Annotated in this window: 114 protein-coding genes, 2 tRNA genes and 1 riboswitch (1 of these 117 running past the window's edge); of the genes, 44 read left to right on the forward strand and 72 right to left on the reverse strand. The window is 49.1% G+C overall.

Features of this window, described 5'->3' with window-relative positions; all coding sequences use genetic code 11:
- Positions 1–116: 116 nt before the first annotated feature.
- Positions 117–509 carry a hypothetical protein gene (locus KIS29_03510; GenBank protein ID MBX8639388.1) on the reverse strand — a complete coding sequence of 131 codons (393 nt, stop codon included), beginning with the start codon at positions 507–509 and terminating at the stop codon, positions 117–119.
- A gap of 280 nt (positions 510–789) precedes the next feature.
- Between KIS29_03510 and KIS29_03515 the strand changes: the two genes are divergently transcribed.
- From KIS29_03515 to KIS29_03530, 4 genes are all read left to right on the forward strand, one after another.
- Complete coding sequence (locus tag KIS29_03515) at positions 790–975, forward strand: DUF1059 domain-containing protein (protein MBX8639389.1); 186 nt, start codon at positions 790–792, stop codon at positions 973–975.
- 262 nt (positions 976–1,237) lie between these two features.
- Positions 1,238–1,348: riboswitch (TPP riboswitch) on the forward strand.
- 24 nt (positions 1,349–1,372) lie between these two features.
- Entirely contained in the window at positions 1,373–2,518 is a 1,146-nt protein-coding gene (locus tag KIS29_03520; protein ID MBX8639390.1) for a thiamine ABC transporter substrate-binding protein, read from the forward strand.
- Positions 2,497–4,134: an iron ABC transporter permease gene (locus tag KIS29_03525; protein MBX8639391.1), complete on the forward strand. Its 1,638-nt coding sequence runs from the start codon at positions 2,497–2,499 to the stop codon at positions 4,132–4,134. Before KIS29_03520 ends, KIS29_03525 begins: the two co-directional genes overlap by 22 nt.
- A 58-nt stretch (positions 4,135–4,192) precedes the next feature.
- Positions 4,193–5,065 carry an ABC transporter ATP-binding protein gene (locus KIS29_03530; protein ID MBX8639392.1) on the forward strand — a complete coding sequence of 291 codons (873 nt, stop codon included), beginning with the start codon at positions 4,193–4,195 and terminating at the stop codon, positions 5,063–5,065.
- A gap of 705 nt (positions 5,066–5,770) precedes the next feature.
- On the opposite strand, the gene KIS29_03535 is transcribed toward KIS29_03530, so the two are convergent.
- From KIS29_03535 to KIS29_03555, 5 genes are all read right to left on the reverse strand, one after another.
- Positions 5,771–5,843 (reverse strand) — tRNA-Pro (locus KIS29_03535).
- Between the two features lie 36 nt (positions 5,844–5,879).
- Positions 5,880–6,071 carry a DNA-directed RNA polymerase subunit N gene (locus tag KIS29_03540; GenBank protein ID MBX8639393.1) on the reverse strand — a complete coding sequence of 64 codons (192 nt, stop codon included), beginning with the start codon at positions 6,069–6,071 and terminating at the stop codon, positions 5,880–5,882.
- 4 nt (positions 6,072–6,075) lie between these two features.
- Positions 6,076–6,483: a 30S ribosomal protein S9 gene (locus KIS29_03545; protein ID MBX8639394.1), complete on the reverse strand. Its 408-nt coding sequence runs from the start codon at positions 6,481–6,483 to the stop codon at positions 6,076–6,078.
- Entirely contained in the window at positions 6,483–6,893 is a 411-nt protein-coding gene (gene rplM, locus KIS29_03550) for a 50S ribosomal protein L13 (protein MBX8639395.1), read from the reverse strand. Before rplM ends, KIS29_03545 begins: the two co-directional genes overlap by 1 nt.
- A gap of 10 nt (positions 6,894–6,903) precedes the next feature.
- Positions 6,904–7,281 carry a 50S ribosomal protein L18e gene (locus KIS29_03555; protein MBX8639396.1) on the reverse strand — a complete coding sequence of 126 codons (378 nt, stop codon included), beginning with the start codon at positions 7,279–7,281 and terminating at the stop codon, positions 6,904–6,906.
- A 607-nt stretch (positions 7,282–7,888) separates the two neighbouring features.
- Between KIS29_03555 and KIS29_03560 the strand changes: the two genes are divergently transcribed.
- Positions 7,889–8,911 carry an AP endonuclease gene (locus KIS29_03560; protein ID MBX8639397.1) on the forward strand — a complete coding sequence of 341 codons (1,023 nt, stop codon included), beginning with the start codon at positions 7,889–7,891 and terminating at the stop codon, positions 8,909–8,911.
- Positions 8,912–8,967: 56 nt separating this feature from the next.
- Here the strand turns inward: KIS29_03560 and KIS29_03565 are convergent, their stop codons facing one another.
- Genes KIS29_03565 through KIS29_03580 form a run of 4 tightly spaced genes read right to left on the reverse strand, consistent with a single transcriptional unit; the run spans position 8,968 to position 10,986 of the window.
- Entirely contained in the window at positions 8,968–9,501 is a 534-nt protein-coding gene (locus KIS29_03565; GenBank protein MBX8639398.1) for a Mov34/MPN/PAD-1 family protein, read from the reverse strand.
- Entirely contained in the window at positions 9,491–9,961 is a 471-nt protein-coding gene (locus tag KIS29_03570) for a hypothetical protein (protein ID MBX8639399.1), read from the reverse strand. Before KIS29_03570 ends, KIS29_03565 begins: the two co-directional genes overlap by 11 nt.
- Complete coding sequence (locus KIS29_03575; protein MBX8639400.1) at positions 9,946–10,203, reverse strand: hypothetical protein; 258 nt, start codon at positions 10,201–10,203, stop codon at positions 9,946–9,948. Before KIS29_03575 ends, KIS29_03570 begins: the two co-directional genes overlap by 16 nt.
- Positions 10,204–10,986: a ThiF family adenylyltransferase gene (locus KIS29_03580; protein MBX8639401.1), complete on the reverse strand. Its 783-nt coding sequence runs from the start codon at positions 10,984–10,986 to the stop codon at positions 10,204–10,206.
- Between the two features lie 281 nt (positions 10,987–11,267).
- On the opposite strand from KIS29_03580, the gene KIS29_03585 reads away from it, so the two are divergent.
- On the forward strand, positions 11,268–12,392 hold the full coding sequence (locus KIS29_03585) for a tryptophan--tRNA ligase (protein MBX8639402.1): 1,125 nt from the start codon (positions 11,268–11,270) through the stop codon (positions 12,390–12,392).
- Positions 12,352–13,902 carry a phenylalanine--tRNA ligase subunit alpha gene (locus KIS29_03590; GenBank protein ID MBX8639403.1) on the forward strand — a complete coding sequence of 517 codons (1,551 nt, stop codon included), beginning with the start codon at positions 12,352–12,354 and terminating at the stop codon, positions 13,900–13,902. The genes KIS29_03585 and KIS29_03590 overlap by 41 nt, the downstream gene beginning before the upstream one ends.
- Here KIS29_03590 and KIS29_03595 read toward each other — a convergent pair.
- Entirely contained in the window at positions 13,899–15,074 is a 1,176-nt protein-coding gene (locus KIS29_03595; GenBank protein ID MBX8639404.1) for a hypothetical protein, read from the reverse strand. The genes KIS29_03590 and KIS29_03595 overlap by 4 nt on opposite strands.
- Positions 15,075–15,661: 587 nt before the next feature.
- Here KIS29_03595 and KIS29_03600 point away from each other — a divergent pair.
- The 3 genes from KIS29_03600 to KIS29_03610 all read left to right on the forward strand — a co-directional run bounded on the left by KIS29_03600 (position 15,662) and on the right by KIS29_03610 (position 18,187).
- Positions 15,662–16,330, forward strand: a complete 669-nt coding sequence (locus KIS29_03600; protein MBX8639405.1) for a hypothetical protein — start codon at positions 15,662–15,664, stop codon at positions 16,328–16,330.
- Between the two features lie 215 nt (positions 16,331–16,545).
- The gene (locus tag KIS29_03605) at positions 16,546–17,280 is read left to right on the forward strand and encodes a hypothetical protein (GenBank protein ID MBX8639406.1); all 735 of its coding nucleotides are present in this window, start codon (positions 16,546–16,548) and stop codon (positions 17,278–17,280) included.
- A gap of 439 nt (positions 17,281–17,719) precedes the next feature.
- Positions 17,720–18,187: an AAA-associated domain-containing protein gene (locus KIS29_03610; GenBank protein MBX8639407.1), complete on the forward strand. Its 468-nt coding sequence runs from the start codon at positions 17,720–17,722 to the stop codon at positions 18,185–18,187.
- Here the strand turns inward: KIS29_03610 and KIS29_03615 are convergent.
- From KIS29_03615 to KIS29_03625, 3 genes are read right to left on the reverse strand one after another with little or no spacing between them, the layout of a single operon-like run.
- The gene (locus tag KIS29_03615) at positions 18,172–18,849 is read right to left on the reverse strand and encodes an HAD hydrolase-like protein (protein ID MBX8639408.1); all 678 of its coding nucleotides are present in this window, start codon (positions 18,847–18,849) and stop codon (positions 18,172–18,174) included. The two genes, KIS29_03610 and KIS29_03615, sit on opposite strands and share 16 nt — an antisense overlap.
- A gap of 54 nt (positions 18,850–18,903) precedes the next feature.
- Complete coding sequence (locus tag KIS29_03620; protein MBX8639409.1) at positions 18,904–19,779, reverse strand: 2-oxoacid:ferredoxin oxidoreductase subunit beta; 876 nt, start codon at positions 19,777–19,779, stop codon at positions 18,904–18,906.
- Positions 19,780–21,543, reverse strand: coding sequence for a 2-oxoacid:acceptor oxidoreductase subunit alpha (locus KIS29_03625; GenBank protein MBX8639410.1), 1,764 nt, complete (start codon positions 21,541–21,543; stop codon positions 19,780–19,782).
- Between the two features lie 261 nt (positions 21,544–21,804).
- Between KIS29_03625 and KIS29_03630 the strand changes: the two genes are divergently transcribed.
- Complete coding sequence (locus tag KIS29_03630) at positions 21,805–22,275, forward strand: hypothetical protein (GenBank protein MBX8639411.1); 471 nt, start codon at positions 21,805–21,807, stop codon at positions 22,273–22,275.
- A 6-nt stretch (positions 22,276–22,281) separates the two neighbouring features.
- On the opposite strand, the gene KIS29_03635 is transcribed toward KIS29_03630, so the two are convergent.
- A complete protein-coding gene (locus KIS29_03635; protein MBX8639412.1) occupies positions 22,282–23,478 on the reverse strand; it encodes a hypothetical protein in 1,197 nt (398 codons plus the stop codon).
- A gap of 155 nt (positions 23,479–23,633) precedes the next feature.
- Between KIS29_03635 and KIS29_03640 the strand changes: the two genes are divergently transcribed.
- The 6 genes from KIS29_03640 (at position 23,634) to purQ (ending at position 30,546) form a co-directional block, all read left to right on the forward strand.
- Positions 23,634–24,392, forward strand: coding sequence for a hypothetical protein (locus KIS29_03640; GenBank protein MBX8639413.1), 759 nt, complete (start codon positions 23,634–23,636; stop codon positions 24,390–24,392).
- A gap of 81 nt (positions 24,393–24,473) precedes the next feature.
- Positions 24,474–25,106, forward strand: coding sequence for a MarC family protein (locus KIS29_03645; GenBank protein MBX8639414.1), 633 nt, complete (start codon positions 24,474–24,476; stop codon positions 25,104–25,106).
- Between the two features lie 706 nt (positions 25,107–25,812).
- Positions 25,813–27,015, forward strand: coding sequence for an MFS transporter (locus KIS29_03650; GenBank protein MBX8639415.1), 1,203 nt, complete (start codon positions 25,813–25,815; stop codon positions 27,013–27,015).
- The gene (gene purS, locus KIS29_03655; protein ID MBX8639416.1) at positions 27,012–27,368 is read left to right on the forward strand and encodes a phosphoribosylformylglycinamidine synthase subunit PurS; all 357 of its coding nucleotides are present in this window, start codon (positions 27,012–27,014) and stop codon (positions 27,366–27,368) included. The genes KIS29_03650 and purS overlap by 4 nt, the downstream gene beginning before the upstream one ends.
- Entirely contained in the window at positions 27,365–29,710 is a 2,346-nt protein-coding gene (gene purL / locus KIS29_03660) for a phosphoribosylformylglycinamidine synthase subunit PurL (protein ID MBX8639417.1), read from the forward strand. Before purS ends, purL begins: the two co-directional genes overlap by 4 nt.
- Positions 29,710–30,546 carry a phosphoribosylformylglycinamidine synthase subunit PurQ gene (purQ, locus tag KIS29_03665; protein ID MBX8639418.1) on the forward strand — a complete coding sequence of 279 codons (837 nt, stop codon included), beginning with the start codon at positions 29,710–29,712 and terminating at the stop codon, positions 30,544–30,546. The genes purL and purQ overlap by 1 nt, the downstream gene beginning before the upstream one ends.
- 17 nt (positions 30,547–30,563) lie before the next feature.
- Here purQ and KIS29_03670 read toward each other — a convergent pair whose 3' ends face one another.
- The 4 genes from KIS29_03670 to KIS29_03685 are packed head-to-tail and all read right to left on the reverse strand — an operon-like array spanning position 30,564 to position 33,275.
- On the reverse strand, positions 30,564–31,223 hold the full coding sequence (locus KIS29_03670; GenBank protein ID MBX8639419.1) for a DUF120 domain-containing protein: 660 nt from the start codon (positions 31,221–31,223) through the stop codon (positions 30,564–30,566).
- 48 nt (positions 31,224–31,271) lie between these two features.
- A complete protein-coding gene (locus KIS29_03675) occupies positions 31,272–31,643 on the reverse strand; it encodes a hypothetical protein (protein MBX8639420.1) in 372 nt (123 codons plus the stop codon).
- A 7-nt stretch (positions 31,644–31,650) separates the two neighbouring features.
- Positions 31,651–32,883 carry a translation initiation factor IF-2 subunit gamma gene (locus KIS29_03680; GenBank protein MBX8639421.1) on the reverse strand — a complete coding sequence of 411 codons (1,233 nt, stop codon included), beginning with the start codon at positions 32,881–32,883 and terminating at the stop codon, positions 31,651–31,653.
- The gene (locus KIS29_03685) at positions 32,883–33,275 is read right to left on the reverse strand and encodes a 30S ribosomal protein S6e (GenBank protein MBX8639422.1); all 393 of its coding nucleotides are present in this window, start codon (positions 33,273–33,275) and stop codon (positions 32,883–32,885) included. Before KIS29_03685 ends, KIS29_03680 begins: the two co-directional genes overlap by 1 nt.
- Positions 33,276–33,490: 215 nt before the next feature.
- Here KIS29_03685 and KIS29_03690 point away from each other — a divergent pair, with 215 nt between their 5' ends.
- On the forward strand, positions 33,491–33,745 hold the full coding sequence (locus KIS29_03690; protein MBX8639423.1) for a hypothetical protein: 255 nt from the start codon (positions 33,491–33,493) through the stop codon (positions 33,743–33,745).
- A gap of 64 nt (positions 33,746–33,809) precedes the next feature.
- Here KIS29_03690 and KIS29_03695 read toward each other — a convergent pair whose 3' ends face one another.
- Positions 33,810–35,219 (reverse strand): cytosine permease, encoded by a 1,410-nt coding sequence (locus tag KIS29_03695; protein ID MBX8639424.1) that lies wholly within the window; start codon positions 35,217–35,219, stop codon positions 33,810–33,812.
- Positions 35,220–35,358: 139 nt separating this feature from the next.
- Here KIS29_03695 and KIS29_03700 point away from each other — a divergent pair, with 139 nt between their 5' ends.
- Positions 35,359–36,354 carry an aldo/keto reductase gene (locus KIS29_03700; GenBank protein MBX8639425.1) on the forward strand — a complete coding sequence of 332 codons (996 nt, stop codon included), beginning with the start codon at positions 35,359–35,361 and terminating at the stop codon, positions 36,352–36,354.
- Here the strand turns inward: KIS29_03700 and KIS29_03705 are convergent.
- Positions 36,344–36,790, reverse strand: a complete 447-nt coding sequence (locus KIS29_03705; GenBank protein MBX8639426.1) for a CoA-binding protein — start codon at positions 36,788–36,790, stop codon at positions 36,344–36,346. The two genes, KIS29_03700 and KIS29_03705, sit on opposite strands and share 11 nt — an antisense overlap.
- A 146-nt stretch (positions 36,791–36,936) precedes the next feature.
- Here KIS29_03705 and KIS29_03710 point away from each other — a divergent pair, with 146 nt between their 5' ends.
- Positions 36,937–39,060: an acetate--CoA ligase family protein gene (locus tag KIS29_03710; protein ID MBX8639427.1), complete on the forward strand. Its 2,124-nt coding sequence runs from the start codon at positions 36,937–36,939 to the stop codon at positions 39,058–39,060.
- A 1-nt stretch (position 39,061) separates the two neighbouring features.
- On the opposite strand, the gene KIS29_03715 is transcribed toward KIS29_03710, so the two are convergent.
- Positions 39,062–41,608 (reverse strand): HEAT repeat domain-containing protein, encoded by a 2,547-nt coding sequence (locus KIS29_03715; GenBank protein ID MBX8639428.1) that lies wholly within the window; start codon positions 41,606–41,608, stop codon positions 39,062–39,064.
- A gap of 169 nt (positions 41,609–41,777) precedes the next feature.
- On the opposite strand from KIS29_03715, the gene KIS29_03720 reads away from it, so the two are divergent.
- Both KIS29_03720 and KIS29_03725 read left to right on the forward strand, forming a co-directional pair.
- Positions 41,778–42,218, forward strand: a complete 441-nt coding sequence (locus KIS29_03720) for a 30S ribosomal protein S15 (GenBank protein MBX8639429.1) — start codon at positions 41,778–41,780, stop codon at positions 42,216–42,218.
- Positions 42,219–42,244: 26 nt separating this feature from the next.
- On the forward strand, positions 42,245–43,615 hold the full coding sequence (locus KIS29_03725) for a DHH family phosphoesterase (GenBank protein ID MBX8639430.1): 1,371 nt from the start codon (positions 42,245–42,247) through the stop codon (positions 43,613–43,615).
- On the opposite strand, the gene KIS29_03730 is transcribed toward KIS29_03725, so the two are convergent.
- Entirely contained in the window at positions 43,602–44,582 is a 981-nt protein-coding gene (locus KIS29_03730; protein ID MBX8639431.1) for a bifunctional N(6)-L-threonylcarbamoyladenine synthase/serine/threonine protein kinase, read from the reverse strand. The two genes, KIS29_03725 and KIS29_03730, sit on opposite strands and share 14 nt — an antisense overlap.
- Before the next feature lie 140 nt (positions 44,583–44,722).
- Here KIS29_03730 and KIS29_03735 point away from each other — a divergent pair, with 140 nt between their 5' ends.
- On the forward strand, positions 44,723–45,331 hold the full coding sequence (locus KIS29_03735) for a hypothetical protein (GenBank protein MBX8639432.1): 609 nt from the start codon (positions 44,723–44,725) through the stop codon (positions 45,329–45,331).
- 394 nt (positions 45,332–45,725) lie between these two features.
- Here KIS29_03735 and KIS29_03740 read toward each other — a convergent pair whose 3' ends face one another.
- On the reverse strand, positions 45,726–45,959 hold the full coding sequence (locus tag KIS29_03740; GenBank protein MBX8639433.1) for a transcriptional regulator: 234 nt from the start codon (positions 45,957–45,959) through the stop codon (positions 45,726–45,728).
- 194 nt (positions 45,960–46,153) lie between these two features.
- On the opposite strand from KIS29_03740, the gene KIS29_03745 reads away from it, so the two are divergent.
- Positions 46,154–46,609 carry a peptidylprolyl isomerase gene (locus KIS29_03745; GenBank protein MBX8639434.1) on the forward strand — a complete coding sequence of 152 codons (456 nt, stop codon included), beginning with the start codon at positions 46,154–46,156 and terminating at the stop codon, positions 46,607–46,609.
- A 234-nt stretch (positions 46,610–46,843) separates the two neighbouring features.
- Here KIS29_03745 and KIS29_03750 read toward each other — a convergent pair whose 3' ends face one another.
- The 9 genes from KIS29_03750 to KIS29_03790 all read right to left on the reverse strand — a co-directional run bounded on the left by KIS29_03750 (position 46,844) and on the right by KIS29_03790 (position 56,694).
- On the reverse strand, positions 46,844–47,680 hold the full coding sequence (locus KIS29_03750) for a CHAD domain-containing protein (protein ID MBX8639435.1): 837 nt from the start codon (positions 47,678–47,680) through the stop codon (positions 46,844–46,846).
- The gene (locus KIS29_03755) at positions 47,655–48,380 is read right to left on the reverse strand and encodes a thymidylate kinase (protein ID MBX8639436.1); all 726 of its coding nucleotides are present in this window, start codon (positions 48,378–48,380) and stop codon (positions 47,655–47,657) included. The genes KIS29_03750 and KIS29_03755 overlap by 26 nt, the downstream gene beginning before the upstream one ends.
- Positions 48,358–49,077 carry a dTMP kinase gene (tmk, locus tag KIS29_03760; protein ID MBX8639437.1) on the reverse strand — a complete coding sequence of 240 codons (720 nt, stop codon included), beginning with the start codon at positions 49,075–49,077 and terminating at the stop codon, positions 48,358–48,360. The genes KIS29_03755 and tmk overlap by 23 nt, the downstream gene beginning before the upstream one ends.
- Positions 49,074–50,651, reverse strand: a complete 1,578-nt coding sequence (locus KIS29_03765; protein ID MBX8639438.1) for a hypothetical protein — start codon at positions 50,649–50,651, stop codon at positions 49,074–49,076. The genes tmk and KIS29_03765 overlap by 4 nt, the downstream gene beginning before the upstream one ends.
- Positions 50,652–51,146 carry a phosphohistidine phosphatase SixA gene (gene sixA / locus KIS29_03770; GenBank protein ID MBX8639439.1) on the reverse strand — a complete coding sequence of 165 codons (495 nt, stop codon included), beginning with the start codon at positions 51,144–51,146 and terminating at the stop codon, positions 50,652–50,654.
- A 518-nt stretch (positions 51,147–51,664) separates the two neighbouring features.
- Positions 51,665–53,158 carry an alkaline phosphatase family protein gene (locus KIS29_03775; protein ID MBX8639440.1) on the reverse strand — a complete coding sequence of 498 codons (1,494 nt, stop codon included), beginning with the start codon at positions 53,156–53,158 and terminating at the stop codon, positions 51,665–51,667.
- 22 nt (positions 53,159–53,180) lie between these two features.
- Entirely contained in the window at positions 53,181–54,149 is a 969-nt protein-coding gene (locus tag KIS29_03780; protein MBX8639441.1) for an energy-coupling factor transporter transmembrane protein EcfT, read from the reverse strand.
- The gene (locus KIS29_03785; GenBank protein ID MBX8639442.1) at positions 54,149–55,729 is read right to left on the reverse strand and encodes an ATP-binding cassette domain-containing protein; all 1,581 of its coding nucleotides are present in this window, start codon (positions 55,727–55,729) and stop codon (positions 54,149–54,151) included. The genes KIS29_03780 and KIS29_03785 overlap by 1 nt, the downstream gene beginning before the upstream one ends.
- A 113-nt stretch (positions 55,730–55,842) precedes the next feature.
- Positions 55,843–56,694, reverse strand: coding sequence for a hypothetical protein (locus KIS29_03790; GenBank protein ID MBX8639443.1), 852 nt, complete (start codon positions 56,692–56,694; stop codon positions 55,843–55,845).
- 293 nt (positions 56,695–56,987) lie between these two features.
- Here KIS29_03790 and KIS29_03795 point away from each other — a divergent pair, with 293 nt between their 5' ends.
- Both KIS29_03795 and KIS29_03800 read left to right on the forward strand, forming a co-directional pair.
- Positions 56,988–58,256, forward strand: a complete 1,269-nt coding sequence (locus KIS29_03795; protein ID MBX8639444.1) for an alkaline phosphatase family protein — start codon at positions 56,988–56,990, stop codon at positions 58,254–58,256.
- A gap of 156 nt (positions 58,257–58,412) precedes the next feature.
- Positions 58,413–59,186 (forward strand): HAD family hydrolase, encoded by a 774-nt coding sequence (locus KIS29_03800; protein MBX8639445.1) that lies wholly within the window; start codon positions 58,413–58,415, stop codon positions 59,184–59,186.
- A 1,204-nt stretch (positions 59,187–60,390) separates the two neighbouring features.
- On the opposite strand, the gene KIS29_03805 is transcribed toward KIS29_03800, so the two are convergent.
- The 7 genes from KIS29_03805 to folE form a co-directional block, all read right to left on the reverse strand.
- Positions 60,391–61,179, reverse strand: coding sequence for a nucleoside phosphorylase (locus KIS29_03805; GenBank protein MBX8639446.1), 789 nt, complete (start codon positions 61,177–61,179; stop codon positions 60,391–60,393).
- Between the two features lie 476 nt (positions 61,180–61,655).
- Positions 61,656–61,750: transfer RNA gene (locus tag KIS29_03810), tRNA-Val, on the reverse strand.
- Between the two features lie 126 nt (positions 61,751–61,876).
- A complete protein-coding gene (locus KIS29_03815; GenBank protein MBX8639447.1) occupies positions 61,877–62,251 on the reverse strand; it encodes a VOC family protein in 375 nt (124 codons plus the stop codon).
- Between the two features lie 57 nt (positions 62,252–62,308).
- Entirely contained in the window at positions 62,309–62,953 is a 645-nt protein-coding gene (locus tag KIS29_03820; GenBank protein MBX8639448.1) for an HAD-IA family hydrolase, read from the reverse strand.
- 55 nt (positions 62,954–63,008) lie between these two features.
- A complete protein-coding gene (locus tag KIS29_03825) occupies positions 63,009–64,745 on the reverse strand; it encodes an FAD-binding protein (GenBank protein ID MBX8639449.1) in 1,737 nt (578 codons plus the stop codon).
- Positions 64,745–65,062: a Rieske (2Fe-2S) protein gene (locus KIS29_03830; protein MBX8639450.1), complete on the reverse strand. Its 318-nt coding sequence runs from the start codon at positions 65,060–65,062 to the stop codon at positions 64,745–64,747. The genes KIS29_03825 and KIS29_03830 overlap by 1 nt, the downstream gene beginning before the upstream one ends.
- 81 nt (positions 65,063–65,143) lie before the next feature.
- Positions 65,144–65,713 carry a GTP cyclohydrolase I FolE gene (gene folE / locus KIS29_03835; protein MBX8639451.1) on the reverse strand — a complete coding sequence of 190 codons (570 nt, stop codon included), beginning with the start codon at positions 65,711–65,713 and terminating at the stop codon, positions 65,144–65,146.
- 123 nt (positions 65,714–65,836) lie between these two features.
- Between folE and KIS29_03840 the strand changes: the two genes are divergently transcribed.
- The 4 genes from KIS29_03840 (at position 65,837) to KIS29_03855 (ending at position 68,694) form a co-directional block, all read left to right on the forward strand.
- Positions 65,837–66,586: an SDR family oxidoreductase gene (locus KIS29_03840; protein ID MBX8639452.1), complete on the forward strand. Its 750-nt coding sequence runs from the start codon at positions 65,837–65,839 to the stop codon at positions 66,584–66,586.
- Between the two features lie 304 nt (positions 66,587–66,890).
- Complete coding sequence (locus KIS29_03845; GenBank protein ID MBX8639453.1) at positions 66,891–67,277, forward strand: dihydroneopterin aldolase; 387 nt, start codon at positions 66,891–66,893, stop codon at positions 67,275–67,277.
- Between the two features lies 1 nt (position 67,278).
- The gene (folK, locus tag KIS29_03850; GenBank protein MBX8639454.1) at positions 67,279–67,806 is read left to right on the forward strand and encodes a 2-amino-4-hydroxy-6-hydroxymethyldihydropteridine diphosphokinase; all 528 of its coding nucleotides are present in this window, start codon (positions 67,279–67,281) and stop codon (positions 67,804–67,806) included.
- A 168-nt stretch (positions 67,807–67,974) separates the two neighbouring features.
- A complete protein-coding gene (locus tag KIS29_03855; GenBank protein MBX8639455.1) occupies positions 67,975–68,694 on the forward strand; it encodes a hypothetical protein in 720 nt (239 codons plus the stop codon).
- A gap of 29 nt (positions 68,695–68,723) precedes the next feature.
- On the opposite strand, the gene KIS29_03860 is transcribed toward KIS29_03855, so the two are convergent.
- From KIS29_03860 to KIS29_03890, 7 genes are all read right to left on the reverse strand, one after another.
- On the reverse strand, positions 68,724–69,380 hold the full coding sequence (locus KIS29_03860) for a translation initiation factor IF-6 (protein MBX8639456.1): 657 nt from the start codon (positions 69,378–69,380) through the stop codon (positions 68,724–68,726).
- 12 nt (positions 69,381–69,392) lie between these two features.
- The gene (locus tag KIS29_03865) at positions 69,393–69,671 is read right to left on the reverse strand and encodes a 50S ribosomal protein L31e (protein ID MBX8639457.1); all 279 of its coding nucleotides are present in this window, start codon (positions 69,669–69,671) and stop codon (positions 69,393–69,395) included.
- 11 nt (positions 69,672–69,682) lie between these two features.
- Entirely contained in the window at positions 69,683–69,838 is a 156-nt protein-coding gene (locus tag KIS29_03870; GenBank protein ID MBX8639458.1) for a 50S ribosomal protein L39e, read from the reverse strand.
- Positions 69,839–69,856: 18 nt separating this feature from the next.
- A complete protein-coding gene (locus KIS29_03875; protein MBX8639459.1) occupies positions 69,857–70,204 on the reverse strand; it encodes a DNA-binding protein in 348 nt (115 codons plus the stop codon).
- The gene (locus KIS29_03880) at positions 70,204–70,680 is read right to left on the reverse strand and encodes a 30S ribosomal protein S19e (protein MBX8639460.1); all 477 of its coding nucleotides are present in this window, start codon (positions 70,678–70,680) and stop codon (positions 70,204–70,206) included. Before KIS29_03880 ends, KIS29_03875 begins: the two co-directional genes overlap by 1 nt.
- A 150-nt stretch (positions 70,681–70,830) precedes the next feature.
- Complete coding sequence (gene leuS, locus KIS29_03885) at positions 70,831–73,701, reverse strand: leucine--tRNA ligase (protein MBX8639461.1); 2,871 nt, start codon at positions 73,699–73,701, stop codon at positions 70,831–70,833.
- A gap of 45 nt (positions 73,702–73,746) precedes the next feature.
- Positions 73,747–74,262: a nitroreductase family protein gene (locus tag KIS29_03890; protein MBX8639462.1), complete on the reverse strand. Its 516-nt coding sequence runs from the start codon at positions 74,260–74,262 to the stop codon at positions 73,747–73,749.
- A gap of 371 nt (positions 74,263–74,633) precedes the next feature.
- On the opposite strand from KIS29_03890, the gene KIS29_03895 reads away from it, so the two are divergent.
- The 3 genes from KIS29_03895 (at position 74,634) to KIS29_03905 (ending at position 77,458) form a co-directional block, all read left to right on the forward strand.
- On the forward strand, positions 74,634–76,052 hold the full coding sequence (locus tag KIS29_03895) for an aspartate ammonia-lyase (protein MBX8639463.1): 1,419 nt from the start codon (positions 74,634–74,636) through the stop codon (positions 76,050–76,052).
- Positions 76,053–76,286: 234 nt separating this feature from the next.
- Positions 76,287–77,051: an oxidoreductase gene (locus tag KIS29_03900; GenBank protein MBX8639464.1), complete on the forward strand. Its 765-nt coding sequence runs from the start codon at positions 76,287–76,289 to the stop codon at positions 77,049–77,051.
- Between the two features lie 110 nt (positions 77,052–77,161).
- Positions 77,162–77,458: a hypothetical protein gene (locus KIS29_03905; GenBank protein ID MBX8639465.1), complete on the forward strand. Its 297-nt coding sequence runs from the start codon at positions 77,162–77,164 to the stop codon at positions 77,456–77,458.
- A gap of 10 nt (positions 77,459–77,468) precedes the next feature.
- Here the strand turns inward: KIS29_03905 and KIS29_03910 are convergent, their stop codons facing one another.
- The 5 genes from KIS29_03910 to KIS29_03930 all read right to left on the reverse strand — a co-directional run bounded on the left by KIS29_03910 (position 77,469) and on the right by KIS29_03930 (position 81,896).
- Positions 77,469–78,311 (reverse strand): isoaspartyl peptidase/L-asparaginase, encoded by an 843-nt coding sequence (locus KIS29_03910; protein ID MBX8639466.1) that lies wholly within the window; start codon positions 78,309–78,311, stop codon positions 77,469–77,471.
- 108 nt (positions 78,312–78,419) lie between these two features.
- Complete coding sequence (locus KIS29_03915) at positions 78,420–79,100, reverse strand: chlorite dismutase family protein (protein MBX8639467.1); 681 nt, start codon at positions 79,098–79,100, stop codon at positions 78,420–78,422.
- Positions 79,101–79,105: 5 nt separating this feature from the next.
- Positions 79,106–80,074: an Lrp/AsnC family transcriptional regulator gene (locus KIS29_03920; GenBank protein MBX8639468.1), complete on the reverse strand. Its 969-nt coding sequence runs from the start codon at positions 80,072–80,074 to the stop codon at positions 79,106–79,108.
- A 25-nt stretch (positions 80,075–80,099) separates the two neighbouring features.
- Positions 80,100–80,792 carry a bifunctional precorrin-2 dehydrogenase/sirohydrochlorin ferrochelatase gene (locus KIS29_03925; GenBank protein MBX8639469.1) on the reverse strand — a complete coding sequence of 231 codons (693 nt, stop codon included), beginning with the start codon at positions 80,790–80,792 and terminating at the stop codon, positions 80,100–80,102.
- Positions 80,793–80,897: 105 nt separating this feature from the next.
- A complete protein-coding gene (locus KIS29_03930; protein MBX8639470.1) occupies positions 80,898–81,896 on the reverse strand; it encodes a phosphate uptake regulator PhoU in 999 nt (332 codons plus the stop codon).
- 180 nt (positions 81,897–82,076) lie between these two features.
- Here KIS29_03930 and KIS29_03935 point away from each other — a divergent pair, with 180 nt between their 5' ends.
- Both KIS29_03935 and KIS29_03940 read left to right on the forward strand, forming a co-directional pair.
- Positions 82,077–84,059: an MFS transporter gene (locus tag KIS29_03935; GenBank protein MBX8639471.1), complete on the forward strand. Its 1,983-nt coding sequence runs from the start codon at positions 82,077–82,079 to the stop codon at positions 84,057–84,059.
- A gap of 81 nt (positions 84,060–84,140) precedes the next feature.
- Positions 84,141–85,250: a DNA methyltransferase gene (locus tag KIS29_03940; GenBank protein ID MBX8639472.1), complete on the forward strand. Its 1,110-nt coding sequence runs from the start codon at positions 84,141–84,143 to the stop codon at positions 85,248–85,250.
- A 38-nt stretch (positions 85,251–85,288) separates the two neighbouring features.
- Here the strand turns inward: KIS29_03940 and KIS29_03945 are convergent, their stop codons facing one another.
- Positions 85,289–86,971: a hypothetical protein gene (locus KIS29_03945; protein ID MBX8639473.1), complete on the reverse strand. Its 1,683-nt coding sequence runs from the start codon at positions 86,969–86,971 to the stop codon at positions 85,289–85,291.
- A 228-nt stretch (positions 86,972–87,199) separates the two neighbouring features.
- On the opposite strand from KIS29_03945, the gene KIS29_03950 reads away from it, so the two are divergent.
- Positions 87,200–88,384 (forward strand): acetyl-CoA C-acetyltransferase, encoded by a 1,185-nt coding sequence (locus KIS29_03950; protein ID MBX8639474.1) that lies wholly within the window; start codon positions 87,200–87,202, stop codon positions 88,382–88,384.
- Positions 88,385–88,449: 65 nt separating this feature from the next.
- Here KIS29_03950 and KIS29_03955 read toward each other — a convergent pair whose 3' ends face one another.
- The gene (locus KIS29_03955; GenBank protein MBX8639475.1) at positions 88,450–89,034 is read right to left on the reverse strand and encodes a hypothetical protein; all 585 of its coding nucleotides are present in this window, start codon (positions 89,032–89,034) and stop codon (positions 88,450–88,452) included.
- Positions 89,035–89,257: 223 nt separating this feature from the next.
- On the opposite strand from KIS29_03955, the gene KIS29_03960 reads away from it, so the two are divergent.
- Positions 89,258–90,205 carry a D-glycerate dehydrogenase gene (locus KIS29_03960; GenBank protein MBX8639476.1) on the forward strand — a complete coding sequence of 316 codons (948 nt, stop codon included), beginning with the start codon at positions 89,258–89,260 and terminating at the stop codon, positions 90,203–90,205.
- Between the two features lie 28 nt (positions 90,206–90,233).
- On the opposite strand, the gene KIS29_03965 is transcribed toward KIS29_03960, so the two are convergent.
- From KIS29_03965 to KIS29_03980, 4 genes are read right to left on the reverse strand one after another with little or no spacing between them, the layout of a single operon-like run.
- Positions 90,234–91,145 carry a DUF1641 domain-containing protein gene (locus tag KIS29_03965; GenBank protein MBX8639477.1) on the reverse strand — a complete coding sequence of 304 codons (912 nt, stop codon included), beginning with the start codon at positions 91,143–91,145 and terminating at the stop codon, positions 90,234–90,236.
- Positions 91,146–91,150: 5 nt separating this feature from the next.
- Positions 91,151–91,534 (reverse strand): DsrE family protein, encoded by a 384-nt coding sequence (locus KIS29_03970; GenBank protein MBX8639478.1) that lies wholly within the window; start codon positions 91,532–91,534, stop codon positions 91,151–91,153.
- Between the two features lie 16 nt (positions 91,535–91,550).
- Complete coding sequence (locus tag KIS29_03975) at positions 91,551–92,705, reverse strand: NAD(P)/FAD-dependent oxidoreductase (protein MBX8639479.1); 1,155 nt, start codon at positions 92,703–92,705, stop codon at positions 91,551–91,553.
- Entirely contained in the window at positions 92,706–92,945 is a 240-nt protein-coding gene (locus KIS29_03980; GenBank protein ID MBX8639480.1) for a sulfurtransferase TusA family protein, read from the reverse strand. It abuts the gene before it with no gap.
- A 470-nt stretch (positions 92,946–93,415) separates the two neighbouring features.
- Here KIS29_03980 and KIS29_03985 point away from each other — a divergent pair, with 470 nt between their 5' ends.
- Positions 93,416–95,731 carry a DNA topoisomerase I gene (locus KIS29_03985; GenBank protein ID MBX8639481.1) on the forward strand — a complete coding sequence of 772 codons (2,316 nt, stop codon included), beginning with the start codon at positions 93,416–93,418 and terminating at the stop codon, positions 95,729–95,731.
- 152 nt (positions 95,732–95,883) lie between these two features.
- Here the strand turns inward: KIS29_03985 and KIS29_03990 are convergent, their stop codons facing one another.
- The 8 genes from KIS29_03990 to KIS29_04025 form a co-directional block, all read right to left on the reverse strand.
- Complete coding sequence (locus KIS29_03990; GenBank protein MBX8639482.1) at positions 95,884–96,687, reverse strand: PH domain-containing protein; 804 nt, start codon at positions 96,685–96,687, stop codon at positions 95,884–95,886.
- A 147-nt stretch (positions 96,688–96,834) separates the two neighbouring features.
- A complete protein-coding gene (locus KIS29_03995) occupies positions 96,835–97,410 on the reverse strand; it encodes a hypothetical protein (GenBank protein MBX8639483.1) in 576 nt (191 codons plus the stop codon).
- 10 nt (positions 97,411–97,420) lie between these two features.
- Complete coding sequence (locus KIS29_04000) at positions 97,421–98,128, reverse strand: hypothetical protein (protein MBX8639484.1); 708 nt, start codon at positions 98,126–98,128, stop codon at positions 97,421–97,423.
- Positions 98,128–99,813 (reverse strand): DUF87 domain-containing protein, encoded by a 1,686-nt coding sequence (locus KIS29_04005; GenBank protein MBX8639485.1) that lies wholly within the window; start codon positions 99,811–99,813, stop codon positions 98,128–98,130. Before KIS29_04005 ends, KIS29_04000 begins: the two co-directional genes overlap by 1 nt.
- A gap of 34 nt (positions 99,814–99,847) precedes the next feature.
- A complete protein-coding gene (locus tag KIS29_04010; protein MBX8639486.1) occupies positions 99,848–100,519 on the reverse strand; it encodes a hypothetical protein in 672 nt (223 codons plus the stop codon).
- A complete protein-coding gene (locus KIS29_04015; protein MBX8639487.1) occupies positions 100,512–101,657 on the reverse strand; it encodes a hypothetical protein in 1,146 nt (381 codons plus the stop codon). Before KIS29_04015 ends, KIS29_04010 begins: the two co-directional genes overlap by 8 nt.
- A 116-nt stretch (positions 101,658–101,773) precedes the next feature.
- On the reverse strand, positions 101,774–102,082 hold the full coding sequence (locus KIS29_04020; protein MBX8639488.1) for a TrbC/VirB2 family protein: 309 nt from the start codon (positions 102,080–102,082) through the stop codon (positions 101,774–101,776).
- Between the two features lie 117 nt (positions 102,083–102,199).
- On the reverse strand, positions 102,200–102,559 hold the full coding sequence (locus KIS29_04025) for a hypothetical protein (protein MBX8639489.1): 360 nt from the start codon (positions 102,557–102,559) through the stop codon (positions 102,200–102,202).
- Positions 102,560–102,693: 134 nt separating this feature from the next.
- Here KIS29_04025 and KIS29_04030 point away from each other — a divergent pair, with 134 nt between their 5' ends.
- From KIS29_04030 to KIS29_04040, 3 genes are all read left to right on the forward strand, one after another.
- Positions 102,694–102,885 (forward strand): hypothetical protein, encoded by a 192-nt coding sequence (locus KIS29_04030; protein MBX8639490.1) that lies wholly within the window; start codon positions 102,694–102,696, stop codon positions 102,883–102,885.
- Between the two features lie 35 nt (positions 102,886–102,920).
- Entirely contained in the window at positions 102,921–103,766 is an 846-nt protein-coding gene (locus KIS29_04035) for a GNAT family N-acetyltransferase (GenBank protein MBX8639491.1), read from the forward strand.
- Between the two features lie 110 nt (positions 103,767–103,876).
- Positions 103,877–105,085, forward strand: a complete 1,209-nt coding sequence (locus KIS29_04040; GenBank protein ID MBX8639492.1) for a class I tRNA ligase family protein — start codon at positions 103,877–103,879, stop codon at positions 105,083–105,085.
- Between the two features lie 48 nt (positions 105,086–105,133).
- Here the strand turns inward: KIS29_04040 and KIS29_04045 are convergent, their stop codons facing one another.
- The 4 genes from KIS29_04045 to KIS29_04060 all read right to left on the reverse strand — a co-directional run bounded on the left by KIS29_04045 (position 105,134) and on the right by KIS29_04060 (position 108,572).
- Positions 105,134–105,706, reverse strand: a complete 573-nt coding sequence (locus tag KIS29_04045; protein ID MBX8639493.1) for a DUF835 domain-containing protein — start codon at positions 105,704–105,706, stop codon at positions 105,134–105,136.
- A gap of 113 nt (positions 105,707–105,819) precedes the next feature.
- Positions 105,820–107,100, reverse strand: a complete 1,281-nt coding sequence (gene eno, locus KIS29_04050) for a phosphopyruvate hydratase (protein ID MBX8639494.1) — start codon at positions 107,098–107,100, stop codon at positions 105,820–105,822.
- Between the two features lie 49 nt (positions 107,101–107,149).
- Positions 107,150–107,458 carry a DUF5611 family protein gene (locus KIS29_04055; GenBank protein ID MBX8639495.1) on the reverse strand — a complete coding sequence of 103 codons (309 nt, stop codon included), beginning with the start codon at positions 107,456–107,458 and terminating at the stop codon, positions 107,150–107,152.
- Between the two features lie 13 nt (positions 107,459–107,471).
- Positions 107,472–108,572, reverse strand: coding sequence for an archaeosine biosynthesis radical SAM protein RaSEA (locus KIS29_04060; protein ID MBX8639496.1), 1,101 nt, complete (start codon positions 108,570–108,572; stop codon positions 107,472–107,474).
- A gap of 210 nt (positions 108,573–108,782) precedes the next feature.
- Here KIS29_04060 and KIS29_04065 point away from each other — a divergent pair, with 210 nt between their 5' ends.
- Positions 108,783–109,832: a tyrosine--tRNA ligase gene (locus KIS29_04065; protein MBX8639497.1), complete on the forward strand. Its 1,050-nt coding sequence runs from the start codon at positions 108,783–108,785 to the stop codon at positions 109,830–109,832.
- 91 nt (positions 109,833–109,923) lie between these two features.
- On the opposite strand, the gene KIS29_04070 is transcribed toward KIS29_04065, so the two are convergent.
- Together KIS29_04070 and KIS29_04075 are read right to left on the reverse strand one after the other, a co-directional pair.
- The gene (locus tag KIS29_04070) at positions 109,924–112,308 is read right to left on the reverse strand and encodes a plasma-membrane proton-efflux P-type ATPase (GenBank protein MBX8639498.1); all 2,385 of its coding nucleotides are present in this window, start codon (positions 112,306–112,308) and stop codon (positions 109,924–109,926) included.
- A gap of 102 nt (positions 112,309–112,410) precedes the next feature.
- Positions 112,411–112,869 (reverse strand): universal stress protein, encoded by a 459-nt coding sequence (locus tag KIS29_04075; protein ID MBX8639499.1) that lies wholly within the window; start codon positions 112,867–112,869, stop codon positions 112,411–112,413.
- 159 nt (positions 112,870–113,028) lie between these two features.
- On the opposite strand from KIS29_04075, the gene KIS29_04080 reads away from it, so the two are divergent.
- Positions 113,029–114,366 carry an FAD-dependent oxidoreductase gene (locus KIS29_04080; GenBank protein MBX8639500.1) on the forward strand — a complete coding sequence of 446 codons (1,338 nt, stop codon included), beginning with the start codon at positions 113,029–113,031 and terminating at the stop codon, positions 114,364–114,366.
- A 210-nt stretch (positions 114,367–114,576) separates the two neighbouring features.
- A protein-coding gene (locus tag KIS29_04085; protein ID MBX8639501.1) for a Re/Si-specific NAD(P)(+) transhydrogenase subunit alpha crosses the window boundary here: on the forward strand, positions 114,577–115,343 show its 5' portion. The gene runs 373 nt beyond the window's last position; the window shows 767 of its 1,140 coding nt (coding positions 1–767); its start codon is at positions 114,577–114,579; the stop codon falls past the right edge of the window.

Consider the following 115,343-nt stretch of genomic DNA (forward strand, 5'->3'; position numbering starts at 1 on the left):
GCGAGTCGATGAGGCTGCGTGTAATGCTGGCTTTTCCTGTTTTCCTTATATATACTCATTCGATCCTAGTACTTCTGTTACGATCGTCTTCGGAGATACTGGATGCCAATGCATCCTCAGTGCCGGGAGGTGAAAATATATCTGGAGGGAACGTTCTTCCTGAGTCCTGTCCAGTATCTGCATGATCCGCAACTGTAACCAAGCGTGACAGTTCCTCCGTATATGGTCATATTTTTCAGACGTGTGAGTTTGGAACCGCAGATCGGGCACTTGTGCGGTAGCTTGCTGTTCCTGGCTTCCTTGTATTTTAGTTCAAGTTCTACCAGTCCCCTTCCTACGGCTATCATTCTGATTCTCCTGTCGCTGATCAGAAAGGCACTTTCCACATCCCTGATTTTCTGTCTTACCAGTTTGCCGAGTTTCCTCTGGGAGTTTATTATCCCGTATTCGTTGAGGCAAGAAACTATTGCCCTGGCGACGTCTTCATCCGCGGGTATCCTGTATTGCATTCGTGGTCACACATGCTTACGGGATAATGTAATTTTTCAGTATCGGGTTCCGCAGTCCGCTGCCGTGAATAAGCGCAAAAAACCGGAAAGGTCGTATCCCTCTTATTCAGATAATTACGATTATCGAATACTTCGCGACAGATGGCAGGGTAGTTGTGCCTGTTCATGGCCCAGAGGCAGCTCTTTAACTGGTACAGAAGGTTCATTTCATCGATTCCCATTCCATCCTTATAATGGACAGGCATAATGCTTAATACAACAGGTACCGGTACTTGCCAGTATGGCTAAATTTGAGTTCAAGTGCAAAGACGTGGGCATGAACTGCGGTTTTGAAACATCCGCTAAGACTAAAGAAGAACTTATGCCAAAAATAATGGAGCATGCAAAGACCGCGCATGGAATGACAAGCATTCCGGATGACATGAAGAAGAAAGTTGAGGGTGCGATACAGAAGAAGATGTTTTAGCCGGCCAATCGACTTTTTGAAAGCGCATTGACAGAAACATCTCAATCTTTTTGATTTTTGGCGTAATGGGAACAGGAAAGAAACAAGTGGGGATGGGGGTGTTATGAAGTGATGGAATCGCCAATTGTTAGAAACAGTCGGCTGTGTTGCTTTGATCGCTGTTTGAAAAGGCGCGACTTGTCTCCAGATTCCAGTGTCCGGCCAACACATTTCATTCACGCTGTCTGAGAAGGTAAAAAGCTATTAGGATGCAGGAATATGCCTATTTAGCTAGGGGAGCGTTTAGATAATGCTGAGAGGGTGGCACCGACTGCCACCGACCCTTGAACCTGATCCGGATAATACCGGCGAAGGAAAGCAGACATTTCTGACGGCTTCTCTGGCAGGAAATGGTTAAATGACTCCTGCAAGAGATGTTAAGGATAGGAAAAAATTCAGACTTCGGCCCTTCGAAAAACGACTGATTGCTGTGCTTGTTGCGGTTGTGATCGTCACGGCTGCATACACACTGTATGCAGACACCGGATTCAAGACAGGAAAGACAACCCTCGTAGTTTACACCTACAGTTCGTTCCTGGCCTACGGCTCCAACAAATCTGCGGCGTTCAATGTTGTTTTCGGCACATTCGAGAAGGAATATGATGTCAGGATCGTCGTTGAAACGCCACAGAACGGCTTAATCCAGTCTCTTCAATTATACAAGCAGCATCCACAGGCGAATCTGGTCGTCGGGTTGAATAACATCAACGGTGTTCAGGCTGTCAGGGACGGTCTTCTTCTCAAATACACACCGTCGTCTATTGCATACGTGAATTCGACTCTCATCTCCGAACTGGGCGGGGCTGCCGGATATATTACTCCCTATGAGTATGCCTACCTCGGTATTGACTACAATGTAAGTCTTATAGCGCACAATCAGTCTTTCCGTCCCACTTTCCAGGAAATTGCCTCCAATGCCACGCTTGCTCAAAACCTGCTTCTTGAATATCCGTATACTTCCGCAACAGGAGAAGCATTCCTCCTGTGGCAGATTTCCTATTACACATATGTCCTTCATCAGAACTGGACAGTATGGTGGAATCAGATAAGGCCATATGTGGGAGGTCATGTATTCCTGTCGTGGTCACAGGCATTTGCAAAGTTTGGGTCAGGACCGGGAACAGGCATGGTTGTTAGTTACGCTACAGATCCGGCCTACAACGAGTATTTCGGTTATGGCAACAGCATTAATTCAACAGTGATTTACTACAATGGGAATCCGTACGGCTGGCGCACCGTTTACGGCATCGCCATAGTTAACCACTCTTCTCACCTTTCCCTTGAGGAGAAATTCATCAATTATTTCCTCAGTCCTGTTGTCCAGAATGAACTGCCGCTGAATGAATGGATGTACCCTGCAAATTCAAGCACGCAGCTGCCGCAGGTCTACGAATATGCCATCAATCCGAAAAATGTCATACCCCTGAACAATTACATCAACTCAACAGCCATCGCTGAAAACATGTCTTCCTGGGTGGATGAATGGATAGCCATAATGGGCTGAAAGATCTTATCAGAGATAAGCAGGCTTTATTGCTTATGCTCCTGCCTTCGCTATTTCTGATTTCTGTTGTCGTCGTCCCGTTCGTAATGCTGGCTGATACGTTCGGTGCAAAGAATTATGCCGGATTGCTTTTCAGCAACAGCTTCGATGCCAGGCTTGCCCGTGAAGCATTTGTAAACTCTCTTGAGCAGGGAGCGGTCAGCGCAATTCTTTCTTTCTGTGCTGGTTTCCCCCTCGGTCTGTTTTTGGGAAGATATGACTTCCGATACCGGAGACTTCTTGCCTCTCTGTCAATTCTTCCCTTTTTCCTGCCTTCCATTGTCGTTGTTTTCGCCTTTATTTTGTCTTTTGGACCCGCTTCGCCGGCTGCAGCCATCTTCCCGCCCCTTTCCGCACTGTCAAGGGGATTCACCGGCATCGTGGCAGTCAATGTATTCTTCAATGCTCCTCTGGTGGTCCTCACAACAATGGTTGCAGTCATGGGCTATGATCCACAGCTGGAAGAGGCGTCAAAATCGCTGGGGGCAGGCCGCCTGAAGACATTCATAACGACATGGGGAAAGGAAGGAATTGCGTACGGTGCATGGGGCTCGCTTCTTTCATTCATTTATTCGTTTTCCGGCTTCACTGCGCCGCTCATCATTGGGGGGCAGAGGTATTTTACGCTTGAAACCTGGATTTATTTTCTCGCAAAGGTGCTTGACCAGATAGGCAATGCAACATTCATAAGTCTGGTCCAGGTAACCTTTCTCTTCATACCAGCAATTGCCTATGTCTACCTTTTCCGATCAAGGATGCAGAATCTATATTCCTCCAGGCAATTCCGGAGAGCAGACTCAGGCAGCAGATGGTTTCTTGCAGGTGCGTTATATGCGGCAATTTTCCTGCTCGCTGAAACATACATATTTTCAGCCGTAATAGAAGCTTCACTGAATTTTGGTAATGGCGGGCTGATCCGAAATTTCATAATGCTGTTCAGCCCTAATGTTGCCTCGTCCATCGGCATAACCACGTTCGGCGCATTGCTTAATTCTCTCTTCTACGGTGTTATCACGGCACTGTCTGTAACCTTCCTCGCTCTGTCATGGATTTTCTCCCGCAGACGGCTGCAGACAAGCTTCGATCCGATGGATGCGCTTCAGTTCATGCCTCTCATAATTTCCGCCATAATTCTGGCACTTTCGCTGTCAGCCGCGTTTTCGCCGATTGTACCTGCCGATTCAGTCTGGGTGTTGATTGTAATGGCACAGAGTGTTGTCTCTATTCCACTGGTCTTCAGAATAGTTCTTGCCGGATTTTCTAACATTCCACTCAGGCTCCGTGAAGCATCGGTGATTCTGGGCGGTAACGCATTTTTTGAAATTGAGGTTCCGCTTGCATATTCAGCTGTTTCAACAGCCATGCTCTTCGGATTTGCAACCAGCCTCGGCGAGTTTGCGGCAACGAATTTTCTCACCACGCCACGGTTCATCTCCCTGACGGTTGAAATCTATTCCCTTCAGAGTGTTCGTCTCTTCCATATTGCCGACGCAGCAGTTGCGTTCCTTCTTCTCATAAGCATTGTTCTCTTCACAGCAATTCAGGGCATCGGGGATGGTTTAGCTGGCATTCGTTGAAATAATAAATCTGAACCGGAAGTACGGCGATTTTTCGCTCAGAGACATCAATCTGGAGATGGATGCAAAGAGAACGATGACGCTCATGGGTCCAAGCGGCTCAGGTAAAACCTCCCTCATGAGGAACATTGCGGGCTTCGACACACCGGACAGCGGCCGGATATTGATAGATGGGGAGGACGTTACGAGAATGCCAGTCAACAAGAGGAATGTCGGAATGATATTCCAGGAACTCGCGCTTTTCCCTAATATGAGTGTATTTGACAACATTGCGTACGGACTGAAATCGAAGAGGTTGGCAGAAAGTGAGATCAGACATGTTGTAAATTCACTCGCCTCCTCTCTGCGAATAGAGAGCCTTCTGACAAGACGCCCGCATCAACTATCCGCAGGCGAGAGGCAGAGAACTGCTCTGGCGCGGTCTGTTGCCGTAGAACCCCGTCTTCTGTTGCTCGATGAGCCTTTCAGTTCGGTCGACAGCCACCTGAGGATTGAATTGAGAAGCGAGCTGAAAAGATTCGCATCTGAATTCGGTCTTACAATGATGTTTGTGACACATGACAGCAGAGAAGGATTTTACATGGCGGACGATGTCTGTGTAATTGATGAGGGCCTGATAATAAGGAAGGACACCCCTTTCGGGGTGTTCAACAATCCAGGAAGCGAACAGGTAGCAACGCTCATTGGCTACAATGTAATGCTTTTGAATGGAAAGAAGATTGCCTTTTCCCCTTCAAAGGCAAAAATTTCAGAAAAAGGCGGTATACCCGTAACGATTTTATCATCCGGATATGAGGGGGAGCAAACAAGAGTGGCCGTAAGGACAGATTCAGGACAAACAATCAACGTGTACGCCGATTCCGGCACACACACATATGATCAGGGAAAATCCTTTTCACTTGTTATTGAGAATTATGTTGTTATTGAATAATCGCGAAGGTGTGTTTAAAACATGATTATTCAGTAATGCCGTCAAGTAATCCTCCTGCAACAGAGTCGAGGTACTGATCACTCACTACGGCTAAATCCCTGACCCCGCTGATTTAAGAAATTGGTATCCCGATTCCTAGCTTTTTCTTCAGCGTGCCGGGCTGCTTCGGTATCTCCGGCAGCATTCTCACGAATTGTTATGGAAACAGCAGTTCCGCATAGAGAACGCGATTGCGGCATTGTGCCTGATTCTGCCCCTCTCCTGACGTTTGCCTGAACTGATTCATACTATTGATGCTGAAGCATATTCTCAAATCTGCCAAGCTGTGGATATAGTCTCTTCTTCTCGTTGTGACACCTAAAGGGCGGATTGCGGCAGTTTCATCGGAACGATGGTCAGGGCGGGGTTATCTTGAAAATAGCTGGCGTTTTCCTCGATATTCAGTCAGATGTGCCTTCTATATGGGCAGGGCCCCTTGGCAGGATTTCGCGCACTTACTAAAATTTCCAAGTGGCCTGAGGTACGCGTCGGCGGGTTATATGCAGGCTCCTGGCAACGTTCAGGTACCATCTTCTGGCTCCCGTGTCAGACGGCAGGCAGCCGTGCTTTGAATAATGTCCCGTAGCCCTTCATGGGTACGGACCTTTTTGCTGAATGAAAGTGATTCAAAGCCCAAAATATGACTGTGCCTGACAGTAAATCAATTGGGTCCGTCCAGATTTGAACTGGAGTCACCAGCACCCCAAGCTGGAAGGATACCAAGCTACCCCACGGACCCTGTTTAAATGCTTCCTGCAAGGAAGATGAAACGGTATCAGTGGAACGGTATCACTTCGTCGATGAGGTCCGCATGTGAAATTATCATCCTGCGGCAGCAGTAGCGGTTTATGCCGAGAGAATCCAGGACATCCTTTGGTACTTCGCCCATCTTCACTCTCTTTATGTAAATCTCGTATGAACTCCCGAGCACTTTTCCGCAACTGAAACATCTGACCGGTATTATCAACAAATCACCTGTATGACTTCTGTTTTCTCTTTCTTGCGCCTCTGCCTGCTGGATTCTTCGGGAGTTTCCTTCTTGGGTCGCTTATGAGAAGGGAACGATCATACTGCCTGAACACCTTCTCAAGTTCTTCATCTTTTAGGAATGAAACCAGGCTCTTTGCTATGGCAGTTCTGGCAGCCTCCGCCTGTCCCATAATGCCGCCGCCCATGACATCAACGGTAATGTCAAGCCCCTTCGCCTTATCACCAGCCAGCAAAACAGGTTCAAGCATTTTCCTTCTCGCAATTTCAGGATAGTGAATTTCAATGGGGATGCTGTTTACCCTAATTCTTCCTGCACCAATGCGGGCGATAGCCTTTGCCACTGCTGTCTTCCTCTTTCCGACAGTCAGAACGGGTGTGATCTCAGACATCAGTTCACCCTTGCCCCGAGCAACTTGGAAATTTCACCAAGCCGCGTATATCTTTTGCCCCTGGCCGCCTTCTGCTGGATTTCTGGTTTGGCATCCCCTATGACTCGTGGTACGCCGGTATAAACCTTGAGATTTCTGTATGCGTTTTTGCCCCTTGATGTCTTGATGGGGAGCATTCCCCTTACAGCCCTTCTAAGAATGCCGTCAGGCATCCTCGGATAATACGGTCCCTTTATTGCCTTTCCTCTCTGATAAGCTGAAAAGTATTCCTCATAACTTTTTTGAGCGGATCCGGAAATCAACACCTTTTCCGCATTGATAATTGTAATCTCTTCCCCGTTTAGAAGTCTCTTTGCTATACTGCTGGACAACCTTCCCAGAATCGCACCATCCGCATCGACAACCGCCATTTCTGCCACCTCAAGCCATGAGTCTCAGACCCGAGCCTTTAGGATTCGAATTTGCAAGCGTTTCCAGGTCATGTATCTCGCATCCAGCTTTCTCCAATTTCGCTTTTGCGGAACTGGAAACAGAGTAGGCAGAAACGGTAATTTTCTTGGATATTCCACCGCTTCCAAGTACCTTCCCGGGCACTACGATTGAATCGCCATTGCTGACAAGTCTGTCAAGACGCGAAAGGTTAACCACTGGCCTGTTTGCAAGCGGTCCCTCAAGTCTCAGTGCAACAGTTCTCCAAATAGGTGCGTTCTCCCTTGCGGATAAGTTAAAGAGTTCAGCGATCAGTCTATTGAGTTCAGGATTCGTCTTTACGTTTCTCTTTCTGCTCTTTACGCCCATCTTGTTCAGCTTCCGGATGAATCATTCTCTAAACGGCATCTCTTTATAAACTTTTCACATGTCTCATGAACGGCAGGTATTCCAAGTCATCTCAAAAGGAAAATTCAATTGACCCACAGTTGCACAGCCTTCTATTGTCTTTTAGTCCATGATACGCCGGGGACGAGCTGGAACGTGCATTCCTGATTACCTCATGCCTGTTCTCCTCCCGATAACTCATGGCAGGGTGCGGCTGGACAGAATGCATGCTGAAATCAGCTTCAATTCTGTCTGTATGTTCCGAAAGAGCGGTTTCAGAACATCTGTCGTTGGTATCAGCCGAAAGTGATTTTCAAAATCTGAAGACACCGGATTATGCATCATTTCATGGTGTAAGATGCACCATTGGAACATTCCGTCTATGACCCGGCCGGGCGAAGTGCAAAAGTTATTGTAAGAGTGCGTGTTTGCCTGAAACCATTGATTACAACTTTTGATGTCGATCGTTTTTATACTAAATTCAATTTCGGTTCAACCGTTGCTCTACCCGTGTGTGGAAAAGAATGGGAGTACCGTTGCGCTGACTCCCGGAGCAGCTTAAAAATTGACTCTTCAAACAGGTGAATAGATGATTCGCTTCGGTCCGTCTGGAATCCCGCTTTCCTGCAAAGGGAGGACATTGTTCGACGGCATAGAGGACGTTCACATGCTCGGGCTGACAGCCCTTGAAGTCCAGATGATACGTAACAATATACTGCAACGTTCGCCAGATGATGAGGAAATCGGAAAACGGCCGGCTGAACTCGAGACTGACATGATTGTTCAGATTGATCGTCATGGCGGGAAAGGAACAAAGCCGATTAACGATCCTGATGAGAAGATACGCAGCGACGACACTCTGACGGTGCTTGAGAGCGGTCTGTGCCATTCATATGTTGAGTTATATGAAATGGCAGAGTATGCAAAGGATCACGACGTTCAGCTTTCGGTCCACTCATCATACTATGTCGACCTTTCGGGAAAAACTGATTTGGTGGAACGGAGCAAGTATAATATAAAATGGGCCGGGCTGGTTTGCGCGGCGCTCGATGGTGTGGTTGTCAGTACCCAGCTGGGCTTCTATGGCAGCAAAGGAAAGAAGACCGGGACCGAGCTGATATTGAAGAATCTGAGGGACATTCGGGACTGGTGGAAGGAAAATAAGCTCAGGGCGCCGATTGGCCTTGAAACCAGCGGCAGGCAGGAAGTGTTCGGAAGTTTTGATGAAGTAATAGACACAGTGAAGAGGGTAAAGGGAACAGTTCCTGTAATCAATTTCGCTCATCTTCATTCACGCGAGGGCGGCTCGCTCAGGGAACAGGAGGATTTCAGAAGAGTAATATCCAGAGCCCAGAAGGTTTCGGAAGGACTGATTTACACTTCATTCTCAGGTGTCGAACATCATGGTGGAAATGAACTGAGGCTCACACCGATCAAAAGGGGGGACCTTAGATTCGAACCACTCGCCGAATTAATAGTAGATGAAAACTACGAAATGACAGTGATTTCATCATCGCCTTTGCTCGAACATGATGCAATTTACATGAAAGTAATATTCGAAAGGATGCTTTCCAGACAGGTCACCAAGGAAGTCAGGGAAAAGGTTGGCTGAGTCGTTCCTCAGTCCGAGTGCATATCCGGAATCCCTCCTTTGCTGAAAGACCGTACCTATTTTTCGTCAAATATGCAGTAAGCAGGGCTGTAAAACATGTTACCCTTCGAAGCGAAGACTTCAAAGTTCCCGTCAGACCCTTCAATGACAAGTGCAACTGAATATGCCTGCGTGAACCATCTTTGATGTGTCCTTGTATCGGTTGAGGAAAGAAAGCAGCCCTGGCCAGTGTGGGAGTGATACCATCCGACAATAAGTTCGCCATCTCTGATGCCGATCTCAAAATTGTCTCCGGTGTCCCTGTCTATTTCGACATGGTGTGCAGTTGCGATTGCCGGTAGTTCAACGACACCGGATATCCGTATCTTCATTTTCCCTCCGGAAAGGAATGGTCTTCCAAGCAGATAGCCGAGTGCTTCCTTTCCCTCGGAAAAGGAGGTCCTGGCGCTAGCAATCGCCTTCCTTAAGGCCTCCGAGCAAAGAAAAACATGTATATCCCGTGGAACCGGTGAAGGGCCGTGCTGACAGCAGCCCGGTTCTTCCTCCTCAGCCATTCTGAATTCGTATCCGCTGTGTACTTCAATTGGCATTTTTCTCAATTTCCGTCAAATATCTTACTGCGGATTCGCAACTTTCAAAGCCGAGCGGCTCCTTTCGGTTTGGATTTTCGACAAGATGAGCGATTCCCGCAATCAGTGAATTCAACGTTCTTTCCGTTTTCCATTCCTGAAGCAGTTTCGTGCATACGATTCCTCCATTCTCTGGCGTGCTGATATTCGGATGGAATATTCCGGATTGCCATATTATGCCTGGCTTCAGCACAGGGTAGTCCCTGAATACCACAATTCTGAAGCGGTGATCGCTCTTTTCCACAATCTTCCCGTCTTTCATGCGGTCCAGTCCCCTCACACCTGTAAGACGGACATCGATAGTATAAGGGAAGTTCATGCCTGGCTCATCGCTATATTCGAATTCTGCGCCCTGTATCCCCTCCAGCATTTTCAGTTCGTTTCTCAACCTTCTCTTCAGCAATTCTAAAGGGATTGCCATTGTCCTCCCTCGGGATCGGGAAGAAGGTCGATCGTATCACCGTCATTGAGGCTTGCTTCCGAAACGGTTTTAGATGCCGAAACAAGTTTCTTTCCCACCTTCATTAGATAAGGTTCATCAGGCAATTCCCAGAACTCCACTGCACTGTCCAGAACTTCCTGCAGTTTTGTGGAGTTGTCTACTTCCATAAGTGCACTGTTTCCCGTTTGCGTATTTCTTACGCTCAGTTTCATAGTTTTCATTTATATCCTTCCATGGTTCTGACAATTTGGATTCACTTCAGCCACAATCTCCTCAATGCTGGTCGTCATTCCGTCGAACATCATAAGAACGCCGTTCTGCCTGATGCCTGAAATTATCTTTATGGCCTCAAGAGACTGGACAGATCCTATGATTCCCGGAATAGACGGCTCCGAGCCAATGTGCCGGGAGTAGGCATTCGCTTCTCTGCCCGTGCACGTGTATGTGCGGTCAATCGTAGACAGGTGGCTGCCATTCACGGTGCACTCATAGCAGGCACCTGCAGGTGGTATAACGACCTGCACGCGTCCGATCAGGCCGTCTATGCCGCCGTCGACGTAGGGAGTTCCGGCGAAAAAACAGTTTGAGTTGATATGGAGCCTCGTTTTCACCGAATCAACACACCCTATTACGAGGGTGTATTTTGAAAAGAAGGTGTAATTCAGTCGCTCCGCATCCGTACGCATTGCCCGCAGGTTGCAGTCAGGATTAATCTCTCTCGCTCTTGAACGCACGACCTCTACCTTGCTTCTGGACTTATCCGCGTCCGCCCTGCTGAACAAAAAGCAGCGCCCAAGATTTGTAGTTTCAACCACGTCCCTGTCAACGACCGTAATCTGAGAAGGAGCATAGAGCACCAGGTTTTTGACAACCTCATTCCCGAGCGCACCCGCTCCTATGATGCATATCCTGGAAGACTGCACTGCATCGAGATCAATTCCATCCACCAGCCTGACGCGCGAATACCTGTCCGCGCTTTTCAGCATGTTCTGTGTTCTGCTCACTTCTGCCCGAATGCACTTATCCATTTATATACCGAGCGGGAGAATCCTGAACATGTCTGGAGGGAGTATTAAAGCAGGCTGACGCTGCCATATATGCCTGAAATCACCGTGGAAGCGCAACTTCTGGTATATCGGACTTATTCCGACCTGCTGTGGCGTTGCTTCAGCGTATAAAGGGGATTAAACATGGCCAGCGCAATCGCGTATAGTCCGGAATCGGTGAAAGGGCAAAGTTTATGACCGATTCTACTTTCTTCCACAAAGTGTATATGGTGCTGTAGATGACTGGTGATTTTGTTGTCACGCCATGGGAGGTGCGTGGCGAAGTCGATTATGACAAACTGGTGAGCCGGTTTGGCACTTCCTATATTACGGCGGACTTGATAAGGAGGATACCAGGTGGAGAGAATAATATTTTCCTGCAGAGGAAAATATTTTATTCCCATCGGGATCTTGACTGGATACTCCTCAATTATGAGAAAGGGAAGAGGTTCTATCTGTACACAGGAAGGGGCCCGTCAAGCGGCACTCATATTGGCCACATGATACCCTGGATTTTCACCAGACAGATGCAGGAAGCTTTCAATTCAAAACTGTATTTTCAGATGACGGATGATGAAAAATTTCTATTCAAGGAAAATCTGACGCTCGAAGACACTCGAAAATCGACCTTTGACAACATACTTGATTTTATTGCGCTTGGTTTCGATCCTGCAAGGACCAAGATAGTCATCGACACTAAGGATATCTCCTTACTCTACAGGACAGCTCTGAAGGTTTCGAAGAGAGTTACGTTTTCAACCGCAAAGGCCGTGTTCGGCTTCGACAACAGCACAAATATAGGATCCATATTCTTCACATCTATTCAGTCAGTCCCGGCCTTCCTCGAATCAGAACTTAAGGGCGAAAACGTGCCCTGCCTTATTCCATGCGGCATTGACCAGGATCCTCATTTCAGGGTAACAAGAGATGTGGCCCCCGCACTGGGCTACTTTAAACCCGCGCTTATACACTGCAAGATGCTTCCAGGTCTGACGGGAGGCAAAATGTCAAGCACCGGGGAGGCTGCGATATACACAACCGACACGGATGCTGCAATCACGAAAAAGATAATGAACGCGTTTACGGGCGGCAGGGCAACGGTCGAGGAGCAGAGAAGACTTGGCGCGAACCCAGACATCTGTCCGGTCTATCACCATTATGAGTTTCTTTTCGAACCTGATCCGGCAAAACTGAAGAAGATTGAAGAGGACTGCAGGAGCGGCGCCCTGCTCTGTGGCGATTGCAAGGCGAACCTTCTGTCAAAGGTGAAGCTTTTCATGACTCAACACAGAAAGAACAGGGAACGTGCCTCCGAGATTGTGGATGATTTCATGCTCAGCGCAAAGGGACTGGAGGAAGGGTGATATGGTGCCATCTTCGGCAGGCGGTGCGGAAAGCCTGAGTATTTCGGAAAAAAAGGTACTCTCTGCCCTTTCAAGACTTGGCGGAAACGCATCACTCGGGCAGATATCGGCAGTGGCCAGTTTCAGGAATCCAACTGAACTCATGAATGCGCTCAACTGGTTGAAGGCCAAGGGTTATGTGCGTGTCGACGAGAAAGTGATGCGTTTCTACACCCTCAAAGAGGAGGCAAAGCATCAACGCCTTCCGGAGAGGATAGCGCTTGAGGAGATAGCCAGAGGATCTGTTGGACTTGATGAGCTCGGACTGCGTTTGGGAGATTCGAAACTTGTCCCTGTCGCGGTTGGATGGCTGAGACGAAGGAACTGGGCATCAATTGACAGCAACAGGAAACTGATAATCACGGAGGAGGGCAGGAAAGCGATTCTTAGCCCCGCCGAGGATGAGTTGCTTCTCGAACATCTGGAACGGGGAGAAGTAGAGGAGAATGACGGAAACAGGAAGGTACTGAGGGAACTGCTGTCACGTCGTGATTTTGTCAAGGAGCATGACAGAATAGTCAGAGAGGTAAGCCTCATTGAAAAGGGGCTGATGGCTGTTTCGGAGGGCCTTACATTCGAAGAAGACGTATCGCTGCTTACCAGCGAACTGCTGAAGACAGGAAAGTGGAAAAACCTGCGTTTCAGGCCATACGATCTCAAGGCGCCGGTTGAAGTTATAGGGGGTCCGAGACACCATCCGCTCCTTCGCACGATCAACCAGGTATCCACAGTCTTTGCCGAAATGGGCTTCACTGAAATAGAAGACGATGTTGTCCAGTCTGCATTCTGGGACATGGACGTACTCTTTACACCTCAGGACCATCCTGCAAGGGACATGCAGGATACGTTCTATCTCTCTAACCCATCCCATTGGAAAATCGAACGGAAACTTGCGTCAAGAATCCGCTCTGCACATGAGCAAGGCGGCTCGACAGGTTCGTCCGGATGGGGATACCGGTGGAGCGAGGATGAAGCATCAAAAATGCTGCTGAGGACACATACGACAGTTGCGACGATACGATATCTGGCAAATCACAGGAAGCAGCCGGTAAAGGCATTCGCGGTCGGCAGGATATTCAGGCATGAAGCCATGGATTCCACCCATCTGTCCGAATTTCATCAGATAGAGGGTATTCTGATGGAAAAAGGTGCGTCATTCGACATGCTATGCAATGTCCTCTCCGAATTCTACAGAAAAATGGGATTTGATAAATTCAGGCTGCGCCCTGGCTACTTCCCGTACACCGAGCCTTCGATGGAGATAGATGTTCTCTACAACGGCAGGTGGATGGAACTTGGCGGTTCAGGAATGTTCAGACCGGAAGTCCTTGCTCCTCTCGGTATACGGCATCCGGTCCTTGCATGGGGGCTCGGCCTGGAGAGGCTTGTCATGATAAAATACGGCTTCAGCGATATTCGGGATCTTTACCTCAGCGATCTGTCTGCGCTGCAGAAAATGCCGGTAATCTAATTCCCGTTCATATCCATCAGGCCTCGAAGTTTTGCCTCGATTCTGGCCGCCTCCCTGTAATTCCCTTCCTCCCTCTCGATTTTAGCTAGAAGGCCGTAATTCATTTTGGAGTCAAGAACTGATCCGGTCGAAGTTGAGTTCCTGAGAGCAATATTGAGTTCATCCCTTGCCCGTGCATAATCCCGAGAATGGGCTGCTATCCTGGCCCTTATCCGATGAAATTGCGAGACATTGTGATGAGCTCTGCCAGAATCAATACCACCTATCATGTCCATTGCTCTTTTAATCTCCCCCTCCATCGCCAGCGCTTCAGCCATGGTGAGGTCCTGTTCAAATCCCTCGCCGCCTGTTCCACCGAACAACTTAATAACCTGCCCGCTGCGCTCTTCGGATAAGCAGATTCTTGCGGCAATTTTCCTGATATTTTTCATTCCACCAGACGATGGCATAAAATCGATTATGACGTTTTTCAGATCCGCATCCTGTGATGCTTCTATTTCGTTCGGATGGAATGAAGCCGTCCTCTCCGCTTCAGAATGACGCCGGCACATCAGAAGGTATTTCATTCTGCCAGCGTAATCCATTGCCTCCAGGCAGTAGTCGGCCATTGCACCAAGGCAGAGATTGCGGATACCCTTATCCTGCAAGATCGCGTCTATTGCACTACCTGACGATTCAAGCAGGGATATTTTGTTTCCTCCTGCATTCACTGTGAATGGAAGCTTTCCGTCGACGTGGAGGAGGTGTCTGTCAAGCGGTGTACCGGCAATACGCAGCATGCAGAGTTTGATAATATCTCGCTTGTCCATCTTTGAAAGCACTTCGTCTGCCGACACCCTTCCAGGATAAGCCACCGCCTTATCGATGAGCCTCTTCTGTTCAATTCGCATGTACAGGCGTTCGGCATACTCCTTTCCGTGTGAAGTCAAAAGGTAAATCTTGGTTTCTCTGCTGTTTCCCTTCACTCTTGCCAGATCGCTGTAAAAGAGTCCCTTCGAGGAGCCTCTTTCCAGTTCAATGGCGACATGGGCTCTGCTGAGCATCAGTGAATCTGAAATGCCGTCCTGAGTCAGGAGGTATTCCTCTTTTCTGCCACCTGCTTTCGCTGTCGTTTCGGAAATGTGAATTATGATCCTGTCGCGAACCGTCAGGTTTTGATCCTTCTCGGGCAATGTGATTCGGGTAGGTAATTTCATTCAGTGATAAGGAATTTGTTATCAATCCGGCGAAGCTGATAAATTTTTTTGCGAAACCCGCTTTGCTCCTACCTACATACCCGAATATCATTTGGTCCCTTGTGATGGCGTTCAAGCCGATCATGTAAGGATTTGTGCCATTTGAAAGGATTTGCTGCCTGATGGCGACTTCAGGGACATGGTGAACACTGCCATTGACAGGACACTGAAGGAGGGTATAGCATCCCGCAACAGACTGTCAGCTGCCGTTTACAGGGAGTTGGTGGAGAAGCATTCAGTTTGTTTCCAAATATTCAATTTAACAATTCGTCAGTGCCGTTATTTGTGGTTTGACAGAAGTGCTCGTATCATCCGAGATGGCTGCAGTGAAGGGTGGCATTTCGCCCTTTGTACAGTAAACCGGTGAGTGCAATCAAAATGCCCGTGTGATAAAAGAATTCGTATTGTCTGATGAATTCACTGTCCTGCTGCAACGATCTCAAAACGGCAAGTGCCATCACGTTTTTTGACACGAAAGACTTGACATTCACGATGCCGATAGGGTAGAGTGCTGATGCATTGAGATGGCGCATACAAGACTCATGAAGCTTTTTGCCGTTATCGCCTCTGTTGTCATCATGGCTGCAGGAGCAGGATATGCCCTTCATGTGTACAGCCGGAGAAGTGTTTCACGGCCCAAACCCAAGCCTGCCGGTTATTTCGGTCCGCGAATGGTTGTGAATTCAGGCAGCCCGACAGACAGCATTGCCAACAACACAACCATCAATGTGCAGATTTTCTCTGCCGTCCCCTCGGCATTCGCGAAGACAGGACTTAGCTTCTACAGCATTGCCCAGGGCAATCAGTGGAACAACAGTGTCAACGATGAGCTGCTGAATTCAACGATGCTGCCTGGAAACGCCTCGACCGGCAAGTTCTTCCTGTCGACACAGTTCAATTCAATTGCAAAGGAATGGATGTCCCTTCTCTCACCGGACACGGGAACGAACTACCCTTCACTCACAGTCGAGGCGGTCAAGACAGTCGTGCTGAACGGAAGCATGCTGCTCTACCAGTACTACAACAACATTCCTTTCTATCCTTTCAGCCTGTCCGTTGTCAGCGCAAACAGCACAGTGCTCTCAAACAGCACGCTTCTCGCATCAACGGGACTGGAGAGCTGGTTTGGCGGCAGCAATGTCAGTCTTTCGAACTATTCTCAGATATCACTGACGGACGAGGTTTCAGCCTGACGCTTGTCTTTCCCTCTGTACCCATACAGGTCATATCTGCCAATGCTTCTGCAAACGGAGACCTGTCCCATTCTTATGCGGGAACTCCCGCCTCTGCCGTTCCCTCACCCGATAGCTGCCATTGGGCATACTACTACACCTATCCGAGCACCACAAGCAACACGCTGGAAAGGACGACCTATGCGAACGGAACACTTCCGTTGCCGGGCGTGCACATGGGCAGGAATGCAGACCAGGGCAATTCACAGATAGTTCTTGCCGCCAGCGTTTACATCCAGAATGACACAATCAATTTCAATTCAAACCAGGTCTACGCCAATCCTTCTGGATCGATAACAACGACAATGAGCACGCAGCCATCCTTCTCTCACATGGCAAACGTAACTGTTGGCAACTCAGGAGGTGGAACGGATGCCATCCCGCAAGGCATTTCGGAACTCTTAGACAACCACAGCTACGCGCAGAATCTGACAACGGGATTTGCAGGCATCCAGGGTGTCGAGTATGAATTCCAGCACTACAACAGGTACACCTGCAATTACAGGTATTACCGGGAACAATTCATCTGCCCTCCATACAGGTATCCGCCCCATCTCCTTTCCCAGACACTTGTTTCGAAGGTCTATGACGGCAACTTCACAATAGGCGAAATTGTTCATGTCAAAACAACAGCAGGACTTGTTGTTAAGGCATCACATCTTTCGATATGGGAGGCCTGGGTAATTCAGCACCTTCTTCTGTCGCATTCCAACGGCACTCTTATCCTGAATGACAATGGACTTAACACCTCTTATCGAAGTTCAATCGTTTGGGCGGTGACATACGGGTGGACAAATGCCGCAAATGTAGTCATGGAGACTTCGGAAGGCATTGTCTATGTTTTGCACAGCAATTCCGCGCTGTCTCGCCATCATATCGGTGATTGCTGTTGCGAATGGACTAGATCTTGATGCTGGTGAACCGGCCGTCATACCAGATGCTGCAAGCTTGGTTGCAGATACACTTTCCTGTCCTCGGTGCTGTCACACATCATTTCTTCAGCCATTAAATAGAGCTTATCACTGGTGGTGGATGGTTATTTCTGATTGTGAACCGCATAGATCTTCGGATGTGGTAGTGTCAGAAACATCAAGCATAGACCTCGATCTGAATGCGTGCATTAACATCACTGCCAGGGGGTCAGATATGTCTGAAACGATCCATTCCAATAGACCAGCCAGGTGAAGCAGTGAACCGGAATCCTGTTTGCATGACTGAACAGGTAATCCGGGGAGCAAATGGTGGGAAGCACCGAAATTCATTCGGAAGCGGATGAATTTAGGAGCAAAGCCTGCGAAACCATTAAAATAAAGGCAGGATATGTGAAGAATTGCAAGAGGTAAAGAGAATTTGCCCAATCCGCATGCAGGAGTCAGTGAAATTATTGGGCTCCTGGAAGCCGTAAATGATTTTGATGGAAACGTGAACGCTTCTGTACTCGCTGATGATTTTGACCTGGAAATCGATGAGATCTATCCGGCCATCGAAAGTGCTGAAATGCTAGGTCTCATCTCCACCCCAGAAGGGGATGTCAGACTCACCGATGCAGGTAGGGCATTCCTGAAGGCCGACATTCAGAATAGGAAGGACATCCTCAGGGAGCAGATGCTGAAGGTTGAAAGTTTTTCAAAACTAATCGAAAAGCTACGGACATCTTCGGAACACCGGATGAAGAGGACCGAAGTCATGAAATATATTTCAGACACCATGAAGTCGATGCATCCTGACCTGCTTTTCACAACACTGACAAACTGGGCAAGATATGCAGAACTTCTGAGATTCGACGCAGATGAGGATGAAGTTTATCTTGTAGGATGATCGAGTTCGTTAATGACTTCAAAAAGTGAATTAAATACCTTCTCAGCCCCGGCCTCCTCCAGTTCATCGTAAGCCGCCATTCCGCCAGTTATACCGAACGGCGTTACGCCGCATGCGAGAAAGGCACTTATGTCCACAACGCTGTCGCCCAGTCCGAATGTCTCCTCAGGGCGGGCAGAAAGCGTTTCAAGCGCAATCCGAACCGCTCTTGGATTTGGCTTCATTTCCCACAGCACATCATCCCTGGAAACTGATATGTCGACAAAACCGTCAAGATCCAATCTCCTGAGGCAGCTGTTTATCGCCTCGCAGCAGTTGGAGCTTGTTATGGCTGTCATTATTTTCCTGTTTTTCAGGTATTTCAGAAGGTCCATGCATCCGTCTTTCATGGAAGCTCTCATAGCCCCTCTGCATTCGTAAACGCACAGTTTGTGAGATGCCTCAGACCATCTTTCCTTCCTTGTCCTTTCGGGACCGCTGTCAAATCTTGCCGACTCCCTGAGCAGGCTTACAGGCAGGTATTTCAGTCCGGAGATGTCAAAGCCGTTTCTGAGAAGAATGCTGCCAACCTCAATGCCGGCTGATTTCCAGTCAACAATATCAGACATGTCGACAAGCGTGAGGTCGAAGTCAAGCAGTGCTGCCTTGTAACGGTAATTCAATCTTTTTCCCCTGCGGAGGGTGGATGCGTATTACTAAATGAGATATACTGTTTATCACTCGAACAGTGAAAGCGCCAGATTTCTTTCGGTTTCATTGAACTTCCTGACGCCACTTACCGGAGCAATGCCTCCGTTTGTCTGTTTCAGCTGTTCCTCAAAAGTCGGCAAATCCTCTCTTCTGTAGAAGATGCCCAGCGGTATTTTTTCGCTCTCATGAGCCCTGCTCATTGCGGCGTTGAAATCGGAAGAATCGTGCTTCACTGAATCAAGATCGTACATTTTCGCCCTGATTTCGTCATATATGTCGTTCCAGGTAACGCATGGGCTCAGAATGTCCACCAGTGCAAAACCGCGATGGTGTATTGCTTCCTCTATCATTCGTGTGAGCGGTTTGACCTGGCCGGAAAATCCTCTCGCGACAAATGTCGCACCTATCCCTAGAAGGGAGGAAAGGGGATTCAACGGATAAATGCTGCTGCCATACGGCGTAGTTTTTGTCTTCTGGCCAAGTTTGGAAGTGGGTGAAAGCTGACCCGTTGTCAGCCCGTATATTTCATTATTCAGCACAAGGAGTTTTATGTCATGGTTCCGTCTCGCAGCGTGCACAACATGATTGAAACCGATACCATATTCATCACCGTCCCCCGCAATTGCCAGTACCGTCAGCGCAGGGTTGGCTATCTTTGCGCCGACTGCAACAGGAACAGGCCTTCCATGAAGGCCATGGTGGCCGTATGTCCTTATATAACCGGGAAAATTCGATGAGCACCCTATTCCCGAGGAGATCAGGACGTTGTGCGGCTCTATTCCGAGTCCTGCGAGCGCATTTTTGACGGCAGACAGCGCACCGAAATCACCGCATCCGGGGCACCAGTCCGGTCTTATGTCGCTTTCAAATGTTTTCAGATCTATCAATTGTTTTTCCAACATTTAACTCGCCTTCGTTTTCAAAAGTTCTTTAATCCTGTTTACGATCTCAGCAGGCTCAATCGGTTCCCCCGAGTAGGAGAGTAAGCGATCTGCTATTATCGTCCCAGTCTCCCTCGCAATGAGTCCGGCCATCTGTCCGGTATAATTCGCCTCTATGTCGAGCAGCCTCTTCGCACTGTGCAGCATGGCAGAAATTTCGCTCCATCGGAGCGGGAAGATATCCGTGAATTCTATGGAGTTGACGCTGAAACCCTCTTTCCAGAGCGTCCTGAGCGCTTCACGCACAGGATTGGATGTGCTTCCCCAGCACACAATGGACAGATCAGCATCTTTCGGCCCGGCAATTTCGGGTAATTTCATCTCGCCGGCTATGCCGTTCAGCTTCCCCATTCTCTTTTTCATCATCTTGATTCTCATATCGACTGCACTCGCGAGTCCCGCTTCCACATCGCTAAGATCGTGTCCGTACTCGTCATGTTCATCGGTTTTCGCAACAAACATCCCATTGGGTGTTCCTGGAAGGACACGCGGGGAAATGCCGTCTTCTGTAAGCTGATATCTCCTGAACCAGGCAGAGCCATTCTTTTCCACGTCTGCGATGAGTTTGCCTCTGTCAATGTCTTCATCGAAATTCAGGTTCTCGATTGTGGAATAGCCTCCGTCGCCTATGCCGAAGTCTAGGAGGACGATAACCGGAACCTGATATTTTTCAGCAATATTGAACGCCCTTGACATCGTGTTGAATGTTTCTTCCGGATTCCTCGGAGCAATGATGACGCGCGGAAAGTCATCCTGCGAAATGCCAAGCATCATGTTCAGATCCCCCTGGGCGGTCTTGGTAGGCAATCCCGTAGAAGGTCCTGCCCTCATAACGTCCACAACCACGATCGGTGTTTCGTTCATCGCCGCCATTCCAAAAGCCTCCTGCATAAGGGCGAATCCTCCGCCGCTCGTTCCGCACATCGCTCTCGCGCCTGTGAATGCTGCACCGATAGTCGACCCTATTGCTGAAATTTCATCCTCAGCAAGCAGAACAGATATGCCCATTTTCTTGGCATTATAGGCCATAAAATGCAGTATCGGACTCGCTGGAGACATCGGGTAGGCAGCGTAGAATCTGCATCCTGCATTGACTGCACCGGCAGCAAGAGCAAAATTCGCATGTGTGTATTTCCTTCTAATGCTGTAATCGAATTCGAGTGTCTTTGTCGGTACGAAATCCACCTCTGTCTTCAAATACCCCTCCACTGCGGCCTTTACATTGCCCTCGATAACTTCCGGGCGCTTCGATGCAAACTGTTCCCTGATCACATTTTCGAGTATTCGCCTGTCAATGTTGAGTATGCCTGCAATAGCTCCTATTCCGACCGTGTTCTTCATTAGCGGTCTCTTGTCATATTTGAGTGCGATTTCGGTAAGCGGAAGAGGAACGGGAGTAACACCCTCTGGAACAGGACCCGCCTTGACAAACTTTGGATCGTAGATGACGGCGCCGCCTCTGTTTATCCTGCCTACATGCTCGTCAAATGCGAGCTGTGTAAGCGCAAGCAGATAGTCTATTCCATAGCCGAGGGACGTGACCCTCCAATTTCCTGCATGAATGTGGAACCAGACATGCCCTCCTCTTATGAGGGACTGGTTCCCGTTATATGTCACAACATACTGTCCGCTTCTCGAAAGCATTCTTGTGACTATCTCACCGGCACTCTGTATGCCGTCCCCTGCCGCCGCGCCCAGTCTTATCGTTATATCCATTTCATTCAAGTTTATCGCCTGTGCAGCCATTCATAAATACGTAATTGTCCTATTGCATTATCTGTCTACATTCTTAATGTTTTTGAATTCGCTATGTTTATATTGGCAGGTAGGAGCGTTCCGCGCCGGTTTCGGACCTTTTCTGCATTTGCCTGCTCTTTATTCATCTTTCTGCATTCGCTGCACTATGTCGGCGTATGAGGCAATGCCTTCCCGTCTTATTGTCTGACGACTGTCAGTCAAAATCAGTTAAAATTAAATAAACAGTTTATGATTAAGGTACCAAGGGATGGTATGTCTCCTTTATTCGAACTGTTCATTGTGCTGTGGGTAATAGTTTCGCTGTCACTCTCAATCTGGACATATAACGATGCATTCCTTCTTTCTTACAGCAGGGCATGGGCCATAGCTGTCTTTTTCTTCTCGCCTGCATTTTTCCCCCTCTATCTGTTCTGGTCAAGATGGCGCAAAATCCCAGCTGGAAACTTCAGGAAACCGGACTATGAGGTGAACACTGCGGTATTCAGTCCTCAAACGGTTAACAGCCCGCCTGCAGAACCAGCGCCGCGCTCTGAACCGGCCGCAAAGGCTGCTGTTTCCGCCGCTGAGGACGATTTGGCGTATCTGTCCCAGGGACTCCCGAGATGCCCCGGCTGCAATACGGCAGTTTCATTTTACGATGTCCAGTGTCTCAAATGCGGTCAGCCTCTGAAGAGAATAGCAACTGAGACGGCATTCTGAATTAAGTTAGTCCCGATCCTGAACCTTCAGCTCCTTTACTATTCTGTCATGCGTCTGCATGATGCCCTCTACCCCAGTGTTAAGGAGTACGCATCTGGAAGATTCCACCTCTCTCCTGAAAAATTCTTCCTGCCTCCTGTCGTCCCTGACAAGGAGATAGGGGTTGTACCAGGCCTCCTGCGCAATGGTTCCCCACTTCTCTTTCGGTCCTGCACCCGGTCTTATCATGTATTTTCCCTCAAGGAGAACCCTCACGGCCTCATCAGGATCCAGGTTTACCTGCGCAGGCGATGTGCTGTCCCTCCTGAGAAGCACAAGGAGATTAAGCGTTGCAAAATCCCCCACTTTCTCCTCCCCCTTCATCCATTCCCTGGGCAGGAGTGCCCTGGCGTTTGCAAAGGCATAGAAACACCACTCCCTTCCTTCGTCAAAAACACACTTTCGCTCGCCCCTGGCGCATCTGTCCCAGCATGACTGATTCTGGCAGTCCTGCTTTCTCATTACCACGTTCTCGCACTTGCAGCCGTCGAGAATTGGTCTGAGCCAAGGCTCGTTCTCCTCATTCTCTGTTCTGACATATAGCCTTCTTTCCGGCTGCCTTACAATAAAAGTGTGGTCCTTGCCGTCCCTGAGTCCGGGGGGATGCTCAATGTACACCCAGTCGTCTCCGACAACCTTTCCGTTGGGATGCTGAAAGAGCCTGTTGACCTGAGTTGTCTTACCAGTCCCCGTAGGAGCAACGATTACTACCCCTCTTCCACCCAGTTCGGCGCAGGCACCATGAATGGAGTGCGTATTGTAATGTCTCTCGAGAATTGCCGCAGCCATACCGAGTGCCCAGCTTTTTGCCTGCCCGTAATATTCGGTATTCACAAACAGGGAAGTGTTGAGTTCCGGCGAGTAGAAAGCCTGAGGCTCCATGTCAGGAACGCCCACGACGCTGTACATGAATGCGTGCGGAAGCACATCCCTATTATTCGGTGCCGGCCACCAGTTTTCCCTCCAGAAGTCATACTGGTGCTCGCTGTTCCCCACATACCTCACAATGATGCCGTTGATATTTGCGTCCCAGACATATTTCCTGTGATATGGAATGTAATTCGAAACATGAGCCAGGAGTCCGTTCATTTCTTTTGCCGGCACATCTTTTCTGGACTTCGCCCTTGAAGTCTCCTTTGTTATGTAATTGTTGAGCATCGACATTCAGACACCGGCTAACAATTCGCAGTGTTGTATTAAAATAATGGCAAAAGGAATGTCATCGTTTGTCAGTGCGGCATGACACTTTACTGGCACTTCCGTGCCGTCTATTTTAATGGAGGAGAACATTCACCCGACAGGGAAGGCAGGGAATTGCTGTGGTTCTTAGAATGCTCGTCGACGAAAGAGGCCGTAAATTTCTTTTCGAGGGAGACAGAGGGAGTGTGAAGATCGGCGGGCTGGGCGTGGTCAGCATTGACAGGCTTGTAAAATTCAGTGATGGGGACGAAGTGCAAATTGCAGGTAAAAAGTTCAGACTGCTTCCGCCGACAATTGAAGATGTCCTTTCCTCTATTTACCGGGGACCGCAGATAATAATGCCAAAGGATGCCGCCCTGATAGTGCACCACCTGAGCATCGGGTGCGGCTCCACAGTGGTTGAGGGAGGTTCCGGTTCCGGAAGTCTGGCACTCTCTCTCCTCAAGGCGGTATACCCGACAGGAAGGGTCATTAGCTTCGACAACAGGAAAGAACATCTCAGCATAGCATCAAGGAACGTCCACGCATCAGGCATGTCGTCGTCATGGTATCCGGTGCTCGGAGACATCAGGAACGTATCCTTAGGAAGAAAGGTGGATGCCATGGCCGTTGATATTCCGGATCCCTGGAATGTGTTTTCTGCCGCATCCTCAATCCTTAAAACAGGAGGTATTCTTGCGATATATGTCCCCACTATAAATCAGACGGAAAGAACCGTCGTTTCCTCAGCCGGAACTGTTTTTTCCCATGAGGTCAGCTTTGAAAGCATTTTCAGAAAGCTGGAAATCAATGAGGGCGCAAGCAGACACAGTTTTGACACCCTCGGTCATTCTGGTTACATCTCGATATTCAGAAAGACGTTCGAAATGCCTGTATGATCGGATGATACTGCCAGCCGAAGTTTCAACAGTTTTTAATCCAGGCAATGATTAGAGGGAACTGTCAGGAGTCGGAAGCTGTTGGCAGACATTGCATTCTTTATCGCATCCGCCGCTGCGATATTCGTTGTCGTGAACCCAATCGGAAACGTGCCATTTTTCCAGACGCTCACAGCAGGTTATGACAGTGCAATGAAGAAGAGGGTGATTATGAAGGTGATCTACATAACACTCGGTGCACTGATACTTTTCGGTCTCTTTGGTAAATTCATTTTCGCAATTTACGGAATAACACTTCCTGCATTCGAGATTGCGGGTGGCATACTTCTTTTTACAACCTCCTTCTCGATGCTGCAGGGTGAAAATCCGAGGACCAAAGCCTCTAAGGAGGATGAAGATGAAGCGCTTGCGAGGGAATCCGTTGGTATCGTGCCCCTCGGAATACCGCTGTTTGCAGGACCAGGTGCCATAACAACGGTGATAATCTTCTTCGGTGAGGCGAAAGGTGTTCTGGACGCCATTTTTGTGCTTGTTTCAATAGCGATAACAGTTGTTGCATCCTACGTTGCGCTTGTTTATTCCGAGCCTCTCTTCAGGCGAATGGGAAGGATGGGGGCGATGGCATTCTCCAGAATTGAGGGGATATTGCTCGCTGCACTGGCGGTTCAGTTCATTATCACCGGCGTTACCGCTGTACTCCATGCGGTGCTCTGACTGAAGCCTGCTTGTCACATCGTTGTAATGTTCGTTCCCGCGCCTCTTTGGTCTTATCAGCCGCATAATATTTGCCTGTGCTTTCCATGTCTATGCAGACTCCGATGATACATCTGGTTTGATGACGGGCCCATCCTAAAACTCAGCAGGAAAAATGAAGCAGGGCATCTTGTTTTTCTCATCATGGCCATTGCCTTTCTGTCTTATACGAAGTATACGAAATTCCTGAACTTGTGAAAAACCGTGTCGGTGTATGCGTATCAACCACTTTAAGGATCTCAATGGCATATGGGTGAGGACAACCGTCAGAAGAGACAGCAGGTATGCCCGAAACTCCGGGCGATTCACCAGCTCAGATCGTAAATGAAACCAGCCGGCATACCCGGCATTGCAATTGTCCCGCATTACACCGGCAGTGAATATTTCACGTGCTCTGGATAAATGAGATAAGCATGCCTGAATGATCCTGTTTCAAATTCGTTTCCTGCTGTTTTGAGGGGTGAAGCTAATTTTGCCGTGTTCCTCAACTTCTGGAACATGACTGCGGTCAGCAGGTCCGTTGTTGCGGCTGCTAATGCTGGCAACACATTACCACGGTCTAAAGCTCCGAAGCTTCAGAGAGTAACAGCTTACAAAGATTAAAGACACCGATAAGTTTTTGCGCCAGTCTGTCAGCCATTGGAGATTGAAAATTCAGGTGTGCTATATGCCGGCTCTGCGCGATGAACTTATGCTCGACAACCGGCCCCTGTGGTCCATCGGCTTCGCTGTCATGATAAGGTCCATCGGTTTCGGTGCAACCTGGCCGTTCATGGCAATATTTTTCAACAGGGAGCTGAAGGTGCCTATCTACGAGGTTGGTCTCATATTCGCCATGCTTGCAGTGAGCGGTGTTTTCTTTCAGATATTCGGAGGCTATCTGGCAGATTTCCGCGGCAGACGTTTTTCACTTCTGTTCGGCAGCGCATCCGGCATTGTCATTTACACGTCCATCATCATACTCCTTCTGGATCGAGCCGGAGTCGTTCCAGTAATTGCACTTTTTATACTCACATCCATTTCCGGGTCGATAATATTTCCGGCCGCCAATGCATACGTGGCGGACGTGACCTCTCCTGCTCAGAGGAGCAGGGCGTACTCAATTTACAGGATACTTGCAAACACGGGATGGGCCGTTGGTCCACTGACCGGGTCGCAGCTGTTCCAGTTCGGCATAGTCTGGATTTTCCTTCTGGTGGACGTAACACTGATTTTGCAATTCACCGTTCTGTATATACTTGTCAGCGACAGGAAATCGCCGTCCGGAAAAGGCACGGGAATGAGGGAGAGATTTGCCATGCTACTTGTCTACGACTCCCAACTTTTGCTCTTCAGCGGAGCAACTTTTCTGCTTATGATACTTGTATCCCAGTTTTCTGTAACGCTGCCTTCATTCGCAATAACCAGGGGGTCGATTGCAACATACCAGCTAGGCTACATCTACGCAGTGAACGGACTGGTAGTTGTATTCGGCCAGTTTCCTGTGACTTCACTCGTCAGGAACATCAGGGAGATGAATGTGGTCATCTTCGGAGCACTCTTCTATATGCTTGGATATTTCCTCCTCTCCTTCTCAGGCAGCCTGCTTCAGCTCATGTTCGATATGGCGGTAATCACAATTGGAGAAAATCTGGCTACACCTGGTATCAACGCTATAGTTTCAAGATTGGCTCCGTCCGACAAAGTCGGAAGGTACATGGCGTTCAACGGCATGGCAAACTCTGCAGGCAGGGCTATGGGTCCGACAGTGGGATCCATTCTGCTGTTTGTTTTTGCCTATGACGGTCTGAAGGTGTGGTCATTTCTGGATATGTTTGGTGCTCTCGCTATCCTGCTTATGCTTGTTCTCCAGCGTATGAGAAACTCATGAATGAACTCCGAAACTCAGCATCTCCTGGAGACTGCCGCCCCCTGTCTTGTAGCATTGAATGCAGCATACTTAAAATACGGATTGTTATTCCAACCGTGGTTGGTCCCTTGCCGGAATATGAAGTCAGGATTTCATTGAAGGAGGGAATAGTCGATCCAGAAGGAGAGAACACCAGGAAAGCTCTTCAGCTCCTTGGCTTTAAACATCTGAAACAGGTTTCTTCCTTCAGGATGTACTTCCTGAAAGTCGAATGCAGCGGAGATGAGGCCGAGAAGGAAATCGAGGAAATGTGCAGGAAACTGCTTGCGAATCCTGCTATTCATAATTACAGTTACAGGAAGGTAAGTGATTGAAATCACACCCTGAATCCGGCTCGATGAGCGGAAAGGTGTTCTACCCTTCAGGCACCGGCGGGGTGTGGCATGTCAGGATAAGGGAAGCGGATGACAGGGAACTGCGATTTATCAATGATTTCATGTCGCTCGGTTTCAGCGAGCCGGAGCTTTACCGCGTCAGGGATTATTTTGTCAGGGTGGGAAGAGACGCAACCGATATAGAGCTTCAGTCGATTGCACAGGCCTGGAGCGAACACTGCAGCTACAAGACATCGAAGCCCGCCCTCAGGGAACATGTCTTCCCTCTTTCCAGGAGGGCCTATGCGAACGGCGATGCAGGCGTCATGGAGTTTGACGCGGAACATGTGTATTCGCTGAAGATGGAAAGCCACAATCATCCAAGCGCAATAGAACCATATGGCGGTGCTGGAACAGGTATCGGTGGAATTGTCAGAGACATACTCTGTATGGGTACCAGGCCGGTTGCACTTGCTGACCCTATCTTTTTCGGGGATCTGGACGCTCGCTACGAGGATCTGCCTCCCGGGACGAAGCATCCGAAGTATCTTTTCTCAGGTGTCGTCGCAGGAATAAGGGATTACGGCAACCGGATCGGGGTTCCGACAATTTCAGGTCTGGTGATGTTTGACCGGAGGTATTCATCCAGCTGTCTGGTCAATGCCGGATGTGTCGGATTTGGCAGGAAGGAGGACATTGTAAAGAATTCATTCCTCAATCCAGGTGATGTAATAATACTTGCAGGCGGCCTGACCGGAAAGGACGGCATACATGGCGTGAATTTTGCATCCAGATCTTTTTCATCCGAATCACACGAAAGCGACAGGGGGGCAGTTCAGCTCGGTGACCCGATAACAAAGGAGCCGCTGATACACGCGGTACTTCAGCTTGTTTCAGAGAAGAAGATAAAGTCGATGAAGGATCTCGGCGGCGGAGGACTATCCGCTGTCGTGGGAGAGATGTGCCTTTCCGGCGGATTGGGCGCAACGATAGATATCGACCGCATTCCACTCAGAGAAAAGGGAATGAAACCATGGGAGATATGGATATCAGAGTCGCAGGAGAGAATGCTAATTTCAGTAAGAGATGAGGATGTTAATGAAGCCCTTTCTGTCTTCGACTTCTGGGATGTTGCCGCTACATCCATAGGACGTGTTGAGGACGGCCATAAACTTGTAGTGACCAGCCAGGGCAGTAAAATACTGGAACTGGACACATCCTTTGTGGTGAAACCGGAGGAATTCAAAAGACCAGCTGCAGGGAGGAACGGAACCATCCGCAGGGGGAAGCGAATCGAATACTCATTCGCCGCATGTGCAGACAAGGTGATGTCAGACATAAATGCATGCAGCCGCGACTGGATAGTACATATGTATGACTACGAGGTCGGGGGCAAAACAACAATCAAACCGCTGCATGGGCTGCCCGCCTTCCAGTCACATGGTGATGCGTCAGTACTCAAGCCGCTTGAGAGAAGCTGGAAGGGAATGGCTGTGACAGTAAGCGCAAAACCCAGGATTGCATCTGTCAATCCCTATCAGGGCGCTCTTCATGCAGTGGATGAGCTGTGCCGCAATCTTGTTTCCGTCGGAGCAAGGCCTGATTCAATCACCAACTGTCTGAATTTCGGCAGCCCGGAGAGGGCGGAAGTGATGTGGGAGTTCAACGAGTCGGTCAGGGGGATGGCCGATGCTGCCGGTGCCTTGAGAATAGCGCTCCCCTCCGGCAACGTGAGCTTTTACAACGATTCGGAAACAGGTCCGATAATGCCCACAGTCTCCCTGATGGGTGTCGGGCTTGTTGACGACATCAGGAAATGCGTAACTTCGGATTTTAAGAGGGAAGGCTCCCTCATTTATCTCATTGGTAAACCGGGAGAATCGCTTGGCTGCTCGGTAATTTCGGAGTCACTGGGACTTGGCAGCACTGATTTTATTCCCGTGGATCTCGAAAGGACAGTGAAGCTCTGTGACAGCATGCTTGAACTGTCGTCACGCAGTCTCTTCCTTTCCTGCCATGATGTTTCGGACGGCGGATTATTTTCCACTCTCGCTGAAATGGCATTCGGCGGTAACATCGGTTTTAGAATCGATGCCGCCAAAATTGAAAGCAGTCCGCCAGAGAGGCTCCTGTTTTCTGAGCCACCTGCATGCTGGGCCGTGGAAGTTACGGAGGAAGGTGCGGCCGAGATCGAGAAAGAATTCGATAAATACGCAAGGCTGATCGGAGAAACCGGCGGTCAGGACATTGCAATTAACCTGGAAGGCGCGGAAATATACAGCACCGCACTGAGCAATCTCAGACAGAAATGGGCCGCTCCGTTATGGGAGAGGATGGGCTGATGAAAAGAGAGAACATCCGTGTCGCTGTTCTGCGAATTGAAGGGACCAATATGGAAGATGAGGCAGTTGCGGCATTCACTGCATCAGGAGTAAACGCTGAGGCCGTCCATCTGAAGCAACTGGAGGGAAGGTGCCCTTCGGTGATGCGGAGGAACCTTTCGGATTTCGCCATGCTTGTCATTCCCGGAGGTTTTTCCGCCGGTGACTATGTAAGGGCCGGTGCCATTTTCGCGGCCAGGATAAAGAGTTCAATGGCGCCTGAATTGCTTCGTTTTGTGGACGAAGGGAGACCGGTTCTCGGCATATGCAACGGTTTCCAGGTACTCGTGGAACTGGGCCTGCTCCCGTCAGCAGGGGAGAAAGCAGAACTGCTGCCCCGGGCGGCACTTGCCACAAACATATCGACAAGGTATGAATGCAGGCCCGCCTTCCTTAAGAACGTAAAGCGGGGGCAGAGCATCTTCACCTCCAGAATCCCGGGTAATGCTGTGATTGCAGTACCGACAGCCCATGGGGAAGGCAAGATGACCTTTCCGCCCTCAAAATCGGAGGAGTGGGTTTCGAAACTTGAGGAGCTGGATGAAATTGTCTTCAGGTATGTCGACGGGAACGGTAACTTTGCCGGATATCCCTGGAATCCGAATGGAAGCGTTTACGACATTGCAGGTGTTACCGACGATACGGGATTTGTCCTCGGCATGATGCCTCATCCCGAGAGGACATACTGGCGTTATCTGCACACTGACTGGACGAGGAATCCCGAATGCGTGGAGGTGCGCGGAGACGGGAGTGCGATCATTGAATCCGCAATTTCCTACATCGAGAAGAAACTCTGACCGCCCGCGAATGCCGATCAGTCGACATCCACGTTCACTTCCACCATATCCCCGTCCTTGAGTGAAAGGCGGGAACGAAGGTTGTCCTTTGCTATTATTTCCATGACATCAGTATAATGCGTCCTGACCGGAAGTATGACAGAGCATTCGATTCCCTGAAGTTCCGAAAGGAAGCATTTCACGTCACCGAACGTCCTCCCCTTGCTTACAAATCCGTCTATTCTAACTCCCTGTGAGTATGTAAGGCGTTCGAACAGCGGCATGTCAGACTGGGCAACCCTGATGTTCAGCGTACCTTCATACGGTTCGAACAGGAGCTTTCTGACAAACTGCTGTTTGTATTTCTGCTGGGAAATATAGTACCTGCCTTCTCCGAGCCCGCTGAACACCGTGCCATGAATCTGTATCTTCCTCTCAGGTTCAAATAGCAGTTTGTACTCCAGGTATTCCTTCCTCAAGAGCTCTGTCCCCCTGTTTGATACCATGAGCCGCTGGCCCTTGTGGCCAATCTGCCTTTCGATTAGACCGTTTTCTGCCAGTTTCAGTATTATCATGGATGCAGCCTGCTGGCTTACACCTATCGCCCTTCCCAGCTTTGCGGTGGTTATGTCCGCAAACGAATTGAGTGCCCCCATGAGTGCGAGCTGCTTGAGTGCCGGTACATGTTCTCCTCTCATTTCAGTTCACACATGCAGTTGCTGCGCTGAATTAAATCTTACTATGCTTCAGAGTGCTTCATCGGATCTGAAGAAATCCAGTCTCCTCTTTCCTCTGAGAATAATCACCCGGTACCCTTTTGAGGCCAGTTCCTTTGCAAGGCGCATGTCGTTAGTCATTACCGCAAAGGCACCGAAGCGCTGTGCTGCCTCAATTATTGCGTCATCTCCCTTACTGGATGTTTCAACAGTCCTGAAATTTGAAGCAAGCCTTTCTGCCGACCTTGCCTCCTTCTTTCTGATCACCGACAGCTCTTGGATCGCAGATAACGGCACTATTATGTCATGGTCGCCTATGAGTCCATCCAGTTCCCTGTCGATATTCAGTCCGCTTTCAAAAACAGATACGATGGCGCTTGTATCAACTACGATGATCTGCACAATTGCATCACACTACAATTCCAAAACCAATAAGCCGCCACTTCCCGGCGAATTTTCTTGATATCGCGACCCTCTGTCCCTTTTCAACGCAGACAGGTATTTTCAGGTTGAGATCACAAGTGCTGTTTCGCGCACTCGTAACCAGTCCCACAGTCGTAGAGGTTCCAAGATTCAGCATCAGCGGCTCATTTGTTTTTATGCTCTCGATCTTCTGTTCTTCCGGACTCCCGACAACTCTCTCGAGTAGATGAGCCTCCATTGAAAAGTTCTGCAGCACTGGTGGAAGCGTTCCGGGTTTCCCTGCAATTTTGCCGACAAGGCTGTCAGACTTTGTTATCGATGGATCCAGTCTTGTTCCAACAGCTATCAGACCGCCCGGTCCGGCGGATTTGAACGTCTTGCCGCCGGAATGTATTGAGACAACTGTGGAGAATAACGGCTGCCAGGTGCTCCTGTTCCCGGTATCGATCCTCTTTCCGGGAACTATCTCGATATCATCGCCAACTGCAATTTTGCCCTGGGAAATAGTACCACCTATGACGCCTCCCTTAAGTTCTTCTATCGGCGTCCCGGGGACATTGACATCAAATGACCTTGCAATGTACATCCTTGCCGGCTTTGTAACGTCTCTTCTTGGTGTGGGAATGACTTTTTCTATGCTCCACGCAAGGTAATCCAGATTTGTACGGTGGTGCGCGCTCACCGGAACAATGGGGGCATTTTCTGCAAACGTCCCTTTTACGAACTGTGTAATCTCGTTGTAGCTCTTTATCGCCTGTTCTTCGCTTACAATGTCTATTTTATTCTGGACAATTATTACATTTCTGACGCCTATAACGTCAAGCGCCATAAGGTGCTCCTTGGTCTGCGGCTGCGGGCATTTTTCATTTGCCGCAATGATGAGCAGTGCGCCGTCCATGATTGCTGCACCGGAAAGCATTGTCGCCATGAGCGTCTCGTGTCCCGGTGAGTCTACGAAAGATATGGAGCGGAGATACCTGACTGACTTGTCGCACTTCAGATAGCTCTCCTGTGTCGAATAGCAGTCCGGTCTTTCGCACTCCTCGCACTTGAATATGCTCGTGTCCGCATATCCAAGTTTTATGGAAATGCCCCGTTTTATCTCCTCGGAGTGCCTGTCAGTGGATTCGCCTGAAAGTGCCTTTACCAGACTTGTCTTGCCATGGTCTACATGCCCCACGAGCCCAACATTAACCTCGGGTTGACTTGGAACATGCATTACTTGCTCTCCTTTTTCTGCAGGATGTCAGAAATGGGAGTTGGGCCAAAAACCGTCACCTTTAGATTGAGCTGCAGCGTCGACGGAGATACAGTGTTCCCCCTCACGTTTTTCCTTTTTCTGACTCCCTTTCTGGCCGGCTTGAAACCGACGCCACCGGAAAGCATAAGTTTCCTCCTCCCCTGTCCGGGCAGGTCGTGCCTCATGGGAAAACCGTCCTTGTCAGATCCACCTGTAATCAGCAATTTGTACCCGGGCAGTTTGAAATAAATACCGTCCACTGTGTCTCCGATCTTTTTTCCGACAAGTGCAGATGTTTGTGGACCTGCAACATCAACCTGATATGACTTCCCTGTTTTTGGATCATTCACTACGGCCTTAAAATCCGCCATTTGTTCTAACACCTGTTGACGCTTCAAATTTGAACACTGACTTAAACTTTTCCTTGACAGGTCCATGGCAACTGAATTCTATTGTGCCTGACTCGTGACCGGCATCCGGGGCTGCACCGGCTTTCAGAAAATTCAGGAGAAGATACTGTTTCGTCCGTTCTGTCATACTCACAGAAGGCGCTAACTTTTTGAACACACTTGGCAATGTATACCGTATGGCAGATGGCCAGAAGACATTCAGGGAGCAGGTGATCGGACAGTTTTCGGCACTGACAACGGCCGCATTCGGACTGATAGCAGCCCTTGCATGGAACGGTTTTATCACACTGCTCTTCCAGCATCTATTCGGCACCCAGAGCTCATTGCTGCCCCTGTTTCTGTATGCTGTCTTTGTGACAGTGCTGGCTGTTATAATGAGCATACTCATAGCAAAAGCGGCAAGGAATGCACTCAAACAGGGACAAAAGTAGGAGGCGAAACCATTTATCTTTTTTTTACCGCAGACAGTCAGGGAACGTCCAGCTGCGGTCTATCTCACTTAGTGAATGTCGGCGCAACAACCTTTGCGCCGCTTCCCCCTTCAATCCTGCGTCTCTCAGCGATATAATATGTCAGGCCGGTAACAATCAGTGCTACATAGTAACTTATGTCAGCACCGCCGAGGTAATTTGCCGATATGTATCCCGTATAACTCAGGTTGCTGTATCCCCAGGATATAAACGGCACAGAGCAGAGTAAACCGAAAAGATAACTGAGCAAACCGCTCCTCCTGACTGCCGGGGCAGCTTCAACCTCCCTGTAATTTCTGTGTCCGAGGATGAAGAAATCAATGAGAACAACCGCAAGCCATGGAGTTATCCAGTAGTCAAGCAGAAGCAGAAAGCCTTCATAAAATGATGTGAAACTGCCGGAGAGCGCTATGGTCAGGACCGAACCGATGATTCCGGACACTAATACGGCCTTCCACCTTTTAACCCTGATATCAAGAACAAGCGATGAAAGCGCACCTGTGTAAATGTTGAGAGCATTGGCTGAAAGGGTGCCCAATACGACGGCAACAAGCGCGGCAGTTCCCAGGGATCCGAGTATGTAACTGAACGAACCGATAATTCCGATGGCTGACGGATTGGCAATGTTTCCGTAGATAAATGCTGCTATAAGTGCACCAAGCGCTTCAAACCAGAAGGACGCAATGAAACCACCCAAGAATGTGTTGGCAAATGCTTGCATCACATTCGTATCTTCCCTGAGATATCTTGAGTAATCGGAAGCATAGGGTCCCCAGCTCATAAGATATGAGAGCGATGCCCCGATGAGCAGAATCATGCCGACCGTAAAGGACGGAACACCGGGTAATGCCGACGGATGATATAGCACAAATTTTCCAGAATGCATCATTACGATTACAGTGGCAACGGCAAAAAACAGACCGAGCACAACAGCCATAATTTTTTCAAACTGGTGTATGAAATTATGCCCGTAAATTCCTATTGCAATCATTGCAGTGAGCAGAACAAGGGCTGAAGGAATATATCCGATGTGCAATAAATCGTTCATTGCAAATGATCCCAGAACTGCGTTTACTGTGAACCAGCCTACGGTGCTTGCCCATTGCAGCAGCGCGGGGAGGTATGCACCCCTGCGGCCAAAACTTCTTCTTGAAATAATCATCTGGGGATAGCCATATGAGGGACCGGTTGAGCTGGTGAAACCGAGCAGGACGCCTCCAATAATGTTCCCGATCAAAAGTGCAGTCAGTGAAGGCAATATCGGAAGCGAAAAAAGGGATACCGCCAGATAGCCGACAGCATAGCTGCCAATGGTAACATTCGAAGCAAACCACAGTGTAAAAAGTCTTTTGGGATTACCATGCCGCTCCGAACCCGGAATATGCTCAATCCCGAACGGTTCCACCCTGAGTATGCTGTTTCCGTAGGAAACCATTTGTCCCGATCTCTGAGAGGATCAGCAATAATGAATTAATTACACTTTCGCAATCAGCCTGCCGGCCAAACCAGTTTCCCGTGCAATCCCGCGAGCGCCTACGCCAAAGGATAAGTAGTATGTTTTGCAATCCCGGATTATGAATTACAGGCGCATCGGCACGACTCCAATTAAGGTTTCCGAAATAGGCTTCGGTGCATGGTCCGTCGGTTCAAACTGGTGGGCCGAAAACAGCAGAGAGACTGAAATCAGGATGCTCAGTGCGGCCGTTGATTCAGGCGTGAATTTTTTTGACACTTCAAATGTTTATGGCGATGGGCGTAGTGAAGAGATTCTGGGGGAATTTCTGAAGGGCATGAGGGAGGATGTTGTTATTGCCTCGAAGTTCGGGTACGATGTAGATGCGCCAAGGACGGGCGGCCTGCATTCAGAGCGCCCGCAGCGCTTCGATCCTGTCTTTATGCGAAAATCACTGGATAAATCGCTGAAGAATCTGCATACAGACTACATTGACCTCTATCAGCTGCACAATCCGAAAATGCCAGCACTGCAAAATGACGGGCTTTTCAATGAACTTCAGAAACTTGTGGATGAAAACGTCATCAGGTCGTATGGAGTGGCACTCGGACCCGCGATCGGCTGGAAGGAGGAAGGCATGTCCGCAATCAGGAACAGGCGGATAAGCACCCTGCAGTCAGTTTACAACATACTTGAGCAGGAACCCGGCGGACAGCTCTTTTCTGAAGGAGCTTTATTTGGTGTTTCCGGGCTGGTCAGGGTTCCGCATGCATCGGGAGCGCTTGATGAACGTTACAAACCGAACGAGAAACTCAGAGCAGACGATCACAGGAACTACAGAATGAGAAAATGGCTTGAGGACATGAAGCCATTTTCGGAGCGCCTTTCAAGAATAGCAGATGAAAACAATATGAGACTAACCCAGCTTGCCATGGCTTTTGCTCTTTCGAACGAAAACGTAGCGTCTGTGCTGCCAACATTTACCTCAGTTGATGATATCACACTGTTTATTTCGGACCGAAGCTCATCTACGCTGAGCCAGTCCGCTCTGGACAGTATAAACAGTATTTATGAAGAGGCACGAAATGCTGCCATGGCATCTCAGTCTATACCCTGAATCCCGACATTTCTTCCCTGCCTGCCGCCTCGATCATTATGCACCGGTCTTGAACTGCACTAATTCCTTCGAGAGATGCCTTTGCCGCAGCCCCGTCATTCCTTATGCCAAGCTGAAGCCAGATTACGAACGGTCTTCCGGCCGATCTTTTCATTCTTATTGCCTCATCCACAATGGCTGGGACTTCGTCCGATGGACGGAAAATATCGACAATTTCAATTTTGGATTTGAGTTCATCCGGAATTGATGTCAGGGAAGGATACGCCTTCCTGTCAAGTACACTATCGGCCGTCGGGTTAACAGGTATTATTTCGAATCCCCTGTCAGCCAGATATTTTGCGACCATGTGGCTGTCCTTGAAGGGATCCTTCGATAGACCGACAACTGCGACTGTCCTGTACCTCCTTAAGATTTCGTCTATTTCAGTCTCATGCATTGTTGCCCGTCCCTCACCCAACGCATACTCTGACTTCAAGTTTGTCCACTTTGCATGAGCAAATCGCCAGTTGCCATCATTCAGTCTGTTTCAGGACTTCAGGGCAGGAAACATGATTTATCATCAAACAGCTTAATGTCTGCTGCATGCTTTCAAAAAGCCAGTCTCAGGAATCGCGGAACTCGAATGAAAAGGGAATTGAGTTCGCGAATCTCATTCATCCCGGGAGTCTCGCAGTCGTGGGCGCTACTGAAACAACCGGCAGGCTCGGCAATCTTATACTGAAGTCCATTGCCGATTTCGGCTACGGAGGGAGGCTGTTTCCTGTCAACCCGAAGCATGATACCGCTTTCTCGCTGAAATGCTACCATTCAATTGCGGACGCAACAGTGGAAAACGGCCGGCCCATAGACATGGCATATCTGGCGCTTCCGGAAGAACTTGCCGGCGATGCAATCTATCAGTGCCTTTCCGCGCATGTCCGGACTATAGTGATTCTCTCGTCATCGGTAGCGGGAATTTCATCAGATACGGATGAAGAAAGAAAACTGATTCATAAAGCACGCGAATCAGGCAGCATAATTCTTGGTCCCAACTGCCTTGGAATCCACAGCCCCTCCGGCGGTATAACGTTCAGTTCCAGGTTGAAGAACGCAGACGGTCCGTTAGTGTTCGTTTCACAGAGCGGCTCGATGTCCGAAATATTCGTTCTGTCGATGCAGGAAAGAGGGATAGGCGTTAAGGCCGCTGTGAGCACAGGCAACGAGCTTATGGTTTCCGCCGAGGATATTATTTCTTCGGCCGCTGCGAATGCAGATGTGAGCGTAATTGCAGTCTACGCAGAACAACTCAGGAATCCTGAACAATTTGTGGATATATGCCGATCCCTGCCGGCTGATGTAACTCTCATACTCTACAAGGCAGGCACGACCACCTCAGGCAGGAAGGCAGCCCTCTCGCATACCGGTGCCATAGGCGGAAGTTACGAAGCCTACAGGGCAATCGCAAAAAAAGGGAATGCCGTGCTCGTGGACTCTTATGGTGCGCTAGTCGATTCGGTTATCGCAGCGTCGGCATCCCGCAGGTTTGCCGGACGCCGGATAGGTGTTATTTCGGCGCCAGGCGGATTATGCGTGACGCTTTCCGATGCTCTTGAAAAGCATGGTTTTGAGTTGCCGAAATTTGACGGCAAGACTGTCGTCTCACTAAAAAAGCGGCTTAAGTTTAAGGGTAACCTGAGGAATCCGCTGGATCTGACTATGGCTGCAATTTCAAATCCGGATCTCTACAGGACATCTGCGTCTGAAATTGCAAGGACCCGCGATTTCGATGTGCTTGTTCTGGGCGCTCCCACTTCTTATTCAGTCATCCCCTTTGTAGAAAGGGTTGAACAGATTGCCTCGGAGACTTCTCTTCCCCTGGCTGTCGTATGGCAGGGGGATGATGATCCTGTCAGGGAAGGCACGGCCATGCTCAATCGTGCAGGAATCCCTGTGTTCGATTCCCCTGAAGCGCTTGCCTCCTCGATAGAAGTCATTGAAAATGCTGCTTCGAGGAAGAAGAGGAGAAAGTTCACTCTCAGACCGTTCTTTGGAACACACGCATATGCTGATGGCAGTCGCGGTTCCGGCGGAAGATGGCTTTCAACTGAGGAAATTGCAGAAATACTCCAGGCTTACGGCATTGGAAATTATACCGAATCAAAGGCAGACAGCATGCGCGATGCCGTGGAAAACGCAAAGTCTGCAGGCTTTCCCGCTGTGATGAAGCTGCATTCCGATAGACTGATACACAAAACAGCTTCGGGCGGCGTCAGGATGTTTCTGAACGACGATGCTTCCGTCAGGAAGGCGTACAGGGAAATGCAGTTGACTGCCGCCCGGCTTGAACTTGCAGACTTCTACGTGACTGTTTCCAGACAGATTATCGGAGGGATCGAATTTGCCCTGGGTATGTTCAGGGGGCCCGGCAATTCTGCCGTAATGATGTTTGGCCTGGGAGGCATCCTTGTTGAATTTTCGGGTCACAAGTCGTTTGCTCTCTGTCCACTTTCACCAGTCGAAGCCCTGGAACTGATAGATGATTGTTCTCTCGGATCACTCTTCAAAGCCTACCGTGGCATCAGAAAGGCTGAACTTGCGGAGAAGTTGGTCAGTTTCTCGAAACTCGCAGCAGTGGAGGAGGATATAATCGAGATGGACGTGAATCCCCTGATTGCGGCAGAAGGCGGTTTCTATCCCGCGGACGTCAGGATATTCAGGAAAAACTGAACTATTTTCTCTTCCTGGTGACCTTCCCCTTTGCCCCTGCGTCTGTAAATTTCTTCAGCAGAGAATCGACTGACGCTCTCAGCTCCCTGACATCCGAACGAACTCTGTCCATCTCATCGCGCAATTTCCTCTCCGAATCATTTCCTGCACCGCCCTTAATCCTGGTTATCGCGTCATATGCCCTTCTTCTCAGTCTTCCATCCCGTTCTCTTTCAATGAGTGTTTCAAGCTCCGGAATAGCATCTCTGCTTCCTGCTATCTCGGCAGCTTCGATTGCAGCCTGCCTGTATCTCAGTTCTCCGTCCTTCAGCTGTCTGTAGATGAATTGCCTGACCCTTTTGTCCTCTTTCCCGAGTTCAGCCACCGTTCTTATAGCAGCACTCCTGACCCTCCATCCGTAGTTCCCCAGGGTGAACTGTTTCAGGAATTCGATATCGTCTTTATCCCCGAACTCAGTAAAGGAGTTAATCGCAGCCTGTCTTATCACATCGAGGTGCGACGGTATTTCGATTGCCTTCCTGATGACATCGTCTCTTTCGGCCACATCGATTTTTGCAAATGCGGTCACTGCTTCAGATGCGACTGCGTAGCTGTCGTCGTTAAACATCCTCTTCAGTGTTTCGGCGGATGCCCGCTCCCTGAACATGCCGATCGCTCCGACAACCGCTTTCCTTACTCTCGAGTCCTTCGCATTTGCCGATGAGAGAAGGGCGTCAAACGACTCCTTCCTGTTGATTTTACCAAGTGCCTGGGCACAGGCTTCCCCGGCAGCCCAGAAATTATCTCCTTTCAGTTCCGCAGCAAGCGCTTCGCATATCCTTTTCTCGCTTTTCCTTGAAAGTTCCCTAGCGGCAAGTATTTTTTCGTAAGTTCTTCCCAGCTTCAACTGATAAAGCGCATCTTCTACAGGTCTGCTGAGCTTCAGCTTTTTGAGTATGTCATTGTCCGGGTCTATGCTAACAAAAAGCGGCCTTTCGTCCGTCTCAAACTCAAAAATCTCCTCCCTGTCTCTCACTTCCAGTTTTCCGTCTTCTCTTCTTCCTTCTTTGTAGACGATCGAAAAAGGCAGGTCGATCCTGAACAGCGGTGTCTGTTCGTCGCATTTCTGGACCTGTCTGACGATCACCCTGACCTTTTTCTCGGATATTTCGTATTTCAGCTCGATTTCAAATTCGGGGAACCCCGCCCTGTACACCCACTGATCGAAGAACCACTGCAAATTTCTGCCAGTGGCCTCCTCAATCGCCTTTATCAGATCAGATGTCTCGACGTTCCTGAACATGTTATTTTTGCAGTACAGGCTTAGCGATCTGAAAAAGGATTCGTCACCAAGTTCCTTCCTCAGCATGTGCAGAACGAGTGCACCCTTCTGGTATGTCGTTCTGTCGAACAGCTCAGCCGGAACAAAGTATGAACGCTGGACTATTGGCCTCCTGTAGTTTTCACTGTCTTCCCTGAAGTAAATTTCGGCTGACTGATCCAGGAATGCACGCATCTCGTCTGCTCCAATGTCATGTTCTCTGAACAGCGCGTCAAAGAAGGTGGCGAAACCTTCATTAAGCCAGATATTCGACCAGTCCTTCGCTGTAAGAAGGTCTCCCCACCACTGGTGTGCCAGCTCATGAGCAACCAGGCCATGGCTTGGAAAATCGACTTCAGATCTGGCATCGTGAAGCGTCTCATCTGTCTGGGTGGTGCAGCTTATATTTTCCATTCCGCCCCAGATGAATCCCGAGACTGCAACCTGAGAGTACTTTTCATAGGGATAATCGACTCCTATTATCCTGGAAAAGAATTCAATCATTTTTGGCGTCTTCCGGAAAGACAATCTCCCTTCCTCCTCCCTCCCCGGCTGAACGTAGTATGTTACCGGTATGTTCTTCCACTTGTCCTCGATAACTGAAAAAGTGCCAGCCACGATCGAGTTAAGGTAGGTGGAATGCGGCGCGCCTTCGCTCCAGTGGAATGTTCTCTTTCTTCTCTTTTTGTCTTCCGACACCTTCAGGAGTCTGCCGTTCGAAATTGCCAACGCGTCCCAATCCACTGTTATTGCCATTTCTGTTGTGTATTTCATATTCGGATAGTCGAAACAGGGAAACCAGTAGGCAGAATACTCATCCTCCCCCTGCGACCATGCCTGAAGCGGTTTCTTCGGGTTGTTATTGTCAGGGGAAATGAAGTAGAGTCCTGCCTCAGGACTGCAGCTGTACATAATGCTGATTTCAACCTTCCTGCGCCCCTCACCTGATGTGAAGATATGCAACCTGCCTCCGATGTGTTCGAAAGAAGCGTTACGCCCCTGCACCCTGACATTCAAGATTTCCATTTCCCTGGCGTCCAGGACAATTGCTTCCGGGACAGTGTTGTGAGTGAACTCAATGTCGTATTCTGCGCGGCCTTCGAGCTTCTTTTCCTTCAGATCAACATCAAGGTGCAGTTTGAGATGGTTGATGCTGAATTCAAGATCCCTTGCATATTGTGATTTGGCAAAAGGAAGCTCAAAACGGCTCTTGATCTCGTGAACTGAGGCTTCGTAATCCATATTCATCGCACCGGTTAAAGTTGGACCGCTTTAAAAACTTATGACGCCTAAATGCGTACAGGAACGTCGCTCATCCCCCCTTTGGCTGATTTCCGGAATGCAAATTTGTATCAGGCCATGCACACTGATTAAATATCAGTAGTCTGTTGCAAAAACGCAGACAGAGGTACAGTGTATGTCCAGAATGCATTCCAGTCGTAAGGGCAAAGCATCATCAAAGAAGCCGGCAGTGACCTCAAGCCCTCAATGGGTTCAGGCTAGCAGGGAGGATGTTACAGATCAGATAATACAGATGGGTAAACTCGGTAGACCTGCCTCCCAGATAGGGCTTATCATGCGCGATCAGTACGGTGTTCCGAATGTCAAGCTGCTTACAGGCAAGCCTATCATACAGATTCTGGAGGAAGCAGGCATTAAGCCTCAACTTCCAGAAGATCTTGGCTCTCTTATTGAAAGGGTCAAAACGGTATCAGTACACACAAATGAAAACAGGAGCGATCATAGCGCAGAGAGGGGTCTCCAGCTGATAGAATCGAAGATCCGCAGGCTTTCCAAATATTATATCAGGGAAGGGGTAATACCTTCGAACTGGAAATATTCACCAGAGAGCAAGTGAAGATTTTCCAGCGAGTGAAAAACCAGATGACTGACCTTGAACTGCACCGCGTCCTCCAGGAACGGCTGAACGATGCGAAATCTGCACTTCTGAACTGTAATGGTGAGATAGTAAGGGTGGTAAGCCATTATGATTCCGATGGAATAAGTTCTGCATCAGTTCTCACATTGATGCTGTCCAGGATGGGGCTGCCATTCCATGCGACGATGTCCAGGAGCCTGGACAGGCATGTCATCGAAAAACTCAGGAAAGAGCAGAGAAATATCTTCATCTTCTCAGACATGGGCAGCGGCCAGCTTGATATGCTGCGGGAACTCAACTCAACAATTATTGTCCTGGATCACCATAAAGCGGTCGGTGACGTTAATGATGGCGATAAAGTCATTCATGTCAATCCTTCCTTGTTCGGCTCAAACGGAACAACCGAAATCAGCGGCTCAACAACCTGTTTTCTCCTTGCCCAGCATGTGGACAGCAGAAACTGGGATGCATCTCCGCAGGCCCTCGCAGGCGCATACGGCGACATGCAGCACCTGGGCGGATTCAAAGGATTGAACGAAGCAATTCTGCAGAACGCCATTCAGAGGAACGTGCTGTATGGTAGGAAGATGCTGTCCCTCCAGGGATCAAATCTCATAGAATCGCTTAAACTTTCCCCGGAACCGTATTTTACCGGTCTGACAGGCAGGGAGGAAAATATAATCAAGTATTTTGGCATGTTTGGCATAGATACCACAAAGCCATATGCCTCTTATGATGCAGACGACGTCAGGAAAGTATCCAGCGTTCTAATGGCTGTCCTTGCCTCAAACGGCGTTGATTTTGAAAATGTTTCACAGATTATCGCAACCCACTACTTTCTGCCGGGAAGGGAAATCAGCATATCGGAACTCTCCAGCCTCGCAAACTCCTGCGGAAGGACGGAAAACTATTCCACCGGCCTTGCATTAGAGCTCGGCGACAGATCCGCGCTCGACGAAGCGAGGAAGCTCAGAAATGAATATAATTCAAGAATAGTCGAGAGAATGATTCCGCTTGAAGGAGGGATAGAGCAGTTGAACAGTATTCAGTATTTCGGTTCGGACGACGCCTCTCTGTCCGGGGCGCTCTGCGGCCTGTATATGTCATTTGTTGGAAAAAAGGACAAGCCGACAATTGTATACTCGAAGTCCGGGAGCGAATTAAAAATCAGCGCACGGGGAACCAGAAAACTTGTTTCGGAAGGCCTCGATTTGGCAGCCAGTCTGTCAAAATCGGCAGCAGAGTGCGGCGGTCAGGGTGGAGGGCATGTAATTGCCTCCGGCGCATCTGTTCCTGTCGGCAAGATGGATATTTTCCTCAAAATGGTGGATGAAATTACATCAGAGCAGCTCAAGCGAAATGTCAGCGCCACGTAACACTGACCTGATCTGTCCTGTATCTCTGGTTTATCAACGTTTTCTCAAGCGGCATTCTCTGTCCTGAAGAATATGCAAGTATTCCGTTCCATGCAATCATCACACCGTTGTCAACCAGATATCTGTAGGGGGGCTCATAGACAGCTGCACCACGCTCCCCTGCCATCGTTTTCACCATTTCCACAAGTCTCCTGTTCCTAGCAACACCTCCCGCAAGCAGTATTTCGTTTTTTTCCGCCTGTGCGACAGCCCTCTCTGTTACTTCTGTAAGCATTGCGAATACCGTTTCCTGAACTGAGAAACATAGATCCTCTATTCTGCAGCCGTTGTGAAGATGCTGTCTTGCGGCAGTGAGAATCCCGGAGAAAGAAACATCCATCCCCTTTACAGAATAGGGCAGATCAAGGAGGTCACTGCCTTTAGACGCCAGTTCCTCAATCTTAGGCCCGGCATAGAAACCCAGCCCGGCTATGATGCCGAGTTTGTCCAGCAGATTTCCAACGCCGATGTCCATTGTTTCACCGAATACCCTGTACCGTCCTCCGGCATAGGCAATAACCTGTGTGTTTCCACCCGAACAGTAAAGCATCAGCGGATCCTTCGCATCACAGTTCATCCTGCCAATCTCGAGGTGTGCGACGCAGTGATTTACACCAATTATCGGCCTGTCAAGCGACAGTGAAACTGCCCTGGCGGCAGTCGCGACTGTTCTAAGACAGGGCCCAAGACCAGGGCCCTGTGAAAAGGCCACAACATCTATCATTTCAGGCAAAATACCTGCGTTTTCAATGCTCTTCTCGATCAGAGGGACAACGAACTCTGCATGATGGTTGGCAGCCTCCCGAGGGTGTATCCCGCCCTTCGGCGGTCTGTACATGTCACTCGCCTCTGCAAGGATTTTGCGATCTGATGTCACGATCCCGACACCCACGGTGTGTGCCGTACCTTCAATACCAAGACATATCACGATTCATCATAGGAGTGTTGCTCTTATAAATATTGCAATTTCGAATACATCCTGGCGGCTTTTGCCAAACTTTATTATTCTGTTGGACGTAATTAATGCAAAGATAAAATATGATAAACGAGACAGATTGCGGCGGAAGCATGACATGCATCGAAGGCACTGGCTCTGAAAAAGGCAAACTGAACGGAGCATCCGATTATCTTGCATCATATGTCGCTTCGTTGAATACTCCAGAATTGGGAAAGGAGGAGCACATTGCAACAGAGGGGCTGGTCAGAATGATGGAATCAAAGATGGACTTCGGCGAGATATTCAAAATTGTGAAGAAGACCGTGTATTCGAAACTCCGGAAGGAAAGGCCGGGCGTCGGTCTGATTCTTGCCAGCCTGCCGAACGAACTCGGTGCATTCTGGGAGATTGGCGGAAATTATATTGTTCTCAATTCGACGCTTGTGGACGCAATGCGTGCTGTCAGCAAATATGAAACGGAATTCAATTCATTTATATTCACAATTCTCGCACACGAATATATACACTCCCTGGGTTACGTCGATGAGCTTGAGGCTAGGAGGCTGACCGCAAGTATAACCGTCAGTTCATTCGGCGAGGGACATCCTGCCAGCGTCATGGCTTCCGGCGACATATGGGAAATATACCCGTTCCTCAAATTTGTCCGTTCCGGAAATGCGAAAACATTCAGATTTGTCAGGAATTTCGACAGCGATCAGACAAGGGATTATATCCGGTAGATTGAAGTAAATATCACCGGTCGAGACATTGCGGTGCCGCTTATTGTTTATGCTGTGCGTCAGATTTTCCTGTGCCGGAAGAAAAGAAAGGATGACATATTTTATGGATCGTGAAAAAACCGGAACAGGAATTTTGCCGGATCAGACGGCGGTGCCGTCGATCCTTTTTCCAACCCTCGCTCAACCCAGCCACAGATGATACTTCATTGGTGGGGTAGAATCCGAGCCAGCTAACGCAGATGTCTGGTTCAGATAATTATGTGCATGCTCAGGTGTTTATTTCACCAGCAAGAGGAACGCGCGGTTGCATTTCGAAGGACACAGGTCCTTTGCTGGGCTTTCATCCGGCAACGATGACATTGCCTTAAGCAGGATTCTGATGTTCTTCCGGGTATCAGGAGGGCGGCTGCTGCTTCTTCAGCAGATAATATCCGGCAGCCTTCTCCCTTGCAATTCTTTTGATAATTCCCTTCTGTGCAAGGCTCTGCAGCGAATTTGCCACAAGTCCTTTGGGCTTTCCGCACTTCTTCGTAATGTCGTCGGCTGTCCTGATGGCGGTGTCGTTCGTAGCTCCAAGCTCTTCCATTACCTTGACTATGATTTCCTCAACCGGTGATAATTCGACCATGTGTGGATCTCCATAAGTATGGATTGACCAAGGGTAATATTTAACTTGTTTTTCCGCACAACGGCGAAACGGTTCCACTACAGCAGCCGGGCATCTGCGAACTGAATTAGCGATTCCGTGATGCAGCAGATACTGTTGTAAACTGACCGATGATAAACTTCTTAAGCTGTACGGAACCTGAAGGTCCTGATATTATGTCTACAGCACTCGTTGAGACAAACATGGGAAACATAAAGATTGAGCTATTTGACAGTGTAATGCCTTTAACTGCCGGAAATTTCAGGAAACTCGTGGAGAAGAACTTTTACAACGGTGTTATTTTTCACAGAGTGATACCAGGTTTCATGATTCAGGGAGGCGATCCTACTGGAACCGGAATGGGCGGTCCGGGTTATTCGATCAAGGATGAATTTGCACCGGGCAACAGGAATAACAGAGGAACAATTTCCATGGCAAATGCCGGTCCGAATACCGGCGGGAGCCAGTTCTTCATAAATGTGGCAGACAATAACTTCCTCGATTCGAAACATCCGGTTTTCGGAAGAGTCCTTGAAGGAATGGATACCGTAGACAGGATAAGCAATGTCCTGCGCAACAGGAGTGACAAACCACTGAAGGATGTTGTAATTCAGCGTGTTTCAATCCTTTGAATCCTTTTTTAGCCCAATGCGAGTCAGTCTCGAAGTCAACAGGACGGAAAGCATAAGTTTTTCACTGTTTCGCATGACGTCCCTTTGGGAAGTCACAGTGCTGACTGCTGTATACATCGAAAGGCGTCTGATTCCCTCGTGATGCGGATTGGCGGCAGTACTTTGATGCATCGCATGGTCCAGACCGGGGAAGGTCCAGTCGATGTGAATGCACTCAAACGCACATTGAAATATTCAATGCGGTTCAATCTTCAGAGAACGGAAGCCATCCAATATGCCGTCATCAGACGCCAGTTTCAGAAAGGCGGCATAATTCAGGCTCCTGTCTCTCAGCGCCTTCTTCCGGATATCATCTGCACGGGAAGTCATCTTCCGCTTCTTCAGAAAAAACAGCGCGATGTCTATATCTCTTATTGAGCCGAGTACCTGCTGCCATTCTGCGAGAGTTTTGAGAGTGGGAGCTATCTTCTTGTTTTCCGGGAAAAGTTCCAGTGTATATCGCAGTTCCCTTATGTTCTTTCTAAGCCTGTGCAGAGCGTTGGCATCATCCTTTTTGGCGGCAACCATTCTGAGGCTTTCATCGCAAACCGCTGCATGCTTCTTTAGGACCTTTTCGAATCGGCAGCTCAATATTTTGCTGTTAATCTTATCGGATGAAATGTCTGGAATGCGGGTCTGATTGAGTGAATTTCCATACTCAAGAACGCCGGGTAAGTGCATCCTCCTCTGTTTTTCAATAAAACGTGATAACTCCGCACTGGTGCCCCTGTCCGCATATGCCGTGATACGCTCATTGATGATGTCCAGATCTCTTATACAGGCGCTTTTCCTGAAGAGCAGTTTGCATGCTGAAATGTACTCCACCAGCTTGCGTTCATTCCGCATGGATTTCGGAAGAAGTTCAGAGGCAACTCTCAATTTTCTTATTGCAATCCTCAGATCGTGCATTTCCTCAGCTCCCGGTAGGATGATGAAACTCTCAAGCCTATCCTGAAGGGATTGTAGATATCGGAAATAGCGCTGCAGGAAAGCAGGCGCTGAAACCTCATATCTGCGTATGGAGATAGTCATTTATCCTCCTCTGCAGATCGGCACTGACTTCAGATATCGGTCTCTCTCCATTGATTTCGTTGATGCCGTATTTCCGCTCTATGCGCCTGAATTCTCTGGCGATCCTTTTCTGGTATCGGATGAAGGAGGTATAGAGATTGTCGGCATGCTCTATGTCTCCCCCTGATTCGTAGTAGTCAAGGTAGCCGTATTTCTGGAATATCCGGTGGAAGAGTTCCCCAGCTTTCACATCAAGATAAAAAGTAAGATCAGGCTTGATTGCAAAGCCGAACAGCCTGTGCGACCAAACCCTGCTTATTCCGCGGACTGCATTCCTCGCCATCAGGGTGTAAATATACCTGTCAGCCAGCACAACGTAACCAGCCTTCATGGCAGGTATGATATTGTGTTCCAGTCTGTCTGCAAAATCTGCAGCGTAAAATAGAGCGAGCGTCTTGTCTCCAAGGGAAAGATTGCGCTTCGCTTCAAGTATTCCTGGACCAATGAGTTCCGATCTTTTCAGCCCCGTCGTGACAACGGCATGGCCCTCTGCCTCGAGCTTGCCCATGATCATTTCGATATTGGTACTTCTGCCGGAACCATCAGGTCCCTCAATAACTATGAGGCGCCCCTTCACTTTTAGATTCTTGATGTAAGATATGCCTTCATCGTAAAATACGACTGGCCGGGGTCTTATTTTACTGCGTGTTTCTATCTCCATCTGCCGACCTCCCGGTTGTTGTAATGGCTCCGTCAGGAATGAACGGCATTACGCTCTTTCTTACGAGAGCCTGCTGGACCTCTATATCTGTTGTACCGTCGATTATCACAAATCCGTCTTTGCGCTTCATCAGGTCATACTGCTCCAGTATCCTGCCCTGGAAGATCCTGTAACTCTCATAGGGATCGTTGCTCAGGTTCAAATCCATGCCGGCTTCGTAATACTTGAGCTTCGATCTTCCATCGAGTATCCTGTTTATTGCAACTTCCACAGGGACTCGGAAGTACAAAGTGATATCCGGCTGCACAGCAAAACTGTAAACTTTTCGCACCCACGATTCGGCGCATCCCCTGACGACATCTCTCGCATATGCAGTGTATATGTATCTGTCTGCCAGGACGAAATAACCTGCCCTGATGAGCGGAAAAATGTTTCGCTCGTACCTGTCAGCAAAGTCGGTCGCGTGAAGCAGACTGAATGTGGTGGGTGTGAGGAGGTCCTTCTTTTTGCCCTTGGATATTATTCCCCTGACCATTTCAGAGGAATTCCATTCTGTCAGGAATGTCCGGAGACCTAGACTTATCAGCCATTTGTCCAGAAGATGAAGTTGAGTGGACTTTCCCGATCCATCGATTCCTTCGACAACTATCAGTTTTCCATTCCGCCTTGATTGCGGATGCAGTGGCTGAACGCTCATTGCCGCTCTCTTTCCTCCTTCGGCATTCCGTATATGTTCCGTCCGGAAAGACCAGGTGCTAAACCGATCACCGCTATCCTTAGGGGCAGAACCAGATTGTTCCGAACATTTCTGGCAGTTTTTTCAAACAATTTTTCAGGAAACCTTACCCCCGGGTATACACGGATGTTGATGGCACGTCTATCTGCCGTGATATTGACCGCAGAACAGCCCTTCTCAAGGAGATCAATGAATTTCTGACATGAAGCGATCTTTGATATCGATCCCCTCTCCTCCCCGCTGAGCAGTTTTCCATACCTGAAAAGCAGTCTGTCTGAAGCGCGGGCATTCCTGCATCTGACTGCAGAAAGAGCTAGAACCAGCTGATGTCCCGGACTGAGCGTACAGTCCTCACCCATCAGTTTGTAAAAGAGAAACTCGGGCGACGATGCCGGTTCTCCGTCAATCCCGTCCCGCACCAGATGTGTAAGAATGAGGCTTTCGGAGGAGTTGATCGCACCATAGTCTTCAAATGCCCGTATCATCTGATCAGACTTCCTGGGAGTGGGTGCCTCCTGTGCTGATTTCAGATGGCTCTCTATCGAAGCAACAAGATCCGCATCCTTATCGTGGTAAAGATGACCGTTTATGAATGAAGTCAGAATGCCGTCTCTGAGACCATGGGTGCTGACCACCAGTTCCTTCAGGCCCAGCTTCTTCATGAGGAGACCCACAACTGCAGATCCTGCCGTTACGGTCGAAGCCCTGCCGTCACCAAATGACTGAACGTTCTGCAGTTTTTTAACCGGTGTTCTGGAAAATCTAAGTTTTGCTTTTTCGATGGAAGAGGATCTGACAGTGAAGTTGTGTATCTTGTCGAATGGATAACCCGATTTCTCCTGATCATATCTTGCAAGCGCTCTTACAGTGCCTCCGACGCCGACAAGCGCGGCATCCCCGCTGAGGCCGAGTTCATCCCTATCCGGCAGTGACTCCGTTATGTGTTTTTCCATTCTGCTGTAGTTCTTTTCAGTGAAATTGCCATCTCTGCCTGCGTACAGTTCCGTCAACCGGAGAGATCCGAGAGGTAGCGATAACAGACGTCTGATTCTGAAATTTTTCAGATAAACAATTTCAAGGCTTCCTCCGCCGAGGTCGAAAAACAATGAAGTTTTTCTTCCCGTTGACAGCATGGCGCCGAAAAGTGAATAAAGCGCTTCTTCTCCTGAGGACAGGACTCTTATTCTGAAGCCGGTCTTTTGGAATATCAGCCTGAGGAATTTATCACGATTCTCCGCTTCTCTGAACGGACTTGTGCCCACAGTTATGGTGTGCCTTATCGATTCGGCTCTGATGATCTCTCTGCAAATTTCCAGAGCATCAACTGTGCGTTTGACAGCTGCCGGAGCAAATGTCTTCCTTTTCACAAGGCCTTCGCCAAGTCTCGTCTTGACTCCGAATTCGCCGCATACGCGGATTAAATTTCCCCTTCTGACCTCGTAATTCACCATTTTGATGGAATTGAATCCTATGTCGATTACAGACACCTTCAGCGCATGATCGGATTCCCGGCCCGGCACGATTATCTTCGGCATTTAGTCCATTCTCTTGATCTGCCCGGGCGTGAGAAGCCATCTGAGTCTGCCCTCAATCTTTGGAGTGAACGAAGCGACTGATATTTTCGCAAGTCCTGTTTTCTTAAGGGAAATTCTGCAACTGCACGTGTTGCATATGATATCTCCTATCATGGAACTGAGGTAAGGTTCATGACCCACTATGAGTATTCTGGAAGAACGGTTCAGCTTTGACAGCCTGGCATAAAGCACAGCGCGGCTGCCTTCAGGTCTGAGTTCCTCCCAGTCTTCCACAGATGCACTGCGCATTCTACTGCCTATCAGAGCAGCCGTTTCGTGTGCCCGCTTCAGCGGGCTCGCAGCGATAATATCAAACCTGTATTTGCGCCTTCGGATGCAGGAATATATCTCTTCGATCTCCTTCCTGCCTGGAACGGTCAGCGGCCTCTCCGAATCTTTCTTAGATACCGAAAGTCTTTTTCCGGCCTCTCCATGTCTCATGATGAACATTTCCATGCAATCAGTCCCCTTTCTCTTTTTCAGCGCAACGCCTGCGTGAATTGTTTTACGTTGCCGCGAATGCAGCGTATTCTCCCATCTTCATTCTTATCTCCCTCACCGGTCAGGCAATGGCGGCGGCACATGTCTCCTCCTGAAATACCACTTCCATGGACATCTGCATCATTCTCAGCACAGCAGTTTCCTGTAACTTTCCATCGATGCCGTACCATTTCATCTTGCCCCTGATATGCAGTCACTGACCGCTGCAACGGGAATGATGCTGCAGGAGTCCCGTCCCTGGCCGCTGCCCAAGCATTCATTCCCGGGCTTTATCGTGCTGGAAATCATACACTCTATTTCCCGCTGTATCTCAGAACAGGCCTCGTATGTAGATAATCTGTTCATAGAAAATATAGAATACATAGGAGCTTACTTCTGTCGCCAATGCGGAATTTTCAGCTCGCCGATGCACCACCTTGCGGCAGATACTGTGTCGTCGCCACGGCGTAAATGCGGAATTGAGCGCTCTTTTCTCATTTGTTTTTCCTTCTTCTCTTGAGAAACACGCCAATAACACTCAGAACTGAGATGATGGCAAAAAATGTGCCGAGCGTCACGTAATATGAAGCCGCATAAACGCCGTAGTTTGCTGGCACGAAAACGGATGTATTCTGCATGGAAAGATTGCTTTCGCCCGAGCCGTTCAGCGTGTAGGGCAGATATCCGACAGGTATCTGTAGCGGCATAGGGAAATATGAAGAAAGGTTGACGGGCTCCCGCGACGAACCGTAACCGAATGATATCGAGGAAGGTACCAGATTGCCGAAGAAGCCTGCCATGTTGATCGGCTGCCTGCGGATGAATCCTCCGGGATAGGTTCTGTTGAAGTTGAACATGTCGAGAGGAAGATTGGAGTACGATACGAACCTGTTTAACGCCGGCAGTCTCCAGTTGTAGTCTATGAAGGCTAGGATCGAAGCATGATTCATTACGGTGTCCGATACGTAGTCTTCCTTTGCATAAGGCGATATCAGGAACATCGGCACCCTGAAACCAAGCTGCACTCCGCAGGTTGCCGGAGGCGCAACCTGATCGTAATAACCGCCCCCTTCGTCATAATTAATGAAGATGGCGGTGGAATTCCACTCTGCGCTGTGCATCACTATGTCCACGATATAAAGCAGCCACATCTCCCCTATGAGCACATTGTCTGACGGGTGCTGGCTGTATCCTGATGCTCCGCCTCCGACGGGCATTACAAATGAAACCGGAGGGAGCGAGCCGCTGTTTACGTCTGAAACGAAACCACTCCACGGAGCTATGTTGGCGGAATAGCGTGTAATTCCCTGAAAATAATTGAGGGGGTAAGGAATTCCATTTGGCGTCTGAACATAATATTTCCAGAGAATGTCATGACTGGCAAGCTCGTAGAATATTGACTGCGCAACCGGTATCTCAGGTGGTGGATTCTGGTCGGAAGTAATCGGCGTGTATCCTGCGAGACTCATCAGCCTGTTGGGATCTGTTTCAGAGAGATAACTGGCAAAGTACCTGTCGGCTAGTGAAAACTCCTCTGCTAGATCAAATTCAGGCGCGATCTGTGCGGAGGTGAAATAATACATGGACTGGGGACCCGAACCGTTGGCGAAACCGTTCATGCGTCCGTGATTCCAGTCTGTGTGGTAGGGTCCGTAGCCTTCTATAGGATCGGGGGTGCTGAACCGTCCCACCGGAACGCTTTTCAATAAACCAGAGGGACGGGAGCTTACGAGATTTGCAGGTATGGTGATGTTTGCTGCCGGAAAGGTCCCTCCCGGACGGATTTCCTCCGGGTAGACGCCGAACATATTGTCGAAACTGTGGTTTTCCATCATCACTTCAATAACATGTTTTATTGGCGTCCGCGTGTCCTGACCGCCACTGCCGGCAGCAATGGCTGGTAGAATTACCGCGTTCAATGGAGTGAGCAGCAGGATCGTGGTGAGAACTAAGGTCAGTGCCCGGATCCTGCGCGTGCATGACGCCATAACATTTCCTTCTCGCTCCGAATCAGCTGAGATATGGTAATGCCCTTCCGAAACCGCTCGCAATGGCTATCCCGGCGGTGACGACGATAAGAAGCATCACTGCAAACGAATAGTAATCAGCTCTGGAAAAGGATACCGGTTTCATATAGGTCATTCTGTCATACGCCCTGAAGGCCCTGGTATCGGCGGAAATTGCCGTGTCTCTCGCCCCTCTCAATATGAAAACAAGCACCGGCACGATGCTAGCAATCGCCGCTACAAGATAGTAGATCGGCCTGAACACCCTGAAGGATCCGGAACCAAGTCCACGCATGAACTGAATTTTTATGGCAGCCTCCATGGCTTCGAATATTCTCGGTATCGTTTTCATGGCTACGACTATTGAAAAAGTGAATGCTATCGGAACGCCGAGCCTGTTGAGCGATCTCAGTATTTCTGAGGGAGTGCTCGTCATCACAAGCAGAAGGCTGGCGAGCGAAATCGCAGTGAAACGCATCGAAATCTGCAGTCCATATATGATGCTCTGCAGTGTGAGGGCGGGTACGTAGCCCATGTATGAAAAATACGACGGCCAGATCCACAGCGTGGTGAAGTGATGTGTGTGCAATGCGATGGCAAGCACAACAGGAGGTGTGAACGGAGCATATCCCCATGCCACGCCCACAACGGTCGTGATTGTAAGGTAGACAGCAAGCAGAAACTTTCTCTTCCCGTCGCGGAGAGTGAGATATGAAAGCGCAATAGCCGCCGTGATGATGGCGCCAACCCACCAGATGGCTGCTGCCGACACAATCATCACAATGATACTCATGGCTATCTTCGTGACCGGGTTCAGGCGGTAGTAAAAACTGTCATGCTTCTCGAATCTGGTAATCTCCTTGAAACCGGAAAGGCCAATCGCCCTGAGAACGACGAGCAACGGAAGCCCGACGCCGAACGATATCAGAAGCCAGCTTATGACGTTCACAAATATAATTCCAGCCAGTCCCATTAACCGCACCTGACCAGAAAATCGCTAGGCGGAATTATTCCGTATTTTTCGCTCTCCCTGAAGCATTCCTCCGGTGTCCCCTCTATGACCTTCTTTCCGCCATCCATGATCATCATCATGTTTGCGTGTCTGTAAACGAATCTTGCGTCGTGAGTGACAACTACAAATGAAACCCCCTGACTCCTGAGGGATGAGAGCTCCTTGCCGAGCATTTCCCTGTGATAGAAGTCCTGCCCGGATGTGGGTTCATCCATCATTACTATCCTCGCCCCCGAAGAGAGCGCAGATGCCATGGCCACCCTTCTTCTCTGGCCAAAGCTCAATGTCAGCGGATCTCTGTCCTTCACTTCCCAGAGTGAGAACATCTTCAGAAAGTATTCTGTCCTTTCCCTCAGCTGTTTCCTGTCAGTCCTGCCACGTTTCCTCATGGAATATGATATTTCGTCCTCAACTGTGCTGTTTATCAGGACGATGTCAAAGGCCTGCGGGATATATGCTATATGCCTGCCGACCTCCTGGACGGACGAGAAACTCAGATCATTGTCACCGACCCGCAGAGAAATCTCGGCCTTCAGTCTCATGTCAAGCATTCCGCAGAGCGAATTCAGCAATGTGGACTTTCCGGCCCCGTTGCGACCCATTATCGCAAGCATTTCTCCTTCAAAGAGCGAGAAACCGGTGTCCACTAGCGGGCATGGCCTGTCAGAATGAACGATGGAATGCGCATTCAACACCATCTTTCCAGTCACAGACCTGTCGGGTGATCTGAAGTTCAGACCGCTTTCGGCAGCTATCTTTCTCACACTCTGAACATCTGTAGCATCGATTCCAAGCTTCCTTGCGACGAGGTAATGCTCCGGAATTTCAATGCCTGCAGAAATGAGATCTTCCAGATGATCGGGAAGATCCTTCTTTTCTATGTCGAGCGTTATCCTGCCCCCGTCAACCAGGATTATTCTGTCAACAAACGTAAGAACTCTTTCTACCTTGTGCTCGACAACCAGTATCGTCTTCTTACGGGCCAGCGATTTGAGCAATTCGAAGATCTTTTCCGTGCCTTCCGGATCTATATTGGAGGTTGGTTCGTCAAGTATCAGTATTTCCGGTTTCATCGCCAGCACGGATGCGAATGCCAGTCTCTGCATCTCTCCTCCTGACAGAGTATATGTTTCCCTGTCAAGCATCGTATTCATTCCTGTGATGTCTATCGCCTCCTTTACACGCGAGGCGATTTCCTCCGGCTGAAGACAGAGATTCTCAGGTCCGAATGCCACCTCCTCCTCTACGGTGTAATTCAGCACCTGTGTAGTCGGATCCTGCAACAGGGTACCGACATGGGAAGAGATTTTGAAGAGCGGTGTATCGCCGACTGTCAGTCCGCTTGTCATGACGGTCCCGGAAAGGTTTCCGTGGAAGATGTGCGGTATGACACCGTTGATACAGTTGACAAGCGTCGACTTGCCAGAACCCGATCTGCCGGTTATCAGTATCACTTCTCCCTCGCCGGCCTCGAATCTGTCCGCTTCCAGGGAACTTTCCGGAGCCCCTGTGTAGGAGAAAGAGAGATCCCGCACGAGTATGCGGCCACTTCCCGGAGACGATGGCTCTTCCCGAACGCCGCTTTCCCCACCAGTACCTAATCTGTGAACCACCTGCAATTTCTTACCTGCCCTTTCAGACACCCCTGTTCATTTCAGTGTCCTATTGCCTTCACTATCCTGACAGACGCCAGCGCCGCGAGCACACCGATTACAATGTCTCCAGGAATGAACGCATAGAGATCGAAGAACACCTTCGCCCAGTCCACGACTCCGCCGTAAAGGAATGGAGAGAAGAATGCCCTGTAGAGCAGGGCGTCCGGAAATGCCAGGAGTGCAGCCAGTGTTCCTCCCTCGACGATCGCCTTGAATGTGGTAGAATGTACGAACTCGTTAATGGCTGAGAGATAATTACCGCCGCTCAGTCCGCTTTTGCTTTCGGGGGACACCTGTTTGCCTGCGACAACAGTATCGCTCTCTTCCCCGGAACCGCCAGTCACTCCCGCCTTCCGGCCCGTGAATGAGTTTATCCTGTTCCCCAGAACACCGAAAAGGTTGCCTCCAGTCATTGCTATGAACAGATCTATGAGCAGACCGTAGGTCAGTACTTCATAGATCGTGTATATCGGCTCACCGCCGAAGCCGTAGCTTATTATGTCGCTGAGGAAGTTGAATATGAAGAGTGTCGACATTCCTACGCCGACCTTTCTTACAAGAGCTGCAACTATGAACAGTATGAATATCCTGCCCCAGAATCCGACACTGATGAAAGGTGTACTGGGCAATGCTCTGCTTATGAATCCTGCAAGATAGAATTCCCAAACGACCGCAAATGCAGAACCTATGCCTATGTAGACAAGATCAAGCGTCGTAAACTTCTTCAATCCGCCGTATTTCTTTCCGAGTATGAATGCAGCCCCGATCGCAACCACGAAGTATAGCAGAACCAGCTCCCATGGTATCTCTCCAGGTGCATTCACTATCCCACTAATTCCGTTGAACCCCAAACTTTTCACCCTGACAACAGACATCTTCAAGCGTGTATAAGCAAAAACTGCACATAGTCTAAGGTCTGCTTTGTTAACTACATAGACCAATCAGAACGCTGCTGCCGGAGTCTGCACAGAAACTGAAAATTTGTTCTGCCGCCCGGCAATAGAATGCGGTCTGTCCGAATTCTTAAATAAGACTCATTCGCAGCATATGTTTTCAATCGCTCTACATAGTCCAATTAGTCCAATATATACTAAATCGGCCTGACATAAGTACCGCTTCGTTTCTCAGTCATCTTATGATATCTTTGAAAGAAAATAGCGATCTGGTCGATAGTTCGAAACTTCAGGGTTTCGTCACTCCGCGTTATGACGGCAACTGTATCTCCAACATACCCGATACTATTTTCAAGCTTCTTCATCTCAGATACCACAACCCGCTCCGGATGGATCCCATTTACGACGTAGGCGACGATACAGAAAATGTAATACTGCTGCTCCTTGACGGTGTCGGTTTCAAGTTGCTGGAATACGCCGAATCCAAATTCAGGGTACCTTCCCTTGACAGCACTTTCGGCAGATCCTTCAACGGCTCAATAACGAGTGTATTCCCCTCTACGACCGCGACTGCGCTTACGACATTAAACACCGGCCTGACGCCGCAGGAGCACGGGATACTGGGTTATACCTCGTATTTCAGGAACTTTGGCTCAATCGTGAACATGCTCAAGTTTGCGCCCATAAGCAACGAGGAAGTTTCGCTGTTTGATGGCGGGATGGAGCCATGGATGATAGTGCCTGGAATCACCATACATGAAAAGCTCCGCAAGGAAGGCATTGATCCTTACATGTATGTGAGCAATTCAATAAGGGACAACGGTCTGTCGAACGTGGTAAACAGAGGGGCCGAGGTGGTACCGCATTTTTCAGCTGCAGACATGTTCGTTCAGCTTAGAAAGAATCTCATAAAGAAAAGAACCGGAACGTTTCATTTTGCGTATCTCTCAACTCCAGACAGGATTGCCCACATGCGCGGGCCTTTCACAGAAGAGTTCGGGGGGGAGGTAAATTCGATATTCCACTCACTGAAAAATGAATTGTTTGACAAACTTGACAGTGAAATTGGAAAAAAGACAACTATCATTGTCTCTGCCGACCATGGTCATGCACAGATTTCCAGGGAAAACGTGTTTGACCTTGCAAAAAACAGGGAACTTTCGGACATGCTCGCACGGCCGCCGACAGGGGATTCCAGGGCGTTTTTCATGAGTGCAAAAACAGGCTGCTCGGATGCCATAATAGATTACTTCGGAAGATATCTGGAGAATTCATTTAGCGTCTTCAGATCGAAGGATTTCCTGGATATGGGAATACTTGGTGACGGTACTCCGTCCGCTGAAACGGTTGATCGCATAGGCGACATTGTTGCAGTCGCAAGGAATAATGCTGCTTTCGAAAATTCTTTTCTTTCGACGATTCAGAAGTCAAACGGAACATGGCTGGAAGGCAGGCATGGCGGTCTCAGCGAAAATGAAATGCTTGTGCCCATAATTGCCTCGCGCCTGAACTCGCCATGATGTCCTTGCCGCCAGATCAGTGCGCTGGAGTGAAGTTAGCACTTTAATCAGATTCATTGTCCCTGAAATAACCATTAGGTCACCGGCAGTAAATCATGCAGATCGCTATATAATCTAATCAGGACACATATTTTAGTCCCCTCTCAATTCTTCAATATGATGAAACCCGGAAACCACAATGGCCAGCTGCGATCGCATTCGAACAGTTCCCTTCCCGGAGCAGTATTCTTCGACCTTGATGAGACGATATTCGAATTCAGGAGTTCATCGCGAGCAGGGCTGAAGGCTGTTATTTCCAGTTTTCCTCAATTATCTTCAGTTGGAGACGAGACGCTGGAAAGTCTGTACTGGAACCTTGGCAAAGAAACGCTGCAGCTGGTCAGATCAGGTAATCTTGAAATAGGGTGTGAAAGCGAATACAGATTCAAGAAGCTGCTTGAATTTTTGGGGCTGAATGTGAAAGAAGACGAATTGAGTTCACTGATAGTCTCCTATGATGCAGAATTCTCGAAACAGTGCCGAACCGTTCCGGGAGCAAGGGAAATACTGGCAGGCATTAGAGATGGCGGCATAAAGATAGGGGTGATTACCAACGGCCCAAGGAAAACTCAAATAAAAACCCTTGAAAGACTGAAATTGAACCCTCTTATTGACTTTATGATCACTCCGGACGATGCAGGTGCTCTCAAACCTGACCCACGGATTTTCATCCGAGCAACAGACCTCGCTGAAGTTCCGCCCGAAAATTCGGTAATGGTGGGTGATTCATGGGCAAACGACATCCTTGGTGCAAGCAGTCTCGGTATAAAGCCAGTTTGGCTCAACAGAAAAGGTGAACAGATACCACTGACTGATGTCGCGATATCGATAACCACTCTATGGGAACTGCCTGGAATCATAGGTCTGCAGCCGGTTATAAGTCCGCCATAATGATATCGGACAACATATCGATTACTCTATCCGGGTGTATACCGTCCTTTACTGAGACAGGGACAGGCTGTTTCTTACATTTCAGTCTTGCAGACCGATTCCCAAGCAGCACCTCATGCGGGAAGGAGATTGCCGACCGATGCACATGTTTTGAAGACCGCTTTCGATATGTGCGGCCCTCCGACAACTGTATTCAATCAAAAAGTAAGGCAGTGCATCAATTTGCCGGTCTCAGATTTGAAACCCCTGTTTGCCGTAGGAGCCAGCAACCGTTACATTTTCAGGCCAGGAGGATATTGCGTTTCCAGTATGGATGATATACCGGATGGACAAAACAATGCCGTAGCCAGGCATAGAAAGAAGAATGAGAGATTATTGGCTGCAAAAAGGTTCGAGGCTCTCCGGTGGGGGCAGTAAAAGGTTGGATGGACCGAGTGCATTACTGAACTGCAGGAATGTCACAGCAGTCACATCTGTTGCGACATTGCGATTCCGAAGTTTCTGTCTTTGAATTATCGACGGCTTTCATTGGATGGGCATTGCCGCATAGATGCCGCCGGGAAAGTATTGTGACTGAGAAGCGCTTTCGTGCTTTCATGTGCATAAGGGAAAGGAGGGACATGAAGGATGGATTCCGTGCTGCTGTCGCAGATGACTTCTGAAAACGTACAGGCTTCAGGGAGGAGTCGGTGTTTGGGACATGACGTGGCCCGGACGATTGGTGGATACGATACAGCATGCATGAACCTTTTCATGCGATTGCGGATTACCGTGCGAGTAACTCAAAGGATAAAATAGAACATTCGTCGCGATGAATACCAAATCAAGGGGAAAACATGTACATTGATATTTCCTGAAATGTAATGGCATTAGTTTAAATAAAATATTAATATATTTAAAATAAATATGACTCTATTGCTGTGAAAACCCGAATGACAAATCTTTCTCTCCCGGTGTATTGCTTATAATTCCTCCACAATTGCTATAATGTACATATATCCCCCGAACCGCCACATATCCAGCTTTCTGACTCCTAATCTTCTGCCAACTCTTGTTTTCCATCTCAGCACAGTCTGGGATCATTGCCGGTTCGCAACAATATACATGACTGCAAGACGCCTCTCAAGTCCCTGTATTTTCCGTCTTTTTCCAAAAGAGGGCATAATTTAAAGTCAAAGAGACGAACAGGTTCTTAAGCTGAAATTCACAGCATCGAACACGCTTCTATGGATAGATTCAATACATCCTCTCTGACGATATTTCTCTGCCTGGAGGCTCTAACGTCCCATATATCGCCACTAACATCATCGCCTGCATAGAGGACTTCTGCGAGAGGAACTCCTCTGAATTCGGCTACAGCGAACAGGGCCGAAGCTTCCATTTCTACGGTCATGCACCCCTCAGATTGCCTTAGTCTTATCTTCTCCTTGGTCTCGCGATAAAAAGCATCGGTAGTCCAGGTCTTAGTGAGAAGATACTTGACCCTGTGATGCGTCAGAGTCTCTGTCAAGGCTACAATCGCAGGGGAACTTGCCCTGATTTCCCTTCCGGGCGGCAAATAATGATAGGATGTACCCTCATCCCTTACCGCTGAAGTCGGTATTAGCAAGTGCCCTACCGGAATTTTCCTGTCCAGGACTCCCGCACCGCCGCAGGCTATAAATTTTCTAGCTCCGTGAGATATAATCTCCTCGAGAAGTGCGGCTGCAAGAGGTGCCCCTATCCCAGGGTGGAACATGGCAATTTTCTTCCCGTTAAACTCAGACTGATATATGGGAAAGGAGCCTATTCCACACCTGACATCTCCTATTGTTTTTGTCAGTCCTTTCCTGTAAAACTTCTGAAGCACGTCGTTAAAAAAACATAGCACGCAATTTTCTGGTACTTTAAACGGATCGCTCGATGTTTCAGGAACTGTAATAGACGCTCGGTCAGGATCGAATTCCAGTATTGGATACTCTTTTCTTTCAATTCTTGGGTTGTCATCTTTCAATGCGAATCCCTAAATTTTTGAATTATATATATTGGTGCTGCCGTAGGTTGTTTCGGCGAATACATAGGTAACCGTTGTCAACAAAATGATCACGGATTATGTCAAGGGGACTCTGTGGTTTACTTTGGCGGATATGCCCCGGGATTAAGATGTCAGCTGTTCATTCAAATATTTCTATAATACGTAGATTGGACTTATAGGAAGAACTTCTAGTAAACTCTCAATATGCCCGAGCAGGATCGTAATGTCTGAACGATGATTCTGTGGAATAAGCCGTGAAAACTGCATTTACACCGATTCTCAGCCAGTCCGTCGATCCGATCACATTCCGGTCATGAGTTGCACACATGAAACAGAGGTCAGACGGCCTCGGTGCAGCCTAACGGGGAGAAAATGTTCGGGACACTTAAACGCTCGGCGCGTCCGTAGACATGCCACTGTCGCATATGTGTGCGGGATTACTGCCGTAATTGAAATGGGCTCATCCGGATTTGAACCGGAGACCTCCGCCGTTTCGACCAGCCGGAAGCCGGATGTCAAGGCGACGTCATAACCACTAGACCATGAGCCCGAGCATTCGCATAATCTGGTGCCATCGGGTGACGGCGAATCAGGTTTAGACCGAACACATATAAGTACAGTTCCATTGAATGTGCACTCATATCACATCGATGTCCGCGGAGGAGATTGTATATTTCTACGCCTTCTCCTCTATCAGTTCAATCCATATGCCGTTGGGATCCTTTATGAATGATAGCCTTGTCTCGCCAAGTCTGTAGGGTTCTTTTGCAATCTCAACACCGGCCAGCCTCATCTTACTGATTTCACTGTCCATATCACCAACACTGAATGCAATGTGATCCAGCTGATCTCCCTCTGTATACGGCCTTCCGTCATTCCACATTGTGAGTTCGATGTTATGCGTCGTTCCTTCAGTCCCGAGAAATGCAATTTCCGCATTGTTCTGCGGTATTTCATGTCTTCTGATAAGCTTCATTCCCATAATTTCTGTGTAAAATTTTATACTCCTGTCCATGTCCTTTACCGTGACGGAAGTGTGCAATAGTTTCATTCAACCATATCAGAGAAATAAATTGGTCTATAAATCAAATTGCATTCTCGGTTGAAATTAACAGCTTTTCGTATCGCATACAAGACCGTTATGTTCCAAAAATCCCCTGAGCTTCTCTGTAGATGAATAGAGATGTGATAAAATTCCTATATTATTTGCAGCTTCAACGTTCTCAATTGCATCGTCCACAAACAGACATCTGGCTGATGATGTGCCTGCTGTTTGCAGGGCCACATCGAAAAGTCTTCTATCCGGCTTAAGCATCTTATGCTGGTATGAAAGAACGGTAACATCAAAAAGGCCGTCTATCCCCTTCAAGCTTCTGATGAGTTTCCATGTATATTCCGGCATGTTGCTTACCGCTACAATTCTGACATTATTCTGCTTCTTAACCTTCCTGTACAGCGAAATCACGTCTGTTTTTTCTTTCAGGCCCCTGTCATGAATGGCTGAAAACCTGCCCGGATCCATATTCACTCCGAGGGATCGCAGCGTAATTTCTGCAAATACACTGAAACTGATTTTGCCTGCGTCAAATTCCCTTGCGTTTAATTTCATCACCTGATAGGCATGGCCTGCATCTATTCCGTAATTGTTTCCGATGTATTCTGCAACAAAGATGTACGGGTTGCTGATGCATACGCCTCCTATGTCGGTCAGGAGGGTGCTGTACTTCGACCCTGTCCGAATTTCTCCGCTCATTGTCTTACCGACCCGTAAAATATGTGCATAAATCAGCTGCCTGACCTGGAGGTCATCAAGTAAATGTTATGGACCTCGAATCTATAAATTTCAACAGTCCTTCAACAAATGAGAAGAGGTCTCCCACTATTGCAAGATCGGCGTAATGGAATATTGGCGCATCCCTGTTGCTGTTTACCGCTATAACCTTGCCTGCGTATCTTATCCCCACCACATGATTATCCTGCCCGGAAATGCCCAGGGCGATGTATACATCGGGGGATATTGAGAGACCCGTAAGTCCGACCTGCTGCTGCCGCGGTACCCATCCCGCATCAACGATCGGCCTGGAACCGGCTATAGCCGCATCGAGTTTCTGAGCAAGTGGGAACACCCTTGCAACGTTTTCTCTGTTCTTCAGACCACGGCCAAGTCCTATGACTATCCGTGAGCTCTGAAGGGGCCTGTACGTGCTCTCGACCGCTGTGAAACCCCTTCTCTTCACCCTTGGCTTTCCCGCAATACTGATTCTTTCAACACGCATTGGTGCGCTTCCGGTTTTCCTGCGAAGCATTCCGGGCCTTACCGTAGCCATCTCCGGCTTTGTTTTCGATGTAATTGCCGCAACGAGTCCACCGCCAAAAGCCGGTTTGTACTGAATGAGGCTGCCGTCTTTATAGGCAAGATCAATGCAGTCCGCTGTCAGGCCCAGGCCCAGTTTTGCGGCGACAGATGACGAAATTTCACGCCCGTCCACCGTTGAAGGAAGTACAACAAACATCGGTTTTTCAGCCGATATGCATGCGGCTAGTGTTTCAGCTATCAGCTCATTGTCTGTGCAATCCGTGTAACGGTAAGAATGGCACAGCATGCCCTGCAGTCTTTCGGGTTCGACATTTCCTGTCATCCTCACAAATGAATTGGTCCCGGCTGATATTTCCGCCAGTTTTGAAGAAATTTCGAAGGCAGTCTGGGCGTCATTCAGCGCGACACCCCAGATTTCACCGTTCAGTGAAGTGCTTTCCCGGAGTGTAATTGTCTCCACGTTTCCGGCTGGTCTGCTCTTAAGCATTTCCACCACCCGATTGAATGCCGCATCACCCAATTCAACAAATTCAGGCTTCCTCAGGTTCTCAACTTTATCCGTCCGGATTACAACTGTCGGCGAATCGGCTCCCCTTATGCCGCTGTTCAGCTGTGTTTCGCCGACAGTTGAAACCTTGCTGTCAAATTCCGGCGAAGCGGGGGCAGGCATCCTTGCCCTGTTTATCTTTTCACTTACCGAAATCACAGCCGGAAGAGGTACCTCGAAGGACGTCAGTCCATCCTCTCTTTCCTGTTCCGCAATGATGTAACTGTTTTCAGCCTCGAATTCTATTTTGGAAACAGAGGATTTGAATGAATATCCTGTCATCTCCGCTATTTCAGGAGGGACCTGGGAAGTCTCGCCGTCAAGCGAATATTTGCCGGCAAGGACAATATCAGGACTGATAGATCTGACAAATGTGGAAAGAACCTTTGATGTAATATAGGTGTCAGCGCCGGCAAACTCCCTGTCAGTGATCAGGTAGCCCCTGTCTATTCCCATTCTAACTGATTCCACGGCAACATCCTTTGCTGACGGCGGTCCCATAGTCACAACCGATGTCTTTCCACCAATCCTCTCCTTGATCCTCAGTGCTTCCTCCACCGCCTTTCTGTCAAAAGCGTTCATCAGGAGGGGAACACCCTCCCTTCGAATCCTCATTGTCGCAGGATCGAACTGTATTCTGTTGACATCCGGTATCTGTTTTACAAGAACGAGGACGTGCATCAGACATCAACCAGTACTTTTGAACCTTCAATTTTTACATTGAATGTCTGAAGCGGTCTTGCGTCGCCGCCATCCTCAGGACCTGCCAGCACCTCTCCGGTGGAAGGACTGTACGTGGCATAGTGGAAACCACACACTATGTTGCCGTTTTCAAATGTCCCTGTCGACAAATCATCATTTTCATGCGTGCATCTCAACGATGTGGCAAATATCTTTTCCCCGCTTCTGATAAGCAGTATTTCCTTTCCTTCGACTTCCGCCCTGAACAGGCCTGTAGCCGGCATCTCATCAATGTTTGCTGCAAATTGCCATGCCATGGCTTCATCCAATTTTAATCGAATATAAATCGTTCGACTTTTCGCTCTGCTAATGCAGAGCGCCCGTCTCCGTTTAGCGCGTCATGCATGCACAAGGAGTCTCAGGGCTTCCTCCTTTGTCTCAGGGTGTGTCTCGAAATTTCCCCTTATGGCGCTGGACACTGTTTCAGACTGGTGGGATCTGGCCCCTCTCATCTCCATGCACATGTGTCGAGCGGTTACGAGTACCATCACGCCTTTCGCGTTGAGCTTCCTTGAGAGGAAGTCTGCGAGCTCGCTGGTGAGTTTTTCCTGGACCTGCGGCCTGGATGCAAAGTACTTCACTGTGCGCGGGATCTTTGACAGGCCGACTATTCTCTCTCCAGGTATGTAAGCTATTGAAACATTGCCGAATATGGGTAGCAGGTGATGTTCGCACATCGAGTAAAAAGGTATGTCCCTGATTGCGATTATGTCGTGGTATCCAGGATTTTTGAAAGACGTCATTCTGGGCTCATTTTCATTATCCATCCCTGAAAAGAGCTCTGCATACATGCCGTAAACTCTCCGCGGCGTATTTCTGAAAACCTCTGTCTCCTCATCAACGCCTATCTCCCTGAGAATAGTCCTCACTGCCTCCTCAATTCTTGACTGCGATCTGGAACTCTTCATTTTTCTCTGGTTTGAGACATTTGCAAAATATAAATAGTTTGAGATTTAAACGAAAACCCCTCTGATAAGCACTTCCCTCGATTTCGCATAATTTATTAAGTGAATCCGCGGATAGGCGCTTTAATGAGAAATCTTTCCGGCAGGACAGCTCTGGTCACAGGAGCGGCAAGGAGAATTGGCCGACAGATATCGCTTTCTCTGGCGGATTCGGGCTGCGACGTTGTCCTGCACTACAGCCGTTCCGAGAGTGAGGCTCTGGAACTAAAGGGCGAAATTGAGCGAAAAGGACAGAGAGCATGGACAGTAGGCCAGACGTTTGATGCAATCGATTCAGCCGACACTCTCATGGCAAGCGTAAAGGAGAAGGCAGGCGACGTTGATATACTCGTAAACAGCGCATCGGTATTTCCATCCAAATTGGAGACATCGCCGGCGGTGGCCGATTTTGAATCCGTTTTGAGTGTCAATGCGCTGATACCGTGGAGGCTTTCCATTCTGTTTTCCATGCAGACGGCATCTGGAGACATAGTAAACATACTCGATTCACGTATTTCCGGTCATGACATTGGCAGGCCTGTCTATTATCTCAGCAAGCAGATGCTCCGGCACGTTACAGAAGAAACCGCATTGAGTCTTGCCCCGTCAATCAAGGTTAACGCAGTCGCACCCGGTCTGGCACTTCCTCCTCACGGCAGGGGAATCGACTATTTCGAGAAGCTGAAGGATGAAGTTCCACTGAAGACATACGGAAGTCCCGAAGATGTCGTGGATGCGGTGCTCTTTCTCATCAGGAGCTCGTTCATCACCGGTCAGATAATATATGTGGACGGGGGACAGCACCTTACTGCCAGGACCTACGGCACTGTACATTAGCCGGTTAACAGGATTGCAACTATTGTCAAACTGCCGCTGAAATAAACGCGGATGCATTCCACGAAATCCAGTCATTGATACGGCATCGGAGAGAATAAGTATGCCGGGAAACATGCTGGCACCGGCAGGGCATCGACATGCCCGTTCATCGTTTGCGCAGGGAACGCAGGCAGGAAATGATCGTGTGTTAGACGGTTTTTCGACTGCGTTTTCAGCGGAAAACGTACTGTCCGGGCAAGTGAGCTGTTTCATCTCTTAAACATGCATAATACGCTGCCTGCGTCTGCAACAAAGATGTGAGAACATGACAGACCAGATCAACTTTTCAGACGACACTGGTAAGATAGTAATTTCAGAATTGAGGCTGCGCTGTATAATTGGAATAAACGAGCATGAACGCCGCATGAAGCAGGATGTGCTCATCAATATTGAGATGTGGAGCGATTTTTCGGCTGCCATAAGGACCGATTCCATCGAGAACGCCGTCGATTACAAATCGGTGACAAAGGAGATAATCGAAAAGGTTGAATCGTCAAAGTTTTTCCTTGTTGAGTCGCTTGCATCAATGGTCGCTTCCATATGCCTTTCGCATGAACGCGTTTTAAGAGCGGTTGTTTCAGTGGACAAGCCCGGCGCGCTCCGATTCACGAGAAGCGTAGGTGTTGTCCTTTCGAGAACAAAGAACGGTTAACATGACTGACATATACGCTGCACTTGGATCAAACATCGAACCTGAAACAAATATAGTTCTTGCGGTAAAGAACCTGATGAAGGTTTTCCGGCTGCATTCAATTTCCACTGTTTACAGGACAGGTCCCCTTCGCAATATGGAACAGCCTGATTATTACAATCTCGTGCTTAGAGGAAGCAGTCTCCTCCATCCTCATGAATTGAAATTTTCGCATTTCAGGCGAATCGAGACCAGTCTCGGCCGCGTCAGGACAGCGGACAAGTTCGAGTCCAGGACTATAGACATCGACCTCCTTATATATGGTCAGGAGTGCATAGAAACAGCGGATTTACGTATCCCCGATCCGGACATCTGGGAAAGACCGTTTCTTGCCATCTGTATCTATGAGTTAAATCCGACACTGGAAATATCATGCGCTTCACTGGATATCAAATATCTCGCAGGTAAAATGTCGAAGAGGGGAATGACACCCCTGCCAGTTTTCACACGAAAACTCAGACAGTTTTTAACAGACAATGCCAAACCATAATATCGGCGCGTGAAACTGCAGTGAAAAGTTTAATTTACCGTTACCCTTCATACAAGTCGGGTCGTTTAATTGCCTCCACCTCGTAAAGTTAATTGTCCGGCGTGCGGTTTTTCCATAAGTGCTACAGCGAAGACATGTGATTTCTGCGGCTATGAGCTCGAAACACAGATGGAGGACACCCCCTCCTCCCAGGCGTTCAGGTCGGATCTGGTTGAAAGTGAAGCCCGACAGACTGCTTCAAACACCAGGAAAAATGGGAATGGAAAAAAGAACACAGGCAGAGGCGTACGCTCGAATGTCAGGGAACAGGAGCAGGAGAAGAAAGTGCAGAATGCTCCTGCTCCGTCTCATGCGGCAGAGGAAGGGCCCGCGGATGTTTCCCAGTCTGTTGTTCCACCGGCTGCTGCTGAGAAGAGAATAAAAGAACTGGAGAAACAGCTCTCTGATGCTGAGAAAGAGCTCGACGTCATATCAAAAATCCTTGCAGAGAGCAATGCTGCCGAAACCGGTCAAGGTGCCATCGCACCAGCTTCAGCAGCTGTTTCGGTCACTGAAACAGCTAAAAAGTGGCCAGAGCCTGTGAAGACAGCCGAGTCCGTCGCTGATCCGAAGTCAGAGACGGGCATGCCTGGAAGGGCGGCTGCCTCCCCGACAGTGCACGAATACAGGAGGACAAAGGGTTCAGGCCTTAGATTCAGGATAAAGATGATGGCTGCTGTTCCGCTAGTCGCGGGCATAGCATTGTATCTGGGCGCGTTCGCGCTGTCTGCGCAGCTCGGGTCTATCGAGGAGTATTTCCTGCTGATTGCGGGCACGGTGCTTGTTTCGCTCGGCCTTTATTCGTCATTTGAGCCGGTTGAAACGCAGGATATGGGAACAGCTGCGTAAATCAGGAAACGGGACGGTTCACGCACTTCTCAGAGCCTGAGTGCGTCTTCGATGCGGCCTATCTCAATTGGCGTGGTATTATTTCCTGTCAGGGCGCCGCTCGAATTGGCAAGAATGCATGCGCCGACAAGGGGAACCCCATAGTTGGCTGTCCCGATCTTGGCTTTTACCTTCAGAACATCCTCAAGCAGGCGCAACTCATCGTCTGTAACCTCCGGATGGCACAGTACCCCGGAGTTGTTCGCCACGCAGGCCGATCCCACAGTCTTCAGACCGGCGATTGTTCCCTTTGCGGCCTCAACACCTAGCGTTTCGGCAATCTGTTTTACAGCCTTGTTACTCATCTCAGGATTGACAAGTGCCCCATGATCGTTTGCCACTATGTTGTTGCCGGCAGCGTTGAATTTATCTTTAAGCACGAGCGTTGGAGACAGCAGCCGAATCCGCGAAAGCTCCGCTTCCGTAATGAATCCGCTGACAACAGCTCCTTTGCTGTTCACAACCATAAGGGCACCGACAAGGTTCGTGCCGGCAACCGTGGTCAGGAGCACCTCCGCATTCAGCAGGTTCTTCGCCTTTTCCGATGTTTGCGGCTTAGTACCGGGCGGCATTATTACGAATCTGTCACATACGGTACCATATATGCCGAGATAATTGCTTCCGCCTACATCTGCAAACGCAATCATCCGGTGCTCTCCCTACGGTTCCTCAGGAAATGAAACCTCCACCAGGCCGTCTTCAAATTTTACAGCCCTTACAGTGATTTTTGTTGGCGGTTTCCTGATCCCCCTGGACCATATGTATTCGCCAACGTGACCGTCAATCCAGACATTTTCAGCATCCGCTTTCATGTGCTGGACTATGAACTTCCTGATGTGCGCTATGGCCGCTATCGCCCTCCTTGTCCTCGGAACACCCTTCACGGACTTCAGGCTTATGTTGAAGACAGTTTCTTCGGTTGATATCTCTTCTGCCATTCAAAAACACCTCATCGTTTTGCCCTGCCCTTGCTCCATGTCCTTCTCTTCGGCTGCCTTAGCACGTTCCTGTTTGTCTTCATCATCACCCAGTGGGGAACCCTGGCATTGACTCTTCCCGCTTTAAGCAATCTTATTTTCCTTGCAAAAGGCTTATTTCTTGCCATGTGAGCACCTGTTTTTACCTATTTTCTCTCTATTGTGATTTCCCTCTTTTTGGGTATAATGCGATAGAGGAGATCTTTCATCATTTTGTCGTCAATCTTCCTGTTGATTCTGCCCTGAGAGGCAAGCATCATAAGCTGCTGTTCCACATCCGCAACGAGTTCCGGCCTTGCCATTCTTAAGGCCGCCAGCCGCTCGCGTGCCTCCGGAGTGAGTATACTTCTCAGTATGGCCTGCTTTTGTGCCTGTGCTTCGGCATTTCTCGACCTGTCATCATTAAGCTGCTGCTCGTTCTCAAGCTGCATCTGCAGTTCGGCGAGTCTCCTTCTGCGGAGCATCTCAAGCTCTTCATCGTCCGGCATTACCATCAACTCTCTGCCTTAACCTTCAATCTGTATTTCTCCATTTCTGGATTTGCCTTGAGGAGTTCCTGCAGCACTTCATGCGCCGTGTCGTCAATCAGGGAACGCCCCCTGGCTGTAACGACTCGTCCCTGGTTTTTCTGCCGCTGTATCAGGCCGGCCTTTTCAAGCTGCTGGAGTGACAGTCTGGTTATGGACCCGCTTCCTTTAACGGCAGCATTCGGCTTTGACCCCCTGTCAGATGAGCCTCCGAATTCGGCAGCAAGCCTGGAGGTTCCTATCGGACCCAGCATGTAAACCTTTCTCAGTACAGCGGCAACCCTTCTGTGCCACCAGTCGGTTTCCGCAGGCGCCTTTTCCCTGTGCCTTCCAGTTTTAACAAACTGTGTCCAGTCTTCAACCTTGATCGCATCGATATTCCTGAGCTTCGCTGTAAGTGCATCAATCAGATCCCGCGCTGGAACGTCATATCCTGTTGTCATGTCGATTCACCGGTGTATATCGCAGCCATAACCCTGTCTGGCGGCATTTACTGCTAAATTTCACTAAACTGAATGGTTACTTAAAGATTTCCTGATTTCAGCTGCGATGGCTGCAGCGAAGCGGCTGTTCGGGGAAGCATCCGGTTCCGTTTACTCAATGAAGATCGCCGGTTTAGAGGGGAAACTGCTGCTCTTTCTTCCGCCAGCCTCGTCGTCGCGCAGTTCTTCCGCCCTGACCACCAAGACATCGCACCCAAACTCTCTTGAAAGGAATGCACTGTTTTCCTTCAGGCAATCGAACTCATCCACCGCCAGTGCCGTCTCGGCTGTGGCCTGTAATCTTCCCTGCTGCCTTTCACGGGCAATGTTCCTGAGCAGTTTTTCGAGTCCGTTTCTGTCTGCTCCCTGTATTTTTTTCCTGAGGGCTGAAGCTTCCTCCCTGCTGTTCCTATATTCCATGTCGAGCAGTTTCCTCTTCCAATCCTCGGCAACAATCAGCCTGATGCTCTTTGGTCTGATACCTGTCACCCTGAGTATTTCCTGCACGTCGGACATCACACCTTCAAGATATTTTTCAGCTGTCAGCGATGCGACTTCAACCTTTATGCTCTGCCTGTCAGGCAGTAGCTGCGTGCATACGGATCCTTCGTGGCCTGCGTTTTCCCAGGCCTCCTCGCACACGTGCGGCGTAAAGGGTGACAGCATAAGAATCTGCATCGAGACAAAATGATTCATCGTCTTCCTGTTAAGTCTGCCCTCCTTTCTTCTGGTATACCATCGTAATGCATTCTGCATGTCAAGCAGGCTTGCCCTGACAGCCGGCTTGTAGAGCATATTGTCCATCGCATCGGCGTAAGAGAGGTAGAGTGAGTTAACTGTCGATATCATCCATCTGTCTAAGTAGTCTTCGTCCTGTTCACTGAGCCCTTCGAGAGAACGCGCAGTCTCGAGCATCTGTAAAAGCCTCTTTCCCGCTGATTCTGCAAAATCCTGGTCCCAGTTGGGATCGTTGAAACCCTCATCTGCATAGGCCTCGGTGATACGCGTGACATCTGCACCGAACATTTCCAGTGCACTGTCGAGGGCGAGCGCATTTCCTGCGGATTTGCTCATCTTCGAACCGCTAATTGTTATCCACCCGTTGACGCCGTACGATCTCGGCCATAGCTCTTTAGGGAATAGCGCGACATGGTTGAATATTGAAAAGGTAAGGTGATTTCCAACGAGGTCCTTGCCAGAATTCCTAAGATCGAGCGGATACCAGTAGAGGAATTCATTTCTCATGGATTCTGCAGACTTCACATCGAATCCGCCTGCCTTTGCAGCGGCTGCGGCGTTGCCCTTCCCAAGGAAGACGTAGTCGAAAAATTCCGTCCCGATCATCCTGTCTGAAATGTTCCTGCCATCCTGTATCCATTCAGCTATTGTGTAATAGGCCATGTATATGGTGGAGTCCGAAAGCGATTCTATTTTCCATCCGCTGTCCCAAGGCAGCTCCGTTCCGAGTCCGGTGTGGTGAACACATGCCCAGTCCTTCAGCCAGTCTATCACGTTGTCGAACTGTTTCTGCATGAATGCAGGAAAGAAACGCATCGTTGCAACCGCTTCATGCGCAAGTCGCTTCCACTCATCATCTCCGTAAGCTAGGAACCACTGGTTATCAACGACCTTGACGATGCACTCTGTAAGACATCTGCAGACAACTTCGCCCGATGGCTCATAGAATATGTCTGCAGTTCCTTCTTCAATCATTTTTTTCTTTATTGCGTCTCTCGCCGCATCAACCTTCATGCCGGCGTATGGTCCGCATGTCTGGAGCATTGTGCCGTTGTAGTAGCCTTCCCTGTATACTTCCTCCCTTGCCGCGTCCAGTTTTTCCTTCTCATTCTGGCTTTGAATGTGCATCCTTTCAATGACCTTCTTTGCGGGCAGAGTTCCGTAGCCCGGCGTATCAATGATCTCTATCGGCTTAATTTTCAGTACCGTTTCACTTTCTGCCTCATTCATTCTGGAATTTCGTGCAGTCTTCTTCAGATCGAGCAGCGCGATGTAGTCGTCAGGCGAGTCGCTGGGCACTGAGGTTACAATGCCGGTTCCCTTCGACGGATTCGCAAATGAGGCCGCCAGTACAGGGATCCATCTGTTCATAGTGCTGGAGAACACCTCCGTCCCGGTCAAGGAACTGCCCTGAACGCTCCCCTTCACCACAACATCCTTGCCCTGCTCACCGAGCTTTTTTGCACACTCCCTGCTAACAATCCATGTTTCACTGCCGACCTGGCAGCGAACATAGGTAACTTCCGGATTGATCCACAGATTTGTCTGTCCATATGAGGTTTCAGGTCTCAGTGTTGCGGTAATGATGAATTCACCAGCATGAGTTCTGAATTTCAGCAGCGTGTATTCAGTGGGCGTTTCCCCCTCACCCCGTAGTCTGTCGTGGTCGCCCACAGGTATATTGTCCTTGGGGCACCAGATTACAGGATGCGAGCCTATCCTTACATAATTTTTCTCTCTCAGCAGCGTGAATTGCCATCTCACAAATGAATCATAGCTCTTATTCAGCGGTGTGGTGATGAACTTCCTTCTCCAGTCTATCGACATCCCCAGTTTCCGCATGCTCTTTTCCCATCTTTCAGGAAAATACCTTGTCCAGTATACAGGATCGGCGAAATGCGGTATTTCGCCATCAGGTATGCCCATCGATTTCATCATGTCTATCTGTCTGGGCTCTGCTTCGCTTATTCTCTTGGCCGCTGCGACTATGGGCACTCCCGTGCAGTGGAATGCGAAAGGGAACAGTACATTGTAGTTCAGCATCCTCCTGTATCTGCACTGGAAGTCTACCCGCAGCGCAGTGAAGGCATGTCCGATATGCGGCAATCCGTTCATGTAGCTGTAAGGATAAGTTGCAAAGAATTTTTTTCTGCCGTCCGGAACGGATTCATACAAACCCGTTTCATCCCATTTCCTGCGCCACTTGTCCTCTATGCGGAAAATTTCCTTACGTTCCGATGCCACAGCGATGCCTCCATTTCCAACCAAATATGTCCAAGCGCAACTGCGTTAATAATGATCGTAGTTGACCAGTTCGTGCAGCTGTTTTGCCGGAGGAACAGAAATTACCTCGCTCGCGGTGCCAAGCGGAGAGATTGAGACAATTCTGCATTCTTCAGGCGCACCTATAATCTCTCTCACCTTTTCCTCCCTGAATGAAAACTGCCAGTCTGTATGCATCCCCATCTGGCCGGCCACAATAGTGATGCGCCCGATGAGCATGCCGGCATCTACAGAAAAGCTGTTCAGGTAACCCCCAAGTGTGGGATATGCATCATCCGGCATCCCGCAGACAATCATTGCAATCGGCGCCTCGATGAGCGATTTGTTGTTGGAACAGGCCGCTGAAATGCTTTTCTTTGTCTCCTCGCTACGAATGAAAACTATTTTCCATGGCTGTCTGTTGTCCATAGAAGGACAGCTTCTGATGGCCGCACTGAGAAGCTTGAGTTTTGATTCATCAATAGGTGTCTGCGAAAATCTCTTCGGCGCTATATTGTTCCTGAAAATTTCATTTGCTTCCATTCAATCATTCGTCCGGACTAACATACAATCACTGAAAAGTCGGCGGTTCCAACTGCCTCTGAAAACGATTGATCGGTCACAGCATCTCCTCTAAAAAACTGTTACCACGCTGAACTCATCAGCAAAAAGGCCCATCATGCTCATGTTATTGCCTGTCTCATACCCTTACTTAAATATTATTTTTTGCATGCGCGCGGCTTTGCTATTGAATCAAAAATTCGCTCCGAATCCTCACGATTTTAGGTATTTCAGGGTTAGAGCTACAGCCTATCCGCCTGGATCTGCACCCTAAAGCGCATCGGCTGCATTCAAAAGTCTAATATGCACATGATCGCTTTGATCCGTTGTCGTTTATTAACAGGTGATCGAAAATGGAATTCAGAAAAGAAATTGATTCTCTTGGCGAAGTGGCTGTTCCGGCGGATGCATATTATGGAGCCCAGACCCAGCGTGCTCTTCAGAATTTCCAGATTAGCGGAATCCACCCGTTTGATGAATTTCTCTGGGCAACGGCAGCAGTTAAACTCGCGGCAGCAAGGGCCAACATGATGACGGGTGAACTCGATGCCGGGAAAGGGGAGGCGATTGCCAGGGCAGCACAGGAAATACTCGAGGGCAGACTCAGGGAACAGTTTGTTGTGGATGTTTTTCAGGCAGGGGCCGGCACGTCCCACAATATGAACGCAAACGAGGTGATAGCAAACCGTGCTATTGAACTCCTTGGAGGCAGACGAGGCGACTATACCTTGGTTCATCCCAATGACCATGTTAACATGTCACAGTCCACCAACGACACCGTTCCGACAGCAATCCGCATCTCATCCATCAGACTTATATCTGAGCTGAATGCTGAACTCAAACTGCTCATAGAATCGCTGAACCGAAAGGGGAGAGAGTTCGACAATGTTGTAAAATCGGGAAGAACCCATCTGGAGGATGCAGCGCCAGTAAGGCTTGGCCAGGAATTCAGGGCATATGCCGACATGCTTGATTATGATATGAAGAGGCTTGCCCACGTGATGGAAAACCTGTCGGAACTGAACATCGGTGCAACTGCCGTTGGAACCGGAGTTAACGCCGATCCGCTTTACGTGAAGAAAGTGGTGAGTGAGCTGACCTCAATTACAGGTTTCAGGCTGAAGAATGGAAAAAGTCTCATGGCGCTTACGCAGTCGATGACAGACTTCGTTGAAGCATCGGGAGCTGTGAAGGCGCTGTCTTCTGATATCACAAAGATTGCAAATGACATCAGACTCATGAATTCGGGTCCTGTGACAGGCCTTGGGGAAATCACTGTTCCGCCTGTTCAGCCCGGCTCTTCAATAATGCCGGGAAAGGTCAATCCTGTTATTGCTGAATGCATGAACATGATTGCATTCCAGTGCATGGGCAATGATCTGTCGCTTCTGTTTGCGTCCCAGGCCGGACAGCTTGAGCTGAATGTGATGATGCCCCTAATAGCCTTCGATATGCTCTTTTCGCTCAGGATTATGAAGAATGGTTTGCGTATGTTCCGCGAAAAACTGATAGACGGAATTGCAGCCAACGAACAGAAATGCAGGGAAATGGTCGAAAGATCGCCCGGAATTGCTCTGGTGCTCAATCCTTACATCGGATACGGAAGGGCGGCAGAGGCGGTGAAGGAATCGCTGAAGACAGGTAAGGCAATCAGGCAGATCGTGCTGGAAAGAGGATGGCTGGACAGCAAGATACTAGACAGCGTACTTGATTTCTACGCGATGACCGAGCCGGGGATAAAGGGGAAGAAACCCGGCAGGCGTTCAAATTGAATTAATGCGGAAGCGGCGTTCAGCGGGATGCAACTCCGTGATCCACGGAGGCTTTTCATGTATTCGCCAAGCCATGAATAAAATGGGCCATGCCGCGCCATGTTTCCCAGTGTTTCGATATGTTGACTGTGAATGATGCGCTTGCGTTGCGCTGATTGTGTGTTGTTTAATCATCTATTTATAATCCCTGCTTTTTGCTCATTACTGAAACGCTGATAAACCGAGGTTATAAGAATGGTTGAGGCAAGTGTTCAGGCAGGGGCTCCGGCCCAGGTCACCCAGAGACGGAGAGTTACCAGAGGCGAATACGTTGTTGCTTTCAATGAGGAAACAAACCCCGAAGTCAATGTGATAAGGTTCAACCCCACAAACGGCCAGATGTTTGATTTTGAACCGGGACAGTTTGTTTCGATTTCTGCTGTCAAACCAGACGGCAAGAAGATCGCAAGGGACTATTCAATCTTCTCCCCTCCCTCCTTCAGGGATGGCTTCGAGCTCTGCATCAAAAGAGTTGAGGGCGGCTTTATGTCAAACTACCTCTGCGATCTGAAGAATGGCGACAAAATAAATGCAATAGGGCCAATGGGTGCATTCACTATCAGGAAGCCGCTGCCGCCCGAAATATTCTTCGTTTCGACCGGAACCGGCGTCGCACCATTCAGGAGCATGGCTGAAACAATGCTTTCGCAGGGCGTAGGCGAGCAGATATATCTGATATTCGGAACAAGGCACCCGGAAGACATCATTTACCGCTCCTATTTCGAGGAACTTGAGAGCAAGTACAGCAATTTCCATTATCTGCCCACTCTCAGCAGGGCAGATGACACCTGGAAGGGTCACAGGGGGCATGTCCAGGAAACGCTGAAGAAATACCTGCAGGATCCTGCAAGGAAGGATGTCTATATATGCGGCCTGCAGATAATGGTCGACCAGGTGAAGGATCTGGCTGTTTCCTCGGGGGTCAGTCCAAACAATGTCTACTATGAGCGTTATGACTGAATGCAGTTTCGTCAGTGCCCCTCAAGACAACCGCACATTCAATCAGCATTAAATACGAATTAATGTTCACAGGTACAGCAGGTAATCCCGCTGTAAAACTGCAGGTGATAATGCTGCCGGAATACAAGCTGCCGGAACGATGTGACGAATGCCCTTTTTTTATACAGGTCTTCACTCAGGAGCTGAAGAGGCGGACACCGGATGGCCTGAAATCGGTTCCTGTTCTCACCGGGCTGTGCGGTGCGATGCGCCTGAGTGAAATAAGGGTGAATGTTCCGCGGTACGAAACAACGCACAGGCGCGCAGGTGACTCAAAATGCTATTTTTCATCGGGGGAGGGCATAGTGCTCTCCACGAAGGTTGCATGGCTTGTCGAAAAACAGAGGATTCTCAAAACCTCGAGCTGATGACATGCAATCAGAAAATTCTTGACGCGTGCGCCATTTCCGACGTGGCAGCCTCTCCTGTGCCCTGATCGGAAATTGCGATAAGGCCTACAGACACATCCTGCTCGTAGAGTGCAACGCCCTTCTCCACAGCCTGCTGCGGATGCATTCCACCCTCAATCAAATCGTAGACCGTTTTGGAAAGGACCTTCCTTATTATTTCCTCACCTATCCCGGTTGCAGCAACAGCCCCGGCACTGCCGGCATAAATGCCGCAGCCGATCATAGGCACATCGCCAACCCTCCCTTTCAGCGCTGGAAAAGTTCCGCCTGTTGAGTTTGCTGCCGCAAACTCTCCATCTGCATCTCTCCCAACCGCCCCTACTGTGTCCACATTGTAATATCTCCAGTTTTCAGGCCACTTTGGTCTCTTCCCTGACTTGAATTCCTCAAGTCCGGTCCTGAGCCTTTCCCTCGTCCTTTGCGTACTGTTGTCGTATTTCCCGAAGCCCTTCTTTTCAGCAAATTCCTGGGCACCTTCGGCAACAAGCAGAATATGCGGCGTCTTCATCACTTCACAGGCGACCCTGATGGGATTCCTGATCTCCCTGAGGGAGGCGACCGCTCCGCATTTGCCTGCTGATGTCATAACTGCTGCGTCCATATAGGCGACACCGTCAAATCTCAGTACAGAACCAGTTCCTGCATTGAAACGATCATCGTCTTCCATTACCGTGACTGCCTCCACAACCGCCTCGAGAGCGCTTCCGCCTGTCCGGAGAAAGGAAAACCCTGTTTCGGCAGCACGCGCCGGTCCGTCGCTCAGACTCGCGGGAGACCCTGCGCCTCCGTGGACTGCGATCCCATATTTCACGGCAGACCATCCGTTCTTATTATCTCAAACTTTTGGAACCTTTTGCCGTTATTTTGCTCCGTAGGCATGCGTATTCTGTCTGTTCACAGACAGATGCTGCAGGCTGATTCAAAGCAGTTCGTCCAGCAGGGCAGGCAGATCCCTCCTTACGCATACAAACATAGGCGTATCCCTCACAGTGTAGCGGCTTGCTTCCGTATTTCGCAATTCCATCACGAGTGTCTGAAAAGCATACAGGTCGTTTCCGTCGAAGGACAGGAAGAAATCCTGATCTCCGATTCCGAACGAATAAGCTGTGTTAATGCGCACACCGGGATATTTCCTGCCGACCATGATATGCTCCTGCATTATTCTCCTTCTCTCCTGCGGTGAAAGCAGATACCATTCCCTTGTCTTTATGAAGGGGTAGACAAAAAGCAGCTCCCCTTCCCCACTCTTCAGATGCACTTCAGATTCGCCGTCCGCGCTGTACTCGGAAGAGCGTTTTGTGCACAGATAGGTGTAGGGTGTCTCCAGATATCTGAACAGTTTCAGTTTGCGGGAGGCAGCAAGCCTGCGCTGCATTTCCAGAACATCCGCATGGCTGAAATGCAGCATGAAGTCGGTTTCAGGCCGCAGCCCTGCCAGCGAATAGGAGTTCACGAGCAGCCCGCTGTTCTCCATGTAGCCGCTGAATTCCTCTTTCATCTGCGTTCTCTCTACCCCGCTTCTGTCCATTGCCTGTCTTGAAATTCTGTAGAAGGCAAAGTTATGTATCTCAGTTCTTCCGTCCCGGCTGTCTTCGCCCATTGAAATCACACAAAATATTCCACTCGCTGCTTTTTGTATTCCTTGGTGCTGTAAAGTATGACATAGTCCGCTATTCCAGTCTGTTTTGAAATTTCCTCAGCAATCTTTTCACATTCCTTCCTCTCCCTGCCGTGTATCATCGTAAAAGTGCTGTATGGCCAGTCTTCATAAGTCGGGCGCATATAACAATGGCTCACCTCATTGATTTTGGACGTCACATCAGCAATCCTTGCAGAATCCTGCTCATCAGCCTTCCAGCAGACCATCCCGTTAGCCACAAATCCGGCCTTCTGATGTCTCAGGATCGCCGCAAATCTCCTCATGACACCGAGCCTCTGGTAGTAGTCGAACTTCCCGAAGAGTTCTTTTACGCTCATGCCCAGTTCATCAGCCACAGGATTGAACGGCCTCTCAATGATACGAATATCTTTCTGGGTTGCCCTTATGAACCTCTTGTCATCCTCGCCCGCCGAAAATGGCGTTTCCCACTGTCTTCTGTCTTTCTGTTGCTTCATTTCTTCCCCGGTCATATTGAGTCTAACGCCAATCTTGTAGAGTTTCAGCGCAGGAAGGAGATGCCAGCGGCGGATCCCATTCTCCTCTGCAAGCCTGGCCGCCTCGGCCGTGACATCTGTTCCGGGAGGCGTCGCCAGCGTGAACCAGAGATTGAATTCACTGTCCCTCCTGTAATTGTGGCTCACTCCGGGATGCATGTTTATGCGTTCAGCAACGGCATCCACATCCCCATCCCCCACAGCAAAAGATACGAGAGTGCTGGAATACCCAAGTCTTCTGGTGTCGTAGATTGCGTTAATCTGCCTGATTATTCCGGATGCTTTCAGCTTCGAAACACGCGAAATTGCGTCGCTTTCATCAGTGCCGACCTTCCTTCCGATTGCAGCGAACGGCTTCTCGTCCAGCGGGAATTCCCACTGTATTTCGTTCAGCAGTTTTCTATCCGTACCGTCGAGCAAGTCTGTGGCATCCTCATGTCTGCCATCACTCCTGCTTATCAAACGAATTCACCTTCCTGACGGCAAGCTCGGCCGCCTCGGCCTTCCTTCCCTGATCCAGCAGTATCCATATTTCAGGATCGTATACAATGGAGCAGAGCATCTCCCGTCTGCGTGACATTTCGGGTATGGAATGGCGAAGTCTGCTCCTGAGCGCTGTCTGCAAATCAAGCATTTCCCAGAAACTTCTGTTAAGTGCATTCATTATTGTCTCTTTAGTAAATCTTGCCATGGTAGGGGACATTCCGTTTGTGGAAATGGATATTGTAAGCGGTCCTCCCTTGATCATAGAACCGAAATAAACATCTGATGATGTTACGTCGACGTTATTGCACAATATCCCCTTTTCAGCACAGTAGTTCATCACGACATTGTTGAATTCGTGATCGTCGGTCGCGCATATAACCAGAAAGGGATTGCCAATTGCCTTCAGAATGTCATTTCCATGTGCTTTTATTTTGCCTACATTCAGGTTTTCAAAGTCATCGCTGAATGTGTCGCTGTAAACAGTGACGGACCCTGCATAGGGTGAAAGAAGGGCAGCCTTGTGAAACGCTATGTCGCCGCCCCCGACGATTACGACATCCCTTTCCGCCAGGTTTATCAGAAGCGGAAAATGCCCTGCATGTTCCGGGGAACTGCCGTTGTCATCCCCAATGGAATTTAGTGTCTCTTCCATTATCTCGGCTGCCTATTTGCTGAACCGATATAAGTAGTCTGCAGAAGTGCCTGTGTCATTTATTGCGCCGATAGCAGCGGGTGGCGCTCGGTTCCGGGGCAGCGCTCAGGGAAGCATGCAGTAGTTTATCGAGACCTCGCAAATATCAGTCGAGTAATATGCAGTCCTCCTGATGGACTCCTCGATCAGTGCAAGATTGATTGCCTCCTCTCCCTTGACCTTCTGTATTTTCCTTGACAGTTCAGAAAGAAAATCCTTGAGCGATTCCCTTTGATCGATGACCCTGTTCGCTTCCTCGACGTTTCTTCTGAAGAAAGCATTCATGGCTCCATCCAGCATCCGTATTGCTATCTGGTGGGCGTTAGCGAACTTCTCCTTCATTTCGCCGCCAGGCTGAAATTCATTGAGCTCCCCGACTGATTTGGCAATCTGCACCGCATGGTCTCCAATCCTTTCAAGATATCTGGCAATCTGGAAAAAAGAGTTACTCTCATCGACAGTTATCCTGAGCTTCTCCGACAGCATCATATTTTTCATCATCATGTTGTGCACCTTCATGATAATCCAGTAAAGCCGGTCAGCATCGTAGTCTCTGTTTATCACATCCACCGCTAAAGAAGCATCACTGTTCATGAATGCACCGACGGCATCCTCCTGCATGGACTTCACAATGAGATGCAGGCGCCTTACTCCCTTTTCCTGCGAGAGTTCAAGCGGATCGCTCAGATCCTTGATGACTATGTTGTTTATGCTCTCTTCCACAATCTCAACACCTGTAACAGATCTCGTGAAATGCCTTATTCTCTCCTTCATTGAATTATCTATTCTTTCCTTTGCCCTCACTGTTATCGTGTCGAAACCCATCACATAGGCACCTATCAGCATCCTCTCGAGATGTACGGGGCTCTCCTTGCCTATCATGAATTCCTTGATCCTTGACCTGCGCGCTTCCATGATTGTCGGACTCACATTGAGTATTCCGCTGTCGCCAATTGAAAGCGCAAGAAAATCGCCTGTCTTAACACCCATTTTCCTTACCCATTCCTTTGGCAGTGATATGGTGTAAGTTGAATTGCCAGTGAACTGCACTTTTCTTGTTTCCATAATCTCTATAGTAACTAAATAAGTATATATTTTAATGTATCTCTATATAGAATATATAAGCTATATTGATAAATCAACCCGGTCTGTTCCGCATCTGTGACAGCGTCAGCAAATCAACCTGAAACAGTGCAGTCGTCGGATATGTCATTCAACCCGCTTGTCAGATGCCGGTGGTCCTGATTGGGGAACAGCCCCGCACAGAGCCCTTTTGCGTCTCTGGATGAACAGGGAATCAGAAAATTTCACATAAGAACTCTAATCGTCTCGGGAATGGGCTTTTTCACGGACGCGTACGATCTGTTTGTCATAGGCGCGATACTTCCCATTATAAGTGTTTATTTCGGCATATCCGACAAGTCTCTCACCTACGCACTCATATCCAGTTCAGCGCTTTTCGGTGCAATTATAGGACCGCTGATTTTCGGACCTATAGCGGACAGATTTGGCCGCAAGATTGTTTACAGTTTCGACCTTGTGATCCTGATATTGGCCGCGATCGGCTCCGCAACATCGGCTAATCCGAGCCAGCTCATCCTCTGGCGGTTTCTTCTCGGCATAGGCATCGGGGCAGATTACCCTGTAAGCGCAACAATAATGTCCGAGTTTTCCAACAGGAAGGACAGGGGAAAGCTTGTTGCCTCCGTCTTCGCAATGCAGGGATTCGGCCAGCTCACGGGAGCACTGGTCACTGTTCTGACGCTCCTTCTTCAGGCACCACTCTCGCTTTCCTGGAGAATACCGCTTGCAATGGGAGCAGTCCCGGCAATTGCAGTTCTGTATGTGAGGAATAAAATATCCGAAACACCACGGTTTGCAGCATTTTCAGGAATGCAGTCCGGAGATGCGAATGCAGCCGTCACAAACAGCGCTGCACTGACTCAGGAAGAGCAGAGGAGATACGGTATCAGGATACCAAAACGCGATATTTTTTCAATGTATATACCGCTTATACTCGGAACCTCACTGTGCTGGTTCGCCCTGGACGTTGCGTTTTACGGCACAGGAATATTCACCAACACCATAATACACAGCACAGGTTCCATTTCAATCCTGCATTCCACCGAAATCACTGCAGCAATTTTCCTTTTCTCTGCTTTCCCGGGTTACTGGGCGGCTGTTTATCTCATAGATAATCTGGGAAGAAGAAAACTGCAGGTTCTCGGTTTCCTCTTCATGGCAGTCGCATATTCTTCAATAGTGCTTATACCGTTCATTATTTCGGATGTCACAGCTCTCTTTGTCGTATACGGTTCAACATTCTTCTTCATCAACATGGGTCCGAACACGACCACGTTTGTCGTTCCTGTTGAGGTGTTCCCCACCCAGGTGAGGAGTACTGCCCACGGCATAGCCGCCGCATCCGGCAAATCGGGCGCAGCAATGAGCGCGTTTCTGTTCCCGTTCATGCTGAGCTATATTCATTTAAGCGGCATCTTTTCATGGCTCGCCGTGATATCGGTGATGGGTGTCGCGCTTACGCTGTTATTCATACCGGAGGGGCAGGACAGGCGTCTCGAAGAAGTCAGCGGGGAGGAGAGACTGCTTAAAACATATTCGGAATTTTCGGATCTGACTTCGGAACTCACTGAAAAGATCGTCTACGCCTCGGAGGAGACAAACAGATTCGTGCAAACCTGGGGCGATACTGCAGATATTTCCAGGAGAGTGAAGGAAATAGAGCATGACTGTGACGAAATAGTTCACAGGATCTTCGTAAGGCTTAATACAAAATTCATTGCGCCGATAAACAGAATGGAAATAGTTTCGCTTGCGCAGGCGCTGGACGATATAATGGATTACCTGGAGGCAACAGTTGCGAGATTCGCAATGTATCACATAGAAAAATCAGACGACAGCATAAGGGAATTCATGGGCACTATTGTGCAGTGCACAAGAGAAGTTGCCACAGGAATTCAGCACATAAACGACATTTATGACAAGCGGTTCGACAGGATAGTCAACAGCTGTATCGAAATCAACAAGTATGAAAACGAAGCGGACACAACACTCCGTGTGTCACTCGAAAATCTCTTCAGGGGGACGGACGCGATAGAGATCGTAAAGCTGAAGGAAATTTACGACAACCTGGAAACTGTAACGGACAAATGCGAGGATGTTGCCGATATACTCAGGGATCTGACTGTGAAATACAGAGGCGTCTGATTGCCTGCGATGGAAGGTCCTGTCTGCCTTTAATATTCAGCTTTTATACTTTTTCAGCATCTCCTGACCTGGAGCGTTGATTTGCGAAACATTCCGAATACCGGTAAATCTGTCGGTAAAAGGGACAGCAGCGTAAGCGCCTCCTCCCTGATCCGCAGGCTCAGGCGGATAGACCGCATTGAGAGGCTGCCGGAATTCAGAAAGGCCGTGAACCAGCTCCGCATCTCCCTGAGAGGTTCGGACGTCGTTGCGGTTTACGAAGACGGTGACAGTGGTTCTGAACGCACGGAAATAACGGTTTCGGCCATTGCCAGAGAACTCGAACAGATGCTTGGCGCCTATACGCTGGGACGGGCGAAATACTACCTGCACAGGCTGCTGAGGGGACTGAGTGAGACGAAGGAGAACGGCCTCAACGATATGAATATGAACAGATGGAAAGACTACGGTGACATCATAACGGACAGCCTGTGGATTTTTGACCGGAGAGACAGATCCGGCTCGCACAACGCGGGTTACTGGGGCAATTTCATACCACAGATTCCGTACCAGCTCCTGAACAGATTTACAAAGAAGGGGCAATGGGTTCTGGACACATTTCTAGGAAGCGGCACAACGCTCATTGAATGCAGAAGGCTCGGAAGAAACGGCATAGGCATAGAGCTTTCTGCCGAAGCAGCACATGCCGCGGCCAACTCTATTGGCAGGGAAGCAAACAGATACGGAGTCCGAACTGAAATAATCAGGGCAAACAGCATCGAACTGGATTATTCAAGAGTGCTTGAAGATGCGGGCATATCATCTGTCCAGTTCATACTTATGCATCCGCCCTATTGGGACATAATAAAATTCAGCGGGGATCCGGCCGATCTTTCCAATTCCCCATCTGTTGAAGATTTTCTACGTGGGATCAGGTCGATCGCCGAAAGGACGTATCCGTATCTTGAAAGTGGAAAATACATGGCCCTTGTAATCGGCGACAAGTACTCCGGGGGGGAATGGATTCCGCTGGGATTCCGTTCGATGGAGGAGATCCTCCGCACTGGTTACAGGCTAAAATCGGTTATAGTGAAAAATTTTGATGAGACGAGGGGAAAAAAATCGCAGAAGGAGCTGTGGAGATACAGGGCGCTTTCCGGTGGTTTCTACGTATTCAAGCATGAATACATTTTCCTCTTCAGAAAGGGTTGAATCATGCCCGGAATTGCATCTGCCTCGACGGGCGTGCATCAAGGTGTGTACTCGTAAATTGTTGCGAATCCGTTTGTGTACACTTCAACAAAATACTGTGTCTTCAGCATGGCTTCAAAATAGGGCGGTATCGGGTTATCTGGCTGGTTAGGATAGAAATTTGCCGATGCAAGCATCTCCTTGTCCAGTATTATGTAGCCTACCCTCGCAGGTCCGTAAGGCGTTCTGGAGCTGTTCAGCCGTTCGAGGAGCTGCTGAATGTCGGCTGAATGAAATACGGGATAGCCGCCAAATTCCCAGGTAGCCTCTCTATTTCCATATCCGAAAATAATCGAGCTTAGCCTGTGATCGGAGGCAAATGTGGAATTCTTCTGCGTGTTCCATGCGGCCCAGTTGGAAGCATCGAGATCCTGAAACGGGGTTGCGCCGATCTTGGATGGCGATGAAAGCTGCGTGCTCGCGGCTGTTATGGATGACGTCGAAAGTATGAGAATCACGGCCACTGCAACCGCACCCCAGACCCTTCGCTCAGGCTTCAGCAGCACCTCGATAGAGGTTATCGCTGCAAAACCGACAATGAAAGAAAGAATGAGGTAGAGGTACTCGATTACCCTGAGGGGCACCAGGTATGATATCCCTGTCGCCATGCCAAACACAATTATGACCAGGACAGAGATCAGCAGGAGACCGAGAATCGCACTTTCAGTTTTAAGGGAAGAAAACTGGAGGAAAAGGAAACCGCCCAGTACAGGAAGAGCAAGGGAAGGTGTGAAGAGCACTGTCAGCGGGTTGGGATAGACCGGTATTGATGGAAAACCAATCACAGCTACTATTGTCGCCGCAATCAGGGTCCCTGTCACAACAGCTGCTATTTCAAGCCTCATTCTTGCTGAATTTACATGGAAATGTAACTGCTTACCCTGAACAGGCGAGTACCTGCCTGCAAACCATATTATGAATGCGGTGGCGAACGGCGCGACGATCGCAGCAGGCAGGGGCATTATCCTGACAATGAAAAGGGTCACGAACTGCGGCGCCATTGTCAGCCAGTAAGCTAATCCGGCAGCCGATATCAAAACAAAGGAGAATAGCGACTTTTCCAGTTCCCTCGAGGCGCTTCTTCTCAGGAATGAATAATAGAAGAGCGCAAGCATCAGGAACAGTATGATAAATACAGTCCCGAGATGATACGAAGGCAGCATCGCGAAAGCTATCAGCATGGAAGAGACAAACCTGAAAATGCTTCCCGGGGAAGTAAGATAGAAGTACAGGAAGAAAATGAGCAGCAGTTCACCGAACGTATCGGACGAAAGTATGGAAGTGTGGCCCGCAGTTACAACAGATGCCGAGTAGAAGAGCGAAGCCATAACCGCACCGCCCCTGCTACCGGTGAGCGTTCTAGCGAGAGCTGCAACCGGAAATACAAGAAGGGATGAAATGAAGGGCATAGAAAGTTCGCTTATCGCCGATGAAGAAACGCCTGATGCCGCAGAGAGCGCTCCCAGCAGCTCATAAACACCGGGGAACTCTGTATACGTCTGTCCGAAACCGGTATATGGAAAGGGAATCCTGCCATTTGCTGCAAAATAGTTGACTATGTAGTAATTTTCACCGGTATCTGGTCCCCACACATTGAAGCTCAGCGGCATTATGAGCCTTATCATTAATGAGGCAAAATAAAGCGAAAGTATTGAATAAAAATACCATTTTCCCTCTTTCATCTACCCCGTGAATCGGCCAACTCCTATAAATCCGATGCATATTCGACTCTGCTGTCTTCCATACGCCAGTAATATGTGCCCGATGACCAATATGCCCGACAGTAAAATGGGAAATGTTATGTTATCCCGCTGGCTGCCGGCATGGGCTCTTGCAGCAGTATCTGCAGACGGGTCTGAAAAAAGGCAATTTCTTTATCCTATGTCCCATAATGGTATGGCGGCCCTGTTATGCCGTATCTGAAGGATGTATATCTTGTCCATTACGTAAGGAGTGCTTTCAGCAGATCCAGACCAAGCCAGCCTGAAAGGGATGTATTCAACACGATTCGGATGGATGAAGTCCTTTCAAGGCTAATCATGCATGCTGTTTCGAGCAATTCCATCCGCGCTGCTGAAATCAATGATGTCATAGTTGGGTGCGCCTACCAGCGCGATGAAAACTGGACGTTCGGTGGAAGACACCCTGTATTCCTCTCACACCTGCCGGCTGAGGTCCCTTCTGCAGCCGTCGACAGGGCGTGTTCATCTTCGCTGAACGCGATTTCATTCGGCGCGATGGAAATTATGACCGGCGCAGCCGACATAGTACTCGCCGGCGGGATGGAACATATGACACATGTTCCCCGCCTTTCCAACAGGCTCTGCGAACCCCTCCTGAACGACGCATCCTACTCTTCATACAGAATGGATGTAGGTTATCATATGGGTCTCACCGCCGAGAAACTTGCAAGGGAACGGAATATTGGAAGGGCTGAGATGGATGAATACGCGCTCCGGAGTCACCTGCTCGCGACAGAAGCGCTCGAATCGGGTTTTCTCCAGGGTGAAATACTTCCGATTGAAGTCGGCAGCCCGGATTCCAGGATGGTTGTTGACAGGGACCAGAGCATTAGGGCCGATACAACTTCTGAAAAGCTGGCGGCTCTTCCGCCTGCATTCATGAAGGACGGCCTTATTACTGCGGGCAATTCTTCCCCTCTTAACGCAGGTGCATCGCTGGTAACACTGATGTCAGGGGATAAGATGAATGAGCTGGGTATAAAGCCGCTCGCAAAACTCGTTTCTCTAGGATGGGCGTCAGGTGATCCGTCCATTATGGGCGCAATGGTTGTGCCGGCAATCCGAAAAGCGCTGGAACGCGCTTCCCTGTCGGCTTCGGACGTTGACCTCTGGGAGATAAATGAGGCGTTTTCTGTCGTTGTTCTGAATGCAATCCGTGAGCTGAAGATTGACAGCGGGACCGTGAATGTCAACGGCGGGGCAATCGCGATAGGTCATCCCCTGGGTGCAACCGGTGCAAGACTTGCCGGAACACTTTCAAGAATGCTTGAGGCAGGAAAAGGCGATTATGGTGTGGCAGCAGTCTGTGTCGGCGGCGGGCAGGGATATGCTGTCGTACTGCAGCGCGTTTAATCAGGAATGCAATGCCGTTTTCTTCAGTCAACTGCAGTACAAGCCGACGGGATATTTCCAAACGCTCAAATCAGAGGCCCTGAGGTCATCGTGTTTGTCTGAAGATCCACCAGATTCGATAACTTGGCTGTATTCATTCCTCCGAAATCGGAAAATACGATGTAGACGTAATGGCCAAGATGGCTGACCGCAAATGAGAAGCCGAGCACCGAGGAAAAACCGGATATTGTGGAGTTGTGCGGAAGAATTATGAACGCATAACGGTAGCTTTTGTAAGCAGAATATACGTAGTGGCTTGTCGGGAGGAAACTGTGCAGTTCACCTATGGAAGAGTTGATCGAATCATAGGCTGTTTGCGCTTCTGATGATGTATTGTAGAGGACTATTGTTATCCTGATGTAATTGCTGCCTGAAGTATAGTTCGTTGACTCCGCCCTTACAACTGACAGGGAAGGTGTAATGCTTCCTGAAAGTACGGTGGTATTCAATTTCTGGCTGCTGTAGCTTGTTCCAGCCGCACTGTTCACACTCTGAACGCTCGGGAAAGCGAAATGAGGTGCAGTACCGAACGGTATGAAAGCGAGGACAACTGCAATCGCCACTATCACCACGGCGAAGAAACCGGCAACCATCTTTTCTTCTTTCTTCAAATCCGTCTCAACTCCGTCAGGAATGCCTGCCTATACTCAGATTGATTGCATTATTTAATCCCGCTTGCATAGAAAATCATTGTAATGAGGCAGGCCGTGCACTCTTCAATTTTACTGGCTTCGCCGGTCAGCGCTATTGCACTTTTCAAAAGGTCTGTCAGCGACACTGAGTGTATTGAGGATCTGCAAAATGTTTTATCTTAATGCGGCTGATTGTTCGGTTATGCCAAAAGTGCTATCGACCTGTGTACTCCCGGGCAAGTATTTCGAATTACTCAGAGACAGCGTGGATTTGCAGTTATGGCCGAATGAAGGAGTCCCGGACAGCTCATGGCTGAAGGCAAACATGGGCGACAAAGAGGGTCTCATTGTCACGCTGTCCAGCAGGGTGGACAGAGAACTGATTGATGCAAGCCGCAAGCTGAAAGTCATAAGTACCTACAGCGTGGGATATGACCACATAGATGTCAGGCATGCGAGGGAACGCGGGATATGTGTGACCTATACGCCCGATGTCCTGACAGGTGCAACGGCCGACCTTATATTCGGTCTCCTGCTTGCCGTCAGCAGGAGAATTGCAGAAGGGGATGCCTTCATCAGGAGTGGAATGTGGACAGAACCCTGGCGACCTGATTTCATGCTCGGCCATGATGTGAATGGAAAGACGATTGGCATACTGGGGGGAGGGCGAATAGGAAGGGCCGTTGCCAGAAGGGCATCAGGTTTCGACATGAACGTTCTCTACAACAGCAGGAGCCCGAAACCCGGCTTCGAAGGAAGATACGTCAGCCTGAACACGCTCATCCAAATGTCCGATTTTGTAGTTCTGACAGTCAGCCTCAACAGCGAAACGTTTCATCTTATGAATGAGGAGAGGCTTATGATGATGAAAGCCGGAGGCTTCCTGATAAATGCTTCCAGAGGGGGAGTAATTGACGAGACCGCACTTTTTAAAGTACTGAAGGAGGGCAGAATAGGCGGAGCTGCACTTGATGTATTTTCAAGGGAACCGCTCGGATCAGGCATTGCCTTTGGAAATCTGAAAAATGTAGTGCTCACGCCACACCTCGGCAGCGCCACGTTTGAAACGCGGTTCAAAATGACAGAAGTGCTTGTCCGTGATTTGCTTGCGGTCCTGAACGGCTCTCCGCCCGCACATGCTGTAAAATGAACGGCGATCGGCCGACAGGGAAAAGAAATTAATTCTTTTTTCGCGCGGTCCCGTCACCGTCCCTGCTGAATTCTTCCCCGATTACCCTCAGGAGTTCAAAAATGACACCAAGTCCTTTTCTTATGTCCGGATCAGAGGGAGACAGAAGCGAAAGTCCTCCCTTCTTTGCCGGTGCGTTTTCAAGCTGTTTAATCAGCGAGTCTGATGAAAGCACTGCCAGCATCCTCCTCAAAACAGGCGATGATGCCGCATTCAGCAGCGCCTGGACGTCTCTCCAGTGTGCAAGAACCTCTGAAAACAGCTCGGATAGGTTGGCGGCAGATTCGTCGTTCATGCCGTCACGAAACGACTTCAGTACGTAAGCACCGTCGATCAATGTATCCAATACACCCTCGCGTTCTATTCTTGCCAGTTTGGAAAGTGCCGACGTTATCTCTTCGCCGGTAAGGAGCGAGGAATATTGCTTCCAGAAGGACATAACTTCGGTCAGGTTGCCGAACAAATTCTCTATCGCATCGTCGTTCAGTCCCTCCCTGACGGCTCTGAGCACATACCCTGCACTTGCGAGATTCTCCAGGACTCCTTCCCTCTGCATCCTGCCCAGAAGGTCGATGGTTTCCGCAAGTTCGCTGCTGTCCCGGCGGAGGGTATCAGCAAGTTTCAGCGTATCGTCTGTTGAAAGGGCGGAGGCCAGCTCAAGCAAACGGGAAGCTGTTCTGGAGACAGACTCTACAGCTTCGTCGTTCAGTCCTTCCCGCATTCCCCTGACAGCAGCCAGTACATGCGATAGCGCTTCCAGCTGGCCCTCATCCACAAGCTTCTTGAATTCGGTCATAACACTGTTGAACTTCGGCAGATCTGTTATGAAATCGTGCAGTAGCTTTTCTTCCGCAGTGTCGAGTACAAATCCACGCTCCTTTACGGCTCCATTTTCGCTCAAATCTATCACCATATGCTCATTATTTTGCTGCCTTCATTCTGCGCCAGAAAGCTTGTAAGACCGCCTATGCTGTCAACTACGTCTGTATAGTCCTCCTTCCTGAGGTTGAAGAGTTTGGACGCCATGCTGCAGGCGATCACCTTCACCCTGCCGGTTGCCTTTGCTTTCGCAAGATATTCGCCATACCTACCCCCGTTTTCGTTTTCTTTTATGGCACGCGACGAATCTCCTGATGAACTTATCAACGGCACTTTCCTGAATGCCTGAACACCGTCCATGGTAGCAAAAATTTCAGTCTCATCACCCATGCTCGATGCAAGGAATGCCGTCATCGCTGCAAATTCTACCTTTTCCAGGCTGTTTGAGCCGAGAACAACCGCTATCTTCAAGCGCGCATCACCAGACTCAAATCAGCGTTCGAGCGTGCAAGCTCCAGTACATTTTGTTGTATGCCAGCTTGCCCCACCAGTATATCTGTGAGGGCATAGGGGGGTTTGGCGGATGGTTGTAGTCAAAGCGTATGTAGGTGGCCTGATCCATTCCAGTTGCAATGAAGCAGAAGACAGTACCGGGATAGTTCTTCTTGCTGTCTGTTCCGGTAACATCTGCTGCAACATTGTGGCTCACAACGTATGATTCGTAGTCTGCGGTAGAGCCTGCCTTTGAAATGGCTATGTCGGTGGTGTCTCCCATGGCGTAGATGTTGTCGCGCCCCTTAACCTGGAGTGTGAATTTATCTGTTGCGACCCAGTTCCTTCTGTCACCAAGACCGGAGTCGCCAATCACCTGCGCTCCCTTATGTGGCGGTATGCTGACAAGAAGGTCGTAGTTGAGCGTTTCGCCTTCTTTGGAAGTCATCTTTTTTGCATGCTGGTCAACGGAAGCAAGAGTGAACTGGCTGTGAACATTTATGTTGCGCTCCTCGAAAATGTGCAGCATCATTCTGTTCACATTGGGTATGCCGAAAACGCCGGCGACCGGATAGCAATAATCTATGCTGATCTTGTCCCTTATTCCATTCTTCCTGAAGTAATCGTCCAGCATCAGCGTTATTTCAAGCGGCGCGACAGGACATTTATGCGGAAGCAGGGATGTGTCCACGACCACTCTTCCCTCTTTAAATGACCGGACCTTCTTCCACATTTCCTGTGCCTTTGAAAGGTCAAAGAATGTGTCGGCACCTTCGCTGAAACCCGGAATCTCGCCAGGCTGTATGTGAGATCCGGTAGACAGGACAAGATGGTCGTATTTGTGTTTCACACCGTCGGAAGTGCTCACTTCGCTGTTATCCGCATCAATTTTTGTTATGAGTCCCTTGTCTCCGGTTATGAATCTGACCCTCCTGTCAAGCACGGAGCGTTCCATAACATAAGTTTCCTGAGGCTGCATTGCACCCATTGCTACCAGAAGAAAACCGGGCTGGTAAAAGTGTTTCTCGCTTTTATCGAGCACTGTCACGTTTACATTGCCGCTGTCAATTTCATTCGAAAGCTTTTGAGCGATTCTGTTGGCAACAATAGTCCCCCCTATCCCTCCACCTGCAATCAGTATATTTTTCATTCATTTCACCTTCTGTATGACCATCCTGTATTTTCCGTCCTCAGATCTGTCGACAACCACCTTATTTCCAGTCTTTGCCGTCCAAGCGAGTACGTCGTTTCTTGTTGCCTCATCAGAAACAATTATCTCCACCCCTTCCCCGGCATATGCGTCGTTCATTGCACCGGATAATTCCCCAATAGGACCAGTACAGCTGGATGACGTGGCATCTATCGACTTATACAACTTCATCCCCTCCATAGCAAGATCTCCCGAAATTTATGGAAGACATTATGAAATTCCACAAATTTAATACTTATCTGAAATTTCTGTGTCGGACATGGGCCGCTTAGCTCTCTCCCCGCGGTTAACGAACAGTGGCATCTGCGGATTATGCGGCTGCCAAATAAAACCAGGAATTTGAGCGGAGGCCTGTATGACACTTTCATGTTTGCATATGACTGTTCATGTCAGATGTGTGAGATGTGATAGAGTGCGGCACTGTCAATCCTCAGATTGCAACTTTAACGAGCTGCTACGGGGATGCGTCCCTGTTGCTCAGTATTGCACACTTCCATCCCTAATATTATTTGTCACACTGTTATTGTTTCATCCCGTATCCAGTGAATCTGTAGGTTACAGATTCACTGACTGCGCAAAATGCATATTTCAATCAGAAAAATGCTATGTTACAGTTTTAAGTAGTTACCGGAATTTAAAGCGTAACGCAAATGAATAATCTGATAATCAGTGAGAAAAACAGTGTTGCCCTCCGCCTGGCAATAGTCCTTTCGGAAGGCAAATTCCAGAGGGAAAGGTCCCCGGGAATTCCTATTTTCCGTTTTACAAGGAATGGCGATAATTACACAATCGTTGGCTTGAGGGGCCATATTGTCGAATTAGATTATCCCGACAAACTTAACAGCTGGGAAACTACAGATCCGAAGGAGCTGATATATGCAACTCCTGAAAAGCGGGTACTTTACAAGAAGATGGTTGATGCCCTGGTATCTGAGGCGGAAAACGCTGACTGGATAATCGTGGCAACCGATTTCGACAGGGAGGGAGAACTTATCGGTTTGGAAGCTATCGAGCTGATCAGGGGAGAAAATCCGCCTACAGGAAAGGTCTCAGAGTCTGTTCTAAGTGATCTGAAAATCAGGAGAGCTCGTTTTAGCAGTCTCAGTCGCTCTGAGGTGCTGAAGGCATTTGATGAGTTGCACCGCCTGGATATAAAACTTGCAAAATCTGCCGAGTGCAGACAGCTGATAGACCTTGCATGGGGGGCCACGCTTACACGCCTGCTTTCCCTTGCTGCAAACCAGGTTGGAAAGAACTTCCTCTCAGTTGGGCGTGTCCAGAGTCCTACACTGGCACTGATAGCGAGAAGAGAAAGGGAAATAGAAAGTTTCGTGCCAAAAAGCTATTACACACTTGTCGCAGATTGCAAAAAAGGGACTGAATTCACTGCAGCGCATGAGCAGAACCCGTTTTGGGAAAAAGAAAAAGCAAGCGAAATATTCTCCAGGATAGGCGGTGAAAAAACCGCGGCCGTTGAGGGATACTCCGCAGAGGAAAAGGAGGAATACGGTCCAACACCGTTCTCAACCACATTGTTCCTGGTGGACGCCACCAGGCTCGGCTACTCGGGCGCCGAAGCAATGGATATTGCCGAAAGGCTCTATTCAGACGGCCTTATTTCATACCCCCGTACAGACAATACCGTCTATCCGCGTTCCCTCTATCTTAAAGGAATACTCGAGAAATTCAGGCAATCCGAATTTGCAGAGGATGCGCTGGCGCTTCTGTCGCAGGAGAAGATCGTTCCAACAAGAGGCAAGGTCGAGACAACAGACCATCCGCCGATTTATCCTGTGGAAGCTGCAACAAGGAAAAAGCTGTCGAAGAAGGAGTGGGGAATCTACGAGCTGATTGTAAGAAGATTTATGGCTTCCGTTGCTCCCAAATCTGTAGTGAAGAACAGCAGGGCCAGACTCAATATCGGGGGCGAACTGTTTCTCGCTGACGGAAAGGAGATGGTTTATGAGGGGTGGAGACACTATTATCCTTATTACAAATTTTACGAAACGAAAATACCTGAACTAAAGACAGGTGAAAGGGTGGAGGTCAATGGTGTGCATCTCCTTGAGGACAAAACCAGGCCCCCTTCACGTTATAATCAGGGAAATTTGATAAAGGAGATGGAGAAACTCGGTCTCGGAACGAAGAGCACAAGGCATGAGATAATTCAGAAACTCTACGACAGGAAGTATGTGCAGGGAGAGAGCATAAAGCCGACACTTACCGGCCTTTCCGTGACGCTTGCTCTTGAGAAAAGGGCGCCTGAGATTTGTGACAGCAAAATGACCGCAAGTCTGGAAGCCGACGTGGATAAAATCGCCGATGGCAGTAAAGAAATGGAGGAGGTTGTGTCCGAATCCAGGGCCATGCTCGGTACCGTTGTGGATGAGATCAATGCCAACAGGGAGGAAATTGGCAAACTGATCAAGGATGCAATACTTGAACAGAAGAAGATCGGAAAATGCAGGGCGTGCGGCGGCGATCTGAGAATTATTGAGAGCGGCAGAAACCGTTTTGCCGGCTGCTCAAATTATCCCGAGTGTGCGGTGACGTATCCCCTGCCTTCAGGATATCTGATAAAACCGTCGGAAAGCGAATGTGAAGTCTGTTCGCTTCCCAAAATAAAACTGATTTCACGCGGAAGCAGGCCGATTGAGGTCTGCATCGATCCTTCCTGCGAGTCCAACAGGCTAACTGGTTCGGTTGGCAAATGTCCTAAATGCGGCAGGGAGCTGCGCATTGTCCGATCACAGAAAGGGAAGAGATTCATAGGTTGCTCCGGTTATCCGGAATGCAATACGACCTATCCGCTTCCGCAGTCAGGGATTGTATCGTTTTCCGGCAAGAGTTGCGATGTCTGCGGCGCACCAGTCATCGAGATAAACTATCAGGGGAAGGGGAAGTGGAGCACCTGCGCAAATATGTCATGTGCGTCAAAGTCACGTCAATCAAGATCACGCAAGTAGCATCCCGGTGCCCATGGGTATCAAAATTCGTCCTGCGTCCAGTAAACTACTTATATTGAGAACATTACAGTTATTTAGTGAAGGGAGGGATGGGCAATATGTTTTCACCTTTCCCTTCAGGGTGAGGTTTCCCCCACCTCACCCATTAAACTCTATTTTGGGCGGGGACTCAATTCCTGCTGTATCTGCTTTAATTCATAGGTGCTGCTTGATTTCTGCATGAAACCCGCAATATCATTCCTGATGGTATATGGCCGCTTGACGCCGAAGAAACATTCGCTGGGTATTGCTCTCGGGATGTCGGTTCCCTTGATGCTTACTTTGCCGTTCATACCGTCTCTTCCCATAAGGTTAACGCCAAGTCCGAGGCCTGCCGATGTTACCGGTATTATGTTCCCGAATGAAAACAGTCTTCCGAGCAGCGACATATGAACATCGATATCAACAAGATTTTCATAACGGACATAGACTTCGTTGTAGGTGAGAAATCTCCTTATCATGGCTATCCTGAAATTGGTTATGAAATACTTGTATGCCTTCCTGTAATAATCGGCCAGTACAAAAGCAGCTATTCCCGCCGCAAGTGTAATTCCTCCAAGGAAATAACCCGGTGCCGTCCTGAAAAATGAAAATGTTTTCAACAGCAGAACTGCCGAGACGATGAGAAGGATGAATGCTCCGAACGTGATAAAATGCCTGTGTCTTCTGGTGAGCATAAGTGCCGCCAGTGAAAGAAGAAATGTTACAATTAACCAGAATAATCCGTAGCTTCCTGCATCTGCCGTACCGAAAATTATTGACAGGTGCGATGCTGCGGGAACCAAAATAGGATGTATGTATTCCCTCCAGTATGGGCTCACCGCCAGCGCCGTGTATACTATCCCCCATGCTATGAAAATTGCACCAACAAGATATATTCTGATGAATGAAAGCCTGCTCGGGTGCAGCTCCTTCACAAGTTTTTCATCCGGGAACAGCTGTATATCCGTTCTTATTCCTTCCTTTAAAGGGGTTATTTATCGGAGTCGGGCCGTGAAGTGTATTTTCTGGTGCCTTATTTAATTAATGGTCCTAAGCGCACGAATGAAATTCAAGATGTGATATTACACGCGCCTGCGGTTAAATGGTGCGGTTTCCCTATCCCTGAAATCGCCGGAAATTGACTGCCTGATTTCCGGTCTTATGCCATAATCAGCTCCTTCTGCAATGCTTTTTTCGGCCGAGATCAGAAGCGCCGCCCTTCTGATCTTCCTTCTGAATTCATCATCAGTTCTCATGAAGCTCCAGATAACCAGCGTCCTGCCGTATCTGTCCCTGAATAATACGTCACATGTGTGAAAAATCCTGTGCCGCAGTCCTGATTCATTCAGCTCAAGCGAATAGATTCTGGAAAATGTGATACTGCGCTTCAGAACAATGAGTGTCGACGAAACAACTTTTCCGGTCGACGTGTCCAGAACATTTTTTGTGCTCTTCCAGAGGGCAACGGGAATAATGCATGTTACTGTTTCACCGGCAAAAATATAGGGTGTCAGGAGGTACGAATGGAAGAGGAATGAGAAGACACTGACGGTTTCAGCCGCATAAAGCTGAAGAAGGAACAGGACGCAGAGGAATGCCGATGCGGCCAGGTATGGAAGAGGGGAGGAAGATCCCACAACATTCATTTTTGTCTTCATTTATGTCTCACTACTCCCCGGCACCCGAACCTCCTGAACCCCCCGCCAATTTCCCGGCCATACAGATTCCTGCCAGGATGCCGCAGTTGAATGAAAGCATCGCCAGGGAAGCCGGCGAACTGCTCCTGATGTAATTGGAAAGTTCTGCGAGTGTGCTGTCTGCCGTGAATTCGCTGAACGGGTATTCACTGTCAATCGCCGAAGAAAGTGAAATGGAAAGCATATCCACCTCCGGCCTGAACTCTGCGCTCTCCAGCGCGCTGCGTACCTTTCCGGCTTCCCTTTCCACTTCAACCAGCTCACTTCTTCCTTTCGGTCTGCCGACCTCCTGCGTGAATGAAAAATTGTATTTTTCCAGCCCAGGGATTTCAAAAGTGCGGATCGGTTTTTGTCCGAGAGATGAAACCAGGCCTAGTGCCAGCTCAAGTGTTTCGGACTCTCCCTTAAGCCATCCTGACCAGAATGCAATCTCAATCAGCGTCTCCGGCTTGTCCATTGCGTTGTTCCCCGAAACGACTGCTCCCGGTCCCCTCCTGGAAAGGATGTCTCCCCGGATCTGTCTGGCCCACCATACGTCTTCAAATGAAATGTCTTCGAGTATGGAAACGGCCTCTGCAACCTCATCCCTTACTTCGCTGCACCACTGCATAAGGACAGATTCGACTCTTGCAAGGCAAAGACTGTCCTCATGATTCTGTACTTTTCTTCCGCTTTTCATCAACCGCAGCCTCCACACATCAGTGCTATTTGTTCGAGTGTCCGGTTCGCCGTCTCGGCGACGAATGATTGAAATCGAGTCGTTTCGGTGTTCTCAGTACTGCAAAGAATAAACTCAATGTCGCTCGAGTCATGCTCCAGCAAAATCTTTCTTTCGCCGGTGAACAAAATGCTGTGGCTGTATTTCAGTTCACGCGGAATTACGGTGTTTATGAAAGCATGGTCCTCCTCATCAAGCTCGAGAACTGAAGTCATTCCGCCCTCAATCTTTTCATGCCGGAACAGGAACAGCGATGCTGAGTTGTTCAGTATGCTTCCGTTTGAATCTGACACCAGATCCTTCAGATTCTGTGTTATGAGCACGATGCTCAGATTGTAATGGCGCGAGTGTCTCATCGCCTTTGACAGATTGGAAAGCAGCATTCTGTCCTCAATGAATTTCCATGCTTCGTCAATGAAAATGCTCTTTCTGCCCTGGAGTTCCATGCATAAGCCGAAGGTGCAGTCGAGAAGGAATATGGACACAGCGTTCCTGACATCAGGATTCAAATCCGAATAATCTATCGTGCTGACACGAGCAGGATCTCTGAATATCCAGCTGCCTTTTGTCAGAAACTGAAGTTCGCCTGTGAGTGAGCTTTCAATTCTCGCCGCCGCATCCATCCTCCCCTCTTTTGACATTTCCGCTGCTATCGAACGGAGTACTGCCGAAATCTGTTGGGAGCCGCTGTTTCTCAGCCGCCTTCTGAACGATTCCCTGAACACCGAAGCTGTTCCAGCATCCGGCATGATACTGCAGAAAAGTTCCTCGATTTCGGGAATCAGATTTGTGTCGAGCGATGGAATCACGGACCCGATGCCTATTCCGTCATTTTTCACATTTACGTGCCTGCCACCAAGAAAAATGGTCACCCACTCGAATTCCCCCAGCGGATCCAGGATGAAACTGTAATTTCCGGTGTTTTCAGAGTTTTCCCTGATGAGCATCAGTTTTGCAAAAAAACTCTTGCCGCTGCCGCTCTTTCCGACAATGACACTGTTGAAGTTGGTTCCTGTGAACCTGTCAAAAACAACGGGTGAAAGATCAGCCGCATCATGCCCTATGAGGATTCCCTCTTCATGAATGAGCGGTGTCTGGCTGAAAGGTACGAGCGAAGGAAGTGTCTGCTCGGTCACCGTCACCGATATGTCAAAAGTTGGAAGCACTGAGCGTGAGAAGTGTCTGGAAAGTTTCTCCTGCTCAAATTTTCCATCGTATACCTTGATTCCCGCTGAATCCAGCTCTGCAGTCAGCTCATTGAGCATCGACGCGGTATCGTCAGCTGTTCTCGAAGAAACGCAAAAAACAATCGCTGCCTCGATAAGGACCGTCCTGTCTGAGATAATGGCCTGCCTGAGTTCCTGCAGTTCCATGTTAAGCTCTGTGAGATGCGAAAAATGTCTGCCAACCTCTGTCCTGCGAATAATCTCAGAGCCGCACCGTGTAAGGGCCCTGTCTATTCTTGCAATCGAGTTTTTCTTGCTGAGCGGAAATGTCGACAGAGAAACTGAGAGGTAGGGGAATCGCTGAAGCAGCCTGCAGATAAACTGTTCCGGTAAATTCGCTGGCAGCTGTTTCACGGCCATAAATGAATAGCATGTGCCGCCAGAGACAATCAGCCGCGTCTTCAGTGACCCTGATATCACCGGTCGCCGCCGGGTATGGCTCAGCCGTGCCAGTTCAGCCACCCCATTTTTTTGAAATGCCGCTCCCTGAGCGGGAGTCAACGTACTCATTTGATGGCATTCCGTCGATCGAAATTTCATCCGAGAGGGCTCTCAGCAGATAAGCCTGGCTTTCGTTCGACAGGACGGCATAATGATTTCGGGACCGATAATCGTGGAAACCCAGTTTATTGCATCCGCGGCAGTCTTTCCCGCCCCTTTCCATACTGTGAAGGGAATCCTGCACCGCCAGGGATATGAATTTTGAGGATGAATTTGCGGTGCAGCACAATTCTATAAAAGATGACAGGAACACTTCCTTCTGCCGGCTGCCGGCCGATGCAAAGTTGATTTCACGGAGTTTGAAGGACAGGACACCACAATTCGAATGAGGCTCAGAACTCGAATTAAAGAGAAGGTCATGTTTATAACCGACGCGACGGGCATTTCTGCGGCAATGCATGAAATATTTCGTCGCAGAGGGAACGAAATGCCTGATCAGAATGAAGGCTGCGCCTGAGGAGATCAGTATGAGTGCGAATGTGCCGCTGTCGCGGCGGCCCGTCTGTGCGATCAGCATACCTCCCAGTGCAAAGGCAGTGAAAATTATCATCTCTCTCTGGGAAAATGGCCCGAACGCCGGACTTCCTGAGTTGAGATTCGGCGGTACGTAGCACTGTTCAGTCATCGTTCTCCCTTCTTGGCGAATAGATTTTGTGCGGTGCGTTTCTGCTGCCTGTTCTTTCTGCTGCTTTCAGCAGTGAATGCCGGAAAGGCACAAACCGGGACGGATTCAGCATCTGTCTGAACGACTGGAGCCGTGATGGCATTATATTCAGCTGCTCTCCCACTATCCTTCCGTGTGAAAGACCTGCGGAATAGGCTCTCATCGGGTTGCGTGTCAGTCTGCTTGAAAGGCGGGAGGAACCGACAGCGCTTGAGGCGGATCTAATCCTGCCGGTCCTGGAGAGTGCTGAAGCAACAGGGGAGGATACCAGCCCCGATGCGTACGAAATGGCGCTTATTCCCAGAATTCCTGCCCCCGCTATAACCGTAGATGCAGCCGGAAGGCCAAACTGCTGCATGATTCTCGAGCCTGCAGGCGATAAAATAAAAGGAATCATCAGTGGGAGAAGATAGGTCCCGCCGATTACAAGCTGGCTGGACTGCAGCGAATTCATTGTGGTGTATGAAACAGCAATGCCGATCTTGAATGCTACCCCTATGAAGAATGGAAGAAAAGCCATTTCAGCAAACAGCTGTATGATCTTTTCGGCGAATCCCCTGGTCCAGTCGACAGTATAGCATAGCGCGATCAGAGGCATCAGTGCTGCGGTGAAGAATACTATCAGCGTTCTCATTACGAGAACAAGGTAAAGCAGTCCTGCGATTATTGTGAGAAGTATCAGCGTAAGAAGGCTGTACCCGCCCAGTTTTTCAACTACCATGTGTGAATAGGTGGAAAGGCTGGCATATGGCATTACGGCCGAGGTCATAGCATCGTTGACATCAAGGACCAGCTGGCACATGAAGAGAGTAAACGGCATCAGAATAACTGCCATCACAAAAAGCGGAATTGATCGCTGGTCCCATCTTGCAAATCTGATGTTCCTCCCTGACATGTATGAGTAGGCAATTGCAATAAGAAAAATCGACGAAAGGGTGTAAGCAACCAGCAGAACGGACCGCCATGTGTCGTACACACCCTCACTGAACAGCGAGGTGCTCACTGAAAGGGCCGGCACTATGGCCTGGAGGAGCGCTGTCAGACTTGCCGTAAACATTCCCTGGAAGAGTGATACAATCCCTGAAAATATGGATGCCAAGTGCAACTACCCCATCATTTTCCTTTCTATGAAGCTGATAATTTTTGCGACGAAAACCGCAAGGACTATACCGGTGATTGAATAGACACCGCTCTGAAAGGCTGTTATGTACATTGTCACGCGACCAGTGATTGTGCCAGGGCAACAAGAAACGATGAAGCGAAAAGAAGGAATATGCCGAATGTCACGTCCACGAAATATTTCCTGGCTCTGTATCTCTGCTCGGGATTGCCGTTGCTGAGCATCCACATGTAGGCTGTAATCACGTAGCCTATGGCCGCGACAACGGTTCCCACTGCTATTAGCAGATTTCGCACGTTGTCGAGTGTGCTGACAAGTTCCTGCTGCGGACTTGTGGCTGCCAGTGCCGTTCCGCTGACCGTGAAAATAGTTCCGCCGATCAGGCACACAAAAAACAGTAACATCGCTTTCGTTTGTGTTTTCGTATGATTTGGTTTGCTCAATCAATCACCAACCGACATCATGATTGAAGGGTTATTTAAAAATTATTATATATTTTATATATTTTTAATAATATTCAATTATTTTCTTCCTGCCTCCATATGCTGAAGCACAAAGATGAGCCCTGATTCGAACCCTCTCTGGAAATCACTTTTTTCCGCGTCAGGCTTCTTCCAGAGGTTAAGCAGTTCGCTTCTTACCTGGGCGAGAATGTCGTAGTCCCCGAGCTCCTGTTTTGGCCCGCGCAGCACAGAGTTAATCACTTCGCTTATGCTTACCCTGCACTTCTTTTCCCTTTCTTCCATCTCCCTTCTCATCTTGATGAGCATATTCCATGCGGCCTGATCAAAATCGACCAGCCGCCTGTATTTTGCTTCACCGCCGATCTCCATTTCCGATTCTGCCCCTGAAGAATAATCACCGGGTGGGTTTGCACGCATGCTGTTTGAATGTCGGCAGCAACTTATGAATTGAACTGTTACATGTAACAGTTTAACATTGCCTGATGATATGCGGGATAACTGCCGATATACTAAATACACGGGACAGCAATATTGTCGGCAGGCTGTTTGAAATGAAGTGCAAGGACTGCGAAAAATGGTACGGCGCCGAGGATGATGGTTTTGGTCCCTGCAGCATCAAGAATGCAAGGGGAGATGCGAAATACATCACTTTCGGTATGCATCGGTGCGATGAGATTTACAAAGATCTTGATGATGAAGACGACTCTGCCCGGAGAAAATCGGATACCGCGTGTTCCGGGTAGTTGTCAGACAGAAGTCGTGAAAACAGGTTTTCACAATGGACATTTCATTCAGGAGAATGGGAAGCGAAGATATTCCGTTTGTTCTGTCGGTCACGGTGGAGGAGCAGTGGTATCTGACAGAAAAGGACATTTCCTTCTACACCGGCAACAAAAGCGCGCTTGGTACCGTTGCTGAAATCGAAGGTATTCCGGTCGGGGCAGCAACCGCGGTCATTTATGGAAGGTCTGCCTGGATAGGGAACGTTATCGTGAAACCAGAAATGAGAAATATCGGACTTGGAAGACGGCTTGTTGACAGTCATATGCTCGCACTGAGGGAGAATGGAGTGGAGGAATTCATGCTTTACGCATACGATCGCAGTAAATCACTCTATGAACGCATGAATTTCGTCTTTGATGCAGTCTTCTGGGAACTGGCGCTGCAGCCCGATGCCACGGGCAGAAGGAGTATAAGCAAAAACGTTGCATTCGGGTACAGCGACGAAATAGGCATTTTCGACGGCAGGTATTTTAGAAACTCCCGGTCGGAGGTGCTAAGATTTGCCTCATCCAGGCCAGGTTCCGGTGCCATGACACACCGTAACAGGAACGGCGAGATTGACGGCTATCTGCTCTTCAGCCGTGTTGACGACAGTTATGGAACGGAACTGGCGCCATTTATATGCACAGCCGATGCATTGGCTGATATGATGTCATCGATAGGGATTGAAGGCGGGATATTCCATGTCTATGTGCCGCAGCAGAATCTGCGACTTATTGACGATCTCAGGCTGCGCTATTCAATGGTTCGACGTATTCACAGGGGTCATGTGGGTGAAGGTAAATTCCTGCCGATAATCAGCAGAGATGTCATTTCGCCGGGTTTCCTCGAAATGGGATAAAACAGGCGGACACCCCGGTTTGACAGGATTCTCCAGTAAAGTTCTGCGGTAATGGTTTGATTAATGATTAATACGTTATCGCACTAGCGGGAAGAAGGGACATAACGGAAATGACTGTCAGAATATTCAACACGCTTTCAGCAAAAGTGGAAGACATAAAAGGGAGAGGCCTGAACCCGTCACACATCAATATGTACATCTGCGGACCGACCGTTTATGACTCGCCGCATGTGGGACACAGCAGGAGTTATCTTTTCTTCGATGTGCTGAAGCGGGTGCTGATGCTCGACGGTTATACAGTATCACACATACAGAACTTTTCAGATGTTGACGAGAAGATAGACAGAAGGGCTCAAACCGAAAGGGTGGATCCTCTGCGGCTTGCCTTAAAATATTCTGATGAATTCATTTCGCAGATGGACATGCTCAACGTGATCAGGCCGGAAAGATATGTCCGGGCTTCAGAATCCAGAGATATCATGCATAAAATCACCCTGAGTTTCATTCAGAAGGACTTCGTATACGAAGCTTCGGGAAATATGTATTTCAGGGCAATGAAAGGCGGCGGGTACGGCAGCCTTCTGCACAACAGGCTGGACAACCTGATATGCGGGAACGAGTCTGATAGCTACACTTTTGTAAAGGAGAATAAGGAGGATTTTACCTTATGGCTCGGCAAATTCAGCAAGACGGACATTTCAGCCGGTCTGCCTTCCTGGAATCTGGAGTGCTTTTCCATGGTTCACAGGTTCTTCGGCTGCGAGCTGGATATTCAGGGCGGAGGAATGGACCTGATATTCCCTCATCACGAAGTTGCTTCCGTAATGTCCAAGGCCTACTGCAGTGTCGAATTTGCCAACTATTACGTCCATAACGCTTTTGTAACCAACAACAATGACAAGATGTCCAAATCAACAAAAAATTTTGTCTCTCTCCACTCACTTCTCGACGGCTACAGCCCCGACGCCATCAGGATGTACCTCCTGTCATCAAACTTCCGCACAAATATAGAATTCAGCTTCAGTTCCCTGAAGAGGTTCGAATCGCTCGCTTCCCTCCTGTCTGAAAGGGGAAGCAAATCCGGAGCAGGCGAGGGCGGAAGAGAAGTGAATGTGGATGAATCAAAACACGCATCCGGACGCTGGATCAGATTTTTCGATTTGCTCAGAAACAATGTCGACACCGCGGATGCGCTGGGTGTTTTGACGGAAACTGCCGAATCCTATGGCTTCTCGGGAAGGAGCGGAAGAACCGATTTCAGGCTCATGTGTGCTGCACTTGGATTATTCGGCTACCGGCCGATAGCATCCGTCAACTGAATGAATCTGCTCAGGCAGCGCGTCCGGTCCGTGCTGCCCCTGTGGCGGCTATTCCCTGTTTGTTTCAGGATGCAGATGTACAGATTTCGCACCGGTTGTCCTTTCAATGAGTGCGAGATCCCGTGAATTCATTGCTTCCGGTTCGACACTCAGGTATAGCGCGGAGCCGCAGCTGTTAACTATGTCGCTTATCTGGTTTATGAACTTCAGCACGGTGTTGAAATCATTCTCGGCAATCAGGTACTCTATGCCGTCGATGAGCAGTCCGAACCTTTCGCCTGTTTCGGAAAGGTGTCTGACCATTGAAATGATTTTGCCGAGGGATCCGGGTGCGATTTTATTCTCTCCGACCAAATTTGTGAGCCAGTAGAACTGTGAACTCAATCCGGTGAAGGAGTCCCTGATCCTGTCCGGAAATGTCCTGCTTATCGAAATAAACTGAATTTCCGGTGAGAGGGAGCACTGGATGTAGTTTATTATGTCCTCGGAGCTTCCGCCCTTAATGACAAAGACTTCGCCTGCAGTGGAAACACAGCTGTCAAAACCGTTTTCACTGCCCTTAAGAGATATGCTCTCCATCCCGCATCCCTTTGCCGGAATTTGACTCATGTCAGAGTGCATTACTCGAATTCCCAGACACAATATAAGCAATGTTCAGCATGGCTATCTGTATTGATAATATTGAGAAGAATATCCAGTCTACCGTTTTCTGGTGCCGGAGGGCCTGCACATGCTCATTTCCTGAAAAAGCTTACAGATGAGAACGGTATCTCAGGATGCATCATTTCAATCTCGAGCAGGCGGTTGTATTTCGCAACCCTTTCGCCCCTCGCGGGCGCACCGGTTTTTATCTGGCCCGCGCCGAGTCCGGTTGCCAGATCCGCTATGAAATCGTCCGGTGTCTCTCCTGAACGGTGGCTTACAACGGCGTTCATGCCAGAATGCATTGTCAGCTGCGCGCTCTCAATGGTTTCGCTTACCGTCCCTATCTGATTCAGCTTTATCAGCACCGCGTTTGTCGATTTTTTCTCAATTCCGGTCCTTATCCTTCCGGTATTGGTCACATAGAGGTCGTCACCGATGATCTGTATTTTCGAGCCAATCTTTCTGTTGAGTTCGGCAAACTCGTCGAATGCCTCTTCATCGAACGGATCCTCGATCGACGCTATTGGAAATTTCGAAATGAGCGACTGGTAATAGTCGATGAGTTGGGGAGGATCAAGCCTCAAGCCGTCTATGCTGTACGTCCCATTTTTGTAGAATTCGGAAGCTGCTGCGTCTATTGCAATGTGTATTTCGCTTCCTGCTGCATATCCTGCTTCCCCGATGGATTCAAGGATGGCCTCAACTGCCTCTGCTGTTTTTCCCACAGGCGGCACAAAACCTCCCTCATCCCCTATATTCGTCGCAAAAGGACCGTATTTCTTCTTCAGATGACTTTTGAGCTGCTGATAAATCTCCGAAGCAGCCCTGAGCGCGTCGGAAAATCTGCTGAAACCTGACGGAACAATAAGAAATTCCTGTACGGCGAGTTCACCGCCCGCGTGAACGCCTCCGTTTATTATATTGAGCAATGGAACAGGAATGGCCGGCTTGGTTGCTGCTGTCTCGGAAAGGAACTTGTAAAGTTCAAGCCCGTTCGATTTAGACAGCAGCCTGGACAGTGCCATCGAAACACCGAGTATCGCGTTAGCGCCCAGTTTGGATTTGTTTGCGGTTCCGTCAAGTTCAATCATTCTTCTGTCACATTCTGCTATGCTGCCGAACGATCTGCCGGTCAGTGCGGATGCGATGGGGCCGTTCACGTTGCCCACCGCTTTCGTCACTCCCTTGCCGCCGAATTGTCTGCCGGCATCCCTGAGCTCAAGCGCCTCATGCTTTCCCGTGCTCGCGCCGGACGGAACAGATGCCACGCATCTGTCTGTCACGCCAGACGCGAATACCTGCACGGTCGGATTGCCTCTCGAATCCAGTATCTGCCTTGCCCTAAGGTCTTTGACTTCAACATTTATCATATGATGCTGTCCCCTTCATTCAAGCATCCCTTTCTATGTCGATGCATGTCTATTTGCCTTTCATTGCCTTCTTCCTTCTCTCTTTGGAGGTGTATCCAGTTACACCTTCCAGGAACCTGTTGTACCTTGCAACGGTATCCGCGGCAACAGCATCGCTTACATCCCTGTTGCCCACGGTGTCCACGCACAGCTGCTTCTTCTCGTTAAGCCAGCATTCCAGCTTTGTAAGTGCACCGTAACTGGAAATAATGTGCCCGTCGCGTTCTTCCACTGGGCCAAACTCGTTTTTAGCTATTTCAGCAATTCTGCCGAGCGATATTTCGGATTTGATACTGCGTTTTATTTCATACTGCTGCATTAGTCCTCACCTGCTATATGCTGAATCTGTAATCGGCCGCAGTAGTGTAATTCCCCAGGGCCGATATCGAGACTTCATTCCGCCATGTTTCCCTGCATCTGCAGTCAAGCACTTCAAGAGACGCACGATCCTGTTTGACCGAGAAATCGGCAATTGCGCTGAGAACTCTTTTGTCACACTTGCCGCAATTGTGAGCTCCCCGGACAGTTCCAGCCCCCGTCGGCTTGCTCATAAGCCGCACACCGTCACCGTAACCGCTGTTGAGAACGGCGACAACGCTCCAGAGCCATGGCGGCCTGTATGCCCCTCTCTTCCAGAGAAGTTCGACCACTGTGTCCTTCTGTATATTTGTGGGATTTACCGAAATCGTATCAGCATAGGGTTTCACGTCCCTTATTGTCTGCGATGCATCCCGTATTGCATCAATTTCGGAAAGAAAGGGCGGCTTGAGCATGATGTATGCCTTGATCCTGAAACGATTACGGCGCGCAAGTTCCGCGGCCCTTGCAAAATGGCTGAAACAGGAAGGCTTATTTACTGAATAATTGACCACAATATCATTGGAACTCTCCAGCCCGACGGCAAACATCAGCCTTTCACCGAACTCGCTCAGTTCATCAAGTGTTTTCTGCGTTATGTATTCATGTCTCGTTTCCACGACGATCTTCTCGAACCGCTGCGATGCATCAGAAAGAATTCTCCGTCTCAATTCGGTTGAAAGCTCAAATTTGTCGAGAAAACTCCCTGAAGTGTATATTTTGAGCACCTTCTGCTGCCTGAAGTTCTTCAGCCCGCTGACATACTGTTCCCAGACGCTTTCATCCGTTGCAAGTGATGAGGACTCGTTGGTATAGCCGCACATGCTGCACCCTGACCGGAGCGCCCACGAGCATCCTTTCGTTGCAAGAATGAGGACCATTGCATCGCAAGCCTCACCATCGAGTACCTCTTCCTCTGTCCAGCATGAAACATATTCGTACGGGTTACGATCTCTCCTGGCTCTGGACCGTTCCCTGGTTCCCGCTTCCCTGATCTTTTTCATCAGCGGCTGTGACAGTGACCAGTTTTGTCCCACCACTGTCGGAATGTTCATCGGCGTGGAATTAACAGCCAATCGATTATAAACCTAACTGACAGCCAATGCATGTTTCAAGTCCGGTGCCGGCGGTCAGTCCTTGGAGTGCAGCAACTGTTGTACTATGCAATCTTATGCAAGTTCCAAATCTGCCGTCAAATTTCCCTTTTTTGACGCCTGAGGCAAAAATAGACGCGCTTTGCTGTCATGGGAAACTTATTTACACAGATAGAAAATTGCAAGTTTCAGATGTCACGGGATGAACTAATCGATAAAATCCTGGGCTATGCCCAGGAAGTCGTTACCGAAGAGGAATTTCGGAGATTATTCGAAAGCAGCGATCATCCTGAGGCATATATCGGATTTGAGCCGTCCGGATTCCTGCATATAGGCAATTTTCTCATAACTTCAAGGATGGTCAACCTCCTCATCGACGCAGGCTTCCACGTCAAAATACTGCTCGCCGACTGGCATGCCTTCATAAACGACAAGTTTGGAGGAAACATGGAAAGCATCAGGGCTTGCGGCCGGTATATGGAGGATGCATTCAGATTTTCCTCTGACAGACGGAAAGGACTTGATTTTGTTTATGCGACTGATGTCATAGGTAACTCCGATTACTGGACAGAGCTGATCAAAAATGCAAAGTCTGTGACTCTCTCAAGACTGAAGAGGGCACTGACAATAATGGGCAGAAGCGAAGACGAAGCAGAAATGGATTCATCAAAAATGCTATATCCACTGATGCAGGTGACGGACATTTTCATGCTCGGTGTCGATGTTGCCTACGCGGGGATGGACCAGAGGAAAGCCCACATGCTGGCAAGGGAAGTAGCAGAATCAAGGAAGCTGAAAAAGCCGGTTGCGCTGCATACGCCGCTGCTATCCAGCCTTAAGGGCAGCAACAGAATGGAGAGCGCTCTTTCCAAAATGTCAAAAAGCGATCCGTCGGGTTCAATTTTTTTACATGACGGCGAGCAGGAGATATATGCAAAGATAAAATCGGCATACTGTCCCGTTGAGGAGGAGGCAAACCCGGTACTCGACATATGCAGATTCATAATCTTTCCGTACGCGGGCCGAATCCATGTCGAACGGCAGGAAAAGTACGGCGGAAATGTGGATTTTGGTGACTATGTTTCCCTGCGGGAGACATATCTATCAGGAAAACTGCATCCACTTGATCTGAAGACGTCTGCCGCGGCTGCACTGTGGGGCATTATGGAGCCTTTCCACAGGCATTATATGGAGAATCCGTCCGAACTGGATGCTTTAAAACAACTGAAGATAACAAGGTAGGTGCAAATGTCTCTGGAAGTGCACCAGCAGGGAGGATGAAGCTGCCCTTCGCCCGGCGCGGCACAGCCGCCATGCATCGAACGCATTCAGATCAGACACTGAAATGCCTGAAGACGATATTCTTACCCTGATCGGTCACTACCATGAATACAAATGTAAACAGTAGTATCAGCAATATGTATTCAAACGGAACCGGCGTGACAAGGAATCCATATGTGGAAATCAGCGTTATGAACACTATGTCTGATGCACTGGCTGCAAGAAGATATTTTCCCGGCATGGAAGACCAGAACCTTCCCCTCTCCCTGACCATGTAGATGGTAAACTGGCCGGTGAATACCAGCGCATCAAAAACAAACGTCTGTATTTCCTTTACACCCATCGCAAGGTGGATTCCCAACCAGAGTGTAAAGAACATTTCCAGTATTACAGGTAAGGCGAGAAATGCAGAGGAGCCGACAAGCGAACCAACGTTCCATTTTTCTGGCTTTTCAGAATATCTGACGTTATCAGTGGCAACAGACATAGTCACGAAATCATTCGCGAACAGCAGAAGTATGACATCGGATGGCGTTGTAACCAGGAATCCCACTATGAAGAAAGAAACTGTGAGAAATATTGCAACCTGAAGCGTTTTTATTATCTTGTTGAGGGTATAGGTCAGCATCCTCTGGTAAATTCTTCGGCCGGATCTGACTGCTTCCACAATGTCCTCCAGTCCCTCATGTGTGAGAACTATGCTTGCGGACGCTTTTGCGACATCAGTAGCATTTGCCACCGCAATGCCGACTTCCGCTTTCTTCAGTGCGGGTGCATCGTTTACACCGTCGCCCGTCATTCCGGTCACATGCCCGGCAGACTGCAGTGCGGTTACTATGTCGTATTTGTCTTCGGGATAAACCTCGGCGAACGAATCGCATTCGATTATCCTTCCAGCGCTGTTTCTGACTTCGGACCCCTTACAGACCTTTTTGCCTATTCCTGTTTCATCCACCACCAGTTCAGCTATCGCTTCGTTGTCGCCTGTAATCATAATCGGTTTTATGGCGAGCGCTTTGATGTCAGATATGAATCTTCTGGAATCCGCGCGGGGCGGATCGTAGAGCGGTATCAGGCCAATAATTTCCATTTTACCGTTGCGCCCAGCTGCAACCGCGATCGTCCTGAATCCCTTCTTCGAGAATCCGTATGTTTCCTCAGCTATCTCGTCCGCACGCCCGGCTATTGATGATATAACCTGCGGGGCTCCTTTGACTATTCTGAGTTCACTGCTATCCTCAAGGACAAATGCCTCAGTCCTCTTAGTGGAAGGATCGAACGGAACGAACAGTCTTCTCTTTGAATAATCCACATTCAGCTTCATCCGGCGGGCGTAATCCAGTATTGCGTTGTCTATCGGATCCTGGCTTGCTGCGTCTGAGGCGAGAGAGGCATATCTCATAAGCAGTGCAATATCGCAGTTGAACGGTTTCGGATCCTTCACGGTGAGTTCATTAACCGTGATTGTTCCGGTTTTGTCAAGGCAGAGGGTATCCATGGAAGCGGCATCTTCGACGGCTGTCAACCTTGAGACAAGCACCCCCTTTGAAGAGAGTTCCAGCGCTCCGACAGCCATTGCTATGGTGAAGGTAACAGGCAAAGCAACCGGAACGGAAGCTATCAGTACGACGAGCGAAAAAGGCAGTATATCCGTCAGGCTTACATTGAGCAGTATTGAGTAGGCAGTCAGAGCTATGACGAGTATTATGTCCAGAGCGATTAGGTATTTCACTATGCCGAGTATAAGCTGTTCCAGGTGCGATTCAGTGGAAGCGGACTGGACAAGCTCAGTGGTTTTGCCGAAATAGGTATTTTTTCCTGTTGTAATTACCAGGCCGTTCAGTTCCCCCCTCTTCACGGTTGAACCGGAAAATATAACGTCCCCGGCTCCCTTCTCAACAGGCATGGATTCGCCTGTGAGCATCGACTGATCAACGAGTACCTGTCCTTCAATTATCTTTATGTCTGAGGGGACTATATCGCCAAGCCTGACTCTGACTACGTCGCCGGGCACTATGTTTTTGGCAGGCACAATCTTCCATTCCCCATCACGCTTCACTCTGGCATTTATGCTGAGTTTCTTCTTCAGCAGTTCAACCGCATTTTCGGCGTTATGTTCCTGGACATAGCTCACCACGCTGTTGAAAAACAGCAGGAATGTTATTATATATAAACTTAAATATTTATGTAAAATGAAAGTCAGGAGTGCGGTTATCTCAAGCATCCATGGAACGGGAGCCCAGAATTTTTTGAGAAATTTGAACAGGCTGTTCTCCCTTTCTTCCCTTACTTCATTAAGTCCATAATCCGCCACTCTGTGTGCGGCTTCATTCTCAGTCAGCCCTCCGGAACCTGAATGAAGCGCTGCAAAGGCGTTATCAAGGCTGATATGCTGAAAATCAGTCCTGTTCCTTCCCGCTTCTGTTCCGGCTCCCAACTCAGCAACCCTCCGGTTCCCTGATGTCTACCAGTCATTTAACCTGTTGGCGAAGGAAATTGTCCTGCCGCTGGTGTATTACGGCACTTTATTCTTCGGGGCTTACCGTACTATGAGAACGGAGGTGGGAGAATCGGCAGCCACCCTGGATGACACGGATCCGAGAAATATCCCCTTTTTGTATCCGGGACGTCTGTTGCCCATGACAACCAGATCAGGCTTGATTTCATTTATGATTTCGACAAGCACATGGTGCGGATCGCCTCTCCTGACAATCGCTTCACAGTTGCCGACTCCCAGCTTTTTTGCACGGGTTACCATCCTCTTCAGCTTCGTTTCCACTTCTCTGGCATATTTCTCTTCATTTTCCATGACGACCTCTGTTCCGTATGCGATGTCGCCCATTGCTACGTAAATCGACTTTACAACGGAGACAAAGACAAGTCTGCTGCCTTCTCTCTGTTTTGCGATCGAAACAGCGACTTCGCACGCCTTCTCTGACTTTTCAGACAGATCTGTGGCGCACACTATAGTTCTGATTTCAACAGGATCCTTTTTCAACCCGAGCACCGGCTGTAACGTGGATTCAAGTGTCATATAATACTGCTTTCCCTTATATTTCAAGCAGAATTCAACGCAGCCTTTCAATCAAGCTTCTGAACAGCCTCGCGCCGGAAAGTTAGATTTACTTCAATTCCCATTGCAAAACAGGGTTTTCCCATGTCTTACGACTATGATGCGGTTGTTCTCGGAGGCGGAGGGGCCGGATACACGGCGGCATTCGGGCTCTCTGACGCAGGAATGAATGTTCTGATGCTTGACCCGAAAGGCGAGCTGGGAGGAAACTGCCTGTTCGAAGGCTGCATCCCTTCAAAAACTTACTGGCTGGGTGCGAAATCAACGGAAAGCATGCCTTTCTGCCGGACATCCGCTGAAATAGATTTTAAAAAACTTGTTGGCTGGAAAAATGAGATACAGGAAAAGAGATTTGCGCAGCACAGGGCCGAAATTGGCGAGCGCAGCACGCTAGTCTTTATGCCGGAGGAGGGGCGTCTTGTCGACGAGCACACCGTATCTGTTGGTCAGCGCAGGATTACGGGTAAATACGTTGTTGTAGCAACCGGCTCAGAACCTGTTGTCCCCGAAAATTTCAGGGATGGCATAACCACCCACGATCTGCTGAAACCGGATACGCCGCTGGTGGACGTGCCAGAAACGCTGGGTATAATCGGGGGTGGCTACATAGGCATTGAAATGGCGGGAATATTTGCAAAGCTCGGTTCGCAGGTGACAATCTTCTGTAATAGAATTTTACCCCCCGTCTCGCAGGAAATTCAGCTTCTTCTTGAACGCCGGCTGATCGAGCTGGGTGTAAAGCTCGAAAGGCAGAAGGCGAAGGGGGTGAAGTTTTCCGACGGCTCGAAGGCCGTGCTGCTGGACGGCGGAAGCAAAAAATTCAGTGAAGTCCTGGTTGCTGTGGGAAGGAGACCGAACCTGAGGAACATTTCACTGGAATTCCGGCTGAACAGCAGAGGATTCATTGATGTTTCACCAGGCATGCGCACCCAATACGGCAACATATTTGCTCCCGGGGATGTCAACGGAAAACACATGCTGTTTCATGTCGCAGTGCAGGAAGGATGGATCGCGGCCAGAAATATACTCGAAGGCGGCCGCGAAAGGATGCTGATTGATTATTCCAGCGTCCCGTATGCTGTTTACAGCGACCCGCAGGTTGCCTGGACGGGACTCTGGAAGGAGGATGCGACCGGAAAGGGATTCGACGTCGAATGCAGGCGATATGCGCTTGCAGGCGATGCGAGGATGCAGATTGAAAATAGTGAAACTGGATGGATCGATATTGTTGTGATTCCCGGAACAGGAAGGATCATAGGAGCGCAGGCAGTGGGAGCAGATGCAGACCTTGTGATAGGTGAACTTTCCATCATTTTATCTCAGGGTATCTCGATTTATGAACTCTCCCGGATCAGTCAGCCGCATCCGACACAACTTGAGGGAATAATAGACCTTTCAAGGAGATTGAAAACAGATGGCTGATTTTTCAATACAGGCTGTATGGTGACAGAAGCTGCGGCAACTGTGCCGTCGACCGACTGCCGGAGTCAGGCTGCCGGTAGAAACGGGGCCGCATACTGCGACCAGTGCGACATGAGGCATGCTGCACAGGCTTGCCGTTTACGCAGATAATCGGCAAGGTATATATGGAACCATACTTTCGTGAACGGTTGTCAGATGGTGTAGATTCAAATGGCAATCACAGTTGCGGTTCCGAAAGAGACGTCGGCCGGCGAACGAAGGGTTTCCATGGTTCCGGAAGCTGCTGCCAGGCTCTCAAAATCGGGTTTCAGTATTCAGGTAGAGTCGGGTGCCGGCGCAGGTTCATATTATTCGGACAGCGATTATGAAAAGGCCGGAGCCGGAATTGTTAAAGATCGGCGGTCTCTTCTCAGCAGCGCCGATATAGTCCTGGCAGTACAGCCTCCGAAACCGGAAGACATAATGCTGATGAAGCAGGAGGCTATAGCCATAGGCTTCATGAATCCATTCAGGAATGAAAAGGGAATCAGGGCAATGCAGAAGGCAAAAGTTTCCGCATTTGCACTTGAACTTGTGCCCAGGATAACCAGGGCCCAGGGAATGGATGCTCTCTCGTCTCAGGCTACTGTGGGTGGATACAAGGCGGTGCTGATAGCTGCAGACAATATGCCGAAATTTCTTCCAATGCTCACAACTGCGGCAGGAACCATCAGACCTGCAAAAGTGCTTGTTCTGGGTGCCGGAGTTGCAGGTCTGATGGCCATAGCGACAGCAAAGAGACTTGGCGCGATGGTGGAAGCCTATGATGTCAGAAGGGCTGCCGGGGAACAGGTCAGGAGTCTCGGTGCCAAATTCCTTGAGCTGCAGATCAATGCAGAAGGCACCGGCGGTTACGCACGTGAACTGACCCCTGAGGAAAAGAAACAGGAGGAGGCAATGGTCAGGGAGGCGGTCGCGCAGGCGGATGCAATAATAAC

The organism is Candidatus Sysuiplasma jiujiangense (genome assembly GCA_019721075.1).
Taxonomy (GTDB): Archaea; Thermoplasmatota; Thermoplasmata; order Sysuiplasmatales; family Sysuiplasmataceae; genus Sysuiplasma; species Sysuiplasma jiujiangense.

Bases quoted from the DNA above. Each gene is read 5' to 3' on its own strand.
- KIS29_03510 (MBX8639388.1), bottom strand. From the start codon at position 509: ATGCAATACAGGATACCCGCGGATGAAGACGTCGCCAGGGCAATAGTT.
- KIS29_03515 (MBX8639389.1), top strand. From the start codon at position 790: ATGGCTAAATTTGAGTTCAAGTGCAAAGACGTGGGCATGAACTGCGGT.
- KIS29_03520 (MBX8639390.1), top strand. From the start codon at position 1,373: ATGACTCCTGCAAGAGATGTTAAGGATAGGAAAAAATTCAGACTTCGG.
- KIS29_03525 (MBX8639391.1), top strand. From the start codon at position 2,497: ATGGATAGCCATAATGGGCTGAAAGATCTTATCAGAGATAAGCAGGCT.
- KIS29_03530 (MBX8639392.1), top strand. From the start codon at position 4,193: ATGGATGCAAAGAGAACGATGACGCTCATGGGTCCAAGCGGCTCAGGT.
- KIS29_03545 (MBX8639394.1), bottom strand. From the start codon at position 6,483: ATGTCTGAGATCACACCCGTTCTGACTGTCGGAAAGAGGAAGACAGCA.
- rplM (MBX8639395.1), bottom strand. From the start codon at position 6,893: ATGGCGGTTGTCGATGCGGATGGTGCGATTCTGGGAAGGTTGTCCAGC.
- KIS29_03555 (MBX8639396.1), bottom strand. From the start codon at position 7,281: ATGGGCGTAAAGAGCAGAAAGAGAAACGTAAAGACGAATCCTGAACTC.
- KIS29_03560 (MBX8639397.1), top strand. From the start codon at position 7,889: ATGATTCGCTTCGGTCCGTCTGGAATCCCGCTTTCCTGCAAAGGGAGG.
- KIS29_03565 (MBX8639398.1), bottom strand. From the start codon at position 9,501: ATGCCAATTGAAGTACACAGCGGATACGAATTCAGAATGGCTGAGGAG.
- KIS29_03570 (MBX8639399.1), bottom strand. From the start codon at position 9,961: ATGGCAATCCCTTTAGAATTGCTGAAGAGAAGGTTGAGAAACGAACTG.
- KIS29_03575 (MBX8639400.1), bottom strand. From the start codon at position 10,203: ATGAAAACTATGAAACTGAGCGTAAGAAATACGCAAACGGGAAACAGT.
- KIS29_03585 (MBX8639402.1), top strand. From the start codon at position 11,268: ATGACTGGTGATTTTGTTGTCACGCCATGGGAGGTGCGTGGCGAAGTC.
- KIS29_03590 (MBX8639403.1), top strand. From the start codon at position 12,352: ATGATTTCATGCTCAGCGCAAAGGGACTGGAGGAAGGGTGATATGGTG.
- KIS29_03600 (MBX8639405.1), top strand. From the start codon at position 15,662: ATGGCGCATACAAGACTCATGAAGCTTTTTGCCGTTATCGCCTCTGTT.
- KIS29_03605 (MBX8639406.1), top strand. From the start codon at position 16,546: ATGGGCAGGAATGCAGACCAGGGCAATTCACAGATAGTTCTTGCCGCC.
- KIS29_03620 (MBX8639409.1), bottom strand. From the start codon at position 19,779: ATGTTGGAAAAACAATTGATAGATCTGAAAACATTTGAAAGCGACATA.
- KIS29_03630 (MBX8639411.1), top strand. From the start codon at position 21,805: ATGATTAAGGTACCAAGGGATGGTATGTCTCCTTTATTCGAACTGTTC.
- KIS29_03635 (MBX8639412.1), bottom strand. From the start codon at position 23,478: ATGTCGATGCTCAACAATTACATAACAAAGGAGACTTCAAGGGCGAAG.
- KIS29_03650 (MBX8639415.1), top strand. From the start codon at position 25,813: ATGCCGGCTCTGCGCGATGAACTTATGCTCGACAACCGGCCCCTGTGG.
- purS (MBX8639416.1), top strand. From the start codon at position 27,012: ATGAATGAACTCCGAAACTCAGCATCTCCTGGAGACTGCCGCCCCCTG.
- purQ (MBX8639418.1), top strand. From the start codon at position 29,710: ATGAAAAGAGAGAACATCCGTGTCGCTGTTCTGCGAATTGAAGGGACC.
- KIS29_03670 (MBX8639419.1), bottom strand. From the start codon at position 31,223: ATGAGAGGAGAACATGTACCGGCACTCAAGCAGCTCGCACTCATGGGG.
- KIS29_03680 (MBX8639421.1), bottom strand. From the start codon at position 32,883: ATGCATGTTCCAAGTCAACCCGAGGTTAATGTTGGGCTCGTGGGGCAT.
- KIS29_03685 (MBX8639422.1), bottom strand. From the start codon at position 33,275: ATGGCGGATTTTAAGGCCGTAGTGAATGATCCAAAAACAGGGAAGTCA.
- KIS29_03690 (MBX8639423.1), top strand. From the start codon at position 33,491: ATGGCAGATGGCCAGAAGACATTCAGGGAGCAGGTGATCGGACAGTTT.
- KIS29_03695 (MBX8639424.1), bottom strand. From the start codon at position 35,219: ATGGTTTCCTACGGAAACAGCATACTCAGGGTGGAACCGTTCGGGATT.
- KIS29_03700 (MBX8639425.1), top strand. From the start codon at position 35,359: ATGAATTACAGGCGCATCGGCACGACTCCAATTAAGGTTTCCGAAATA.
- KIS29_03705 (MBX8639426.1), bottom strand. From the start codon at position 36,790: ATGCATGAGACTGAAATAGACGAAATCTTAAGGAGGTACAGGACAGTC.
- KIS29_03710 (MBX8639427.1), top strand. From the start codon at position 36,937: ATGCTTTCAAAAAGCCAGTCTCAGGAATCGCGGAACTCGAATGAAAAG.
- KIS29_03715 (MBX8639428.1), bottom strand. From the start codon at position 41,608: ATGAATATGGATTACGAAGCCTCAGTTCACGAGATCAAGAGCCGTTTT.
- KIS29_03720 (MBX8639429.1), top strand. From the start codon at position 41,778: ATGTCCAGAATGCATTCCAGTCGTAAGGGCAAAGCATCATCAAAGAAG.
- KIS29_03725 (MBX8639430.1), top strand. From the start codon at position 42,245: ATGACTGACCTTGAACTGCACCGCGTCCTCCAGGAACGGCTGAACGAT.
- KIS29_03735 (MBX8639432.1), top strand. From the start codon at position 44,723: ATGACATGCATCGAAGGCACTGGCTCTGAAAAAGGCAAACTGAACGGA.
- KIS29_03740 (MBX8639433.1), bottom strand. From the start codon at position 45,959: ATGGTCGAATTATCACCGGTTGAGGAAATCATAGTCAAGGTAATGGAA.
- KIS29_03745 (MBX8639434.1), top strand. From the start codon at position 46,154: ATGTCTACAGCACTCGTTGAGACAAACATGGGAAACATAAAGATTGAG.
- KIS29_03750 (MBX8639435.1), bottom strand. From the start codon at position 47,680: ATGACTATCTCCATACGCAGATATGAGGTTTCAGCGCCTGCTTTCCTG.
- KIS29_03755 (MBX8639436.1), bottom strand. From the start codon at position 48,380: ATGGAGATAGAAACACGCAGTAAAATAAGACCCCGGCCAGTCGTATTT.
- tmk (MBX8639437.1), bottom strand. From the start codon at position 49,077: ATGAGCGTTCAGCCACTGCATCCGCAATCAAGGCGGAATGGAAAACTG.
- KIS29_03765 (MBX8639438.1), bottom strand. From the start codon at position 50,651: ATGCCGAAGATAATCGTGCCGGGCCGGGAATCCGATCATGCGCTGAAG.
- sixA (MBX8639439.1), bottom strand. From the start codon at position 51,146: ATGGAAATGTTCATCATGAGACATGGAGAGGCCGGAAAAAGACTTTCG.
- KIS29_03775 (MBX8639440.1), bottom strand. From the start codon at position 53,158: ATGGCGTCATGCACGCGCAGGATCCGGGCACTGACCTTAGTTCTCACC.
- KIS29_03780 (MBX8639441.1), bottom strand. From the start codon at position 54,149: ATGGGACTGGCTGGAATTATATTTGTGAACGTCATAAGCTGGCTTCTG.
- KIS29_03800 (MBX8639445.1), top strand. From the start codon at position 58,413: ATGATGAAACCCGGAAACCACAATGGCCAGCTGCGATCGCATTCGAAC.
- KIS29_03815 (MBX8639447.1), bottom strand. From the start codon at position 62,251: ATGAAACTATTGCACACTTCCGTCACGGTAAAGGACATGGACAGGAGT.
- KIS29_03820 (MBX8639448.1), bottom strand. From the start codon at position 62,953: ATGAGCGGAGAAATTCGGACAGGGTCGAAGTACAGCACCCTCCTGACC.
- KIS29_03825 (MBX8639449.1), bottom strand. From the start codon at position 64,745: ATGCACGTCCTCGTTCTTGTAAAACAGATACCGGATGTCAACAGAATA.
- KIS29_03830 (MBX8639450.1), bottom strand. From the start codon at position 65,062: ATGGCATGGCAATTTGCAGCAAACATTGATGAGATGCCGGCTACAGGC.
- folE (MBX8639451.1), bottom strand. From the start codon at position 65,713: ATGAAGAGTTCCAGATCGCAGTCAAGAATTGAGGAGGCAGTGAGGACT.
- KIS29_03840 (MBX8639452.1), top strand. From the start codon at position 65,837: ATGAGAAATCTTTCCGGCAGGACAGCTCTGGTCACAGGAGCGGCAAGG.
- KIS29_03845 (MBX8639453.1), top strand. From the start codon at position 66,891: ATGACAGACCAGATCAACTTTTCAGACGACACTGGTAAGATAGTAATT.
- folK (MBX8639454.1), top strand. From the start codon at position 67,279: ATGACTGACATATACGCTGCACTTGGATCAAACATCGAACCTGAAACA.
- KIS29_03855 (MBX8639455.1), top strand. From the start codon at position 67,975: ATGGAGGACACCCCCTCCTCCCAGGCGTTCAGGTCGGATCTGGTTGAA.
- KIS29_03860 (MBX8639456.1), bottom strand. From the start codon at position 69,380: ATGATTGCGTTTGCAGATGTAGGCGGAAGCAATTATCTCGGCATATAT.
- KIS29_03865 (MBX8639457.1), bottom strand. From the start codon at position 69,671: ATGGCAGAAGAGATATCAACCGAAGAAACTGTCTTCAACATAAGCCTG.
- KIS29_03870 (MBX8639458.1), bottom strand. From the start codon at position 69,838: ATGGCAAGAAATAAGCCTTTTGCAAGGAAAATAAGATTGCTTAAAGCG.
- KIS29_03875 (MBX8639459.1), bottom strand. From the start codon at position 70,204: ATGGTAATGCCGGACGATGAAGAGCTTGAGATGCTCCGCAGAAGGAGA.
- KIS29_03880 (MBX8639460.1), bottom strand. From the start codon at position 70,680: ATGACAACAGGATATGACGTTCCAGCGCGGGATCTGATTGATGCACTT.
- KIS29_03890 (MBX8639462.1), bottom strand. From the start codon at position 74,262: ATGGAAGCAAATGAAATTTTCAGGAACAATATAGCGCCGAAGAGATTT.
- KIS29_03895 (MBX8639463.1), top strand. From the start codon at position 74,634: ATGGAATTCAGAAAAGAAATTGATTCTCTTGGCGAAGTGGCTGTTCCG.
- KIS29_03900 (MBX8639464.1), top strand. From the start codon at position 76,287: ATGGTTGAGGCAAGTGTTCAGGCAGGGGCTCCGGCCCAGGTCACCCAG.
- KIS29_03905 (MBX8639465.1), top strand. From the start codon at position 77,162: ATGCTGCCGGAATACAAGCTGCCGGAACGATGTGACGAATGCCCTTTT.
- KIS29_03915 (MBX8639467.1), bottom strand. From the start codon at position 79,100: ATGGGCGAAGACAGCCGGGACGGAAGAACTGAGATACATAACTTTGCC.
- KIS29_03925 (MBX8639469.1), bottom strand. From the start codon at position 80,792: ATGGAAGAGACACTAAATTCCATTGGGGATGACAACGGCAGTTCCCCG.
- KIS29_03930 (MBX8639470.1), bottom strand. From the start codon at position 81,896: ATGGAAACAAGAAAAGTGCAGTTCACTGGCAATTCAACTTACACCATA.
- KIS29_03945 (MBX8639473.1), bottom strand. From the start codon at position 86,971: ATGAAAGAGGGAAAATGGTATTTTTATTCAATACTTTCGCTTTATTTT.
- KIS29_03950 (MBX8639474.1), top strand. From the start codon at position 87,200: ATGCCGTATCTGAAGGATGTATATCTTGTCCATTACGTAAGGAGTGCT.
- KIS29_03960 (MBX8639476.1), top strand. From the start codon at position 89,258: ATGCCAAAAGTGCTATCGACCTGTGTACTCCCGGGCAAGTATTTCGAA.
- KIS29_03975 (MBX8639479.1), bottom strand. From the start codon at position 92,705: ATGAAAAATATACTGATTGCAGGTGGAGGGATAGGGGGGACTATTGTT.
- KIS29_03980 (MBX8639480.1), bottom strand. From the start codon at position 92,945: ATGGAGGGGATGAAGTTGTATAAGTCGATAGATGCCACGTCATCCAGC.
- KIS29_03985 (MBX8639481.1), top strand. From the start codon at position 93,416: ATGAATAATCTGATAATCAGTGAGAAAAACAGTGTTGCCCTCCGCCTG.
- KIS29_03995 (MBX8639483.1), bottom strand. From the start codon at position 97,410: ATGAAGACAAAAATGAATGTTGTGGGATCTTCCTCCCCTCTTCCATAC.
- KIS29_04000 (MBX8639484.1), bottom strand. From the start codon at position 98,128: ATGAAAAGCGGAAGAAAAGTACAGAATCATGAGGACAGTCTTTGCCTT.
- KIS29_04010 (MBX8639486.1), bottom strand. From the start codon at position 100,519: ATGACTGAACAGTGCTACGTACCGCCGAATCTCAACTCAGGAAGTCCG.
- KIS29_04020 (MBX8639488.1), bottom strand. From the start codon at position 102,082: ATGTTACTGTTTTTTGTGTGCCTGATCGGCGGAACTATTTTCACGGTC.
- KIS29_04025 (MBX8639489.1), bottom strand. From the start codon at position 102,559: ATGCGTGCAAACCCACCCGGTGATTATTCTTCAGGGGCAGAATCGGAA.
- KIS29_04030 (MBX8639490.1), top strand. From the start codon at position 102,694: ATGAAGTGCAAGGACTGCGAAAAATGGTACGGCGCCGAGGATGATGGT.
- KIS29_04035 (MBX8639491.1), top strand. From the start codon at position 102,921: ATGGACATTTCATTCAGGAGAATGGGAAGCGAAGATATTCCGTTTGTT.
- KIS29_04040 (MBX8639492.1), top strand. From the start codon at position 103,877: ATGACTGTCAGAATATTCAACACGCTTTCAGCAAAAGTGGAAGACATA.
- KIS29_04045 (MBX8639493.1), bottom strand. From the start codon at position 105,706: ATGCACTCTGACATGAGTCAAATTCCGGCAAAGGGATGCGGGATGGAG.
- eno (MBX8639494.1), bottom strand. From the start codon at position 107,100: ATGATAAATGTTGAAGTCAAAGACCTTAGGGCAAGGCAGATACTGGAT.
- KIS29_04055 (MBX8639495.1), bottom strand. From the start codon at position 107,458: ATGCAGCAGTATGAAATAAAACGCAGTATCAAATCCGAAATATCGCTC.
- KIS29_04065 (MBX8639497.1), top strand. From the start codon at position 108,783: ATGTCACGGGATGAACTAATCGATAAAATCCTGGGCTATGCCCAGGAA.
- KIS29_04080 (MBX8639500.1), top strand. From the start codon at position 113,029: ATGTCTTACGACTATGATGCGGTTGTTCTCGGAGGCGGAGGGGCCGGA.